Annotated in this window: 95 protein-coding genes, 2 tRNA genes and 1 other RNA gene; 44 read left to right on the top strand and 54 right to left on the bottom strand. The window is 50.7% G+C overall.

From position 1 onward, the window contains the following. Window positions 1–63: 63 nt before the first annotated feature. The 4 genes from ACTS3T_RS17595 to ACTS3T_RS17580 all read right to left on the bottom strand — a co-directional run bounded on the left by ACTS3T_RS17595 (window position 64) and on the right by ACTS3T_RS17580 (window position 4,967). Window positions 64–756 (bottom strand): hypothetical protein, encoded by a 693-nt coding sequence (locus ACTS3T_RS17595; protein ID WP_462935286.1) that lies wholly within the window; start codon window positions 754–756, stop codon window positions 64–66. A 19-nt stretch (window positions 757–775) separates the two neighbouring features. After that, entirely contained in the window at window positions 776–2,695 is a 1,920-nt protein-coding gene (locus ACTS3T_RS17590; protein ID WP_377962080.1) for a GUN4 domain-containing protein, read from the bottom strand. 267 nt (window positions 2,696–2,962) lie between these two features. Further along, window positions 2,963–3,406 carry a YaiI/YqxD family protein gene (locus tag ACTS3T_RS17585; protein ID WP_377962082.1) on the bottom strand — a complete coding sequence of 148 codons (444 nt, stop codon included), beginning with the start codon at window positions 3,404–3,406 and terminating at the stop codon, window positions 2,963–2,965. A 25-nt stretch (window positions 3,407–3,431) separates the two neighbouring features. Next, window positions 3,432–4,967: a phosphomannomutase/phosphoglucomutase gene (locus ACTS3T_RS17580; protein ID WP_377962085.1), complete on the bottom strand. Its 1,536-nt coding sequence runs from the start codon at window positions 4,965–4,967 to the stop codon at window positions 3,432–3,434. A gap of 222 nt (window positions 4,968–5,189) precedes the next feature. Here ACTS3T_RS17580 and ACTS3T_RS17575 point away from each other — a divergent pair, with 222 nt between their 5' ends. Together ACTS3T_RS17575 and ACTS3T_RS17570 are read left to right on the top strand one after the other, a co-directional pair. After that, entirely contained in the window at window positions 5,190–5,480 is a 291-nt protein-coding gene (locus ACTS3T_RS17575; protein ID WP_377962225.1) for a YkvA family protein, read from the top strand. 163 nt (window positions 5,481–5,643) lie between these two features. After that, on the top strand, window positions 5,644–5,841 hold the full coding sequence (locus ACTS3T_RS17570) for a hypothetical protein (RefSeq protein WP_377962088.1): 198 nt from the start codon (window positions 5,644–5,646) through the stop codon (window positions 5,839–5,841). On the opposite strand, the gene ACTS3T_RS17565 is transcribed toward ACTS3T_RS17570, so the two are convergent. The 8 genes from ACTS3T_RS17565 to psbN all read right to left on the bottom strand — a co-directional run bounded on the left by ACTS3T_RS17565 (window position 5,823) and on the right by psbN (window position 13,865). Further along, the gene (locus ACTS3T_RS17565) at window positions 5,823–7,685 is read right to left on the bottom strand and encodes a peptide ABC transporter substrate-binding protein (protein WP_377962091.1); all 1,863 of its coding nucleotides are present in this window, start codon (window positions 7,683–7,685) and stop codon (window positions 5,823–5,825) included. The two genes, ACTS3T_RS17570 and ACTS3T_RS17565, sit on opposite strands and share 19 nt — an antisense overlap. 434 nt (window positions 7,686–8,119) lie before the next feature. Next, complete coding sequence (locus ACTS3T_RS17560) at window positions 8,120–11,182, bottom strand: UPF0182 family protein (RefSeq protein ID WP_377962094.1); 3,063 nt, start codon at window positions 11,180–11,182, stop codon at window positions 8,120–8,122. Window positions 11,183–11,592: 410 nt separating this feature from the next. Continuing rightward, window positions 11,593–11,664, bottom strand: a tRNA-Thr gene (locus ACTS3T_RS17555). A gap of 6 nt (window positions 11,665–11,670) precedes the next feature. Beyond that, window positions 11,671–11,755, bottom strand: a tRNA-Tyr gene (locus tag ACTS3T_RS17550). 94 nt (window positions 11,756–11,849) lie between these two features. Continuing rightward, window positions 11,850–12,803, bottom strand: coding sequence for a PhoH family protein (locus ACTS3T_RS17545; RefSeq protein ID WP_377962097.1), 954 nt, complete (start codon window positions 12,801–12,803; stop codon window positions 11,850–11,852). Window positions 12,804–12,918: 115 nt separating this feature from the next. Continuing rightward, on the bottom strand, window positions 12,919–13,308 hold the full coding sequence (locus ACTS3T_RS17540) for a KH domain-containing protein (RefSeq protein ID WP_377962100.1): 390 nt from the start codon (window positions 13,306–13,308) through the stop codon (window positions 12,919–12,921). Further along, window positions 13,283–13,531 carry a 30S ribosomal protein S16 gene (gene rpsP / locus ACTS3T_RS17535; RefSeq protein WP_377962103.1) on the bottom strand — a complete coding sequence of 83 codons (249 nt, stop codon included), beginning with the start codon at window positions 13,529–13,531 and terminating at the stop codon, window positions 13,283–13,285. The genes ACTS3T_RS17540 and rpsP overlap by 26 nt, the downstream gene beginning before the upstream one ends. 202 nt (window positions 13,532–13,733) lie before the next feature. Continuing rightward, window positions 13,734–13,865, bottom strand: a complete 132-nt coding sequence (gene psbN, locus ACTS3T_RS17530) for a photosystem II reaction center protein PsbN (RefSeq protein WP_377962106.1) — start codon at window positions 13,863–13,865, stop codon at window positions 13,734–13,736. 76 nt (window positions 13,866–13,941) lie between these two features. Between psbN and psbH the strand changes: the two genes are divergently transcribed. The 3 genes from psbH to pth all read left to right on the top strand — a co-directional run bounded on the left by psbH (window position 13,942) and on the right by pth (window position 15,340). Next, on the top strand, window positions 13,942–14,145 hold the full coding sequence (psbH, locus tag ACTS3T_RS17525) for a photosystem II reaction center phosphoprotein PsbH (RefSeq protein WP_377962108.1): 204 nt from the start codon (window positions 13,942–13,944) through the stop codon (window positions 14,143–14,145). Window positions 14,146–14,374: 229 nt separating this feature from the next. Next, complete coding sequence (locus tag ACTS3T_RS17520) at window positions 14,375–14,692, top strand: TatA/E family twin arginine-targeting protein translocase (RefSeq protein ID WP_377962110.1); 318 nt, start codon at window positions 14,375–14,377, stop codon at window positions 14,690–14,692. Between the two features lie 21 nt (window positions 14,693–14,713). Then, complete coding sequence (pth, locus tag ACTS3T_RS17515) at window positions 14,714–15,340, top strand: aminoacyl-tRNA hydrolase (protein WP_377962111.1); 627 nt, start codon at window positions 14,714–14,716, stop codon at window positions 15,338–15,340. A gap of 11 nt (window positions 15,341–15,351) precedes the next feature. Here the strand turns inward: pth and ACTS3T_RS17510 are convergent, their stop codons facing one another. From ACTS3T_RS17510 to ACTS3T_RS17460, 11 genes are all read right to left on the bottom strand, one after another. Continuing rightward, window positions 15,352–18,003: a DEAD/DEAH box helicase gene (locus ACTS3T_RS17510; protein ID WP_462935288.1), complete on the bottom strand. Its 2,652-nt coding sequence runs from the start codon at window positions 18,001–18,003 to the stop codon at window positions 15,352–15,354. Window positions 18,004–18,176: 173 nt separating this feature from the next. Beyond that, entirely contained in the window at window positions 18,177–18,341 is a 165-nt protein-coding gene (locus tag ACTS3T_RS17505) for a hypothetical protein (protein WP_377962114.1), read from the bottom strand. 182 nt (window positions 18,342–18,523) lie between these two features. Continuing rightward, entirely contained in the window at window positions 18,524–19,024 is a 501-nt protein-coding gene (locus ACTS3T_RS17500; RefSeq protein ID WP_377962117.1) for an SH3 domain-containing protein, read from the bottom strand. A 124-nt stretch (window positions 19,025–19,148) separates the two neighbouring features. Beyond that, the gene (locus ACTS3T_RS17495; RefSeq protein ID WP_377962120.1) at window positions 19,149–20,675 is read right to left on the bottom strand and encodes an AAA family ATPase; all 1,527 of its coding nucleotides are present in this window, start codon (window positions 20,673–20,675) and stop codon (window positions 19,149–19,151) included. A 34-nt stretch (window positions 20,676–20,709) separates the two neighbouring features. Further along, window positions 20,710–21,222, bottom strand: a complete 513-nt coding sequence (locus ACTS3T_RS17490; protein WP_377962122.1) for a YceD family protein — start codon at window positions 21,220–21,222, stop codon at window positions 20,710–20,712. Between the two features lie 43 nt (window positions 21,223–21,265). Then, window positions 21,266–21,766 carry a Jag family protein gene (locus ACTS3T_RS17485; protein ID WP_377962125.1) on the bottom strand — a complete coding sequence of 167 codons (501 nt, stop codon included), beginning with the start codon at window positions 21,764–21,766 and terminating at the stop codon, window positions 21,266–21,268. A gap of 12 nt (window positions 21,767–21,778) precedes the next feature. Next, window positions 21,779–22,924, bottom strand: coding sequence for a membrane protein insertase YidC (gene yidC, locus ACTS3T_RS17480; RefSeq protein ID WP_377962128.1), 1,146 nt, complete (start codon window positions 22,922–22,924; stop codon window positions 21,779–21,781). 226 nt (window positions 22,925–23,150) lie between these two features. Beyond that, window positions 23,151–23,543, bottom strand: a complete 393-nt coding sequence (locus ACTS3T_RS17475; protein WP_377962131.1) for a PH domain-containing protein — start codon at window positions 23,541–23,543, stop codon at window positions 23,151–23,153. Next, window positions 23,543–23,905 (bottom strand): ribonuclease P protein component, encoded by a 363-nt coding sequence (gene rnpA, locus ACTS3T_RS17470; protein ID WP_377962133.1) that lies wholly within the window; start codon window positions 23,903–23,905, stop codon window positions 23,543–23,545. Before rnpA ends, ACTS3T_RS17475 begins: the two co-directional genes overlap by 1 nt. Before the next feature lie 206 nt (window positions 23,906–24,111). Continuing rightward, entirely contained in the window at window positions 24,112–24,249 is a 138-nt protein-coding gene (gene rpmH, locus ACTS3T_RS17465) for a 50S ribosomal protein L34 (protein WP_377962136.1), read from the bottom strand. Between the two features lie 43 nt (window positions 24,250–24,292). Continuing rightward, window positions 24,293–24,901: a DUF2808 domain-containing protein gene (locus tag ACTS3T_RS17460; RefSeq protein ID WP_377962139.1), complete on the bottom strand. Its 609-nt coding sequence runs from the start codon at window positions 24,899–24,901 to the stop codon at window positions 24,293–24,295. An 849-nt stretch (window positions 24,902–25,750) separates the two neighbouring features. Between ACTS3T_RS17460 and pntA the strand changes: the two genes are divergently transcribed. Beyond that, on the top strand, window positions 25,751–27,364 hold the full coding sequence (gene pntA / locus ACTS3T_RS17455; protein ID WP_377962142.1) for a Re/Si-specific NAD(P)(+) transhydrogenase subunit alpha: 1,614 nt from the start codon (window positions 25,751–25,753) through the stop codon (window positions 27,362–27,364). Between the two features lie 71 nt (window positions 27,365–27,435). Next, window positions 27,436–28,872, top strand: coding sequence for a Re/Si-specific NAD(P)(+) transhydrogenase subunit beta (gene pntB, locus ACTS3T_RS17450; RefSeq protein WP_377962145.1), 1,437 nt, complete (start codon window positions 27,436–27,438; stop codon window positions 28,870–28,872). Window positions 28,873–28,926: 54 nt separating this feature from the next. On the opposite strand, the gene ACTS3T_RS17445 is transcribed toward pntB, so the two are convergent. Continuing rightward, window positions 28,927–29,688 carry an SDR family NAD(P)-dependent oxidoreductase gene (locus tag ACTS3T_RS17445; protein WP_377962229.1) on the bottom strand — a complete coding sequence of 254 codons (762 nt, stop codon included), beginning with the start codon at window positions 29,686–29,688 and terminating at the stop codon, window positions 28,927–28,929. 85 nt (window positions 29,689–29,773) lie between these two features. Next, complete coding sequence (locus ACTS3T_RS17440; protein WP_462935285.1) at window positions 29,774–32,032, bottom strand: sensor histidine kinase; 2,259 nt, start codon at window positions 32,030–32,032, stop codon at window positions 29,774–29,776. Between the two features lie 443 nt (window positions 32,033–32,475). Between ACTS3T_RS17440 and ACTS3T_RS17435 the strand changes: the two genes are divergently transcribed. Both ACTS3T_RS17435 and ACTS3T_RS17430 read left to right on the top strand, forming a co-directional pair. After that, window positions 32,476–33,051 (top strand): DUF3038 domain-containing protein, encoded by a 576-nt coding sequence (locus tag ACTS3T_RS17435; protein WP_377962151.1) that lies wholly within the window; start codon window positions 32,476–32,478, stop codon window positions 33,049–33,051. A gap of 2 nt (window positions 33,052–33,053) precedes the next feature. Beyond that, on the top strand, window positions 33,054–34,325 hold the full coding sequence (locus tag ACTS3T_RS17430; protein WP_377962154.1) for a DUF4335 domain-containing protein: 1,272 nt from the start codon (window positions 33,054–33,056) through the stop codon (window positions 34,323–34,325). Between the two features lie 81 nt (window positions 34,326–34,406). Here ACTS3T_RS17430 and ACTS3T_RS17425 read toward each other — a convergent pair whose 3' ends face one another. From ACTS3T_RS17425 to ACTS3T_RS17415, 3 genes are read right to left on the bottom strand one after another with little or no spacing between them, the layout of a single operon-like run. Next, on the bottom strand, window positions 34,407–34,847 hold the full coding sequence (locus ACTS3T_RS17425) for a ferredoxin (RefSeq protein ID WP_377962157.1): 441 nt from the start codon (window positions 34,845–34,847) through the stop codon (window positions 34,407–34,409). 32 nt (window positions 34,848–34,879) lie between these two features. After that, the gene (locus ACTS3T_RS17420; RefSeq protein WP_377962159.1) at window positions 34,880–35,272 is read right to left on the bottom strand and encodes a DUF1257 domain-containing protein; all 393 of its coding nucleotides are present in this window, start codon (window positions 35,270–35,272) and stop codon (window positions 34,880–34,882) included. 45 nt (window positions 35,273–35,317) lie between these two features. After that, window positions 35,318–35,533 (bottom strand): DUF2997 domain-containing protein, encoded by a 216-nt coding sequence (locus ACTS3T_RS17415; RefSeq protein ID WP_377962161.1) that lies wholly within the window; start codon window positions 35,531–35,533, stop codon window positions 35,318–35,320. A 463-nt stretch (window positions 35,534–35,996) separates the two neighbouring features. Between ACTS3T_RS17415 and ACTS3T_RS17410 the strand changes: the two genes are divergently transcribed. Next, window positions 35,997–36,467 (top strand): nitrate reductase associated protein, encoded by a 471-nt coding sequence (locus ACTS3T_RS17410; RefSeq protein ID WP_377962163.1) that lies wholly within the window; start codon window positions 35,997–35,999, stop codon window positions 36,465–36,467. Here the strand turns inward: ACTS3T_RS17410 and ACTS3T_RS17405 are convergent. Further along, a complete protein-coding gene (locus ACTS3T_RS17405; protein WP_377962166.1) occupies window positions 36,462–37,739 on the bottom strand; it encodes a cyclic nucleotide-binding domain-containing protein in 1,278 nt (425 codons plus the stop codon). The genes ACTS3T_RS17410 and ACTS3T_RS17405 overlap by 6 nt on opposite strands. A 111-nt stretch (window positions 37,740–37,850) precedes the next feature. Between ACTS3T_RS17405 and ACTS3T_RS17400 the strand changes: the two genes are divergently transcribed. From ACTS3T_RS17400 to ACTS3T_RS17385, 4 genes are all read left to right on the top strand, one after another. Then, entirely contained in the window at window positions 37,851–38,399 is a 549-nt protein-coding gene (locus tag ACTS3T_RS17400; protein ID WP_377962168.1) for a hypothetical protein, read from the top strand. A 90-nt stretch (window positions 38,400–38,489) separates the two neighbouring features. After that, entirely contained in the window at window positions 38,490–39,329 is an 840-nt protein-coding gene (locus tag ACTS3T_RS17395) for an EI24 domain-containing protein (RefSeq protein ID WP_377962171.1), read from the top strand. 83 nt (window positions 39,330–39,412) lie between these two features. Beyond that, complete coding sequence (locus ACTS3T_RS17390) at window positions 39,413–41,005, top strand: Hsp70 family protein (RefSeq protein WP_377962173.1); 1,593 nt, start codon at window positions 39,413–39,415, stop codon at window positions 41,003–41,005. Window positions 41,006–41,070: 65 nt separating this feature from the next. After that, the gene (locus tag ACTS3T_RS17385) at window positions 41,071–41,895 is read left to right on the top strand and encodes a sulfite exporter TauE/SafE family protein (protein ID WP_377962176.1); all 825 of its coding nucleotides are present in this window, start codon (window positions 41,071–41,073) and stop codon (window positions 41,893–41,895) included. 251 nt (window positions 41,896–42,146) lie between these two features. Here ACTS3T_RS17385 and ACTS3T_RS17380 read toward each other — a convergent pair whose 3' ends face one another. Both ACTS3T_RS17380 and ACTS3T_RS17375 read right to left on the bottom strand, forming a co-directional pair. Next, window positions 42,147–42,812 carry a hypothetical protein gene (locus tag ACTS3T_RS17380; RefSeq protein WP_377962179.1) on the bottom strand — a complete coding sequence of 222 codons (666 nt, stop codon included), beginning with the start codon at window positions 42,810–42,812 and terminating at the stop codon, window positions 42,147–42,149. A gap of 153 nt (window positions 42,813–42,965) precedes the next feature. Continuing rightward, window positions 42,966–43,139, bottom strand: a complete 174-nt coding sequence (locus ACTS3T_RS17375; protein ID WP_377962182.1) for a hypothetical protein — start codon at window positions 43,137–43,139, stop codon at window positions 42,966–42,968. Window positions 43,140–43,284: 145 nt separating this feature from the next. Here ACTS3T_RS17375 and ACTS3T_RS17370 point away from each other — a divergent pair, with 145 nt between their 5' ends. Beyond that, on the top strand, window positions 43,285–43,572 hold the full coding sequence (locus ACTS3T_RS17370) for a hypothetical protein (protein WP_377962185.1): 288 nt from the start codon (window positions 43,285–43,287) through the stop codon (window positions 43,570–43,572). 48 nt (window positions 43,573–43,620) lie between these two features. Further along, a complete protein-coding gene (locus tag ACTS3T_RS17365) occupies window positions 43,621–43,887 on the top strand; it encodes a hypothetical protein (protein ID WP_377962188.1) in 267 nt (88 codons plus the stop codon). Window positions 43,888–43,911: 24 nt separating this feature from the next. Here ACTS3T_RS17365 and ACTS3T_RS17360 read toward each other — a convergent pair whose 3' ends face one another. Together ACTS3T_RS17360 and ACTS3T_RS17355 are read right to left on the bottom strand one after the other, a co-directional pair. After that, entirely contained in the window at window positions 43,912–44,463 is a 552-nt protein-coding gene (locus ACTS3T_RS17360) for a pentapeptide repeat-containing protein (RefSeq protein ID WP_377962190.1), read from the bottom strand. 418 nt (window positions 44,464–44,881) lie between these two features. Next, window positions 44,882–45,409 carry a hypothetical protein gene (locus ACTS3T_RS17355; RefSeq protein WP_377962193.1) on the bottom strand — a complete coding sequence of 176 codons (528 nt, stop codon included), beginning with the start codon at window positions 45,407–45,409 and terminating at the stop codon, window positions 44,882–44,884. 264 nt (window positions 45,410–45,673) lie between these two features. Between ACTS3T_RS17355 and ACTS3T_RS17350 the strand changes: the two genes are divergently transcribed. The 3 genes from ACTS3T_RS17350 to ACTS3T_RS17340 all read left to right on the top strand — a co-directional run bounded on the left by ACTS3T_RS17350 (window position 45,674) and on the right by ACTS3T_RS17340 (window position 49,051). Continuing rightward, a complete protein-coding gene (locus ACTS3T_RS17350; protein WP_462935284.1) occupies window positions 45,674–47,485 on the top strand; it encodes a proline--tRNA ligase in 1,812 nt (603 codons plus the stop codon). Between the two features lie 11 nt (window positions 47,486–47,496). Continuing rightward, window positions 47,497–48,291, top strand: coding sequence for an LmeA family phospholipid-binding protein (locus tag ACTS3T_RS17345; RefSeq protein ID WP_377962199.1), 795 nt, complete (start codon window positions 47,497–47,499; stop codon window positions 48,289–48,291). 76 nt (window positions 48,292–48,367) lie between these two features. Further along, window positions 48,368–49,051: a GerMN domain-containing protein gene (locus ACTS3T_RS17340; RefSeq protein ID WP_377962202.1), complete on the top strand. Its 684-nt coding sequence runs from the start codon at window positions 48,368–48,370 to the stop codon at window positions 49,049–49,051. A 312-nt stretch (window positions 49,052–49,363) separates the two neighbouring features. On the opposite strand, the gene ACTS3T_RS17335 is transcribed toward ACTS3T_RS17340, so the two are convergent. The 8 genes from ACTS3T_RS17335 to ACTS3T_RS17300 form a co-directional block, all read right to left on the bottom strand. Then, window positions 49,364–49,738 carry an ArsR/SmtB family transcription factor gene (locus ACTS3T_RS17335; protein ID WP_377962205.1) on the bottom strand — a complete coding sequence of 125 codons (375 nt, stop codon included), beginning with the start codon at window positions 49,736–49,738 and terminating at the stop codon, window positions 49,364–49,366. A gap of 297 nt (window positions 49,739–50,035) precedes the next feature. After that, on the bottom strand, window positions 50,036–51,460 hold the full coding sequence (locus ACTS3T_RS17330) for a cytochrome c biogenesis protein (protein ID WP_377962207.1): 1,425 nt from the start codon (window positions 51,458–51,460) through the stop codon (window positions 50,036–50,038). A 24-nt stretch (window positions 51,461–51,484) separates the two neighbouring features. Continuing rightward, window positions 51,485–52,228 (bottom strand): cytochrome c biogenesis protein CcdA, encoded by a 744-nt coding sequence (locus ACTS3T_RS17325; RefSeq protein ID WP_377962210.1) that lies wholly within the window; start codon window positions 52,226–52,228, stop codon window positions 51,485–51,487. 76 nt (window positions 52,229–52,304) lie between these two features. Further along, window positions 52,305–53,519 carry an FtsW/RodA/SpoVE family cell cycle protein gene (locus tag ACTS3T_RS17320; protein ID WP_377962213.1) on the bottom strand — a complete coding sequence of 405 codons (1,215 nt, stop codon included), beginning with the start codon at window positions 53,517–53,519 and terminating at the stop codon, window positions 52,305–52,307. Between the two features lie 149 nt (window positions 53,520–53,668). Further along, a complete protein-coding gene (locus ACTS3T_RS17315) occupies window positions 53,669–53,872 on the bottom strand; it encodes a phycobilisome linker polypeptide (protein WP_377962216.1) in 204 nt (67 codons plus the stop codon). A gap of 307 nt (window positions 53,873–54,179) precedes the next feature. After that, window positions 54,180–54,665: an allophycocyanin subunit beta gene (apcB, locus tag ACTS3T_RS17310; RefSeq protein WP_377962219.1), complete on the bottom strand. Its 486-nt coding sequence runs from the start codon at window positions 54,663–54,665 to the stop codon at window positions 54,180–54,182. A gap of 61 nt (window positions 54,666–54,726) precedes the next feature. Further along, window positions 54,727–55,212, bottom strand: coding sequence for an allophycocyanin subunit alpha (apcA, locus tag ACTS3T_RS17305; RefSeq protein ID WP_377962222.1), 486 nt, complete (start codon window positions 55,210–55,212; stop codon window positions 54,727–54,729). Window positions 55,213–55,767: 555 nt separating this feature from the next. Beyond that, entirely contained in the window at window positions 55,768–59,037 is a 3,270-nt protein-coding gene (locus ACTS3T_RS17300; RefSeq protein WP_462935283.1) for a phycobilisome rod-core linker polypeptide, read from the bottom strand. Window positions 59,038–59,543: 506 nt separating this feature from the next. On the opposite strand from ACTS3T_RS17300, the gene ACTS3T_RS17295 reads away from it, so the two are divergent. The 13 genes from ACTS3T_RS17295 to rimK all read left to right on the top strand — a co-directional run bounded on the left by ACTS3T_RS17295 (window position 59,544) and on the right by rimK (window position 71,312). Further along, window positions 59,544–60,740: a class I SAM-dependent methyltransferase gene (locus tag ACTS3T_RS17295; RefSeq protein WP_377962237.1), complete on the top strand. Its 1,197-nt coding sequence runs from the start codon at window positions 59,544–59,546 to the stop codon at window positions 60,738–60,740. A 148-nt stretch (window positions 60,741–60,888) separates the two neighbouring features. Then, window positions 60,889–61,326 carry an ATP synthase subunit I gene (locus ACTS3T_RS17290; protein WP_377962240.1) on the top strand — a complete coding sequence of 146 codons (438 nt, stop codon included), beginning with the start codon at window positions 60,889–60,891 and terminating at the stop codon, window positions 61,324–61,326. A gap of 62 nt (window positions 61,327–61,388) precedes the next feature. Then, entirely contained in the window at window positions 61,389–62,144 is a 756-nt protein-coding gene (gene atpB / locus ACTS3T_RS17285) for a F0F1 ATP synthase subunit A (protein WP_377962242.1), read from the top strand. A 157-nt stretch (window positions 62,145–62,301) separates the two neighbouring features. Continuing rightward, window positions 62,302–62,547 (top strand): ATP synthase F0 subunit C, encoded by a 246-nt coding sequence (gene atpE / locus ACTS3T_RS17280; protein WP_377962245.1) that lies wholly within the window; start codon window positions 62,302–62,304, stop codon window positions 62,545–62,547. Window positions 62,548–62,657: 110 nt separating this feature from the next. Then, window positions 62,658–63,140, top strand: a complete 483-nt coding sequence (locus tag ACTS3T_RS17275; RefSeq protein WP_377962248.1) for a F0F1 ATP synthase subunit B' — start codon at window positions 62,658–62,660, stop codon at window positions 63,138–63,140. A 116-nt stretch (window positions 63,141–63,256) separates the two neighbouring features. After that, a complete protein-coding gene (locus ACTS3T_RS17270) occupies window positions 63,257–63,787 on the top strand; it encodes a F0F1 ATP synthase subunit B (RefSeq protein ID WP_377962251.1) in 531 nt (176 codons plus the stop codon). Further along, complete coding sequence (gene atpH, locus ACTS3T_RS17265; protein WP_377962254.1) at window positions 63,787–64,347, top strand: ATP synthase F1 subunit delta; 561 nt, start codon at window positions 63,787–63,789, stop codon at window positions 64,345–64,347. Before ACTS3T_RS17270 ends, atpH begins: the two co-directional genes overlap by 1 nt. Before the next feature lie 60 nt (window positions 64,348–64,407). Next, window positions 64,408–65,925: a F0F1 ATP synthase subunit alpha gene (gene atpA / locus ACTS3T_RS17260; RefSeq protein WP_377962257.1), complete on the top strand. Its 1,518-nt coding sequence runs from the start codon at window positions 64,408–64,410 to the stop codon at window positions 65,923–65,925. A gap of 87 nt (window positions 65,926–66,012) precedes the next feature. Continuing rightward, window positions 66,013–66,960, top strand: a complete 948-nt coding sequence (locus ACTS3T_RS17255; protein ID WP_377962259.1) for a F0F1 ATP synthase subunit gamma — start codon at window positions 66,013–66,015, stop codon at window positions 66,958–66,960. A 228-nt stretch (window positions 66,961–67,188) separates the two neighbouring features. After that, window positions 67,189–68,868, top strand: a complete 1,680-nt coding sequence (locus tag ACTS3T_RS17250) for a serine/threonine protein kinase (RefSeq protein WP_462935282.1) — start codon at window positions 67,189–67,191, stop codon at window positions 68,866–68,868. A gap of 76 nt (window positions 68,869–68,944) precedes the next feature. Next, window positions 68,945–69,332: a transfer-messenger RNA gene (gene ssrA / locus ACTS3T_RS17245) on the top strand. A gap of 586 nt (window positions 69,333–69,918) precedes the next feature. Continuing rightward, a complete protein-coding gene (locus ACTS3T_RS17240; RefSeq protein WP_377966753.1) occupies window positions 69,919–70,410 on the top strand; it encodes an ATP-dependent zinc protease family protein in 492 nt (163 codons plus the stop codon). Further along, window positions 70,407–71,312, top strand: coding sequence for a 30S ribosomal protein S6--L-glutamate ligase (gene rimK, locus ACTS3T_RS17235; protein ID WP_377966755.1), 906 nt, complete (start codon window positions 70,407–70,409; stop codon window positions 71,310–71,312). Before ACTS3T_RS17240 ends, rimK begins: the two co-directional genes overlap by 4 nt. 69 nt (window positions 71,313–71,381) lie before the next feature. Here the strand turns inward: rimK and ACTS3T_RS17230 are convergent, their stop codons facing one another. Next, window positions 71,382–73,826: a CHAT domain-containing protein gene (locus ACTS3T_RS17230; protein ID WP_377966757.1), complete on the bottom strand. Its 2,445-nt coding sequence runs from the start codon at window positions 73,824–73,826 to the stop codon at window positions 71,382–71,384. Between the two features lie 263 nt (window positions 73,827–74,089). Here ACTS3T_RS17230 and ACTS3T_RS17225 point away from each other — a divergent pair, with 263 nt between their 5' ends. Then, window positions 74,090–75,010, top strand: a complete 921-nt coding sequence (locus ACTS3T_RS17225; RefSeq protein ID WP_377966759.1) for a CPBP family intramembrane glutamic endopeptidase — start codon at window positions 74,090–74,092, stop codon at window positions 75,008–75,010. 93 nt (window positions 75,011–75,103) lie between these two features. Here the strand turns inward: ACTS3T_RS17225 and ACTS3T_RS17220 are convergent, their stop codons facing one another. The 4 genes from ACTS3T_RS17220 to ACTS3T_RS17205 form a co-directional block, all read right to left on the bottom strand. After that, window positions 75,104–75,430, bottom strand: coding sequence for an AzlD domain-containing protein (locus ACTS3T_RS17220; protein ID WP_377966761.1), 327 nt, complete (start codon window positions 75,428–75,430; stop codon window positions 75,104–75,106). Window positions 75,431–75,504: 74 nt separating this feature from the next. Continuing rightward, window positions 75,505–76,227 (bottom strand): AzlC family ABC transporter permease, encoded by a 723-nt coding sequence (locus ACTS3T_RS17215; RefSeq protein WP_377966763.1) that lies wholly within the window; start codon window positions 76,225–76,227, stop codon window positions 75,505–75,507. A 6-nt stretch (window positions 76,228–76,233) separates the two neighbouring features. Then, on the bottom strand, window positions 76,234–77,598 hold the full coding sequence (locus tag ACTS3T_RS17210) for a Na+/H+ antiporter NhaC family protein (protein ID WP_462935281.1): 1,365 nt from the start codon (window positions 77,596–77,598) through the stop codon (window positions 76,234–76,236). 191 nt (window positions 77,599–77,789) lie between these two features. Continuing rightward, window positions 77,790–77,984 carry a hypothetical protein gene (locus ACTS3T_RS17205; RefSeq protein ID WP_377966767.1) on the bottom strand — a complete coding sequence of 65 codons (195 nt, stop codon included), beginning with the start codon at window positions 77,982–77,984 and terminating at the stop codon, window positions 77,790–77,792. A 394-nt stretch (window positions 77,985–78,378) separates the two neighbouring features. Here ACTS3T_RS17205 and ACTS3T_RS17200 point away from each other — a divergent pair, with 394 nt between their 5' ends. The 3 genes from ACTS3T_RS17200 (at window position 78,379) to ACTS3T_RS17190 (ending at window position 82,234) form a co-directional block, all read left to right on the top strand. Further along, window positions 78,379–78,684, top strand: a complete 306-nt coding sequence (locus tag ACTS3T_RS17200; protein ID WP_377966769.1) for an STAS domain-containing protein — start codon at window positions 78,379–78,381, stop codon at window positions 78,682–78,684. 236 nt (window positions 78,685–78,920) lie between these two features. Further along, window positions 78,921–81,596: a TIGR03960 family B12-binding radical SAM protein gene (locus tag ACTS3T_RS17195; RefSeq protein WP_377966771.1), complete on the top strand. Its 2,676-nt coding sequence runs from the start codon at window positions 78,921–78,923 to the stop codon at window positions 81,594–81,596. An 11-nt stretch (window positions 81,597–81,607) separates the two neighbouring features. Beyond that, a complete protein-coding gene (locus ACTS3T_RS17190) occupies window positions 81,608–82,234 on the top strand; it encodes a hypothetical protein (RefSeq protein WP_377966773.1) in 627 nt (208 codons plus the stop codon). On the opposite strand, the gene ACTS3T_RS17185 is transcribed toward ACTS3T_RS17190, so the two are convergent. Beyond that, the gene (locus ACTS3T_RS17185) at window positions 82,231–83,418 is read right to left on the bottom strand and encodes an extracellular solute-binding protein (protein ID WP_377966775.1); all 1,188 of its coding nucleotides are present in this window, start codon (window positions 83,416–83,418) and stop codon (window positions 82,231–82,233) included. The two genes, ACTS3T_RS17190 and ACTS3T_RS17185, sit on opposite strands and share 4 nt — an antisense overlap. A 789-nt stretch (window positions 83,419–84,207) precedes the next feature. Between ACTS3T_RS17185 and ACTS3T_RS17180 the strand changes: the two genes are divergently transcribed. After that, window positions 84,208–84,585, top strand: coding sequence for a hypothetical protein (locus ACTS3T_RS17180; RefSeq protein WP_377966777.1), 378 nt, complete (start codon window positions 84,208–84,210; stop codon window positions 84,583–84,585). A 51-nt stretch (window positions 84,586–84,636) separates the two neighbouring features. On the opposite strand, the gene cobT is transcribed toward ACTS3T_RS17180, so the two are convergent. From cobT to ACTS3T_RS17165, 3 genes are all read right to left on the bottom strand, one after another. Beyond that, the gene (gene cobT, locus ACTS3T_RS17175) at window positions 84,637–85,767 is read right to left on the bottom strand and encodes a nicotinate mononucleotide-dependent phosphoribosyltransferase CobT (protein ID WP_462935280.1); all 1,131 of its coding nucleotides are present in this window, start codon (window positions 85,765–85,767) and stop codon (window positions 84,637–84,639) included. Window positions 85,768–85,884: 117 nt separating this feature from the next. Further along, on the bottom strand, window positions 85,885–86,652 hold the full coding sequence (locus ACTS3T_RS17170; RefSeq protein WP_377966781.1) for a DUF2232 domain-containing protein: 768 nt from the start codon (window positions 86,650–86,652) through the stop codon (window positions 85,885–85,887). A gap of 28 nt (window positions 86,653–86,680) precedes the next feature. Continuing rightward, complete coding sequence (locus ACTS3T_RS17165; RefSeq protein ID WP_377966783.1) at window positions 86,681–87,385, bottom strand: Crp/Fnr family transcriptional regulator; 705 nt, start codon at window positions 87,383–87,385, stop codon at window positions 86,681–86,683. Between the two features lie 657 nt (window positions 87,386–88,042). On the opposite strand from ACTS3T_RS17165, the gene ACTS3T_RS17160 reads away from it, so the two are divergent. Further along, on the top strand, window positions 88,043–93,169 hold the full coding sequence (locus ACTS3T_RS17160; RefSeq protein ID WP_462935279.1) for a hypothetical protein: 5,127 nt from the start codon (window positions 88,043–88,045) through the stop codon (window positions 93,167–93,169). Window positions 93,170–93,353: 184 nt separating this feature from the next. Then, the gene (locus ACTS3T_RS17155) at window positions 93,354–94,328 is read left to right on the top strand and encodes a LysR family transcriptional regulator (RefSeq protein WP_377966787.1); all 975 of its coding nucleotides are present in this window, start codon (window positions 93,354–93,356) and stop codon (window positions 94,326–94,328) included. A gap of 2 nt (window positions 94,329–94,330) precedes the next feature. Here ACTS3T_RS17155 and polA read toward each other — a convergent pair whose 3' ends face one another. Both polA and ACTS3T_RS17145 read right to left on the bottom strand, forming a co-directional pair. Continuing rightward, window positions 94,331–97,228, bottom strand: a complete 2,898-nt coding sequence (gene polA / locus ACTS3T_RS17150; RefSeq protein ID WP_377966800.1) for a DNA polymerase I — start codon at window positions 97,226–97,228, stop codon at window positions 94,331–94,333. Between the two features lie 320 nt (window positions 97,229–97,548). Beyond that, window positions 97,549–99,312 (bottom strand): Rqc2 family fibronectin-binding protein, encoded by a 1,764-nt coding sequence (locus tag ACTS3T_RS17145; protein WP_377966788.1) that lies wholly within the window; start codon window positions 99,310–99,312, stop codon window positions 97,549–97,551. Between the two features lie 200 nt (window positions 99,313–99,512). Between ACTS3T_RS17145 and remA the strand changes: the two genes are divergently transcribed. The 4 genes from remA to puuE all read left to right on the top strand — a co-directional run bounded on the left by remA (window position 99,513) and on the right by puuE (window position 102,367). After that, window positions 99,513–99,776, top strand: a complete 264-nt coding sequence (remA, locus tag ACTS3T_RS17140) for an extracellular matrix/biofilm regulator RemA (protein WP_377966790.1) — start codon at window positions 99,513–99,515, stop codon at window positions 99,774–99,776. A gap of 227 nt (window positions 99,777–100,003) precedes the next feature. Beyond that, window positions 100,004–100,897, top strand: a complete 894-nt coding sequence (locus ACTS3T_RS17135) for an oxygenase MpaB family protein (RefSeq protein WP_377966792.1) — start codon at window positions 100,004–100,006, stop codon at window positions 100,895–100,897. Between the two features lie 88 nt (window positions 100,898–100,985). Then, window positions 100,986–101,447: a SufE family protein gene (locus ACTS3T_RS17130; protein WP_377966794.1), complete on the top strand. Its 462-nt coding sequence runs from the start codon at window positions 100,986–100,988 to the stop codon at window positions 101,445–101,447. Further along, complete coding sequence (gene puuE / locus ACTS3T_RS17125) at window positions 101,447–102,367, top strand: allantoinase PuuE (protein WP_377966796.1); 921 nt, start codon at window positions 101,447–101,449, stop codon at window positions 102,365–102,367. Before ACTS3T_RS17130 ends, puuE begins: the two co-directional genes overlap by 1 nt. Here the strand turns inward: puuE and ACTS3T_RS17120 are convergent. Then, entirely contained in the window at window positions 102,351–103,751 is a 1,401-nt protein-coding gene (locus ACTS3T_RS17120) for a glycosyltransferase (RefSeq protein WP_462935287.1), read from the bottom strand. The genes puuE and ACTS3T_RS17120 overlap by 17 nt on opposite strands. Before the next feature lie 176 nt (window positions 103,752–103,927). Then, on the bottom strand, window positions 103,928–104,173 hold the full coding sequence (locus ACTS3T_RS17115; protein ID WP_462935278.1) for a hypothetical protein: 246 nt from the start codon (window positions 104,171–104,173) through the stop codon (window positions 103,928–103,930). 757 nt (window positions 104,174–104,930) lie between these two features. Here ACTS3T_RS17115 and ACTS3T_RS17110 point away from each other — a divergent pair. After that, entirely contained in the window at window positions 104,931–106,250 is a 1,320-nt protein-coding gene (locus tag ACTS3T_RS17110; RefSeq protein ID WP_462935277.1) for a DUF4236 domain-containing protein, read from the top strand. The last annotated feature ends 165 nt before the right edge of the window (window positions 106,251–106,415 follow it).

Here is a 106,415-nt window from a genome sequence, read left to right as displayed (position 1 = left end):
CACCGTACCAGTGCCATCGCCCCCACGCCCTCCCCCACGCCCCTCACTCCCCATCAGCAACAACTACAACTGCAAACCCCTAACAACCGAGTCAAGATAGGGCTGTAAAGCTTGTAGATCAACCAACTGCCCAAAACCTGGGGGTGAGTCGTAGGGAGCCGTCGTCGTGATGACATAGAGCGTTTGACCGTCAAAGGCGATATAGCCAATGGTTTGCTCTTGTACAGTGCCCGCCGGGTCAGTTTGCTGGAAGCCGTAACGCAACCCTGGCAGTGAGCCAACTGCAACCTCTACTGGAGATTCAGCCGTAAAGGCGATCGCCTCAGCCGCCCGGTCTTGCTCAAGGGTTTGATAAAAGTCTGCTACCTGAGCTGTGAGCGCTACCCGCATTTGGCCTAGCTGAGTCAGATCCTCTAGATCGATCTGAGTCTGGTTTAGCCCTGCTGCTGCTAACGCCTGTTCAAACTCTGGCATTTGTTCCAACGTCCACTGCTGCAGTTCTAGGGTTCCGGCCAGTTGGCCTTGCTGGTAAAAACATAAAAATGGCGCTGTGCCCTCACAAGGCGCAATCGTCCAGCCGGGGGGTGAAGTAGCCAAAACAAAACGAGATGCCCAAACATTGTCACGGGTCTGAGCAGTTGCTGAGGTGTTGATCAGCTCAGACCGGGTATCGGCGGCGGGTAGCGTCATGGGGCTACAAGCGACCAAAGCGATCGCCCCGGTGCCCAACAGCGAGACTAGAATTTGCGGTTGCATAATTTTTAGGCTCAATGTTCTAAGGTTGCCAAATACGAAGCGTTTGGCCATAGGTGACTAAAAACTGATTGTTGGGGCTAAAGTCAAAGTTAGACACGTCCGGAATTGTGGCTAAGACCTCACCGCTATCAAGCTGCCAAAGCTTGAGTCCTAAAACAGGGGTTTCTTGTTCACTCGCAGGGGGTAGAAGGGCGCTAGTCGCTAGCGATCGCCCATCAGGACTCACGGCTAAGCGGCCTGCCCTCAAAGCCAGGTGCGGCAGCTGCCCCGCAAAATTAACATCACTAAAAACGCGGGTAAGCTGAGGCGCTGGCAGGTTCCACAGCCGCACAGTGTTGTCTTCGCTCTGGCTGGCTAGCATTTGGCCATCGGGTAAAAAGGCCAGCGATCGCACCGCAGCTTGATGTCCGCGTAGGGTAAGCATTCTGGCTCCGGTGAGGGCATTCCAGAGTTTGACGCTGTGGTCTACATCGCTGGTTGCCAGAATCAGGCTGTTGGGGCTAAAGGCAACAGGAATCGGATGATCCGTAGGTGTGCCTGCGTCGATAAAGGTACGAACGAGTTGACCGCTGCCAGTCTGCCAAAGCTGCACTTTGTTGGCTCCGGTTACACTCACCAAACGGCGGCTATCAGGACTAAAGCTAAGGGTTTGGACAACGGCAGTCGAAGGTTCTAAACTCAACGTTTGCGCTAGCTGCCCGGTTGGCAGGTTCCACAACCGAATCGTTTGATCAGCGCTAGCACTGGCGAGTTGGCGACCATCCGGGCTAATGGCGATCGCATGTACCGCGTACCTGTGCCCTGTCAGCGTCAGCACGGCTGTCCCCGTTTGAGCATCCCAGAGTTTGACGCTGCCATCAGACAGTCCGGCAGCGACAAGGCGGCCATCGGGCGTAAAAGCAACGGCGTTAACCCCATCGCCGATCAGAGTCGTCTGTTCAGTGGATGGCGCTTGAGGCGTACCCGAATCAGCAAAAGCTACCGTTGCTTGGCCTCGAACGAGCTGCGCTGTCATTTCACCAGTAGCCAAATTCCAGAGGGTCAGCGTACGGTTGTCAGACTCGCTGCAAGCTTGCCCATCGCGATAGCTGCTGATCGCCAAGCGTCTGCTATCTGGGCTAATGGCTGCCGCTGGGATATAAATTGGGCAGGTCGTTTCCGGATAAAGGGCTTTAAGGTCAATTTCCTGGCGGAGTTGTGGGGTTTGCCAATTGCTGCTGGCAATCGGCTCGATGACGGTAAGTGCAAGCTTAACGCGATCGTACAGACTGGGCAGATAGCGGTTAAAGCGATCGCCTTGCAAATACATGGCATCAATCGTGCAGCTACCACAGCCTGAAGCAGAGCCACTAGCGATATCAGAAACAATCTGCCAATCTAAACCCGTCCAGGGCAAATGACCCACCGGGGCTTGGCGGCTATAGTTAAGTTCTGGCTCCGTCAGCCATGCGGGTGAAATAAACTGGTAGTCGCTCGATACGTTGCGAGTCCAGCCCACGCGATCGCCAAAGGCTTGCACCGCTGCCTCAGGATTGCCAATATGCTGCGCAGCAATGTCTTGCCAGAGACGCTGCTGCACGCTAAAGCCAAAGCGCCCATTGCTAGCTGTCGTCCAAAGCTGATCGAGGGTGCGAATCACATCAGCCGGAATTGCGCTAGATTGGGGCATTCCGTACCAGTCACCATCGGCATGCACCCACTGCTGCAAAAGGCGGCGGGTTTCTTGATCGGCTCTTTGCCAATCGCCAATGGTCAAGTAGCTTTGCAACTGATCATAAGCCCCGCCAAATTCGCCAATGGGTGCAATCGTAGGGGATGCATTTTGACTTGTGTTGTCAGTGGGCGGAGGGGTTTGAGCGGGTGCCGCCTGGGTGGACAGTGAAGCGGTGAGTAAGCCAATTCCCAAAAAGCTAACTAGAGAAGCCAGATAGGTCTGCATAGTGATGACTCCAGAGGCAAAGCCTCTCAAAAAAGATTCCAATGCAAATGCATTGGAATGGAAAGACAAGGAGATTAGAAACGAACGCTTTAATTCTGCAATTAATCTGATGGCGGCAAAGTTGGGTTACAGAAATCGATACGTTGAGGGAGTGGGAGAAGGGGGGAGGGGGGGATGGGAGGATGGGGGAGTTTTCTGTTGGTGGCTTGTGGACATTGAAGGGTTGCAAGGCTGGGGGCGACAGTTCTCTTTCGATGATCTAGGCTGCTAACGTTTGGCTAGAAAGCGGTCGAGCTGGTTGGCAAAGGCTTCGCGATCGCGCTGACTAAAGGCAGGTGGCCCACCTGTATCGACGCCACCGCTGCGCAGTTCATCCATAAAGTTTCGTAGCGACAAGCGTTCACGGATGTTCCCTTGGTCAAAGAACACACCGCGAGGACTCAGGGCATAGGCTCCTTTGGCGATCGCTGCCGCCGCCAGCGGAATATCAGCTGTAATGACTAAATCACCCGCCTGAAGTTGCTCTACGATATAGCCATCGGCTCGGTTAAAGCCTGAACGAACTAACACAGTGTCAATATAGGGCGAGGCGGGTACCTGCAAAGGCTGGTTAGCGACCAAAATTGTTTTGATTGCTACCCGCTTAGCCGCCCGAAACAGAATTTCTTTAATCACGTTGGGGCAGGCATCGGCATCGACCCAAATTTGCATCGCTTGTGATTCTCCTGGCTTGCAACTAAGACAAAACCTGCTGGAGCGATCGCAGATCAAGCTTGTCGCAGGTTTGAAAGAAAGCCAATAACCGATTGGCAATTTGCGTTACGCCGCCTGCCACATTGGATTCGACGTTTAAGGGCAAAACCGGGTCATGGAGTGAAAGGCGCAGCAGAAACCAACCCGCTTCCGTCGGTGACTGGCAAGAAATGCGAATGCCTTCGTAATTGTGGGGCACAACCTGCCAGTCGGCTTGTTTGGCGGCGAAGGCTTGGAGTTGCTCAATTACCTGCTGCCCGTAAGCTCTAAAGTCTTCAGCAGCAATCTTAAAGCGAAATTCTTCGCTCTCAACGGGTTCCTGCAAATTGGCGATCAGATCGCTCAAAGACCTACCTGCCAGCCGCGCTTTGGCTAACTCCGCTAGTAGCTGGCTAACCAGATAAGCACCATCATCAAGAAAATAGTTTTCTTTCATCGCGCCGTGACCTGAAGTTTCGATCGCTAACCAAGACGCTTGACCCGTCTGGTTTAGCCGTATGGCCTCGTTGATCACGTTTTTATAGCCGCGCTTAAAGCGATGGTGGATGCCCTTAAGATCGGTTTCGATAAACTGGGTCAAGCCTTCAGAGGTAATTGAATCCGTCACAATTGTCGAACCGGGATGGGCTTGTAAAACCACGGCTGCAATTAACGCGATCAGGCGATTGCGGTTGAGTTCTTTGCCAGAGGCGTCTACAGCAGCACCGCGATCGACATCGGTATCGAAGATAATGCCGAAGTCAGCCTGATTTGCCACCACCGCCTGACAAATGGACGCCATCGCGGCTTTGTCTTCGGGGTTGGGAATATGGTTAGGAAAGGTACCGTCAGGGTCGAGAAACTGGCTGCCCGTGGTGTTGGCTCCCAGGGGTTCTAAAACCTGGCTGGCATAGAAACCACCCGCACCGTTACCCGCATCTAATATAATTTTGAGTCCCTTGAGCGGCTGCTCAAAATGCTTGGGATGGTTCACCGTCTGGCGAATGTTGGTAACTAGCTGTGCGGCGTAAACCGAAATAAAATCGTGCGGCTCCACGCTGCCTTGAGCGATCGCAGCCGTAAATTCATTTTTCGCTGCCAGCGTCAAAATGTCGCTAATATCTTGCTTTTCTAAGCCACCTTGCGCCGTAAAAAACTTAAGACCATTGCGGTTAAACGGTAAGTGGCTAGCGGTGAGCATGATGGCACCGTCGCAGTCAAAGCCAGGAGTGACGGTACTCATAAACATAGCTGGCGTTGAGGCCATGCCAAAGTCGTAGACATGGCTACCAGCGATCGCCATCCCCCTCATTACTGCCTGCATCAACACTGGCCCCGATAGGCGGCTATCTCGCCCTACCGAAACGGTTAGATCGGCAGTAGGCTTGTTCAATTTAGCGGCTAGCCAGTGGACAAAAGCTTGGCCTAACTGCTGCGTTATTTCAGGCGTCAGGTTCACCGCTTCATCAGCGATGCCTGCTAGAGCCACACCGCGAATATCTGAGCCATTTTGCAGCTTTTTCCAGTCAAAGCCTTGCATATTGCGTTTGCCTCTTGCTCAATCCCGTCTTTCATCCTGCGATTTATCATAAGCCCCCCTTGCCGTCATCCGGCAGTGATGAAGACTACGAATGAGCGATTGGAGGTTGATTGTGCCAGGTGGGAGCAACCGTCCTATAGCTGAGGGGTTTCTACACTCGTAGCCTAAAGAAATCACTGGCATGATCGAAAGTGAAACAAAAATGAAATGGCAGGTGCCCTCATGCAAAACCTGGTTGAAGCTTTTTATAAGTGGTATCGCAATACGCTGCGTAATACGCGCTATCGCTGGCTTATTGTCTTCGGCACGTTACTCTATTTGCTCAGCCCGTTGGATATTTCTCCAGACTTCATCCCGGTGATTGGCTGGATTGATGATGGCATTCTCGTTACCCTTTTGGTTTCGGAAGTGTCTCAGCTTGCGGCTGAGTATCTCAACAAGCGCCGTCAGCAGGTACCCGACCAGGCTGCTAGCACCTTCAGCGAACCTGCCATTGACGTTCAGGTGGACTAGTCTGCTCGTTTTCTGACTTTTCGATTAGGTAGTGAGGCGATCGCTCTTTAAGGGCGATCGCTTTTTTTATGAGTTGAACCCCTTTGGCCGAAACTTCAGCAAATGTCGTGTAGTCAATTTATGTGCATAAGCCTGTGGTGCTTAGCAGTATAGATCAGCAGAGATGACTGCCACCCGCGTTTTCAACGGTGTAATGATGACAATTGCCCGCACTCCCATTCGCTTAAATCGGCTGTTTCTAGCTATCTTGATCACGTTTTTGGTCGCTGACACCTATCCCCATCCGCATCTTTCGAGTGGCGTGATTGCCTCGACCTGGCATTATCTGCAATCGGCGCTGCATCAAGACTCTGCTTCTTGAGGAGTCTCTGGCGAGGCGGGGCGAGATTCGGTAGGTGCTGGCTCGGCAGTTTCGGCTGCGTCTGCGCGTCGCCAGCGAGCAATGTCCCAAGTGCTGGTGTCCCACGGTGTCGGATTGAGTCCGACGAGGGTTTGGCTAACGCCATTGGCGATCGCCCGTCGCACCACCGGAATGACCGCTACATCCTGCGCTAACAATTCATCCATCTGCTGAAACAGTTCAGCCCGCCTTTGCGGATCAAGTTCTTGGCTAGCTGCTTGCCAAAGAGCATCATATTCGGGGTTGCAGTAGCGGGCATTGTTAGGCTCCTGCCAGTTATTGGCTTGGCTGGCAATTTCGTCACAAACCCACCAGCTCATATAAACTTCCGGATCGGGGCTGTCGTTGCCGATGTTGTAAGCCTGTAAATCAGCATAAAAGTGATTGATACTATCCGTCTGAGCCGGATCCGCTGAAAAGAAATCGTCTACCCGTACCCGCTTAATCTCCACGCCAATCCCAATTGCTTCCAGGTTTGCTTTGATGATGGCCTGCGTTTTCTGGCGCACCGGGTTGACCGAAGTTTGAAAAACCACGTTCATTTCAACCCCATCTTTATCGCGGGTGCCGTTGTCGTTTGTATCGCTCCATCCCGCCTCCTCTAGCAAAGCGGCAGCGCGATTGAGGTCATACTCAGCGCTGATGCGCTCAGAAACATAAGGGCTAGGAGCCACTAAAAGCTGCGCGGTCGGCTGTCCGGTTTTGCCGTAGAGTTCTTCAGCAATCATCTGCCGATCGATTGCGTAGTTGATCGCTTGTCTAACCTGGCGATCGCTCAAAAACGGGTGAGGATTGTCAACACTCGATCGCTCTCCGGTTTCTGTTTCCTGGTTAGGGTCAGTCGGATTGAGCATAATCCGCTCTACAGAGGAACCAAAGGTTGTAACCACTTTTCCGGCTCCTTCTGCTTCAAGTTCGGCCAAGGTTTCCGCTTCTACCTGGAGGTTATGGGCAAAATCGGCCTCGCCTGTTTTCAGTACGGCTCGCGCCGCTGCATAGGGGGCAATGCCGCCAAAAATTTCTACCTGTTCAAAGTAGGGCTGTTCGCCCCAGTAATTGGGATTGCGCTGAAAAATCAGGTGCCCCGATTCAAAAGACTCAACTTGATAAGGCCCAGTCCCAATCGGGTCAAAGTTGGCAGGGGCTTCTCTGGCTTTGAGGCCGTTGTAGTCTGCAAAAACGTGCTGGGGTAAAATAACGCCGTTTTGCCCAGTAAACGGAATAGACCAAGCTGGGTTAGGTCGTTCAAAGCTGATTTTGACGGTGTAGTCGTCGATCGCTTCAACAGACTTGATTCCCTGGTAAAACTGGGCGGTGGCAGCGGCAACTTCAGGATTTTGGACAAACTCGTACGTAAAAACAATATCAGCCGCTGTCAGGGGTTCGCCGTCTGACCAAGCCACATTTTGCCGCAGTTTCCAGGTGACAGAAAGCCCGTCAGCCGCTACGCCGCCGTTATCAAGACTGGGAATTTCAGCCGCTAGCAGCGGCACCAAGTCTCCGGCTGCATTGTAACTAGCCAGGGGTTCATAAACAATTCGAGCCACCTCAAAATCTTGAAACCCCGTTGCCAGATGGGGATTGAGCGAAGCGGGAATGCGAGTATACAGCAGCCTCAAAGTCTTGGCGTCTAGGGCGGGAGCTGACTCAGTCACCGTTGGGGTTGAAGCCGCTGGGGTTGAGTCAACGGCTTGAGGAGTGCTGCAGCTTGCCAGTAGCCAACAGCCTGCGATCGCCCCTAAAAGGCCGCTAACTGTTGGCCCCCTGAAGGATTGAAAATGTCTACGTTTCGCCCAAGAATCCATTGCCTACATCCCTTTCGTAGCGCAGTTACTACGTTAGCCTGTTTAGCAGTCGAGTGTGTTCCCTAGCAAGTTCCGCCGAAAATTTAGAAATTATCCGGATACGGTCGCCCTGCAACGCAATAAAGGAGTGGTAGATGCACCCTGAGATGAATCCCTGGCAATTCAATTTGCCGGGGATTTTTTTTAGGTAGCAGGGTCGATATAGCGGTAGCCCTTGGAGTCGAGACATCTATAGCCGTAGCCACCAGCGTTGAATGACTCCAATAGCTGCAAGCCCCTAACAGAAACGCTTTTCATCTGCCCTCAGCCCTGAGGCTTCTGCCTTTCACGCTCCTTTTCATCAGCCTTGAATTCGATCGCTCCTCAGTGGCTAGCCTGGAAAAATCCTACGCTAAAACCGTTCCAGCGCGGCATCAGTTTTGCTGGCTCAACTACTACTCGCCCGCCGGAATCGAAGGCACTGAATCTGCCTCAGGGCTAGGCGCTGACTCGGCTGCAGAGGGCGTAATTGGGGTTATGCCCTCTGTGGCTGGCGCTTCGCCTAACTCTCGCAAGATGGGGGGAGCGGTGGGTTGGCCTGCATTTGCACCAAACACAGTTCCGAGAGACTCTTCTAAGGTTTGCGCCATCGCAATCCGGTTTTGATAAACCACAATCACTCGCGCCAGGGTGGGGAGCCGATTTTGCTCAGCTTCGAGATAAAGTGGCTCGACGTACAACAGCGATTGCTCAATGGGAATGACGAGCAAATTGCCTTGGTTGGCGCGTGAGCCTTGGGTATTCCACAGCGAGATCCGCTGAGAAATTTCAGGATCTTGGTTGATTCGCGCTTCGATTTGCTCTGGGCCAAAAACCAGCTCTTGTTTGGGAAAGCGGTAGAGCAGCATGCGGCCATAGCGATCGCCATCTGAGCTAGCTGCCAACCAAGCCACCAGATTATTGCGCTGAGCAGGTGTAAACGGGCGCAGCAAAATAAACTCAGCCGACTCTTGAGCGGGCAGCCGCATAATCAGGTAATAAGGCTCGACGGTTTGAGGTTCATTGGCATAAATTTCGTTGGGTGCCCGCCACTGATCTTCACGGTTGTAGAAAACCTGTGGGTCGGTCATGTGGTAGGTCATCAGTTGGTCAGACTGCACCTGATAAAAATCTTGTGGGTAGCGAATGTGTTCTCTCAAGGCTGGCGGCATATCGTCCAGCGATTGAAACATACTGGGGAAAATTTTGCTCCAGGTTTGAATAATGGGATCGCTAGCATCGGCCACGTAAAAATTGACTGATCCGTGATAAGCATCAATGACCACTTTGACGGAGTTGCGAATGTAGTTAAAGTCGTAGTCGCCCGGATCTGAATATGGATAGCGATCGCTGGTGGTATAAGCATCAATAATCCAGTAAAGATAGTTAGGCTCATCGGTTGCCGCTGCGGTTGGGGGGGTGTCTAACCCCGCTGGTTCCACATCAGCCACCACCAAATAAGGATCAGCGTCGTAGCGCAAAAAAGGAGCGATCGTTCTCACCCGTTCGTTGATATTGCGGCGAAAGAGCAGACGGGTATCGGGGGTAAAGTTGGCCGTAAAGATCATCTGCCAATCGCTCAAATGTTTGGCAAAGAGCAAGCGCCGCAGTCGGCTGCCAATCTGGATGCCCGCCCGCCCATCATAGATGTTGTAAACGTTATCGCTGCCGCTGGGGTAGTCTAACTCTTCGACCCGGGTGCGGGTCATGACGTAGGTGTCGGTGAGTTCACCAAAATAAAGACGAGGTTCTCCTACGGGGATGCTCCGCCGAATTACCTCACTGCTGGGCACATGAGCAATATCTTGAATAAAGTAGTCAGGCAGGCCGCTGGCTGCTGCCGTGTTAACCGGACTCATGGTAAAGCCATAGCCGTGGGTATAAATTAAATGCTGATTGACCCAGGTTTTAGCTTCTGCGGGTACCTGATCGTAGTTCAGTTCTCGCGCCGAAATGAGTACCTGACGGCGATCGGTAGTGCCATCGTCTTGAATTAGCGAATAGCGATCGACATCGGCATCTAAAAATTCGTAATACAGACGAATTTGCTGAAGCTGGCGATTGGATTCTAATAGCGGGCGCGTATCCCAAACCCGAATGTTGTTAATCGTGCGGCTATTTTGCTGCAGATCTTGCAGCGTCAGCGAGTCATCAGGGTTAAACGGCTCAACTTGAATATTGTCTAAATCAAAAGCAGACCGGGTAAGCGCGATCGATCGCTCAATATAAGGCCGTTCTCGCACTAGCTCGTTGGGTTGTACCACCAAGCGCTGCACCACCATAGGCGCTAAGATGCCCCCCAGTAAAACCAAGAGGCTGTACAGACCTAAACCCCAATATAAAAGCTTGAGTGTGGGGGGATGTTTTGAAATTGGTGGCAAATACGCATACTGGTGATGCCCTAGCTCGGTGAACCACTCTAACAAACTGCCCACACTCACCGACCAAAAAAGGGTACGCCAGAGCATAACCAAAGCCAGCGCTAAGGCAATCAAACTCAGTCCAGTATTGACAGGCAGGTTGACATGGACGCTCGTATAGCTAGCGCCATAGGTAACCCCCTGGGTTGAATACAGCAACTGATAACGGGTTAGCCAGTGACCAAAGCTGGTTGCTAGCAAAAGGCTGCCCGCCAATCCATAAATGTGGCGCTGCTGCGAAGGCGAAAATCGGTAAAAACGTCCCTGGCTGAGGCTTTCTCCGGAAAGCAGATAAATGAGCGTAACCGCAATTAGGGCAAAAAATAAGAGTCCGGTTAACCAAAACTCTAGCAGTTCGGCCACAGGCAACCGAAAAATGTAGAAGCTAATGTCGCGCTGAAACAGCGGATCGCGCTGTGCAAATAAAGTTGGTCGAAAGGCGGATAGCACTTTAAGCCATTGCCCAGACAACACTAAGCTAAAGCCTAAGCTCATTAAGACGGCGGCGATCGCGCTTAAAATTTGCGGAAAGACGACAAAGCCAATGGCAATGACCACTAGCAAAGCCACTTGCCAAGGCAGTGCTGTCAGTTGATTGAATAAAGCTTGTACGGCACCTGGCTTGATCCAGAGCGGAATTGGCAAGCTGCGATTGTAAACGGTATTGCTAGGTTGCCAGTAGCTAGCAACAATTTGAGCCTGATAAAGTAGCTGAATCGCAATTAAAAGACCCAAGACAAACGAAATAAGTAGCAGCCAGCGCAGGCCAATCCCTCGCCGAGAACGGCGATCGCCTTCAACCTTTAAATAGGCCCATCGCTGAGTCAGCCACAGGTTGCCGCCGAGTACGGCCAGACTAGTCAAAAAGAAAAATAGCCCCAAGCTAATTTGGGTTCTCAACCGTAGCCAAAAAACTGAGAGATAGTTAACATCCTGAAACCAAAGCCCTTCAGCCCCAAAAAACGTAGCAATATCAAAAATCAAAAGCACAGCCAAAATCAGGGCAGCCCATTTAAAGTAAGACACCTGACGCTTGGACTTTGGGCGATCGCGTACCATACAAACCCACGCCGAGTAACGATAGCTTTCTCTCTGCCTGTATTCTATCGGCCTGCTTCCCTCTCAAAGGCGATCGCGCCTTTGAGCGTCTGCTGGGCGAGGCAAGTCGTCGGTCAATTTTTTAGCTAATGGCTACAGCTATATTGCTGGTGTTGTCTCGAAGCGTTAGGTATCAGCCCGTTGTGAGTTCACAACGCTGAGCGATCGTCTGAGGCTATGGGTAGAGATGCGCCCAGTCAGGCAGAATGCCCGCTCAGCCCAGCAAAGACTGCATCGAAATTAGATTATAGCTATAGCCACAAGCGTTGAAACCTTTCAACGGCTGCAAGTCACTGACAGAAAAGCTTGTTTCTGCCTTCCGTCCTCAGTTGCATTTTGCTATAACCGTAAGGCTGACTTGATCAAATCTAAGCCCATGATGAGAGTTGAACTCATGACCTCACCCTTACCAAGGGTGTGCTCTACCACTGAGCTACATGGGCACGCCGTGGTGGGCCGGGCTGGATTCGAACCAGCGTAGGCGTAGCCAGCGGATTTACAGTCCGCCCCCATTAACCACTCGGGCACCGACCCGCCCATCCACGGATATTGATAGTAGCATAAAGCGTGGCGCAGATGTAAATAGCCTAAACAATTTTGTGCACCCCTTTGGACGCCAAATCTCGCCTCAAGCCTCGTATTTTTCATAGGCAGCTACAATCCGCTGCACCAGGGGATGACGTACTACGTCTGCCTTTGTCAACTGGCAAAAGGCAATGCCTTCAACCCCGGCCAAAATTTTTTGCGCGATCGCCAAGCCCGACTGCTGATTTTGCCCCAGGTCAGTTTGGGTGACGTCTCCGGTGACGGCCATGCGCGAACCAAAGCCCAAGCGAGTCAGCACCATCTTCATCTGGGCTGGCGTAGTATTTTGGGCTTCATCTAAAATGACAAAGGCATTGTTTAGGGTGCGTCCCCGCATGTAGGCCAGCGGCGCTACCTCAATAATGCCACGCTCCATCAGAGAGGGAATTTTTTCAGGATCTAGCAATTCGTGCAGCGCGTCGTAGAGCGGACGCAGATATGGGTTAACCTTTTGCTGTAAGTCACCGGGTAAAAAGCCTAGACGCTCCCCGGCTTCAACGGCAGGCCGAGTCAAAATCAAGCGCTCATATTCGTTGTTCATCAGCGCTTGTACGGCAACCATAGCTGCTAAAAACGTCTTTCCGGTGCCTGCCGGCCCTACACAAAAAATTAAGTCGCGCGATCGCAGCGCTTCAATATACTGTCGCTGACGAAAAGTTTTAGCCCGAATCACTTCACCCCGCCGAGTACGGGCGATCGCATCTCGATACAGCGTCGTTAATTCTTCAGTGCGCTGCGTACTTAAGGCTTGTTTGGCGGTCAAAATATCGGTTGAAGTTACCCCCTGGGGCGTACTCCATAACGGCTCTAACGCACTCACCAGTTGGCGGCAAAGATCAACTGCTTTTTCCGTTCCCGAAATGAGTAAATCTTGCCCCCTCAGCACTAGCGTTGCCCCCGTTTGGCGGGCTAAAAGTTTCAAATTTTCTTCGTGTGGCCCTGCTAAGGCGATCGCACTTTCTGCAGTTGGTAGCGTGAGTGTAGCTGTATTTGCCATAGGCAAGCGCTGGCTAGTTTTCCAATGAACGGCAACAGCCCCGACAAAATCGAGGCTGTATCAGGGCTGGCAGACCTATAAATAGCAGCAAGCGCCCAAAAGCGGCTGCTAATGTTTACTTTTTGGGTCGAGAAGGCCGCGATCGCGTAGGCGGGGCAGAAGAGCGCGGTGGCCCATTTCCCTCTCGCTCCGATCGAGAATTGCCCTCTCCGTAAATTTCTAAATGAGCCTGAAGACCCGAAAGCTGAGCCATTGCCTTAATTACTGTGCGAATCGCCTGAATATTGCGTCCACCTCGGCCAAAGACTCGCCCACGATCTTCGCCGTCGAAAGCCACCCGAATCCACACGCGCGATCGATTGGCACGGTACTCACAGTCAACGCTCAAATCGCTGGAGGCTTCCAAAAAGGGAGAAACCAAGAAACGAACTACCTCGGCAAAATCTGGTTCTCCCTTGGCAGTAGCGGCTGAATTCAAATTAGGCGCGGACTTGCTCGAAGACATTGGCTTTTTCTAAGAGATGCTTCACTGTCTTAGTGGGTTGAGCACCTTGCTGCAGGTACTTAACGATAGCAGGCACATCGAGCCGCGTTTCGTCAGTGCGAGGATTGTAAAAGCCGATCTCTGCTAGCGGACGTCCATCCCGACGATCCGTATTTTTCATCGCTACAATCCGGTAGCTAACTTCTCTTTTCTTGCCAAAACGCTTTAGTCGCAGCTTAATCATGGGTTCTTAGTCTCTGCGGTGTACGGCTCCAAATCCTGAAGCCAAGAAATGACACACTGAAAGTAGCCCTAGCTATTTAACAATACGATGTTCAGCCAAGCGCTACTGACAGAGTTTCTAATTGTATCATTCTAGCGCCAGTTTGAGCACCCATCAGCGCTAGATTCGTTCGCTCAAGCGCCGTAGCTGAGAGGCGAAGCGGTTAATCTTCGTGATCTTCAAAGGGATCACTCAATTGCTTGGCGGGTGGCCCAAAAGAGGTATAAATCGCAAATCCTGTGATGCCGATTAAAATCGCACCCACTGAAATGATAAGAACTGTTGCAGGCTGCATAGGTTTTTTCTAATGAAGGATTCCCTAAACCCTATAATATTACAGATTATTAAAGTGGATTTATTGAAGGTTACTCATGGCACAAAGGACTTGGTTGGGAAATCTTTTGCGGCCCCTTAACTCTGAATACGGTAAGGTTTCTCCCGGCTGGGGTACGACGCCGCTCATGGCTGTTTTTATGCTGCTGTTTTTTGTCTTCCTGCTCATTATTCTGCAGCTCTACAACTCTAGCTTGCTGCTAGAGAGCGTAGATGTAGATTGGAGAAGCTTGGGTAGCTAGTTTTGCTTTCCTAGCAAAATTTTCTCAGAAAAATTTAGCTGCTTTGGGGCGTGAAGGCCGTAGAGACTCTCTGCGTAAACTCCATGCCCTTTTTGTTTGGGTAACGACGCAGCATGAATGGCCATTTTCAGGCGCTTGCGGATCGCGCTATAGTGTTGGCGTACCTGATCGGCTACTGGCTCGTCAACTCAGGTGACTCACGAATGAACACTGGGAGGAATAGGACGCCATGAATATCTTTGGCATTGGGCTGCCGGAGATGGCGCTGATCTTTATTGTGGCGCTGTTGGTCTTTGGCCCTAAAAAGCTTCCTGAGATTGGGCGGAGTTTAGGTAAGGCCATTCGTGGCTTTCAAGATGCCTCACGCGAATTTGAGACAGAATTTAAGCGCGAAGCTGAGCGGATTGAAAAGACAGTAACAGAGCCAATGAAGGCTACGTTAGAAACTCCGCCAAAGAAAGCACTTTCGCCGCAAGCCAAGGCCGAGGCGGATGAAGCGGCGATCGCTGAAACGTCTGAACCTGTTAAAGATGAGCAGACCGTATAGAGGCGCTGCCAAATTTGAGTTATGACGGAAGCTGATACCCCCCAGCTCGTTGTGGGTTTGGGAAATCCGGGAGATAAGTACCATCGGACTCGCCACAACGTCGGTTTTGATATTGTGGAGGCGCTGGCTCACCTCTGGCAGGTTTCTTTAGTTGAGAACCGCAAGTTCCAAGGCGCTTGCGGTGAGATGCGTCTATTGGGTGGCCGCAGAGTGATTTTGCTCAAGCCTTCAACGTATATGAATCGCTCTGGGCAATCGGTGCGAGCCGTAATCGATTGGTTTAAATTGCCCCCTGCCAGTGTCTTGGTGATTTATGACGATATGGACTTGCCTGTGGGCAAACTGCGTTTGCGCCCTTCTGGCTCGGCTGGCGGCCACAACGGGATGAAATCTATCATTGCGCATTTGGGGACACAGGATTTTCCCCGGCTGCGTATTGGCATTGGCGCAACCGAAAAAGCGGGCGATCGCGATGGCGCTGTGATCTCCCATGTGTTGGGCAAATTTTCGCCCGCTGAGCAACAGCAAATGAGCGGCGTCTTTGATCTGGCTATCAACGCGGTTGAAATCAGCCTAAAGCGAGGGGTCGAGTCAGCTATGAATCTTTACAATGGCCGCTCTGTGCCAGCGGTGACAGAGTCGGTTTAAGGTTGCGCCTTTTATCCTAGCCCTTCATTAATCGGGAAGCGATCCAGCAGCGCGATCGCTCTACGGGCGCTTCCTGTGAGTTCTTCGCTTAAATGAGGGACATGGGGAATTTGAGATAGCACATCAACAGTGCGCCGCAACACCCGGACGATGTCGCCCTCGTCAAGGCTGGTGTGATCACACAACTCATTCCAGTCAGTTTGGTTGGCCCACTGTTCAACCAAGGCTGTGAGTTCATACTCCAGCCAGACGGGCAAGGCCACTTGATGCCGTCGCTGCTGCTTAAAAATATCCCGGCGCAGCGTCCGCAAAGCGCCCAAAGCGTCTTCCACCTCTGTAGACAACTGATACCGTGTCCAGCTATCCGGGCGGCTATTTTCTGTGACTAAAGCCGCACAGGCCGCCGCTAGTTGAGGGGCTTCTAGATGATCGAATTCTCCTGAAGCCAGAGCCAGCCCCAGCCAGAGTTCGTTGTCACCGCGCATGGCGGCGGCAATTTCCCCCAGGGGTGTGGGCTTTACTCCTTCTAAGCAGTCAAAATAGTGCAAAATTTCCATTAGATTGAGAAATTCTTGCCAGTAGCGATGTGACAGGGTTGAGAGCGTTGCTTGGCGATCGCTGAGTTCGCTTTCTAGTCGCCGCAACTGCTTTTGCCGCTTGAGCAAGGCAGTCGGATTTTGCCAACGCTGAGCCGGGTGCTGCTGTAGCAGTGCTTCAACAGCTTCAACCTGCGATCGCTGAGTCTGAACTTCGGGTGCTAAGGCTTCTAAGTCAGGCAGTTGAGGAATTTTTTCAACCAGTCTGGCTGTGGTTTCATCACCGCTACGGGTTTGCCCCGGCTTTAGCGGCAGATCAGGCGGCGGGTTGAGGGTTTCTGCTTCGCGGAGGCGTTCAAGCTGCTCGTGTAGGTCTATAACATCGGCGACCGTTACGACATACCAGCGGTTATCTTGCCCCAAGCACACCAGGTAGGGAAACTGTCCTGGCCCCGGCAGCTTGCTCACTAAGACAGCCGCTAAGGGTTGGGCAACTTTGACATGTTTGCCCTTGAGGCTGAGGAGGGTGCCTGTTAGAGCAAAGGGCAGCGCCATGACAGCGCCTCCAGACAGCGCTTCTTCGGCTTGCTGCTGCAAAATTTTCAGCAGACGGCGTTCTTCTTTCAAGCGGCCGCGCAGCTTTTCATAGTCTTCCAAAACGGCTGGGTCGAAAGCGGCTAGCTGAGCTTGGTGGTGTTCAATGTGGGCTTCTAAATCAGCGATCGCCTGCTGCTGCGGAATCAGATGTAGCGTTGCTAAATATTGCCCAAAGCTGCGCTCAATCAGCTTTCTAGCCTCTTCTAGCGTGTGGGTTTGGAGCAAATTCAGCACCATACCATAGCTTGGCGTAAACTGGCTAACCAAAGGATCGGAGCCAACCGTAGCTAAATAGGCGGCTTCTTGAGCCCCTTCAAAAGGCGTTTCTACCGTAACTACGTACCCCTTGATATCCATGCCTCGCCGTCCGGCTCGGCCTGCCATTTGCAAAAATTCAGACGCGGTGAGCAAGCGATGCCCGCTATCCGTCCGTTTAGAGAGGCTAGAAATCACCGTTGTCCGCGCTGGCATATTGATCCCTGCTGCCAGAGTTTCGGTGGCAAACACCACCTTAATCAATCCCGCTTGAAAGAGTTCTTCAACAAAACTTTTCCAGGTGGGCAAAATGCCTGCATGATGAGCGGCAATGCCCCGGTAGAGTGGCTCTACTTGGCCGGAGCGAGCGGCTTCTGGGTTCCAAGCTAAGAACTCGTCTATTTTTTGCTTCAGTAGAGCTGCTTCTGCTGCTTGAACCAAAGACAATTGCCCCATGTCGGCAACGGCTTTGTCACAGCCTCGACGGCTAAAAATAAAGTAAATTGCAGGCAGCAGCTCTTTTTGCGCAAGCTGACCCACAATAAAAGCTGGGCTGATGTGATAGCGGCTTTTGCGGTTTTTTTGACCTTTTTGGGCACGGGGTTGGCGACGCTGACGCAGGCGAGGATTGAGTTTGGTTTGAGCCTCGTTGAGCAGCGGAAAAATGCCTTTGGGATGACAGTATTGAAACTCCAAAGGGACGGGGCGGAAATTTGAATAAATTAGTTCTGTAGGGCCGTGGACATCATTAATCCAGTCGGTGAGCTGATCGCTGTTGGCAATGGTGGCCGAGAGAGCCACTAATTGCACATCGGGAGGGCAGTAAATAATCGACTCTTCCCAAACGGTACCCCGCTGCCGATCGTTCATATAGTGGCACTCATCTAGCACCACAGTTTCTACGCCCTGCAAAGAAATGCCGACTTCCCCAATGGGGGTACCGTAGAGCATATTGCGAAAAATCTCGGTGGTCATGACCAAGACAGGAGCCTCGCGATTGATGGAAAGGTCACCTGTCAGCAAGCCGACCCGCTCGTTACCAAACTGCTGGCGAAAATCTCTTAGTTTTTGGTTAGAAAGCGCTTTGAGGGGAGTGGTATAGAAAACTCGCTTACCCTGGGCTAAAGCTCGGTAAATAGCGTATTCTCCAATAAGCGTTTTACCCGACCCGGTAGGGGCACAGACAACCACAGATTTGTTAGCATTCAAAGCGGCGATCGCTTGTTGCTGAAAATCGTCTAACTGAAACGGAAACAGTTGTTCTGTAGCCAGCACCAACTCAATTACCTCAGGCGTTCTTTTTCATTGTGCCGGAAGATAGCGATTCTGCGGTGATTTCACCGTAGCCCGCAACAAAAAAGCCAACCAACAGGCTGGCTTTGTTTAGATGGAGCTAGTGTAAACAGTCGAAAGGATGCAGCGGTGGCAACGCTATCTGCCATGAGAACTTAGGCAAAGCGATCGAAGAGAACAGCGAGTCCTGCCGCAAATAAAGTGATGGCAACGGCAACGAAGAAATTTTGTCCCTGACTAACAGCAAAAGTTGTGACAACCCCTGCGCCTAATCCGGCGATCGCTGCTGAAGTTAACCAGTCTTTTCTAGACTCGTACATGCGCTTTACCGAGAACGTAAATTGACAGACAAATACTGAAGATCAGGCTATCACCCTAGCTTCGGTATGTAGCGCAGACGACGTCTATACTGTAATCAAGGTTTATTTTGAGTTAGCTTTCTTTACAACTCTAGCCCATCCAGCAACGGTAAATGTTGTTCTTTAGATGGCTGGATGAACGCTTAGTTGAGGGCATTTTCGGCTTCTGAGTCCGTTTCAATTTGCCGGGTGTTGCCTGCTTTTACCCAGCCTTCTTGGCCATTGCGGGGAAGCCGCACTTGCAGCCATTGCTGATCGTCACTGGTGCTCAATACAATCACTTCTTCGTTATTTTCTACACCACCAAGTTGGGTGTAGTTTAGACCGGGGCCTTCGCGCAGTACCAGGCCAATGGGTTGAACAACCAACGCCTTATAGCTGTTAGGGGGCAACTCCTCAGCCGGGGGATCTGCCTCAGGTGCTGCAGTTGAGGTAATTGTAGCGGTCGAAGCGGTCGAAGCCGATTCAGCGGTGGCCTCTGGTGAGGTGAGGCCCGCATCATTTTCGTAGAGGGGCTTTTCTGGCAGGTCAGCGAGTCGGCTCATAAAATACCGAGCAGTCGCTACGCCAGCTAGAGACAGTAAAACCAGCGCTAAGGCAATACCGATAATTAGCTTGGTTAGACTGAGTAAAAAGCTCCTCATGGCAGCGTCTCCCCGTATTGGCACGTTTAAGCGATGGGCTGTTGAGACTCAGATTTTTCAACAGGTTTGCAGCCCAGTTATAGCACTTTTCTCGCATCTAGATAGGCAAGAATAGTCCAGTTGCTTACTCTGAGCCACGTAACTGCTGTCTCAGTTGACTATTCATACTGGCTTCGCTGGCGCGTGAGGCCAGTCGTGCCTTGCCTGACTTCGCCCAGGCTAATAGGGCTTCAACCTGCTCTTGGGCAGATCTCGCCAGGGGGACAATCTCGCTGGCTGCTTCTAAAATGTCGTCTGTGGTAAAGTCGCGGTTTTGGCTAAAGCCAATGTGCATGGCTTCGACGATAGCCTGTTCGATTTCAGCGCCTGAAAAGTCTGGGGTTTCGTAGGCGAGACGTTCGAGATCATAGCGATCGCGGCTTTGAGGGCGTAGCCGCGATAAATGGACAGCAAAAATAGCCTGTCGTTCAGCTTGGCTGGGCAGCCCTACAAAGAAGATTTCATCAAAGCGCCCTCGCCTCAAAACTTCAGGGGGCAGAGATTGAATGTTGTTAGCAGTAGCGACTACGAACACTGGCGACGTTTTTTCGGCTAACCAGGTAATGAAGGTACCAAATACGCGACTGGTGGTGCCTGCATCCCCACGGCCATCGACGCCAGCAAAGGCTTTGTCAATTTCATCAATCCACAAAACGCAAGGGGCTAGGGCTTCTGCTAGCTGAATCATCTGTCGTGTGCGCGACTCAGACTCTCCCACTAGCCCAGCAAACAATCGCCCCACATCTAAACGCAGTAGCGGTAAATGCCAGTGATGGGCGATCGCTTTTGCCGTTAGTGATTTACCCGTTCCTTGAATACCCGCTAGTAGCAAACCTCTGGGGTGGGGAAGGCCATACTGACGAGCTTTTTCGGAAAAAGCATGGCCGCGCTTGAGCAGCCAATCTTTGAGGTTATCTAAGCCACCAATGTCAGAAATATCTTCGCGGGCTGGATAAAAATCTAAAATTTGGGTTTGACGAATGGTTTGCTGCTTTTCTTCCAAAATCAGGTCAATGTCGCTTGGCTGAAACTCGCCGTGGGCAGCAATACCGCGTGCCAGTACCCGGCGAATTCGTTCAATCGAAAGCCCCTGGCAAGAACGAACCAGTTCGTCTAAAACTCGATCGGGTAAGGCAGTGCCCATGGCCGCCAGCAGTCGCTCTACCTCACCTCGAATTTCATCGACAGTCGGTAAAGGAAATTCTTGAACCGTGATGACGTCTCCTAAATCTTCAGGAATGGCCAGTTGTGGCGACAAAATAATGACGTTTTTGGGCTGCGACTTGAGCAATCGAGCCAAATTCCGCAGCTTACGGGAGATAGCGACATCGTCTAGAAAGCGATGATAGTCTCGCAGTACACAAATTGCTGCCGCACTAGGCGGCAGTTTTTCTAAAAACTCAAGGGCTTGCAAGGGGTTACGGCGACCAAACCCAGCATCATTGAGATTACCCTGATAGCCCTCGACAAAGTCCCAGGTGTAGACACTGCGGCCTTCTTGTTGGGCACAGCCTGCGATCGCCGCCTCAGCCCTTTCCTCTTCTTTGGTTGGTACGTAGATCAGGGCATAACGGGCCCGCAACAGCAGTCCCAGTTCCTCACGAAAGCTCATAATATTTAGTCGGCTTCACGTTGGAAAGATAAAGTTATTCGGCTCGGAAGTTGGGCAACTGCTGCTTAAGCGCCGCCAGGGCAGACCATCGCTCATCTGCCACAATCACCTCAGCCGCCTCAGTTGTAAGGGGGATGCCTTCACAATCGCGATCGCAAAGTTGCCGCTGAGGCATGGCCAAACAAAGTTGTTGATACAACCACTCGCTGGGATAAAAATAGCCTTGAGGCGAAAGCGTTTCTACTAAATCGTCTAGGGTTACTTCACGCTCTAGCGGAAACGCTTCGTCGTGAATATCTTCTAGCCAGACTAGCTCAGAAGCCTCGACCACAATTCGATGATTGTAATTTTGCAAACAGCGATAGCAGGTCAACGTTTTAATTGCCTCTGCTTGAGCCTGTACCTCTAGAAAGTTGCCATGATGGGTAATCTGTAACTCACCTTTAACAGGCGTTAAAGTTTCTAAATCGTCAAAATGTTCCCGAAACTCAAACGTTAGCGTTTTGTCGGGAGCTTTGGTTAACTGTGGAATATAAATGGCTTCCATCGGTAAATACCTTTGCGGACTACCAGGCCATTTGCTCAGAAGCTCAAGCCTCTTCTGAACCAAGCAGACGCACTACCAAACGGCGATCGGGTTCTTTCCCTCGACTAAAGGTTTCTAATCCTTCATATACTTTGAGAAAGTTATGCATTTGCCGTCGCTCGGCTGAAGAGAGCGACGCAATTTCATACTCTTTGTGGGTTGCCTGTACCGCTTCAACCGCCTTGGCGGCCATCGCTTTTAGCTCATCCTGACGACGGGCACGATAGCCTGCTAGCTCAACCGTGTAGGCCTGCTGCTCAGATTGAGGCACGCCCAAGTTGAGCGTCGTGTTGACCAGATATTGAATCGAATCGAGAACCGTTCCCTGTGAACCAATTAGCTGCTCAATCTGTTCTGCTGACAAAGCAGCTTCGTCCATAATGAGCCAATAGCTAACGCCAGCTTCATCGGTGACTGTTTCAGCTTTAACTGCTATTTCCTGGCCTGAAAGTCTAAGAAGAGTTTGCAGCCATTCAATACCTGCTTTGTTTTTTGACTCAGTCATAGGATCTAACCGTTATGCTTTCTTCTTAGAGCGTTTCGGCTCAAAAGGCAGCGATTGCCGCTCATCACCCACAGTAGCCTTAGCAGATTCGGCGTCTACAATCTTTTGTAAATTTTCGGGTAAGGGTTCTCGCGACAAAATGAAGGTCTGTAGGGTTTGAAACAGGTTAGCAATCACCATATACATCAAGACCCCTGCAGGCAAGGGAAAAAACAAGAACATACCGGAAAAAATCAACGGCGTGAACTTGTTTACTGCATTTTGTTGAGGATTGGCAGCGTCAGACCCCTGACCGGATAGCACCTGGTTCAAGTAAAGGCTGATGCCAAAGAAGAGAACCATACCTAGAATATCCCAGTGGATTTCGCCGTTGTCGCCTGTTACGCCGACTCTACCTAGGGCTTCGATAAACAAGAAGCCTCGGCCTGCAGCTAGACCAGGTACATTTACCTGAACGGTGACATCTCCAGGGCTGAGGGCTTTGATGTTGCCATCTTGGTCAATATCGACTAGCTCTGAGCCTTTGGTGATCTGCCATTTAGGACTGACATCTTGGCTATCGCCATACTCGCCAACTAGAGATTGCAGCGGTTTGCCGTCCGGTGTTTGCAGCCTAATAGCAGTTTTTTCCCCTTCAACTAGCTTGTTGCCCCCTGGGACAACAGCGGCCACCTGAAAGTGGGTGCCGTCGGCGACATAGATATTTTTAGGCGGCGTTGCAAATGCTTGGGGCTGAATTTGCTCGATCTTCTCTTGCGGAAAGATCTGAAAATTGACGTTGTAGCTGATGTCTGCAAACGGCGACCCCCGCAAAGTCGCAAACAGAGCAAACAGAATGGGCATTTGCAAGAGAACTGGAAAACATCCCGCCAGAGGATTGCCAAACTCTTTGTAGACTTGGCTCATTTCCTCCTGCATCTTAGTGGGGTTGTCTTTGTAGCGCTCTTGAATTTCTTTGACCCGCTTTTGCATCAAAGGCTGAGCTACTTTCATCCGCCGCATGTTGCGAATAGAGCCTGCGTTCAGAGGGTAGAGCGCAAAGCGAATAACTAAGGTCAGCGCTACAATTGCTAAACCATAGCTCGGCACAATCCCGTAAAAGAAATCCAGGATTGGCAACATGATGTTGTTAGAGAGAAAGCCAATGCCAAAATCCATGCGCTCTGTGCCTTAAGTGTCTGGGCTGTACGAAAACGATCCTTTCAGATTACCTATGTTAAACCATCCACTCCCCGGCTTTGGGTTGCCAGCAGAACAAGGCTAGCAGACTCCCAAAGATGGCTAACTTAGGGCTTTTCCATCTTATCAGTTCAGCTTGCTTTCCAACGGAGGCCACTCTTTACTCTCAAGATTATTTGGCTTAAGTGGCCTGCTTAGCGTTACGTTAGCCGCCAATGCCGCCGCTAACGGCACGCGCTTTCGGCGAAATTTTATCGCTGATGTAATCGTACAGTTCGCGAAACTTGGGTACGGCTCGCAGCTCTAGCCGACTACCATCTTTGAGTGTGACGACCATATCGCCCCAAGCGCCAAAACCCCGGGGAACAGTCACAACTTTAGCCACCTCGGCGTAAATGATATCGGAGCGCTCCCGTCCCATCCAGCCGCCTGTGACTGAAATGCGGCGATCGGTGATGCGATAGCGTAACCACAAAGCGCGAACTACCGCTCCAACTGTGAGGGGAATACAAATGACTGTGAAGCCCAACAGAATGTTGATGATTAAATCACCGACATGAGGGCCGCCTTCGTAGTAGACCTCTTCTTTGATGCCCATTAACGAATTACCTCAAGCTTTTCTAACATATCTTCCAATTCTCGCAAAAATTGCCCATATTCGCATTCGACGGCATTAGCGCGAACGCTAATCACCAGCCACCACCCTTGCGATAGCCGTGGCAGAAGTTGATAGAGCGCAGCACTGATTTGACGCTTGAGCCGATTGCGGACAACGGCACGCTTGCTGACTTTTTGGCTGATGGAGATACCCAGGCGAGTGGGGCTATTGACTGAGGCATTGATGAAACCTGGCTTCAGCCCGCGCATAGAAAGATGGGTTGAAGCACAGCGATCGCCATAGCGATAAACCGCTGCAAATTCTTTATGGTGCCTCAGTCGATGCTGCTTTGGCAGAGCCACAGGAATAGAAAAGGCAAAAGGTAAACAACGGTAACCTGACAGACGCGAGGCTGCTGGTTTGGGGGAGGCGATCGCTAAAATCGCTCACGCAAAATGGGGTTAGGCAGCCGCCAAACCCCATCGGAAAATTTTGCAGATCGTTTTCCAACCTGAACAACTCGAACAAACTGATTAAATGACGTGGCTGTCAAAATGCAGATATGCGACTACACAGCCAGCTTAGCCCGCCCCCGACGGCGACGAGCCTTAATAACCTGTTGTCCAGTTTTTGTCCGCATTCTAGCGCGAAACCCGGAGGTGCGCTTGCGCTTGCGATTGGTACCACCAAGGGTGCGCTTAGTCATGGCCTATGATCCTAATGAAAAAAATCAGCAGTTTTTTATCATATCATCTCTGCCAAGGACGATCAGCGGCAGACTCAACTTGCCAGGTACCGATATAGCGACGGGTGACGTCTCCTTGATACAGAACCCTGAGGTTGAATTGATGCATACCGTAGCGGCGAGGATTGCGAACATCAAGCAAAGCCACTACAAACTCGGTATCGGCTGGAATTAGCTCTTGAGGGTAGATTTCCAGACGATTGCTTTCTCGATCCCAGGTGACACTTTCTAGAGGAATCGACTCGCCTGCCCGCCCTCCTCGAGAGCTGTTAATGCGAATCTCAATGTTTTCAGGATCTAACGTAGCGCCATTGGGGCTGCGGGTAAACGCTTCTGGGTAGCTAATTTCAATTTCGCTAATACCCCGCTCTACCTTGTTGCTATCTACCTGCAAGTAATAGCGAGCGTCGCTATTACGAGGGGTATTGTTGTCAATGATGTAGCGTAGCCGAAAGTCAGGGTCAACGCCGCCAAAAATAGTAAAACCGGGTAGCGTACTGCTGCTTTGAGCTTGCCCCGCTGCTGAAAAAATTCCAGACCAAGCGCCCGCGATCGCTAGCCCAGAACAGATTAAACCGGCAAAGAGACGAGCCTTAGAACGGTTAAAAGCCATAATTTGCACTCCTCGCATGAGCGTGTCTGAAACTTAAAAGCGTTGATGTTATGCTGAGCGGTTACAAAACTTCAACATTATACATTGACTTTAGCAAGATTCCAGACAGTTTCTTGTAAACACCAACCTACGTGACGCAGCATTGCTGCTAAAAGTGCCAGACTGCTCCTTTCATCATACTCAGCTAAACGGGCTTTACCGCAAAGCTGAAGTTTTAGCAGGCAATAATTCTTAAAAATCACCTGAATTGGTCAAATAATTTTAAGCAAAATGGAGTTGAAAAGCGGGTTAATGCGCAAAGATTTTGCTTTTTATTGATTTTGTTTTCGAGAAGTTGCAACTTTCAAAAACAATCGGAAACGTCTTTGCTTTTCTTAAGACTTTCGACAAAATGCTTGAAATTTGTGACAAGCTTTTGCAAAACCCAGATTGGCTCTCTAGGCTATTTTTAGCCAGGTCGCGGCAATACCTGCGCTAAATTTGGCTATATAGCAGCCTACCTAAAGATATAAAGCAGGGCTAAAGAAGCCCCCTGTTTGCTCAAAGCGTGCCTTAGTATGCAAAGAGCAAGACCAAAAGAAAACAAGTTTGAGGAGTAGTAAATTCTGAATAGATGCTATTTTGCAGCGACAAGGTTGTTGATTTTCGTGAAGTTGTTGAAAGGCTTTCAATTACCTTGGAAGTTTAAGCTCAAAAGCTGCTCAAAAGCTTGTTTGTCGCTCCTCTAAAAAGCCAGCCCCAAACTTGATTGGCGTCATTGGCTAACACCTTTAGTTTCGAGATTTAACGCACGTTGTTAGAGCTGCGCAGGTTGGCTGTGTCTGTTCATTTTGATGATAGAGGATATTCATGACGATTGCTGTAGATAAAGAGATTCAGTCGATTGAACGGTCAGAAACAGCTCCTAAAAAAGTTGGAGTGCCGAAAGAAGTTTTTCCGGGTGAAGCTCGAGTCGCTGTTACGCCTGAAACGGCTAGAAAGCTACAGAAGCTAGGATTTGAAGTGCTTGTGCAATCGGGTGCTGGCGTGGCTGCAAGCTTTAGCGACGAAGCTTACCGTCAGGCAGGTTGCCAGATTGTTTCTGATGTGCGATCGCTTTGGGCTGAAGCCGATATCGTGCTCAAGGTGCGCCCCCCAGAGCGGCAGCCTGAGCTAGATGTTCACGAAGCTGAACTGCTGCCGGAGGGCAGTACCCTCATTAGTTTTCTCTGGCCAGCTCAGAACACAGCCTTAGTTGAGCAACTTGCTGCGCGGAAAGCGACTGCTTTGGCCATGGACTCTGTGCCCAGAATCACGCGGGCGCAGAAGATGGATGCGCTTAGTTCAATGGCTAACATTGCCGGGTACCGGGCTGTGATTGAAGCAGCTAACCACTTCGATCGCTTCTTTACAGGGCAAATCACAGCGGCGGGTAAAGTGCCGCCCTGCAAGGTGCTAGTTATTGGGGCTGGGGTAGCGGGTTTATCGGCCATTGGTACGGCTCGAGGGCTAGGGGCGGTAGTCAGAGCATTTGACACACGCCCAGTGGTCAAAGAACAGGTGCAAAGTATGGGGGCTGAGTTTCTGGAGTTAGCGTTTGAAGAAGACGGCTCTGGAACGGGTGGATATGCCAAAGTCATGAGCAAAGAATTTATCGAAGCGGAAATGACGCTGTTTGCTCAACAGGCGCAAGACGTAGACATTATCATCACAACCGCTTTGATCCCCGGCAAAAAAGCACCGCTGCTGATCACGCAAGCGATGGTTGAAAGCATGAAGCCCGGTTCAGTCGTGGTTGACATGGCGGCTGAGCAAGGGGGCAACTGTGAAGTCACCCGTCCGGGGGAAATTTATCAGCACCACGGCGTCACCATTATTGGTCTGACGGATTTACCCAGCCGCATGGCTAGCCAGTCAAGCCAGCTTTATGGCACTAATCTCTGTCACTTGCTGAGTGATATGGGCGGTTCTGAACATTATCGGGTGGATTTTGAAGACGAAGTTGTTCGCGGGGCATTGGTTACCTATGAAGGTGAAGTCACTTGGCCCGCGCCGCGTCCGGCGGTGCCGACCCCTCAGTCGCCCGCGCCGCCTCCAAAGGCAATAGCGGCGGCTGAAGCGGTTCCTTTACCCGCGCCTCAGCGATCGCTGGCTTGGCTCTGGCCGACTCTAGCCGGACTGGCTCTTTTGGGTATAGGTGTGGCCGCGCCCGCTTCGTTTTTGTCTCACTTTACCGTGTTTGTGCTGGCTTGCTTTGTCGGCTGGCAGGTGATTTGGAATGTTGCTCCAGCGTTGCATACCCCTTTGATGAGTGTGACCAATGCCATCAGCGGCATCATCATCATCGGCGGCATGCTGCAAATTTCTGGAGAACTCAGTTCTCCGACCACCATTTTGGGGGCGATCGCCATTTTGGTTGGCACCATCAACATTGCAGGGGGCTTTTTGGTAACCCAGCGGATGTTGAAGATGTTCCGCAAATAAGCGGCTATCTGCCTTTATTAGGCTTTCTAGCTTTGTTTCCAATCATTTGACAACTCGGACTTACTCTAAAGATGTCTCAGAATTTAGTGACAGTTGCGTACGTAGCAGCAAGTGCCCTGTTTATCTTAAGCTTGGGCGGACTTTCGAATCAGGAAACGGCCCGTCGGGGTAACCTCTACGGCATTGCTGGCATGGCGATCGCCTTTGTTGCAACCGCATTGAGCGCCCAAGTGACGGGTTACGTCACCCTTAGCGCCATGATTGTGCCTGGTGTAATGATTGGGGCGATCGTGGCTTCGCGGGTGGCCATGACCTCAATGCCAGAACTGGTGGCGATCTTACATAGCTTTGTGGGTTTAGCGGCTGTGCTAGTGGGCGTTGCCAACTATCTCCAGCCCGATCCAACCCTGCTTGGGGTTGAAGAAACCATCCACAAAATCGAAATCTATATCGGTGTGTTTATTGGGGCTATTACCTTTACTGGCTCGATCGTGGCCTTTGGCAAGCTGCGAGCCATTCTGAGCAGTAAACCGCTAACGTTGCCAGGGCGACACTTGCTCAATTTGTCCCTGCTAATAGCCGTTGTCGGCCTAGGTATTCCCTTTATGCAGGCTGAAGGGCTAGCCGGACTAACGCCCTTGCTAGTTACAACAGCGATCGCAGCGGTACTGGGGCTTCACCTGGTTTTAGCTATTGGGGGCGCTGATATGCCAGTGGTGATCTCAATGCTCAACAGCTATTCGGGATGGGCTGCCGCTGCCGCTGGCTTTATGCTCTCCAACGATTTGCTCATCATCACAGGGGCACTGGTGGGTAGTAGCGGCGCTATCCTCAGCTACATTATGTGCAAAGCCATGAACCGCTCATTTTTTAGCGTAATTTTGGGAGGCTTTGGGGCAGGCAGCAGCAGCCAGGGGGCAACTGCGCAAACGCCGAGCGGTCAGGCCACCTCAATTGACGTAGAAGACACAGTCGAGCTACTGGATCAGGCCAACAGCGTAATTATCGTTCCGGGATATGGGATGGCAGTCGCCCAAGCCCAGCATGCTGTCTCTGAGATTACCCAGCGCCTCCGCCAGCAGGGTAAGCAAGTCCGCTTTGGCATTCACCCAGTCGCGGGTCGTTTACCTGGCCATATGAATGTGTTGCTGGCAGAAGCAAATGTGCCTTACGACATCGTGCTGGAAATGGATGAAATCAACGAAGACTTTCCCGAAACCGATGTCGTGCTTGTGATTGGCGCTAACGACACGGTCAACCCCAGCGCGGCTGAAGACCCGGCTAGCCCGATTGCGGGTATGCCAGTTCTAGAAGTGTGGAAGGCGCGGCAGGTGATAGTGATGAAACGCAGCCTTTCTAGCGGTTATGCCGGGGTGGATAATCCCTTGTTCTATAAAGACAATACGCGGATGTTGTTTGGGGATGCCAAAGCCAACGTCAATGCTGTCTTAGGTAAGCTGGTTGAAGCAGAAACGCCTAGAGCGACCAAGGTGTTAGCAGCGGCTTGAGGGTTTCTCAGGCTTGGTTTGGCAGGGCGCTTTGCCGCAGCGCCCGCCTGAGCCTTACCAGGGTAGGCGGCTGCCATCCCAGGAGAAAAACTCGCCGCTATCGGCTGGGCTAAGCTGCCTCATAACTTCTATCAGTTGGGTGACGGTGCGATCGACTGTAAACAGCTTTTCAGGCGCAACGTTTTGCTGAAAGGGTTGAGACAGCTTTGTGTCTGTCGTCCCAGGGTGTAGTACGGTCAAAATCGTTTGTGGGCTTTTGCGGCTGTATTCGATCGCTGCTGTTTTCATCAGCATGTTGAGGGCGGCTTTAGAAGCGCGGTAGCCATACCACCCCCCCAAGCGGTTGTCGCCAATGCTGCCAATCTTGGCGGAGATAGCTGCAAACAAGCTGCGATCGCTGTGTTTCAGCAAGGGCAGCAAATGTTTTGCCAGCAAAACGGTAGGCAAGCTATTGACCTGAAAGTAGCGCAGCAATTGTTCGGGATCAACCTGCCGCAAGGCTTTTTCGGGGTGTAGGCTGTCTTCGTGCAAAATTCCGACGCAGTTAATCACCCAATGAAGCTGGCGGGTGTGTTGCTGAATCTGCTGAATGCCAGCAACGATTTGATTTTCTTGGGTAACGTCAATTTGCAAAAGCTTCAGGCGATCGCTACCTGCCGCCAGTGCCATCAAATGAGGAGCTGTCTGAGGTTGACGATAGGTGGCATAGAGGGTAGAAACCTGGGGTTGCGACAAAAGCTGTTTGACAAAACCCAGCCCAATCCCCTGGCTGGCACCTACTACTAGGGCGTTAATTTGCTCTAAACCATCAAACAGGGTCACGCCTTTACTCCAAATAGTCTGTCTAATTTTAAAGAAAATATAGGATGCGCTGGACTCAAAAAGAGGCGCGATCGCCTGCTTAAACCAGGCGGGGCAAGGAACTAGCGGGTGGAGATTTCTGGAGGGGAATTTCGACGAAAAAAGTTGTCCCCTGATTGCGAACCGACTTGAAATAAAGCTGCCCCTGATGGTCTTGCGTCACGATCTGATGGCTAATGGCTAACCCTAGCCCTGTGCCTTCACCCACTCCCTTGGTGGTAAAAAAAGGATCAAAGATCTTGTCATAGAGGTCACTTTCAATCCCTAAGCCATTGTCTGCAATTGAGATCAACACCTGATCTTCAGGTGTTTTTTGGGTTGTAATCGTGATTGTGGGCTGTTTGTCAGCCTGCTTGCGGACTTCTGCTAAAGCATCGATGGCATTAGTCAGCAGGTTCATAAAGACCTGGTTGAGCTGCCCTACATAGCACTCGACTGCCGGAAGTTGGCTGTAGTGTTTTTCTACTCGAATTTCGGCTTGGGGCGGTTTAGCTCTTAAGCGATTTTGTAGCAGATTCAAGGTGCTGTCGATACCCGCATGAATATCAACCGCTTTGACGGCTGACTTGTCTAGATGGGAAAACGTATGTAGCGACTGCATTAATTCGTAAATGCGCTCAGCCCCTACCTCCATCGAATCTAAGAGCTTAGGTATATCTTCAATTAAAAAAGGCAGGTCTATGGCTTGAATTTTGGCCTGGATAGCAGGCTGATCGGAGGGATAAACCTCCTGATAAAGCGCCAGCAGTTCTATTAAATCGCGAATATATTCTCTGGCGTGAGGGACGTTGCTATAGATAAAGCTAACAGGGTTGTTGATTTCGTGCGCTAACCCAGCAACTATCTGACCCAAGCTAGACATCTTTTCGGTTTGTACAAGCTGAGATTGCGCCTGTCGTAGGTTGTTCAGTGCTTGGGAAAGTTCTTTGGTGCGACGGCGCACACGATTTTCGAGATCTACGTTGTTGCCTTCTAGGGCTTGATTAACCTGCTCTAGAGCAACAAAAGAATCTTTTAGCTGCTTTGCCATCTGATTGAAAGAGGCTGCCAGGGCATTGAGTTCGGCAATGGCTGAATTTTCGGTGACTGTTTGGCTAAATTTACCAGCCGCGATCGCTTGAGAAGCCTGATTCAGCCGCAAAACGGGGCGAATAATCCAGCGAGCCGTCAGAATTCCCAGCAGAGTTGCAACGATGAGCGCTGCTAGGCAAAGCATAATCGTCGTTTGGGTATTCTGCCGAATTTGCCCCATAAAGTCGGCTTCGGGTACGGTAACGACCACCAGCCAATCCAAACCCTGCTGATTTTGCCAGGGGGTTACCCGCACAAATTGCTGGCGACCTTCAAGTTCAAAACTAAACTGATGAGCCTTTTGCAGACTGCTGAGGTAGGTGAAACGCTGGTTTAAATGTTGGGCTGTTGCTTGAATGAGCGGATCAGAACTATCGATGGCTGCTAATCGCTGGGGTGTGCCCGCTAAAATTTTGTAGGGCATTTCCTCAGCAGAACTGCCAATGAGTAACCCACTGCGCTCAATGATAAACACGCGTCCGGACGGGCTAACGCGCAAGTCTTGCAGAAAATGGCTAATCTGCGCTAAGTGTTGCTCAGCAGCTAAAACGGCAATGCGATTGTTATTTTCATCATAGATTGGCTGGGCAAAGGCGATCGCCAGGTTGTAAGGCTCTACTAACCAGTTATAGACCGGACTCCAAACCGCCGTTTCTTTGGCAATGACTTCGGCATACCAACCTTCGTTTTGAGCGGCAAAAGGGCCACCGTCATCAATCACTCTGGTTCGATTGCCCTGGGCGTCAGTTTCCCAAAACAACACATGGTTGCTGCCATTCTGCATTTGAGGTGAGACGATATCGAAGGTAATGCGCTGTTCATCCTCGCTAGAGTAGCCAGCCGCCGTATAGTCGCCATTTTCAAAACCGAGCAGAATGTAGTCAATGTTAAAAGTTCTTAGCTGTTTCCACAAAAATTTTTCTAGCTGAGCCTGGTTTTGCAAATCGATGCCGTTAACATTAATAGCGTTGGCACTGGTTTGAGTAACTTTGTGGGGAATGTCTAAGTAGCTGTCGAGATGCTGATCAATGCGATCGCTCACCTCATTGCGTAGCTCAGAAGCTAGCTCATTGACTGCCTGACGGCCATTGCGTAAAGATAAATAGCCCGTCAGACCAACCGCAGCAAAGATTTGTAGAACGAACGGAACCACCAAAATCAGACGCAGAGAAATTCGCTGAGGCTGCTTTGGGTTGGCTTGAGGCGGCTGTGGAGAACTTAAAGTCACAGCGGTTGAGGCAATTTTACCGTTCATCGATCTGGCGAAATCTTACTGCCGTTAGTTTGCCCGGATAGGAATGGGTACTTAATTACCAGCAAGATGACGTTGGGAGTAATTAAAATTGAAGAAACATACTCAGTAGCTCAACGATAGCGACAGCTACCTGAAAAAAAATCGGCCAAATCTTGTATTCAAGCTAACAATCAGAAACCACTCAATTTTGCGGATCAACCTCTGAAGGGTACCTGACAGGGGAATTCTATCCCTTTATGCGCTTGATAGTCGGCTGCAGCGCAAACTTGCAAGCGGCGGCAGGGACAGGGGGCAATTGGCGGACCTTGGTGTGAACGGCTAAGTTGCCCCAAAACTGTCATATAGAGGTTTCAGAAACGGTAACTGCTCGTGGCAAGATAAGGGCGATCGCCTAGTCTAAAGATGTGGTGTGAATTGTGGATGCTTCGGCTGCTGATAATCTCCTGTTTTCTCAAGCCCCTGTCCCTGCTCAGTTAGATGACATTAAAGCTCAGCTAGACTTGATTTTGCTGGCATTAGAAGCACTGGCGGGGCTAGGTTCAGAGGCGGTGCTAGCCGCAGCTCAAACCCTGGGGTTTGCAGCGCTGATGTCAGATCGGGTGAGCCTTTGGCGGCTGCGGCAGTCTAGCCCGCTGCGCAAAGGTCAAGGGCGCAAAAAGCTAGATATTGAGGAAGCTAAAGCCCTGGTGGTGGTGATTTGTCATCTGGCGCAGCAGCAGCGGTCGTCGATTCGGCAGGCGATCGCCAAATTGGAAGAACTGACGGCGAAAAAGCAGCCGCCTTATCAAGCGGCCATTTTAGGAGACTATCTGGATGCTTTTAGTAATACTTACCAAGAGCGTATGGAAGAAAGTCCAGCTTTTTCCCACCAGGGCTTGGAGCAGCTAGCGTTAAGACTATTAATTGATCTGTTGTTTTATAGCGCTCCCAATGGCGATCGCCGTCTCTGGCTGGCCTTGTTGGAGCGATCGCGGCGCAAAGCGCTTACCTAAGCATGGCTCCTTCCTCGCAGTCTATTCATCGGCGTTACGTTTCAGAGTCTTGGGTACTGGAGGTAGTGGGTAATACCTCAGTGCTCTCAGGCTGGAGCGATCGCCCGGTGATTCAAAAACTTCGCTTTCGCTTAACGCGGCAACCGATTACATCCCATTCGCGCCAACTTAAGGGCGGGCAGCCGCAGTTGGCGGCGCTAACAGCAGCGATACAAAGCTACACACAGTCTCAGCTCTTAATGGCTGTAACCTCAGCGCCAACGATGGATACAACCGCTCAGCAGCAGAAACCGCCCACCGCTGCTGATGTTTTTTTGGTGGCTCAAGGGTTAACGCAGCACCGTCTTCATCTAGGGCATTTAGCGCCCCAACCCGCTGAGTGGGATCTAACGACCCTGGAACTGGCTGATTTAGTGACCGTGCTAGAAAATTTTGAAGCAGAGGCGATCGCGCTGCCACCCGCTCCCCAGTCCCGCCCCCGCTGGCGCACTTTTACTTACACAGGCACAGCCGCCGCTAGCTTATTGCTAGCCGTTGGAGTAGCCACTTTGCTCCAGCCCTCGCCGCCATCTCTAGAAACTGCGCAAACGGCTGGCGATCAAACCGCCGAGGTTTTGACAGAGGCTGAGGCGGAACTAGACCCCCCGGCTCCCTCTCCAACCTCGCCTGATGCCAATCAGCCAGAGAATCGTTTGCCAGCCACCACTGCTCCGCCAGCGACCAACTCTAATCAAGCAGCTGGCGGGACGCCTCCCCCAGCTCCCCAGCCAGCCCCCGGTAACGCTGCTCCGTCATCTGCCCCCCCTCCGCAGACGAAGCAGCCAGCCGCCGCGCCTCCTGCCGCTGAGTCGCCTGAAACGTCGGCTCCCGTCGCCTCTAGTGCGCCTGATAGAGGCGACGACACTCCAGAAGAGACAGCCGACTCCTCGGCGATCGCCAGTGCCCCAGCCCCGGCTGAGTTTTCCCGCAGTCGTCCTAGCTTAGAAGCCGCGCCGACGCAACTGCCGCAGCTAGCTGAAATCCAACGATACTTAGCTGAAGCTTGGCAACCTGAAGCCACTTTAGAAACTGATTTGGTTTATGACTGGGTACTGGCGGCGGATGGCTCTGTTGCCGCCGTCAACCCTGTTAACGAATCAGCCGCTGCTTACCGCGATCGCCTGCCAGTGGTTGCCACGGACGATGGCCCGGTCTTTTCTCCCCCGGGGGGTGAGGGGTTGACTGTGCGAGTTACCCTGACTCCAACCGGAGAAATTGAAACGGCCTTGCCCTAAAAACAAAAAAGAGCGCTGTTGAGCGCTCCGCTGGTTTTGAATTGAGTGTTTTCTTAAAAAGGCAACGTGCCTCAATGGCTCCTAAGACTGCTGCAAACCTTTCTGCCGCAAACGCCGTCGCCGCGCTGCCGAAACCGCTTTGTCAGCCGGGAAGCCAACAACAGGCATCACCTGATAGCGTCGTTCGTTTTCGAGCCGCCGTACCTCCGTGTAGTCCATCCAGTGGATGCAGTCTACCGGGCAGGTATCAATTGCTTCTTGAATCACCTCATCGGGGTCACCATCTTGGCGCACAACTCGCGCCCGTCCGTAGTCGGGTTCTATGTAAAATGTGTTGCGAGCCACATGGGCACAGTTTTTGCAACCGATGCAGGTCAGCTCATCAACATAAACACCCCGCTGGCGAACGGCACCTCCTAACTCAGGTTCTAAACCCGAACGCGAAGTGCGATCGCGCAGATACCCCCCTAATTCCGGTTCTAAGCCCGTTTGATTTTCTGAAGACCGATCAAATTGATTCACAAGCCATGCTGCTCTCGACAGCTCAAACGACGCTATGCGCTCCAGCGCTGCAAAACTAAACGAATCGAGCCGTCTGCTTGCTCTTGCTGTTCAGCCACCTGAAAGCCTTGCTGAGAGGTTTCCGTCAAAACGGTATGGTAAGCATAGCGCTGAGTTACCTGGTTGAGAAAACCATCGACTGACCAGGGTTGCTGCCAGTATTGCAAGTCTGCAACTAGCTCATACTCTGCGGTTTCCGGATTGCGGCGAAAGCCGATATCATAACCGTTGGCTTGCTCAATGACGACTTCTGCCGTTTGAGTTTGCCCTTGATAGCCTCGCACAGGCTGAGGGCCAGCTTTCCAATCGGTGCCCAGATCAGAAAGGGCAGATTGCAAAGAGGTGAGGTTACGAATTTTAGTTTTGATTTGGCTAAAGTGAGACATGTTAACTGCGCAGAAACTAAATTGTGAGAGAGAACAAAGCGATATCTACCACTGACTAAAAGAAACCTGAGCTTCTGAAACAGCCTGAACAGTTTGTGGCTGGGTTTGGGCGTAGTACTCAGAGGTTTGCTGCTGGCTAAGCACCTGACCTAGCTGCTCTTCAATAGCCGCTGTTACCTCTGCGCAAGAAGCGCCGACAATTCCAGTGACCATTTCCTTGACTCGACCGTCAGGGTAGATGACGAATTCCAGCGTTTCCATCAAGTCACTAACCTCTGAGTTTTGTAAACAAAATATCGACACTTTCTAGCAGCAACCAGACCCAAAATCTGCGGCTTGTTTACCAAAAACTGGCTAACACCTACCTAAGATGCTACTGGGAAGTTTTCAAATTCCGTTGCGCAAGCAATTGAAAAAATTTACGGATTTTATTGAGACTATGAGCGATCGCTCTAATTGTTTGTTTAGTTTCGCGCAACTTTCAGTCTCAGTCAAGAATAGTAAACTTTGTAAACAGCTTTGCTCTACCGCTAGTTAGATTTGTCTAAACAGCCCAAATATAAGGGCTTGAGAGCCTAAGCCCAGCGACAAGGCCGAGCAGACCCGGCTTGACAACGTTCAAAGCCAAATTTGCAATAGAAATATAACTTAACCTTTTGACGCCCCTGCCCTTGACCGCTCAGCTCAGCAATTTTCTGCCTTCAGTCATCTTTTTTGATTGTCTATGTCGATAGAAGCGCCTGTTTTTTTTGAGTTTGAAGCTGATTTTGTCGAATCCCTGCGTTGCATACCGATGCAGGTACGCCTGAAATTAGATACCTGTGGCGTTAAGCTCAAGCTGGCTCATTGGCATCAGTTTACTCAGGCTGAGCGGCGATCGCTGACGCAGCTTCCTTGCTCAACGCCAGCCGAAGTGACCCACTATCGCCAGTATTTGCAGCAGCTCGTGACTCACTACAGCGGTGCCCCTGCTAAAGAACTGCCCATTGATCCTCAGCCCGCCTGGTTAGCTGCTCAGGTGCCAGCGGCAGTTCAGACCCAAGCTGCCAGCGTCAACGCCGAAATTTCTGCCCAACAGTGGCAACAGCTCACACCAGATCAACGCTTTGCCCTGATTAAGCTCAGTCGCCCCAGCCACGAAAATCAAAACTTTGTCCCCGCTCTGAGAGAATTTGGCTTACTCGCGCCGCTATAGCGAAGGGAATGTTACCCAAATGCCCACTAGAAAGCCTGCAATGGTGGAAAAGGTCACAGAACCGCCGCCTAACTCATAAGCCTCAGGCATCATAGTGCTGGCTAACATGGCCAAAATCGCCCCGCCCGCAATAGACTGAGCCAGGGCAATCACCAAATTAGAGGCTACGCTACTGAGCAAGCTCCCTAAAAGAGCCATCAAACCGCTGAGCAAAACAGCCCCTACCCACAGGGTTAAGATGCGGCTGGCCGAAGTGCCTGCTTGCCGCATTCCAGTTGAGCTAGACAGCGCTTCTGGAATATTGGAAATAAACACGGCCATCAAAAACGAACTACTCATGTCATAGCTGCCAGCCGTTAACCCCAGCACGGCTGACTCCGGAATGTTATCAATCAACGTGCCGACCAAAATGGCTAGAGGGGCTGTGTTTTTGCTCAGTTGCAACAGCATCGCCTGCTGCTCAGGGAGGGGCAGGTCAATTTCGACACTGTCTAGAACTTGCCGTCGCCAAGCGCCATCGGTTTCCAGGCTGCGGAGGGTGGTTTGTGTGGTGTCGCGTAAGCGCCTAGCCAAAATACGGCTGAGGCCGCTAGCAAGCTGGGGCGATCGCTCCAGCATGGCATCAAAGTCTACTTTGTCTAGCTCGTATAGCTCCATCGGCGTACCAGCAACTACGCTAGCCGATCGCTCTTCGCCCGTGAGCAACGCCATCTCGCCAAACATTTCACCGGGGCCAAGCAGCGCCAAAAGTTGCTGCCCTTTAATAATTTGGGCTTCTCCGGTGACGATTAAAAATAGGGCATCGCCAGGGGCACCTTCTTGGCAAAGCAGCGTCCCCGCTTCAACCGAAAGCGGTTTAAGCAAAGGAATAATGGCTTGCATCTCAGCGGGTGAGAGGGTGTGGAGAATTTCAACGTGGGAGATGCGATCGAGGATTTCTGAGGTTTCTTCTTGGCGCTGATGGTACAAAAAACGGCGAGACGACGAAGGATGGCGGATAAAGCCGCCCTGCTGATCGATATAACTAATGATTGACGTAAAGAGAGTGCCGCCAATTAAAAACCCAACCAGAAGTGGCCAAAAGCCACTAACTTGGTAAACTGGCAGCGAAATATCAAAAGCGATCGCCGATAGCAGCGTACCGCTACCAAAAGCCATAATTGCGGCTGAAAAAACCCGGCTGGGTTGCCAGTAGGTACCGAGTAGGCCGCCAATGAGTAAACTGGAAGCGCCTAATAACCCCTGTAGCAGAGCGTTGAATGCAACTGGCATGAAATCTCCCAACTCCCCACTTAGTCTCTCACGGAAGCGCTGCCCTCGGTATACTCAAACCAGGGATTGCCCTGGGCAATTGTCTCCACGCTCATTTAGAAGATACCGCCTATGAAAGGATCTTCCCGTCGTCGCCGCTCTCGTTCACCGCGCTCCGGGCAAGAGAAAACAGTGCCTTGGGGACTGCTGATATTGTGTGGCCTGCTGTATGGTTTTGTAGGCTTATTTTTGGCTTCCTTTCCAGCGCCCCCCTGGATTTGGATTTTGGCTCTACTAGGAACGCTGCTACAGGCGATCGCTTTAGCAGGGCCAATTTCTTTGGGACGGTTTCGCTGGTTGGCGGCTAACTCGCTGGCGGCACTGGCAATTTTGGGCGTGGGTTTGCTGGTGGTGGCGCTAGCGATCGCTATGAACTATGGCGGCACCCTTGATTTAGAGCAGATCACCCCTACCAATGTAGCCCTCAGCGTCCTCAAAATAGGGATAGTCGCGATTGTCGCTGTGGCGCTGAGTTCAATTATGACGGCATTTTTAGGCGATCGCCTGCTGCTTATTTTTAAGCGTGGAGCGGCTATGCTGGTCGTGGCCGGGACTGCGGTGCTGGGGCTAGGCATCGGTGGCCTGATTGGTCTAGTGGTGGTGGCTAGCCATACCCCGTAATCGTAATTAGGGTTGGTTTGCAAAGATTTTAGCCCTGACCTAACCAAGGAGCAAACCATCGGTGGCTGAGTGAGCTTCAGCTTTGGGTGAATGAGTAAACAAGGCAAGGGAGCGCTGAAAGGCCAGGGAGACATCTCCCAGCCGTCTGGCCTTGCGCCCAATGGCGCTGGGTTGGGTGGCTTGTTTGTCGGCGCGGCTTACCCGCTACGGGCGCTACGGCTGCTACAGCGGCATCCTCAGCTACGCCCTTACGTTATCTGGCCCTTGATGATTAATCTGCTGCTGGGTGGGCTGCTCTATACCAGCGTGTTTTGGTTTGGCTTACGGCGGCTAGATGCCTATATCGAAACTTATTTGGCGACTTTGCCTGATTGGTTAGCCTTCGTGCGCTATGGCATTCAGGCGCTTTTGTTGCTGCTGCTACTGGGGGTGATGGGGTTGCTACTGCTGCAGTTTGGCAGTTTGCTGGGGTCACCTTTTTACGGCAAGCTTTCGGAAGAACTAGAGCAAATTAAGACTGGGCAGCCGCCTACGGAACGACCCCTGACGCCATTAGCGGTCTTGGACGACTTGAGCCGAGCGGTTGCCTTTGAAGTAAAAAAAATTCTGCTGGCGATCGCGGTTGGTAGCGTGTTGCTGCTTTGTAACCTGGCACCTGGCTTAGGAACGTTGGTGGCCAGTGTAGGGGGCGTGGCATTAGCGACAACAATCGTCTGCTTAGACTTTTTAGATCCACCCTTAGAACGGCGACGGCTGCGGTTTCGAACCAAGCTACAACTCATTCTCCAGACACTGCCAGCGAGTGCTAGCTTTGGTTTGCTGTGCTTGGGCTTAGTGAGCTTGCCGCTGATCAACTTGCTGGCCATTCCGCTTTGTATTACTGCCGGAACGCTGTTTTTCTGCGATCGCATCTATAGGCAATCGGCTTGATCCCGGATGAGGTTTGATGAATTAATGGAGGGTAGCAGATCTGCTGCTAACGCTCTCGATTTAGCCCTTCATCCTCTGCCGCCATGACCGTTGCTATCGATTTTGGCACCAGCAATACGGTGTTAGCTCGCTGGAATGCCGCCACGCAGCAGCCTGAAACGCTCTCCTTAAATGCCCTATCACAGCAGTTGGGTGACAACCCGCCGCTCATTCCTAGCCTGGTGTATGTCAAGAATGCTCAAATTCCAGACATCATTGTGGGTCAGACGGTTCGCGATCGCGGGCTAGACCTGGCTCAGGATAGGCGCTTTTTCCGCAACTTTAAGCGAGGTATTGGCACCGATATTCAAGGCTTTTTGCCCGATCTAGACGGGCAGATGCTGAGCTTTGAGCAGATTGGTCAATGGTTTATTGAGCAGGTCTGGCAGCAGCTTGCGGCTCACCGCGAACAACCAGAGGCTTTAACGTTTACCGTTCCGGTAGATAGTTTTGAAGCCTACCGCAACTGGTTGGGACAAGTTTGTCAAAGTCTTGACATTCAGCAAGTGCGAATGCTAGATGAGCCGACAGCGGCAGCGCTGGGCTATGGCCTGGAGGGGGGCGAAACCCTTTTGGTGATCGACTTTGGCGGCGGAACGCTTGATTTGTCGCTGGTTCAGCTAGCGGCACCTGCTAGTGGCAAGCCGCTGGGCTTTTTGCTCAAGTGGGGGCAGCAGTCTCTAGCTCAAAAGTCAGGCCAGCAGGTGAAGACGGCTCGTGTTTTAGCTAAAGCAGGTGAGGCGCTAGGCGGCGCAGATATTGACCACTGGCTGGCTGATTATTTTGAGCAGACTCAGGCAATTGCCCCTAGCCCGTTGACGCTGCGACTGGCAGAACGCCTAAAAATCAAGCTTTCTAGCCAGAAGCAGGCAACTGAAGTTTATTTCAACGACGAAACCTTAGAAAGCTACGAACTTAGCCTAGAGCGATCGCAACTCGAAAAGATTTTGCGTGAAAATCAGTTTTTTCAACGCTTAGATAGCAAGTTGGAGCAGGTTTTGCAGCAGGCTCAGCGGCAAGAAATTGATCTAGCGCAAATTGAGGCGGTGCTTTTGGTGGGGGGGACTGCCCAAATGCCTGCTGTCCGTGACTGGATTCATCGCCACTTTGCGCCGGAAAAAGTACGCAGCGATCGCCCGTTTGAAGCGATCGCCCACGGTGCCCTACAGCTACAGCAGGGAGTCGAAGTCAAAGATTTTCTCTATCACAGCTACGGCATTCGCTATTGGGATCGGCGGCAAAATTGCCACAACTGGCACCCCATTATTCAGCAAGGCCAGCCTTACCCAATGGAAAAGCCGGTAGAACTGCTGTTGGGGGCATCTACCGAAAACCAGCCCAGCCTAGAGCTAATTTTGGGCGAGTTAGGAGACGAAGAAACCCGCACAGAGGTCTATTTTGAGGGCGATCGCCTGGTTACTCGTCAAATCCGTAGCGGCTCAACCCAAGTGCAGCCCCTCAACGATCGCGAAGGTGCCCGCACAATTGCAACTCTCGATCCCCCCGGTTTTCCAGGTAGCGATCGGGTGCGGGTTTACTTCCGTATTGATGCCGACCGTTTCTTGCGTATCACGGTAGAAGATATTTTGACGAATCGCTTTTTGCTCAGCGATCAGGCAGTTGTGCAGCTTAGCTAAGCAATTGCAGCCAGACAGGAGGCAAAATGCGATAGGGTGACTCAGTACCCTTTGACAGAGGCAGCATGGGGGAAAGCAGTTTAATTCTTGGCTTGGGCGGTCTGGTTTCTGGCATTTTGGCGGGTTTTTTAGGAATTGGGGGCGGTACAGTCCTGGTACCGCTGATGGTGGCTGTCGGCTTTACGCCATTGCAAGCTGTGGCGACTAGCAGTTTGTCGATTCTGATAACGTCACTAACGGGTAGCTGGCAAAACTGGCGCATGGGTTATTTAAGTCCGCGCCGGGTGCTGCTGTTGGGCTTTCCGGCTGTGGTGACGGCTCAGTTGGGGGCATTGGTGGCGAGTGGCATTCCGGCTCATATTTTGCTGCTGGCCTTTGGCTGTCTGCTGATTCTCAATGTCTATTTAGTAGGGGTGCGCAAGCGAGTCACCGCCCAAAAGAGTTTGCAAGAGGCACAAACCGTTGACAGACCAGAGGCGATCAACACAGATACTAGCGAAGCGGCTTTACCGCTCAATCCATTGCTAGCCCGCCTGATTACCGGGGGAACGGCTGGCTTTTTGGCAGGGCTGTTTGGCATTGGGGGCGGGGTCATTATGGTGCCGCTACAAATTTTGCTGCTGGGCGAAACGATCAAAATGGCTGTGCGGACTAGTCTGGGCGTGATTGTGATTACGGCCATTTCAGCTTGTATCGGCCACGCTTTGCAAGGCAATGTTTTGTTTAGACCAGGCTTATTACTGGGGCTAGGGGGCTTGGTGGGAGTGCAGATCAGCACACGGTTTTTGCCAAGATTGTCGGACAAAGTGGTGAGCTGGCTTTTCCGGACGATGCTGGGAATTTTGGCTTTTTATATCTTTTGGCAGGCATGGCAGACGTATGCCCGCTAACCAACCTGGTCTTGTTGTAGCTGCAAGTCTTTCTAGCTGAGCAACGCAACGCGCATTTATAGCCGTAGCCACCAGCGGAAGACCCTCCATGACTGAAAGCCTCTGACAGAAAGCTTTTCTTCTATCCCCCAAAAATAACTGGGCAAATCCCAAGTTGGACTTGCCCAGACAGGTTTGAGAAGATAAAGCGGAGCGAAATTAGCGTTGTTAGCGAACTTAAGGAACCTTGGTGATACACCCCTGATGGCAGATTACTGCAGAGTACGCTTTTTAAGCGTGCGAACAGTACCGAGCGCAAATAGACCCAACGCTGCTACTGCACCGGGTTCAGGAATCTCTTGGCTAGCTGGCCCTGAATCTTTGGGCGTAAAGATGGCCCGCGCAATGGTGGCATGGGAGAGACCTTGTGCCCGTCCACGATTGTTGGTAGAAACCCCATCTGTTTCAAACGTTCCAACCAGCGCTGCTGTGGCTTGCTGATAGTTGTCGAAGAAGTAGGCACTCCAGGAGTTGCTGGCTTTCAAGCTCAAGACAAACGGGCCATCAATGTCGCCATCGGTGTTGTTAAAGCTCCAAGCACCTGCGGTACCACCATTGTTGGAAATGAGGCCACTACCCGCGTCATCTGACTTAGCCAAGATCTCCCAACCGCTAATGGTGGACTCATCAATGCTGAAGATGTCCCATTCTGAGCTAGTGAAATCAATGCTGTTTAACTCACTCAGAAGCGTACCTTGTGCCCCGGTATCATTACCGCTGAAGGAGCCAATACAGGCTAATGCGTCTTGGCCAGAAGCACCTAAACTAAAGCTGACAGTTCCGGCGTTACACTGGGTGGCTGCGCTAGCGCCAGCCCCTGATAGCCCAATCAGGCTAGCCCCTAATAGCGAAGCACCTAACAGAGAACGAATTTTCATATCGTGACGACCTTCCTAAAGGCTAAATGTCTGTTTCCCAAAAGGGTGAACAAGGGGCATACGTGACGCTGGTAAGTTAGGGGTGCTATTTTTTACCAGACATAAAACCACTGATTTACTCTAGCAAACGCTAATTCTATTGTCCCCAGAGCATTAGCAGCGATCACAGACTCTTAAACAAAGCCGTGTTTCTACGGCTAGACCAAGGGCTAACAAGGCGATCGCCTTTAGCCTAATCCGTTCGTAGAGGGTCTTAAAAAATAAGCTAGTGAAATTACTGAGTTGCTCAAGTTCTTCAAAAGAACCCGCCGTTGTAATCTGAGTCACAGGCTAAGCTCAGTTTGGTCACGAGCGATCGCTGCTTTCATCACGGGGTATCTGCGTAAAGATCACGCTGGGACTTGGGTGAAGTCACGGAGAAATTGACGGGAAAACGGGATAGTTAGGCTAGTCAGTTTCAACCTTTGCTTTTATGTGGTCTTCAATCCATCTGCCCTTAGGTTCAACGGTCGCCGCTCAATCTCAAGTTTTTCAATTGGGGTGCATTACTTTTCGAGACGGCTATAACCTGATTTCGGCCATTTTGAACGAAGCTTTAACGGCTCAAGAACAGGTAGTGGTTGAACGTCTGCTGCAGATTGAACCGAGAGAAGGCTTTAAAGCGACCAATAGCGCCTGTGCTTGTCAGGAATTGCAAGGACGCCTGGGACGTTTGAAGCTGGCTCAAACGTCCGAACCGCCTCAGCCGATTTGCGGTTAGCCGACAGTCTCGTACTTTTCCCACTTGTTCCCCGAAGGAAGCCCCAAAATGTTAGTACAATCTACCCGACCTCTCCTCACTAACGAAGATCGCCTAGAAAAGAATGCCTATATCAAGCAGATTGGCATTGCCTATTGGATGAAGCTGATTCGAGAAGGCGTACCCAAGACGGATGCGCGGGCAATTGCCGCTGCGATCGCTAAATATGATGTCGCCAAAAGACTGCCATCGTTAGAGCAAAGAGCGTTAATTGTTCGCTATAGCCCGCTGATTTGTCGGGCGCAGTTGTGGCGTACCAGCTTACTTTTGACCTGAAGAGTGCCAGTCTGGCGGGGTCAGTTAAGGTGTGGCAGCGAGTTCTGCATCTGCCTCAACAATGAAGGCCGTTTCCAGGCTGACACGCGCCAAGGTTGCTTGCTCTAACTGCGTCGGTTGAATCATTGCCCGCTGCAAACAGGCACCCGTTAAGTCCGCACCCGTTAGATCGGTCTTTCGTAGGTCAGTCCCCGTGAGGTCGGCATAACAAAGATTAGCCCCTTGCAGGTTAGCTCCTTTGAGCTGAGCCTTGACTAAATTAGCTAGCCGCAGGTCTGCTTGGGCTAAACACGCTTGGGTTAAATCTGCCGACTCTAAGCAACTACGAATCAGTACGGCTTGACAAAGATTGGCCTGGTGCAAATTGGCATGTTTGAGGTTAGCTCGCCAAAGGTTAGCGTGCGAAAGGTCGGCTAGCGCCAAATTGGCCCACTGAAAACTGGCACAAGACAAATCAGCCCGCCGCAAAATAATTCCTGATAACTCTGCCTTTGGCACCCAAGTTTCTCGCAAGTTCGAAGCGCTAAAGTCGCGCTTACCCACGGCGTAATGTTGCAGTAGCTGAATTGCCTCCATGGTGCCTCGGTTTGCTCCGTCTCAATGTTTGTCTGGGTAAGCGGCTATTTGGGGTGCTGGGTGTGTCTTGAACCAGGGATAGGCAGAGAACACTTAAAGCCAGGGTAAGCCTACAGCGATCGCTGGTGAAGGGATGAGCCTTTAAGCCGCCCAACGTGTTGTCTTTTGCCAAAGCATCCCACTATAAAAGTGGCTTACATTAATTTTTGTTAACTGTAAACTAATGTAACAAGCGCAAAGGCAAAGTGCAACTGTCTGCGGCGAGTTGATAGCCGCGTTTGGCCAGCTTTTTGTCGAAACCCAAAATCCCTCACAACATCGTTTACAAGGTCTATGGCTGTGAGCGGCTAGAGCAGAAGCGGCGATCGCTTCAGATAGAAGCAGTTCGTGCAGGGTGGGTGGGGTTAGGGCTTGAAGGTCAGTCGGTTTCGACGTTGGCGGGGCATACCGTAGACCAGCTTTCTAGATTGACGCGAGACTCTAGTAGCCCTGTCAGTTCGCCTCGGTAGGCGACTAAACGGCCTCTTTCAATTGAATCTGGCGGAACCAAGGCAACCAGCGAATCGATGGTTGCAGCCGCGCAAACCCAATCTTGAGCATCGACAGCTTCTTCGAGGGTGGCTTGCAGGGTTTCTACCCGGCGATTGCGCTCCTCGATCGCTCGTATTTGCTGAATATAAGACTGAACATTAGCGATGGCGGCAGTTGCATAGCGATCGCCCGGTCGAGCGGCTAAGGCTCGCCGGAAGTTAATTAATGCGGTTTGATAGTCGCCCTGTTCAGTGGCGGCGTAGCCAATCTCCATTGCCCGCCTGTAGTCTCTCGCTGCCTGAGCGGGCGATGCCTGACTTATCACCAGCGGCTGTGCCTGAGCCGGAAGCAGGGTGACGCCCAACCCCAAACCCAGCCCACCCAGAACCCACACTAGTGGAAATGTTGCTTTCATTACCTGCTGCCGAACCATGTGTCTGTGAAAACCTATACAACCGTGCGATCGCCCTTAAGTTACCGAATATTAGTAGCCCTTAGGGACTTTGCAAAATTAATATAAGTTCCCCAGCTTTTTTCAGCTCATTTTTGAATAAAAAAGCTGGCTTTGAGCCGGTTTGCACCTAAATAGCGATCGCTTTGGCTACAGGGGCTACGGTCTTTGCCTGAATGCTCTATCCTTAACTGAGACAAGGGAAGGAATTAGGAGAAGAAAGCGGCTATGCGACTGTCTCAGATGCTCTTTGTAACCCTGCGGGAAGATCCGGCTGAGGCAGAAATTCCCAGCCACAAGCTGCTACTGCGAGCGGGCTATCTTCGCCGAATTGCCAGTGGAGTCTATGCTTATTTGCCGCTGTTGTGGCGAGTATTGGGGAAAGTTTCCCAAATTGTGCGGCAGGAAATGGATGCCACGGGTGCTCAAGAGTGTTTGCTGCCGCAGCTACAGCCCGCCGATTTATGGCAAGAGTCGGGTCGCTGGGAGACTTATACCAAAGCCGAAGGTATTATGTTTTCGCTAGTCGATCGCCGGGAACAGTCGCTCGGCCTTGGCCCCACCCATGAAGAGGTGATCACCGCGATCGCCCGCGATATGATTCGCTCTTATCGGCAGCTTCCCCTCCATCTCTATCAAATTCAAACTAAGTTTCGTGACGAAATTCGACCGCGCTTTGGTTTGATGCGAGGCCGCGAATTCATCATGAAAGACGGCTACTCGTTCCATCCAGATAGCGACAGCCTTAAAGAAACCTATCAAGACATGTATACGGCCTACAGCAATATTTTGCGTCGCTGTGGGCTGACGTTTCGAGCCGTAGAAGCCGACTCTGGAGCGATCGGCGGATCGGGTTCACACGAGTTTATGGTGCTAGCAGAAGCGGGGGAAGACGAAGTCCTCTACACCGAAGACGGTCAATACGCCGCTAACGTCGAAAAGGCGGTTTCGCTACCCGACGAAGCGATCGCCTCACCCTTTGACGCCTTTGAAAAACTCGATACCCCCCATACCCCCACGATTGAATCACTGGCCAAGTTTCTTCAATGTTCGCCGACCCAAATTGTCAAAAACGTGTTGTATCAGGCGGGTTATGACAATGGTTTAACGGTACTGGTGCTGGTCAGTATTCGGGGCGATCAAGAAGTCAACGAAGTCAAACTGCAAAATGCCCTGACCCAACAAGCGGCTGAATACGGCGCGGCCACGCTACTGACGCTGGCGGTTCCTGATGAAACAGCGCAAAAGCAGTGGGCGGCTAAAGCCTTACCGCTGGGCTATCTCTCGCCAGGACTGTCGGATAGCTATATTCAAACGCCAGCTAAAACCTATGCGCCTAAGTTTTTGCGTTTGGTGGATCAAACGGCTGTCGAGCTAAAAAACTTTGTCACGGGGTCTGATGAATCTGGCTATCACGTTGTCGGGGCGAATTGGGGCGAAGCGTTTGAGCAGCCAAAGCAGGTAGTAGACGTGCGTAAGGCGCAAGCAGGCGATCGCGCCATACACGATCCGACGCAGACCTTGCAAACGGCGCGAGGCATCGAAATCGGCCATATTTTCCAACTGGGTACCAAATATTCGCAAGCCTTAGGCGCAACCTACACCAACGAAGCTGGGGAAGAAATTCCCTTAGTGATGGGGTGCTACGGGGTGGGCGTTTCACGACTGGCACAAGCAGCCGTTGAGCAGTCTTATGACAAAGATGGCATTATCTGGCCCGTGGCGATCGCCCCTTACCAGGTCATCGTTGTCATTCCTAATCTGACAGATGCGCAGCAGGTCGAAGCAGCCGAAAAGCTTTATGAAGATCTCAAGTCGGCTGGAATTGAGGCTCTTTTAGACGATCGCAACGAGCGGGCGGGCGTCAAGTTCAAAGATGCTGATCTCATTGGCATTCCGTTTCGGGTGGTGACGGGGCGATCGCTCAAAGAGGGCAAAGTCGAGGTGGTTAAGCGGGCTAGCCGCGAGTCGGTAGATATGCCGATTACAGAGGTGGTCACTACCCTCCAACAGTGGATTGATCAGGCTCTAAACTCGTAAGTATGGAACTGATGACTATTCTGCTTTCTGGCCTGCTGACGATTATTTCGCCAGTTGGGTTTGTGGTGGATCAAGTGGCTGAAAATGCGATTCGATCGCAGCTCATTTCAGCCGATGAGTTGGTGGTGCGAGTTGATAATGCGCCGTCGTTTCAGCTTTTGCAAGGCAAAGTTGACCATGTGCGGATGGCGGGGCGAGGCATTGTGCCGCTGGAGAACTTACGCATTGCTGTCTTTGAATTAGAAACCGACACCGTTGATTTTGATCTCGATCGACTGCGGCGAGGCGACATTCAGCTAGATGCGCCTTTTCAAGCGGCCATTCGCTTGCAGCTAGAAGAACAAGATATTAATCGGTTTTTGGCGTCCCCAGAGGTGGCGGAGCGTTTGAGTAATCTCAGTTTTGATTTTTTCTCTTCGCGCCGCGATCGCCAAGTCCAACGTTATCGGTTGCAAAATCCTCAAGTCAATTTTGTTGGCAACAGTCGGCTGCAAATACAAGTTGATATTACAGATGTTGTCTCCCAAGAAGCTTTAGACGTTGTTATTGAAACAGGCGTTGCGATCGCGGGGGGTTCTCACTTTCAGCTAGTCGATCCGCTGATTACCGTAGATGGCTCTCCGGCTCCCGATCAGCTCGTACAGCAGCTAATAACGGGCATCAACAACAACCTCAACTTACAAAGCTTAGAATACTCAGGGGTTACAGCTCGAATTTTAGCGTTAGAAATTGGTGAGACGACAACGACTTTAGCGCTATTTGCTAGAGTCGAGCCATCGGTGCTAGCCGCAGAGACTGAACCTTAGGTGCCTAGAGTCGGCTGGTAATACAAGCATCTCGCTTTAGTTTAGATCTGGGCTTCGGCCCTAAAGGGAGGGAAAAATGGAAGATAAAAAAGGGCTTCGGCAAATTCCGCTAGGGGTAGCTGCTGGGCTAGCGGCTGTGGTGCTGGTAGCGGGAGGGGCAACGGCTTTTTTCACCTGGCGATCGCTTTCACCTCGAACAGCCACCCCCGAATTTCCTAGTATTGAAGACCCTGCTAGCGAAGCTCCTGGTTTTGAAACGCCCTTAGAGTCAGGCACAGAAGCGCCTGCCGAATCGCGATCGCCTCAGACCAACGCTGCTCAACCAGAGGCAACCCAAACAAGCCAGGTGTACTGGCTACAGGATGACGGTACCCGCTTTGCTCTGGTACCTCAAAATCTCAACCTAGAAGCAGACCAGCCTGAAGCCCAAATTCAGGCTGCTTTTGAACAGCTCATGGCTGGCCCAACCCAGTCGGTAGAAGGTGCCTCCGCCGTACCTGAAGCTACTCAGCTCTTAGGCGTAGACGTTGCCGCAGATGGCGTGCACGTTGACCTCTCCCAAGACTTCACCTTTGGAGGCGGTAGTGCTTCCATGATGGGGCGTTTGGGTCAGGTAATCTATACAGCTAGCAGCCTCGAACCAGAAACCCCTGTATGGATTTCGGTAGAAGGTGAACCGCTGACGCTGCTAGGGGGCGAAGGGCTAGAAGTCTTGCAACCAATGACCCGCGCAGACTTTGATGCCAACTATTCACTCTAGCGTAATGGGCTAATAGGGCTGAGATGGTTTGCCTCAGTCTTAAACTCTGCTTCTAGCTAGCTAAAACGTCTCTAGAAGCAGAGCTTAGCAAAAGAATAGTGCCTGTTTCCGTCATAACGTTGAGGTGAAATCCTTTGGCAGAAGGATTTGAGTTTTGGGGCACTACCCGCAAAAGTTAGGAATACGCTCGCTAAAGGTGTAGCCATAGCCCCTAAAGTTGAGACATGGCAATTGATGACAGCCGCTGACAAAAACCCTTTTCTTCTGTCTTTTGCCCTCGGTCTTTTGCCTTTAGCTACAGAGCCATGTCGCTTATTGCAATGCTTCAGAAGGCGGTTTAGCGCCGTTGCTGGCTGCCAAGCTAAAAGCGCGGAAATGCTGGGCTTGTTCTTCAATGCGGCTGGCTATGCGATCGCAAACGAGCTGGCAAAGCTCAAAGGTTAACTCGTCAGAAACGCTGTAGTAAGCTGAGGTGCCTTCAGTACGTCGGGTGAGAAAACCGGCCTGTAGCATGACCTTCAAATGCTTAGAAACGTTGGCTTGACTGGTTTCTGTCGCCTCAACTAGCTCTTGAACACACCTTTCTTGATGGCGTAGCAGATTCAACAGTCGCAAACGCATCGGTTCGCTAAGAATGCTGAAATATTCAGCCACCTGCTGGACCACTTCTGTGGATACAGGCTCCATGAACATTCACTCCGAACGTACTGTGAAGGAACGATCCCCGCTATTCTAGCAGTCTACTCGATATCATGAACACTCTGCTCTGACTGGCGATAGGTTTAGCGGCTAGCGTGATTCTACCTAGACTGCCCAATTTTAGCGATGCTGTCACAAGACACTAACTTAAATATTCAGCAATTCGAGGCCACCGACACGGAAACTTTAAAGACGCCCTCAAGGTTGAACTACAAAGTGGGATGTCTGCCCAATTGCTTTTACCAAACCTTAACACTTCGCTGCTCAAATACAGACGAACTAGATTTAGGGATTGCTCCCCGAAGCCGACGCTGACAATTTTCTGTCTTCATGAGAAGTCGCTAATTCGGGCTGAGCCAGCTGATCCAATATCCCAATCAGTTCTCGCTCAAACGTTACCTGTGCCCGATTGGTCCGACCTCCGACAAAAAGCTGTCCCACCTCTGTTTCTAGCGCCCAAATTTGGGCGTGAGATACATAGCTCATCAACACGCCAAGCATGAGCAAGCCAAAGCCTGTATAAACCAGGGGAATTCCGGGATCGGCTTTGATCTGCAAGCCTGTACTGCCAATTAAGTCTACAACCGCCAGCGTGACCCCGTTGACCTCAACCGACATGCCTTTACGGACGGTAGAAACTAACTGCCCGTCGTTGTTATAAACCAGTAGTGTTCCCTGTAAGTCTTTAGCAATTAGTGAAATCCCGTCGCTTAGATCAGGTCGGGTAGGTACCCAGGTACCCCAGAGTCGGCCTGCACCGCCCGTATCAAGCTGCCCCATGGGAAACTCTAGGACAGGGCTGTTGTTGAGCTGAACTTTGACGGCGGCGATGCTCCAATCAGCCTGATAGAGGGTTACATTTTGGTAACGTAGCGGCTGATTAACAAAAATGGTCTTATTTTTGACCTCTTCTCCCGCTTGATCCAGGACAGAGAGATCAGAATAAAACTGGTTAATGCCGCCTTCGGGGGTGTAATCGATCCAAAATCGATTTACTCTAACCGACCAATCTTTGGGAATTTGCGCTGCTGCCCAAGGGCCTGCATCGAAGATATTGCGAATTTGAAAAGTTTCACCGCTAGGAACCATCTCTTGGGCAAAAAATCCGGTCATTGCCCCCAAAATAGCGCCCAGCAAAATCAGCAACATGCTGGCATGTACCACAATTGGGCCAATGCGACCCACTAAACCTTTGTGGGCGTAGAGGGCATTATCTCGCTGAAAGATGCGATAGCGTCGTTTTTCTAATAAGGGTATGAGGGCTGAAAGCGAGCCACCCGGTAGTTCACTGCTGAGGGCTAGTTTGGTAAACTGACGCGGTTTGGTATAGAAGTTCCAGGTGCGAGAGAACCATCGCAGAGCCGTAATTTGCCGAGTGAAGGTACAGGCGGTGAGGCTAGCGCCAAACAAAATCAACAGCGATAAAAACCACCAGGTACGATATACATGGTCAAGCCCTATGCCCAAGAGTACCTTCCAGGTTAAAAAGCCAAATAAGGCAGGATCTTCGGGATAGTTGGCCTGGTAAAAAGCCAAGGTTTGCCCTTGTTCAATCACTGTTCCAGCGATACTCAATAGGGCGATCGCTAGCAATAGGGCGATCGCTAGGCGCAAATCGGCTAAAAGCGGCAGCAGTTCCCGGCGAAAATAATGCTTAATTCCTCCCCCTAGCCGAGCCATAAGTGCAGGAGAGGTCTTTTCTACAGGCATGTTTAGACGCTCATCAAAATAGATCTACAAAATGCCCGTTGGCAACACCCGATTGAGTAAGGAAAAGACACCAAACCCAATCAACAAGACACCACTAGCAGGTGTAATCCAACCAGACCACTGACGTAACTCTAAAAGTTTTTTGATGGTGGCGGTAAAGGTACCCGCCAGCACCAAAGGAGCCACATAACCTACCGTATAGGCCAGCAGCAAAACCGCCCCCAAAACCGGATCGCCTGTTCCCGAAATCCAAGCCAGCAGTGTTGCCAAAACGGGTGTGCTGCAAGGAGAAGCTACCAACCCAAAGGTCAAACCTAGTAGATACGACTTCAGACTTTGAGGCAAATTTTTTTGCACCAACTCAGTAGCCCCTAATGAGGGTAGCCGTAAAGGTAAGGCTTCTAGCAGGTTAAGTCCCATTAAAATGGCTACAAGACTGACAATAATCGGCAGGCCAATCCCCACCTGCCCGTAGACCTTGCCAAAGACTGCAGCGACAATCCCCAGGCCAGCCAGCATCGTGGCCAACCCTAGCGCAAACCAAATAGACTGTACGGCTGCTTGCCAGCGATTTTCTGTTTGGTAGGATCCCATGTACCCCACAGTGATGGGTAGCATGGAGAGCATACAGGGGGTCAGACTTGTCAGCAGCCCAGCGGTAAAAATAATGCCGATACTCAGCAGCGATAAATGCCCTAACTGCTCACTGACCAGATGGTCAGCCATTTGGCTTAGCTGGTATAAATAAGCCTGAAGCGCCTCAGTCATGCGTAGATTCTGATCAGCTGATGTAACAACGCTATCTTTTATTCTATCGAGCGAACCCGGTTGTTTCAGCGATAGGCTACGACGAAAGATTTCGCTTCGCTGAACGTTCAAGGGGAGTCCGCGATCGCTTTGCCTGCCAAGTCGTCAAATCAACGACTTTTTGGGCTTCGCCTGCTTCTCTGGCGACCCGAATCAACAACGCCGCTGTTAATAAGCTAGAGATCATTGAACTGCCACCGTAGCTCAAGAAGGGAAAGGGTAAACCCGTTGTCGGCAAGGCTCCTGCGGCAACACCAATATTAAGTAGCGACTGACCTACCAGCAATACCATCGCGCCAACCGCAATCAGCCGATAAATAGGATGACTACACCGCAAAATGACAGCCAAAGCCAGCCCTGCATATACCGCCAGCAACCCCAGCAGAGCAATACAGCCGACAAAACCAAACTCTTCGGCATAAACCGAAAAAATAAAATCTGTGTATTGAATGGGTAGATAAAAGAGCTTTTGCTGCGACAAGCCAAATCCGCTTCCCCAAAGCTGCCCTGAGCCGATTGCTAGCAAGCTTTGTACGAGCTGGTAGCCACTCTGGGTCGGATCAGCCCAGGGATTGAGAAATGAAATAATTCGCTGCCGCTGATAGGCTTTGATGCTAATGCTGACAACTGCCAGCCCTACACCGCTACAGGCCACCAAAATCAGAGGTAAGTAGGGCAACCCCGCTGCCAGTGCAATTAGCCAAAGGACAATACCGCAGATAGCGGCTGTACTCAAGTTAGGCTGTAGCAAAATCGAGCCAACCACAACTGCAAAAATGCCCAGCCAAAGGCAGCGATTGACCCACGAGACTCGATGCCATTGGCCAAACAAACGAGCCGCCTGCAGCACCAAAAACGGCTTGAGTAACTCAGAAGGCTGGATTAAAAAAGGGCCTAAAGATAGCCAACGGGTTGCGCCATTGACCGTAACCCCCAACTGAGGCATCAGGGTGACTAAAATTAGGCTGAGCAACAGTAGCAAAATCAGACCTGAGATCTTGACTAGCCGTTGCAGGGAAGTCTGTACAACCACTTGGAAGCCAACTAAACCAATGGCTATCCAAAGTAATTGAATCTTGAAGTAACGTAGCCCATCCCCATAGTCGGCGTCGGCTACGGTATAAGAAGCTGAGTACAAAACTGCTAGACCCACTACCAGCCAAAGGAACGTTAGCCAGCGCAAAAGTCTGGCCTCTCTGGCCCAAGTCTGAACAGAGCTATTAAAAAAGGCAGTAAGTTGACTCAACTTCAATCGAGTACGGGTTTAGGCCACTAAAAGTTAAGAAACAGTATATCGAAGCCATTGCCAGAAAATTGTCCGGCCTGAAGAAATAACGTTGCTTTAAAAGCCAAAGAGGCCCCGGTGCCCCGTAGCCTCGATCGCAACTGTGTTTTAATCCCTTAAAGTAAGCCTGTGTTCATGCCGGGGCGACCAGTTGCTAGTTCGACCTTAACGATGGTGCCACCCATTTTCTGAATCCGCTGCTGCTCACGAAACCAGTTGGCATAGGGAACTAGCTTAGTGAAATAAGTATTTTGCAGCTCCCGCTGAGTGCGAATTCGAGTTTGACTCGGAACGCAGGCAGTCACTTTGAACATTCGCATAGTGAGGATCTCTCCTAGTCAACAGTTGTAGATAAATGAAAGATTTTAAGCGGGCCGATCTTAGAGCCTCAATGCTTGATATCAATGATTCAACCTTAAAGCGCTAACAGCGAAGACTCAATCGATTGGATCGCTATTAGCCGTTTGAGAAAGCTTGCTTCAAAAGAGCCGGAAGTCGAGAGCCAACGCTAAGCAATCAGAACTTATCTGCAACAAGGTCAAACAAGCTTTTGACAACTCAACACTCACCCCAGACTTCCGTCGCTCTTAGTCAGTCTGTGGATAGCACAGAATAGACTCAGAAGTCTTAGCTTAGACCTGAGCAGATGTAGTCGAAGTAAACACCCATTTCTTTACCTGCATCAGCGCCAACGAGAGAAGCAGTCACTTCTTTCATTGCCTGGATGGCTTGAACGGTTGCACCGATGGGTACGCCTAGGGAGTTGTAGGTTTCCTTCAGACCGTTTAGAACCCGCTCATCAAGGATGGAGGGGTCGCCAGCCAGCATAGCGTAGGTCGCATAACGGAGGTAATAGTCTAAGTCGCGAATGCAAGCAGCATAGCGACGGGTGGTGTACATGTTACCGCCGGGACGAGTGATGTCGGAGTACAGCAAGGACTTAGCAACTGCATCACGAACGATATCAGCTGCATTAGCACTAATGGTGGTTGCTGCACGAACACGCAACTCTCCAGTTTGGAAATAAGCCTTGAGCTTATCCATGGCGGAATTGTCCAGATACTTGCCCTGAACGTCAGAAGAGTTGATTACAGAAGTAATTGCGTCTTGCATGTTTTTGCTTCCTTAATAGCCGATTCTCAAAATAACAATCTGTCTCTGCGAACGGAGAGACTTACTGCATTGCGCCAACAACAAAGTCGAAGTAGGCAGATGCTTCAGCAGCGTCTTCGCTAGACAACATAGAGGAGGCAACGCTCTTCATGCAGCGAATAGACTCAGCTACCGCCGGAACGGGGGTGCCAAGAGAGTTGTACATTTCGCGAACGCCTACGAGGCCGATTTCCTCAATAGGTGTGGTGTCACCAGCAACAACGCCGTAGGTGACTAGACGCAGATAGTAATCCATATCCCGCAGGCAGGTAGCGGTCATTTCTTCGCCGTAAGCGTTACCACCAGGAGAAACCACGTCAGGGCGCTTCTGGAAGAGCTGATCACCCGCTTGCTTAACGATGCGCTCACGAGACTCAGTTAGTACCTGAGCGATGCGCAGACGACGCTCACCGGACGTCACAAAGGACTTGATCCGATCTAGTTCACCAGGGCTGAGATAACGAGCCTCAGCATCTGCATTCACGATTGACTTCGTGACAATACTCATTGATGGATTCCTCCAGAAGAATGTAACCAGGCCAGATTGCACTGGTGTTCAACAGATGTAAAGGGCTGATCCTTGTCCGCTACGCTTGCAAAGCTCAGTATGGATAGAACTTTTTGAAAGTCTGTCTGACTGGGCTTCAAAATACGCACCGTATAGTGCCAGATCCTCCGTGGAGGCCACAGAGATACCGGAGCAATCTAGCTCACGAGGCTCAGCAACCTTCCGCAAATATTTTCCGGTATTGAGCCATGCTTCTTAGAGTTGGCGCAACATTTTGTAATACTACTCCTCAGCTTTGCTGAACTTCTGCCCTCGCTAGTTGTGGCTTGTTTTTGTAACAACTTGTTGAGACGAGTGCCACGGCAAAAGCGATCGCGTGTTGAATCCATCTCAACGCGCGATCGCTGCACAAGTCTTTGTAGCGCTATAGCCCCAGCGTTGAGTCACTTCAATAGCTGAAGGTCGCTGTGAGTTAGCGTCAGCATCATTTTGCCAAGGCAAACAAAGCAAGGGCTATCCCGGATAACCCTTGCCTGTTGAAAAGTTGGCCCAAAGCTAGCTAGAAGCTAGATTAACGCGTTTGTAGGGCACTCCCTGCTCACCAAAGTAGCGATTGTACTCAGTTCCCTGAACCAGGCTAGCAGCGGCAGCAGCCAAGCCTTGCTCAGCAATAAGCTGCTGAAGTTTGGCGACTTCGTCTGCCTGGGCGGGCGATCGCCCTAGCAGATGCCGATAGAGAAACTCGACCTGCTTAGCCACCGGATAGGGCTGACAGAACCGCTGGTTGTAAGCATCGGAGCTAACCAACTGCTGCACAAACTGACGAACGCTGATTTGGCGCGATCGCAGTTGGGCTTCTAGCTCAGGCTGTTTTAGCGCAGCCGGAATTTCACCCGCAGCGACTTCCATAACTTGTCGGTAAACCGCTTCGAGCACGGCTTCTAGGTTGTGCCCTGAGTCAGAGAGCCGATAAACTCGCGTACTAGCAGGGGCAGAAACCGACTCGACAGCCACCGCTGCCACCGAACGGCCAACACCCGCTACCATTGCTTCTTGCTGTTTGGCTTGAGCTGCACCATCGGCAAGCGCTTTAGCCATGATGGGCATATTAGCCGCATCCATATCTGGCTTGACCGGGCTAAAGCTAGGGACAACTAGGTCTTTGCTTTGCTTGGTCAAACGGTTATAAAGCCGCTCGGTATTAGGGAAGTTAGCTGCTGGCAGCGTTGGGAAGCGGCGATAAGGAACTGTGTCTTCACCAAAGTATTCGGCATACTCAGGGGTACTCAGCATGGCAAAAATGAAGCCTTTAATCCCTTCACTTGCCAAAATCTGATTGTACTTACGGATTTCAGCCTGATCTTGAGGCGCACGCCCTAGGAAGTGCTTGGTACCCAGTTCAATCACCTGCGTATTGGGGTAAGGCGTGTAGAACTCTTTGAGGTAAAGTTCAGAACAACCTAGACCTTCAATAAACTCTTTAAGGTTGATTTCTCCGTTGCCTAACTTGCTCTCCAGTTCGGTGAACTGCTTTTTCACCACATAGGGTGCAATATCGCGTTCAAAGATTTGGCGATAGGCAGCTTGAACCACCTGCTGCAGAGCGGGTTTATCAGCAAGGGTAGTCAGCTTAAAGATCTTAGTTTGCTGACGCTGACGGTTAACGCCCTGCTTAATCCGCGTACGCACATCGGGCATACTTCTGCTTTCAGTCACCGTACCTAGCTCAATAAAGCGCGGTGTGGTTTCTGGCTCAACTCTGCTGCCGCGTTCTTGAATAGCGCCAAGTCGCAGCGATCGCATGGCTAGACCTGCTGGCGTTAGATAGCGCTCATAGGGAACTGTATCTTCGCCAAAGGCTTCTTCGTACTCTTTGCTGTCGATAATGGCGTCAATCAGCGCATAAAAGCCCTTCTTCGCACAGGTATCAAAATAGCTGTTGATTTCCTTGCGGCCATAAGTCGGTCGTCCCAATAAGCGGCGATGGATGTACTCGACCGCCTTTGTGACATACATAGAAGACCAGTAGAGGTTACGGAAAGTGTCGGATTTCGCTAGCATCCGCACAAATTCGCGTACCGTAATCTCGCCATTTTCCAGTTTGATTTCGGCTACGCGAACCCCTTGACCGGAGTAAACATCGCGACCAAAAACCTGGCGATAAGCCGCTTTGATCACTTTCTGAGTCGAGCTTTCAGAAAACTTAACGCCTTGAGCATTATTACCCTTGGAGTTAATGCCGGAGAAGGGACGCTGATCTAAACGGAAGACCTTCGGGCCTAAGCTACCTGGGAACTCGCCTCGAGCTTTGGGATTGCTGAGCTGATTGTTGATGCCAGGACCCTGATGAATCAAGATACGGCGAGTATCTTTGTTAAACGGTGCTGGGCTGGTACTGGGATTGCGGGTTTCTTTCGGGAAGATAGCGCCAAACTGAATTTCTAGCGGGTCATTACCTGAACCGTAGGGGTGTTGATCCGGTAGCGGCTGTTCGTAACTAGCAAACAGCGTAATGAACTGAGGAATTTTGCGAAAAGGGGCGCTGTAGTTGAATAAGTCTTGCTGAACACCCCAGTTGCGGCATTCTTGAGCTTCTTGGCCTAAACCGCGAATGTAAGGAACTGTTTCTTCGCCGAAGTAGTCAGCATACTCTTTAGAATCCACCAGCGCATCGACAAAAGCCGCCCAGCCCCCAGCTGAAATGACAGAAAAATATTTCTGCACTTCCTCGCGAGAACTAGGGCCACGCCCTAAAATATGCCGGAAGCCTAGCTCAATAGCTCGGCTATTGATGTAAGGCTCGTAGAAATTTTTGCGGTAAAGCGGCGACTTAGCTAAGCGACGAATAAACTCCTTCATGGAGATTTCGCCGTTTTTAACCTTAGATTCTAAGTCTGAAACTGAAAGAGAATAAGCGCGGGTAATGTCTCGCTCAAAAACCTGACGGTAAGCCGCTTTAACAATAGTGTTCTTCTCGCTGGCGGAAAGCCCCGGCTTCATGGCATAGACGGGACGCCGCTCGGCAGCGTTGTAATAAATTTGAGGCAGTTGTAAACCCTGTAGGTCAGGTGAAGGACGTTGGCGCAGCTTGTTAGAAGGGGTGGGAGCCTTAAACTCAGAAATAACGACGCCAAAATAGCGGGCTACGATTTCTTGCGCTTCTGGATCTTGCTTAAAGTAGCTTAAAGCTGCTTGCTGCATAGTTTGCAAAGCTACGGTGGTAGCAGCGCTAGAGCAAGCATTTTCAATGATTTCCCTCAACCCGCGTACATTCACCGAAAGAATGTTGGGGTCACCCGCTACGATCGCATACGTCGTATAGCGCAAAAACCAGCTCAAATCTCGCAGCGACTTTTGCATGTTGCTAGGGCCGTAGCGCGAGACATTGATAGGCCGGAAACCGGGCGGAATAGGGCCTGAACTGCTAGCGCTAAAGAGCGATCGCAGCCCTTCAAAAAAGCCACCGCCACTGTCAACATAGGTTGCAGTTCCCAACCTGGCGGCTTCTCTATCATCTAAAACGGCACCCCCACGCGTCATTTCAGGTGCGCTTGCTTCCTCTGGCTTTTCCAGATAAGCCAACGGAGATCCGCCCGTAAAAATACGATTGGCCGCCTGAGACACAATTAGCTCTGACTTGCGAGTTAGCGTTTGGGCAATGTCCAAACGCTTAGCGCCTGACTCAAAAAAGTTGGATAACTCCGTCAGCTCACCCCGGGTGATATAGCGATCTTGCTGCTCAGCTTGGGAGATCGTGGCGACCGGAAGAGTCTGATAGAGTTGTGGCCGCGCAACAGAGCTTCCACCGCTTGCTGTAACACTCATTAGATCTCAAAGGCTCCCTTCTCAACTAGTGTCTGCATTTCAGACCTGCCTTGCGATTCCATGCCACCTCCCAAAAGGCCATAAGAGCAATACGCCCGTACCGTCTTTGAGTTTGTAAAGCGTGGAATTGGTTAGTCAGGATCAACCTAAAATTATTTATCTAGGTTTCAGATTAAAACGTTTCGGGATGTCACAACGGTTTATTAAAAAGTGTGTAACATCTCAGTTCTTAACTTCTTCAGGCGATCATAGGAGATAGTGGAAACCATCTGAGAAAAAAGATAAGTTTTGTTACGTCGTTGTAATAGAAAGCAGCGTTTTTAACGTTTTATTACAAGCAAAGCCCATTTGCACAAGCAGAGGGTTGGAACTGGCTTTGATGAATGAACCAGAATGCTTGGCCAGTTCCTCCTCAAAAGTATGTTGATAATTTTCAGGCAGCCTCAGGAGGTGCCTGATTTAAAGAGCGTCTGTAACTTTCTAGTCAATAAGCCTTCGAAGTCAGCATGGAAGCATTGAAAGCCCATCAAATTAGCGATCGCGTTGCTCAGCTTTACAACACCTATCCCTTTCCGCCAGAACCGATTTTAGACGAGCCGCCTCCAGGCTATAACTGGCGCTGGAACTGGCTGGCTGCCTATGCCTTTTGTACCGGACAGAAGCCGCCTACGTCCCGTATTCGGATCCTGGATGTGGGCTGCGGTACGGGGGTCGGGACTGAATATTTAGTCCATCTCAATCCTGAAGCCGAGGTGGTTGGGGTTGATCTCAGCGCTGCTGCGATTGAAATTGCTCGCGAACGCTGCCGTCGTTCTGGAGCCGATCGCGTTGAATTTCATAACCTCAGCCTCTATGACATTGCCCAAATTCCAGGTCAGTTTGATCTGATTAACTGCGTTGGCGTGCTGCATCATCTACCGGATCCGATTCGGGGAATTCAAGCGATCGCCCCTAAATTATCTCCAGGCGGATTAATGCATATCTTTGTTTATGCCGCTTTAGGACGCTGGGAAATTAGCCTTATGCAGCAGGCAATTGCCCTTTTACAAGGCGATCGCCGAGGCGATTACCGGGATGGCGTCAACGTTGGTCGCCAGGTCTTTGCGGCCTTACCCGAAAACAACCGACTCGTACAACGAGAACGACAGCGCTGGTCAATGGAAAATCAGCGGGACGAATGCTTCGCCGATATGTATGTACATCCGCAGGAGATTGACTACACAATTGATACGCTTTTTCAGCTAATTGACGCTTCCGGTTTAGACTTTGTTGGCTTTTCCAATCCGCAATACTGGCAAGTTGAACGCTTACTGGAAAAGGCTCCAGAGCTGATGCAGCGTCTACAAACGCTCAGCGATCGCCAACGATACCGCCTAATTGAACTGCTCGATCCTGATATTAGCCACTACGAATTTTTCCTCAGTCGTCCGCCCCTGCCGCGTCTAGATTGGCAAGCAGAGGCTCAGCTTCTCAACGCCATCCCCGAACGCCATCCTTGTATGGAAGGCTGGCCGAGCCATTCTGTTTTTAACTACGACTATCAAATTACTAAGCTATCTCAGCCGGAGTTTGAGTTCTTGCAAGCTTGCGATCAAAACCAAGAGCAAGCAACCGTCGCCCAACTCCACCAGCGTCTCTCAACACCTCTCGAAACCATCCGTCAGCTCCAAGCCAAGCAACTGATCATCCTTAAGCCGCAATAAGCGATCGCGCCATGGGTCAACGCAAAATAACTGGCAAAATCCTCCATTGAATTTCCGTTGAATTTCCATTAAGTATTATTGCCGTGATATGATCTGCTCTGGCTTGAAGGTTGGCTAAAGCTTTTGCGCCAGCAAGGAATAGGAATTTGTGAGTTCGTCCAAAGAGTCTCTTGAAGTGGATTCCATTCAAGCATCAGACGCAGAAACTCAGCTGACCTCAACCCAGCCGAGCGAATCCATGCAAGAGTACTACCAGCTACAACAGGGTTTGCTATGGTACACCCTGCTGTTGTCAGGAATTATCTTTGGATTTGTCTGGTTCTTTTATTCTTTGCACATTGCTCTGAATTATCTAATCGGAGCGTGCACAGGTGTGGTTTACTTGAGGATGTTGGCTAAAAGCGTGGCACAGCTAGGTCGCCAGAAGCAGCGACTCGGTAGTGGACGACTGGCGCTCTTTATCGGGCTAATGGTCATTGCTACTCAGCTTAATCAGCTAGAAATCGTGCCTATTTTCTTAGGCTTCTTAACTTACAAGGGGTCTTTGCTGGGCTACACGGTTTGGGCCGCGCTGACATCGGAATAGTTGAATTTCCGGTAGTCTAGCATCCTTTTTATCTGCAGATTCCTACGGAAATCTTAAAGTTTATGGAGATATTGACTCCCTTATTGCGTGTATCTCCCTTGCCTTTGGCTGAACTAGAGGTAGGGCAGCATCTTTATTGGCACATTGGCAATCTGAAGGTGCATGGTCAGGTATTTCTGACTTCCTGGTTTGTGATTGCAGTTTTAGTGATTGCATCCCTACTAGCAACTCGGAAAGTTGAAAGAATTCCTTCGGGTCTGCAGAACTTCATGGAGTATGCGCTGGAGTTCATTCGCGACCTCGCAAAGAACCAGATTGGCGAAAAAGAATACCGCCCCTGGATTCCTTTTGTCGGCACCCTCTTTCTGTTTATTTTTGTCTCCAATTGGTCAGGAGCGTTGGTTCCTTGGCGACTCATTCACTTGCCAGCAGGTGAACTTGCTGCCCCTACCAATGACATCAATACAACGGTAGCTTTGGCTTTGTTGACTTCGGTGGCGTACTTCTACGCTGGCTTTAGCAAGCGGGGTTTGGGCTACTTTGCCAAGTACATTGAGCCAACTCCAATTCTGCTGCCGATCAATATTCTTGAAGATTTCACCAAGCCCCTCTCTCTGAGCTTCCGTTTGTTTGGCAACATTCTTGCAGACGAGCTTGTCGTGGCCGTTTTGGTATTGCTGGTACCCCTATTTGTACCCTTACCTGTCATGGCTTTGGGCCTTTTCACCAGTGCGATCCAGGCGTTAATCTTCGCCACGCTAGCGGCGGCCTACATTGGTGAGGCAATAGAAGGGCATGGTGCAGAAGAGCATGAGTGATGGTAAATCACTCAGTTGACAGTTAGCTGATGGCGGATGTTATGTCCTGAGCAAATCATCAGCTATGGCGAAAAGCCTAATATAGCGAGGTTAACTGGCCTCATTTCTCTCCAAATTTGTTTTAAGTCTGTCAATTTTCATTTGAGGTAAGGAACACATGGATCCTATTGTTGCTGGTGCTTCTGTTGTTGCGGCTGCTTTAGCAGTTGGTTTAGCAGCTATTGGCCCTGGAATTGGTCAGGGTAATGCAGCTGGTCAAGCTGTAGAAGGGATTGCTCGTCAGCCTGAAGCTGAAGGCAAGATCCGCGGCACCCTGCTGCTCAGCTTGGCTTTTATGGAAGCGTTGACCATCTATGGTCTGGTGGTAGCGCTGGTTCTACTCTTCGCTAACCCCTTTAGCTAAGACGTCATCCTAATCGAGAGGGAGTTGCTAGCCAACTTCCTCTAGCTCTGTTAGTCAACAGTCAACGTTTTGATTCTCAGGCCCCTCTATTGCAGCGAGGGCATTCACTTATGACATATTGGATAACGCTACTGGCAGTTGAAGCTGCTGCTGAGGGAGGCGGTCTATTTGATTTTGATGCCACGCTTCCTCTTGTTGCTGTACAGTTTGTAGTTTTGGCAGTCATTCTTAATGCTGTTTTCTACAAGCCTTTAGGGAATGCGATTGATGAGCGTGACAACTATATTCGCACGAGTCAATCAGAGGCCGAAGAGCGTTTGCAAAAAGCTGAGCGTTTAGCCCAGCAGTATGAGCAGGAGCTAGCAGACACTCGTCGCCAGTCTCAAGCCATCATTGCCAGCGCTCGCGAAGAAGCCCAAAAGCAGTCAGCTGCTAAACTTGCTTCTGCCCAGCAGGAAGCTCAGGCGAAGCGAGAGCAAGCTCAGCAAGAAATTGACGAGCAAAAAGCGGCAGCTATGACAGCCCTTGAGAACCAAGTTGACGAACTGAGTCAGCAGATTTTGAATAAGCTTTTGTCTGGGGTTTCCGCCTAGCTAAAAGTTGAATGTGAGTAGTTTGCAGAGATATACGAGCCTTGAGTTAAGCTGCAAGCTGCCAATTTTGATCTATTTGAAAAGACTTCGATTGTGGTAGGCAGCGTGGGTCAGTGATGGACAGTATAATTTTTTTCAAGTTGCTGGCTGTCGAAGAAGGTGGGATAGGGTTGAACTTCGATCTGCTAGAGACGAATTTAATCAACCTCGCAATTATTATTGGTGTTCTGTTTTACTTTGGCAGTAAGTTTCTCGGGAATACGCTAGCAACTCGTCGGCAAGAAATTGAAGCTGCTATTAAAGCCGCTGAAAAGCGTAAGCAAGAAGCTTCCTCAGCTTTAGCAGAGCAACAGCAAAAGTTAGCTCAAGCTCAAGTTGAAGCAGAGCAAATCAAAGCGCGGGCTGAAGAAAACGCCACGCGAGCCAGAGCAGAGATATTGCAGCAGGCAGACAAAGATGTGGAGCGCTTAAAAGTCGCAGCGGAACAAGATTTGTCTGCTCAGCAAGAAAAGGTCATGCGCGAATTGCGGCAGCGAGTCGCTAGGCTAGCGATGGAGCGAGTGGAAGATCGGCTCTCTGAAAGGCTCAACGACGACGTTCAGCGACAGCTAGTGGATAAGAGTATTGCACTGTTGGGAGGTCGTTAATGAGTGGTAGCCTAGTTAACTTAGAAATTATTGATCCCTACGCGCAAGGGCTAATGTCTTTGGCTAAGGATCAGGGTTTAACCGATCGCTTTGGTGAAGACGCCACGAACTTCCTCTCGCTTCTAGACGAGTCCGAAGAACTGAAGCAGTTTTTGGCTAGCCCCTTAGTGGGGGCAGACGCTAAGAAGGCGGTGTTGCGTCAGGTGGTTTCGGATAGCTTTCATCCTTACATGCTGAACTTTCTGATGCTGCTAGTCGATCGCGGTCGTATTTCGTTATTGACAGGCGTTTTGCAGCAATACCAGTCACTGCTACGCGATTTGAACCAAACTGTTTTGGCTGAGGTGACAGCCGCAATCGAACTCACTGAAGAACAAAAAGAGTCCGTTCGTCAGAAAGTTTTGTCGATGACCAATGCCCGAGGCGTTGACTTAGAAACCAAAATTGATCCCGATCTGCTAGGGGGCGTCATTATCAAGGTTGGCTCACAAGTAGTGGATGCCAGTCTTCGTAGTCAACTTCGTCGGATTGGATTGCAGCTCAGCAGCTCAGCAGCCTAGTGCTGTCGGCTCAGGCTTTGATAACCTACTCACTGTTTATTTAGAGATTCAGCAACTTCCATGGTAAGCATTAGACCTGACGAAATTAGCAGCATCATTCGACAGCAGATTGAGCAGTACGACCAGGAGATTAAAGTTTCCAACGTCGGAACCGTCCTTCAAGTAGGGGATGGTATTGCTCGTATCTATGGCTTAGACAAGGCTATGGCGGGTGAACTGCTGGAATTTGAAGATGGTACTGTGGGTATTGCCCTCAACTTAGAAGAGGACAATGTCGGTGCGGTATTGATGGGCAGTGGCCGCGATATTCAAGAAGGTAGCTCTGTAAAATCTACTGGGCGTATCGCTGAAGTTCCAGTAGGTGAAGCGCTTTTGGGGCGTGTAGTGGATTCTTTGGCTCGTCCTCTAGATGGCAAAGGCGATATTCAAACTTCGGAAACGCGCCTGATTGAATCTGGAGCGCCTGGTATCATTCAACGTAAATCGGTTTACGAGCCGCTACAAACTGGAATTACGGCGATTGACGCCATGATTCCCATTGGTCGAGGTCAGCGAGAGCTAATCATTGGCGATCGCCAAACTGGCAAAACCGCGATCGCGATTGATACTATCCTCAACCAGCACGACCAAAACGTAGTTTGCGTATACGTTGCTATTGGTCAAAAAGCTTCTTCAGTTGCTCAAATCGTCAGTGTTCTAGAAGAGCGCGGCGCGATGGAATACACCATCGTAGTTGCAGCTAATGCCAACGACCCTGCGCCACTTCAGTACCTGGCTCCTTACACAGGTGCTGCGCTGGCTGAATACTTTATGTATAAAGGGCGTCATACGCTGGTTATCTACGACGACTTGACCAAGCAAGCGCAAGCTTATCGTCAAATGTCTTTGCTGCTGCGTCGTCCGCCCGGACGGGAAGCCTATCCCGGTGATGTGTTTTACTTACACTCTCGCTTGCTAGAGCGGGCTGCTAAGCTCAGCCCAGCGTTGGGTGAAGGAAGTATGACAGCCTTACCAATCATTGAAACGCAAGCAGGCGACGTTTCCGCTTACATTCCTACTAACGTGATTTCGATTACAGACGGTCAGATTTTCCTATCTTCTGACTTGTTTAACTCCGGTTTGCGACCTGCCATTAACGCGGGTATTTCGGTTTCACGGGTAGGTTCTGCAGCGCAAATCAAGGCAATGAAAAAGGTTGCGGGTAAAGTCAAGCTGGAGCTGGCTCAGTATGACGAACTACAAGCCTTTGCTCAGTTTGCCTCTGACTTAGACCAGGCAACTCAGAAGCAGCTAGCCCGAGGCCAGCGCCTGCGGGAGTTGCTGAAGCAGCCTCAGTATTCGCCGCTACCGGTTGAAGAGCAAATTGCCATCATCTATGCCGGAATTAACGGTTTTATGGATGAAATTCCGGCAGATAAAGTTTCTCGCTTTGCGGCAGAAATGCGTGAATACATCCGCAATAACAAGCCTAAGTATGCTGAGCTGATCAAAAGCGAGAAAAAGCTATCTGATGAAAGCACTAGCTTGCTAGAAGAAGGAATCAACGAAGCGAAGCAAGCCTTTATGGCGACTGCCTAGGTACAGCGTCTGCTCAGTAGCCGTTAGCAAGTTTGGCTAGCCGCTACTGAGCGCTGCCTTTGATGATCACTGGTACAAGGAAGGCCGATGCCAAATCTTAAATCTATTCGCGATCGCATTAAGTCAGTTAAAAACACGCGCAAAATCACTGAAGCCATGCGCTTGGTGGCAGCGGCGAAGGTGCGTCGAGCCCAAGAGCAGGTGACGGCAACTCGTCCCTTTGCGGATCGTTTGGCTCAAGTCCTTTACGGCTTACAAACTCGCCTCAGGTTTGAAGACGCTGACTTGCCACTGCTCAAGCAACGTGAAGTTGAGACTGTTGGATTGCTCATTATTTCGGGCGATCGCGGTCTTTGCGGCGGCTACAATATTAACGTCATCAAACGGGCTGAGTTGCGAGCCAGAGAGCTGGAAAAAGAAGGCATCAACTACAAGTACGTCATTGTTGGCCGCAAAGCTAATCAGCACTTTAAGCGGCGCAACGCGCCCATTTCTGCCTCCTTTACCGAATTAGAGCAAATTCCTACGGCAGAAGAAGCCTCTAGCATTGCAGACGAACTCCTTTCACTCTTTTTGTCTAACTCAGTCGATCGCGTTGAGTTGGTTTACACCAAGTTTGTTTCTTTGATTAGCTCTCGCCCAGTTGTGCAAACTCTGTTGCCTTTAGACCCCCAAGGTTTAGAAGCCGCTGACGATGAAATCTTCCGGCTAACCAGTCGGGGCGGTCAGTTTCAAGTGGAGCGTGAACGCGTAGAATCACCGCTGCAAAACCTGCCGCAAGATATGATTTTTGAGCAAGATCCGGTACAAATTTTAGATGCTTTGCTGCCGCTCTATCTCAACAACCAAATTTTGCGGGCTTTGCAAGAAGCTGCCGCCAGCGAACTCGCAGCCCGAATGACGGCTATGAATAACGCTAGTGACAACGCTTCTGAGTTAGTTAAAACCCTGACCCTGTCTTACAACAAGGCTCGTCAGGCTGCCATCACCCAAGAAATTTTGGAAGTTGTTGGTGGTGCAGAGGCGCTAGGTTAAGACTAATCTTTGCAGATGATTTAATGGGCAAGCAGGGCAAGCGATCGCTTGCCCTGTTTGCCTTTCTAGCTAAAGTTGGCTCTAGCGAATTCGCCCCAACGCCTAGCGCTTGACCGCTATATGCCATGCTGAGAGAGCGGGTTTTGCCACGCGGCTCAACAATTCTATTAAGATATTTTTGATGCAGCTACGTTGGAAAAGCCTGAAATTTAAGTCTAATAAAGCTTCATGAATGCATTCGGCGTCCCTTACCTGCAGGTTGGGCAAACTTTGCAGGATGGTAAATACACGCTAAAGCAGCGTTTAGGGGAAGGTGGATTTGGTGTGACCTTTCAGGCACTTCACCACCTGCTGGGACAGCCAGTGGTGATCAAAACGCTGAATCACAATAGCCTCAGCTCACCTGACTTTGAAACTTTAAAGCAGCAATTTCAGCATGAAGCTCAGCGGTTAGCCCAGTGTGTTCATCCCAATATTGTGCGAATCAGCGATTACTTCGTCGAGGCAGGTCTGCCCTTTATGGTGATGGACTATATCCCTGGACGCTCTTTAGGCGATCTTGTTTTTCCTCAATCGCCCCTGCCTGAAGCCACGGCCATTAGCTATATTCACCAAATTGGGGCAGCTTTAAAGGCTGTTCATCAAGCGGGGTTGTTGCACCGAGACATCAAGCCGCACAATATCATTCTGCGTACGGGAACGCAGTCTGTGGTTTTAATCGACTTTGGCATTGCGCGTGAGTTTGAGCTAGGCCAAGTTCAAACCCATACCAGTTTGCTTTCGGTAGGCTATGCGCCTATTGAGCAGTATATGACTCAGGCTCAGAGAACACCTGCTACCGATGTTTATGGTCTGGCAGCGACGCTCTATACTCTACTGACAGCCCAAGTACCGATTGCCTCAGTTTTACGCGATCGCCAACCGCTGCCGTCTCCTCGCGATCTCAACCCTAGCATTACGCATGCCACCAACTATGCTGTTTTGCAAGGAATGAAGCTGGAACCGGAAGATCGCCCCAGCAGCGTTGATCAGTGGCTACAGTTACTACCTACGGTTGAATCCATATTGGCGGCGATCGCCGTTGAGGCTAACTCACCACCAAGCCCCACCTCAGCCGCTACGATGGCCGTAGCTCCTCGTGTTGCCAGTACTTATCAGCCTGCCCCTCATACAGCAACGGCTACCCGTGGGCCAGTTAGCCCATTACCGTCTTCCCCGCCCCATCCTCCCTGGCTGCTGTGGAGTGCAATTGCTAGCTCAGTCATTGTGGTGGGTGGGTTAGCCATCGTCGCAACCCGTTCTCCAGATTCACCTACCGTAGCAGAGCCAACCCCCACGACCGAAGAATCTGCTCAGCCGCCTGATCCTGAACTGCCACCCAGCAACAACACCGAGACGGATGACAACGCTGACTCTTTAACCTTCGACAACGACACCGCCCCCACTGAAACTCCTTCAGCCCCGGCCCCCCCCCTTGCGGCTGAGCCTACGCCCTCCGGCACTCCTATTCCAGGGTTTACCGTAGGTGCAACCGAAAGTCAGGTTGAACAGCAACTTGGTAATCCCAACGCTTCGCGGCGAGGCTACTGGCCGAATACGGAAGCCGTTTTGTACGAAATTGTGCCAGAGCAGATTACCCTCGGCTATCTTTACGACACCGACTCGCGACGAATCCGTCAAACAGAAGTGGCTTTTGCCCAAACCATCCCCCTAACGGTGATGCAAACTACTTTAGATGACATGCTAGAAGTCCCGGCTACCGTCGTTGTGCAAAGCAATCTGGCTAAGATCCAGGCTCGTCAGCTCGATCGTTACACCTTCGAACAAGGTTCTCTCAAGGGTGTAATTGAGCGCAACGATCGCGATCGCATTTATATTGGCGTTTGGGAGCAAGGCTTACATCCGTAGCGCCGGAAAGCGATACTCGGCAATCATTGACTCCTAAGCTATACTGGTAGCAGATATCCACAAGAGATATCCACAAGGGGCTGTAACGGTTTCGACGTTTTGACGAAAGTCACTTTGTGATACAGGCCGAGAGTGAGTCACCTCTCGTAAATCCAGGCTCAAACAAAAGTAAGTGCGAATAACATCGTTCCTTTCGCTCGCAAGCAAGCAGCTGTTGCTGTAGCTTAAAAAATCTTTAGCGAGCGTTCACAGTCTGACTCCGTTAAGGGCTGTGGACTTAACCCCAACGGATGCGCTAATGCGTTCTCTCTGGTGAATTCATTAGCAAAGACCTTTACCAGAGCATCCTATTCTCAGGGATAAATGAGAATTCCCGCCTCAAGGATTAGAGAGGCTAAGCCTGTGAATGAGTGAAGTGTTAATACTCAGGGCGGACACGGGTTCGACTCCCGTCAGCTCCATTTTTAACTTTTTTTCTGAATATTAAACATTTTTCTACCCTACTGCTGAGTACAGGGATAGCAGCTTTGGGCATGCTTATACTGAGAGTAAACCCTAGTATTAATTCTTTAATGCTTTAGGGCTAATTTGTGATGAACACGCTTCTCTCAATTTGCTTTTTGTAATGATTTCAAGACATCAGAAAATGGAATTTCCTATTTGGCAATACCTGAAGCAGCCGATCTTCAGCGCTAACTACAAAACTATCCTGAACCCCCGTCGTTTCTGGCGTTCCTACCAGATCAACCATCTGGAAAAATGCTGGAGTAAGACCTACCGTTCGGAAGAACACTTCCATTGAAAATTTTTGTAAAGTTCAACGTCAGGTTAGATTAATTAAAGTTTGAATCAAGCTAAGAAAGGCGCTTCTAAGCATAAGTATTAAGTATCTATAAACGAGATGGATTCTTTAAGGGAAGAACTATTTTGACGTATAGATACACAACAACTGCTATTGGCAGTTAAGGATTAACCGCAGCAGCAAGCAATTGCCTCAGAAGAACCAAAAAAATGTAGTCTGAGGACAGTGTCTATAGCAACGCTAAGCTTGTGGCGATTTCTCAGCAAACTGAACTCCCAGTGCTAGGCTGGCGAGAATGGCTCGAACTTCCTGATTTAGGAATTGTTAAGGTTAAAGCTAAAATCGACACCGGTGCTCGTTCTTCAGCGCTCCATGCTTTAGCAATCGAGTGCTTTAACCGAGCCGGACGCAACATGGTTCGGTTTAAGGTGTTTGGCAACTATCAGATGTTGGATCAGCCTCTGAGCATCGAAGCTGAACTGCTTGATCAGCGGCATGTTCGCAGCTCTAGCGGTCAGGCAGAACTGCGTCCTATCATTCAGACTCACGTAGCCATTCCAGGGCAGTGTTGGCCAATTGAGTTAACCTTGACCGATCGAACCCAGATGGGCTTTCCCATGCTTTTGGGACGGCAAGCCATGCGAGGTCGATTTACGGTAGATCCAGGCCAGTCATTTTTGCAAAGCGCAACCCGTCCCCATCGGTTTAGATCAGGTTTAACTCAGGAAGACAGCGAATGAAAATTGCAATTCTTTCTCAGAAAGCGTCTCTCTATTCCACACAGCGCTTGAAAGCGGCTGGCGAAAAGCGGGGCCACGAAATGCAGGTGATTGATTATCTGCGTTGTTATATGAATATCACGGCGCATAACCCCAAGGTGATCTATTCAGGAGAGCCGCTAGAAGGCTTTGACGCGATCATTCCTCGCATTGGGGCTTCTAAAACCTTTTATGGGACAGCCGTTGTGCGGCAGTTTGAAATTATGGGTGTTTTTTCGGCCAATGCTTCCCAAGCGATTTCGCGATCGCGGGACAAATTGCGTTGCTTGCAAATTCTAGCTAGAAGAGGAATCGGTCTACCTGTGACCGGGTTTGCCCACTCTACTAAAGATATTGAGGGGCTGCTAGATATTGTGGGTGGGGCACCGCTGGTCATTAAGCTGCTAGAGGGGACTCAAGGCATTGGTGTGGTTCTGGCTGAAACCAAGCAAGCGGCCACTTCAGTGATTGAAGCTTTTCGCGGTTTAGATGCCAACATCTTGGTTCAAGAATTTATTAAAGAAGCGGGCGGCATGGATATTCGCTGCTTTGTCGTTGGCGACAAAGTGATTGCCGCCATGAAGCGGCAGGGGGCACCGGGCGAGTTTCGCTCTAATATTCATCGTGGCGGTAGCGCCTCTAAAATTAAGCTGACGCCTGAAGAACGAAGTACCGCCGTACGGGCAGCTAAGGCGATGGGGCTGCGGGTAGCGGGGGTTGATATTTTGCGCTCAAACCACGGCCCGGTGGTCATGGAGGTTAATTCGTCGCCAGGGTTAGAGGGGATTGAATCGGCAACAGGTGTGGATGTGGCAGGCAAAATTATTGAATTTTTAGAAAAAAACTCATCGACAGGCAGCAATCGCGATCGCATTCAGTATTAGTAGATGAAGGGGTTGATGTCTTGAAAAACTACATCAACGCCGACTGGTGCAGAGAGTCGCTGTCTGACCTTATTCGAATATGCGCTCTTGTAGCCTTTGCCAATCTGCGATCGCAGCCTCCTGCCACAACCAGTTATGTTCAAACTCGAAAGCGCTAGGGCTGTTAAAGGCTTCTGGATCGGCCTGAATAACCATTAAGTAATATTTTTGAGCCGTACTCAGCATTCGTTCGCGCTGTACAAAGTTGGCTTGCTGGTCGGCAAGCTGCACCAGCGCCAGCGCCAGCCCTGCATAGGCATTCAGCACAATCGGCTCTGCCACCAATGCTTCACTGTCTTTACCAGACGCTATCAGCGGTTGCAAGTTTTGAACCTGTTGATCAATGCCGATGGCTTGTTCCCAGGTGTCAAAAGCCTGCTCGAACTCACCTTGATCATAGTAAGCAAAGCCTAAAGCAACCTGATACCTCGCTTCATTAGGTCGCTTTGCTACTGCCGCTGCCCAAGAACGAGCCGCATCAGCAGCACTGTAATCAGCAGATTGCGTGGCTAATCGCTGCCACTGCAAACGACCTAAAAGGTAAAGAAATTCTGGTTCCTGGCGTTGTCTATCAGAAGCGGCTTTTAGGGCTGCTTCCGCTTCTGGTAGGCGGTTGCGCTCTAGCAGTTCTGTCACAATGTCTAGCGCTGGCGTCAGCAGGTTGCGGTTAAAAGCTACCGTGGCGATCGCTACGGGATCGGCTGTTTCGTCTAGCTGCTCTAAACTCTGAAGCAGGCTAGGATCTGCTAAAACCTGCTCCGCTGTCAGATTTGAATCTCGCTGACGATTGGTTAACACACCGACAAGACCAATGCCTGCAACCAACGCAACAGCGCCCACAATTGGCAACCATCGCTGGGCTGGCTGAGGCCAAAGTGGTGTTAAGCCTTTAAAGAACGGACTGGCTGAGGCCGATGCCATAGGCTGACTCAGTTGAGCGGCTGAGGGGGTATCAGCGGTGGTCTGTTCTGCGACGGCGGCGGCTGTCGGCTGGCTTTTGTCTATTAAAGCGGCTTCGTCTGGGGTCGCAGCCACCGTCGCTTCTGGGTGAGCGGCAGGACTGACGGTGGCAGACGAAGCGACTGCTGCTGTCGGGGCGAGTTGCTGTAGCAACCCTGAGACAATGGCAAAATCTTCGTCGTAATCTTCGTCGGCTTCTAAAGCCGCGACGAGGGTATCTGCATCGGCGGCAGAGACATCAGCGCGATCGCCCTTCATTTCTGGAAACAGCAGATTGTCTAAAGCTAGCCCAGCGCTAACGGGCTGACTGGTCAACGCCCCATCAAAACGGGGATGCATATACAGCACAGGCAGCGCCCAATAAAACTGATGTGAACCATAGGCAGAAATGAGTCCTTGACGCGTTCGGTTGAGGCTGAGATCAACCGGGTAGCCCTGCCTCAAGTTGCGATAGAGCAAGCGCGTAAACGTAATGGCAACTTCATCGGGTATTCGCTCTGACATGGCGATTACCCCCGGCACACCGCGATTGATCAACGCTTGAGCTAGGTTTTGCTCTTGTCCGCCTAGCTCAGCTTCTGCTTCGGTATAAGCCCCACGGCAAGAATTAAATACGGCTAAACGCACCCCATTGTTGACCAATAACCCAGCTAAATCTTCGCCGCTAAGCTGTTCTGACAAGCCTGTTTGCTTACTCACCAGATACAGATCGCCCCCTGTTTTGCCCAAATTGCTGTGACCAGCGTAATGCAGAACCTGAAAGTGGCCTTGCTCTAAGGCTTGTACTAATTCGGCTCGTCCGGGTTGCTCTAGCAAAGTGACTTCAATTGGCAGCGGTTTAAAGTCGGCAGTCTGCTCAGGGGTTTCTGGGGAGGCAGGCTGTAGCTCGGCTTGTAATTGCCGGACTTCGCGTTTGAGCGCTAGCTGCTCTTGATCGTCAGGCGCTGAAACAATCATTAGCACTCGTAATGGCGGATCAACGGCGATCGCTGCTGACGTATTGAGGATGGCTTGACCGGAAGCTAAGGCCGAGTGATAGCGGCAAAAAGTAAGATCTGTACCTGTGGCTAGGGGGCGATCGCCATCGTGAAGAACCTCCCACGGTAGTTTTTGCAGCCTAGCTTCTTTGATTCCCAACCGTAGCCGCAGCACCTGCTGGCTATGTTGAGCAATCCCTTGAGCTGTGAGCCAGCTATCGCGAATTAAGCCTTGAAAAAGAGCGCTATAGAGTTGCTGACCCAGCATAACCAGACCGGGTGCATTGGCTGAAACTGAAGCAGCGGCAGCTGAATCGTCAGCGTCTTGTGGACGGGTGGCGACCCGAAAGGGAGGCTGACCTTCCAACAGAGACATCAAAGGTTCATGCATAAGCTGCTGAGTTTGCTCTAACCAATCCGCAATTGGCCAAACCACCTGTTCTTCAGCCAGGGGAGTGCCCGGAGCAACCTGTTCTGTGCGCACCAGATACCGCTCTTCACCGACGGCTGTAATTGAGATGTGAAATTCCTGGGTCACTGCCTTCACCCTGTGCAATTGATCGGCCTAACACAACTGTAACCGCTAGCTTTTTACAGCTTTGCCAGCGATGCTGTATGCCAAAGGACTTGGTCGCGTATTTAAGAGCCACAAACCAACAATGGCCAATGACTTGATGCCAAACCCGATGCCAGCAGCTTGTTAGGAACACTTATTGCCCATTGTAGGCGTCCCAAAACGCTTATATTGAATCAAAGACGGCTTGTCATTAACTCGTCAGTAAGGATGGCCATCAGGCAGACATGGGACAATCATATCTAGATCAAGCTAAACAAGGTAAAAATCGCTGGTGGCGCTATGTTCTGGGCGTTGCCTTGATTGTATTTGCTTGGCTTGTTGTAGGTGGAATTGTCGCGGCGATCGCGGCGATCGCTTGGTTAAACTGGCAAAGCACTGCTTCCGGTGTGCCGCTGACCAATCTTGATCAAGCGCTAATGGGTTTGCTGCAATCGCCCACGCTGACGGCTTACGTGCTGAACAATCTGCCTTTTATTTGTTTTTATGGCGGATTGTGGGTGGTGATTCGAAGATTGCATCAGCGACCTTTTCTGTCTTTGTTGAGTACGGATAGAACATTTGCTGGCGATCGCTTTTGGCTAGGCTTTGGCTTGTGGTTTTTGCTTTTAGGAATTCCTTCGCTAATTGACTACGGATTTCACAACGAGTCTTACCAGCGTATTGCTGCCATCACTCATTGGCTACGGTTTTTACCGTTTGCCTTTGTGCTCACGCCGCTTCAGGTGGCGGCGGAGGAACTGCTTTTTAGAGGATATTTGCTACAGGCTTTAGGACTGATCTCACGCAATAGTTTTTTTTTAATTGGCATCAATGGGGCACTGTTTGCCCTTCCCCATTTGGCGAATCCAGAACTACAGCGCGGCGCTATTTGGCTCATCCTAATTTATTTTGCGATCGGAGCCTTTTTAGCCTTGGTAACGTTGAAAGAAAACCGCTTAGAGATGGCGCTAGGCATTCACACGGCTAATAATATTTTGGTCGTTGTGTTTATCAACAGCATTGATTCTGCCGTCCCGGCACCGACCCTGTTAACGGTGCAGGAAACAGGTGATCCGCGCTTGACGCTGATTTTGTTGCTAGGGCAGATGTTGATTTTTTATTACTTATGTTTTCGGCGATCGCTTCGACGGCCCCAGCTTGATTAACTTGAAACCGCTATAGCTGTCGCCATGCGTATTGAAACACTTCAACGGCTAAAGGCCGCTGCCAGACAAGCGCCCTCAGTCTTCTGCCTTTCGCTATAACAACGGCAAAACCAGCCACTGCCAGCCAAAGAAAACGCTCATGCCCACCAGAATCGTTAACAGTAGCTGCTTGCGCCATAACCCAACGCCCAACGCGGCAAGCGCTCCGATTAAGCGGGCGTTGGCTAAACCAAAAGCGACGCTCTGATCAGGGCTTAAAACAGCCGGAACTACAATGGCGGTAAGCACCGTCGGCGGTACATAGCGCAGAGCGCGGCTAAAAGCGTCAGATAGGGTGACCTGCCCGCTGATGGCAATTAGGCTATAGCGGATGAGAAAGGTAATGATCCCCATCCCTGCAATCAGATATAGCTCATGCATTTTTTATCTCAATTAAACGCTACGGTAGAACCCCTTACAGCCGACAATATTGCTGTTGCTTCATTGCCATCGTGTTAAGAGACAGTCGGTTTAGGCCAAAAAACTTCGCAGCAGTAACCCAAAATAATTCCCCCTAGCGTAGCGAACAGTAAACCTAAATTGTGCGGCAGTTCACGCCCCATTAAAGCGATCGCCCCAGCGCCCACAACGGCCACCACCATTGGCCGCGTGACTAAATAGGGCACAATCATGCCGATAAACGTTGCAATCATGGCAAAATCCAAGCCCCAGCTAGCAATATTGGGAAAAAGCTGCCCCACTGTCAGCCCCACCCAAGTACAAAGCTGCCAGGTGAAATACATCAGCAAAGCCGCTCCGAAATAGTAAGCATGGGACTTTTCCTGGCGATCGCTGCGGAGATACTGGCCGATAGCAATGGCAAAGACTTCATCAGTCAGCAAAAAGGCAAAAGGAATTTTCCCCCAAGGTGAGAGCGACTTCACGTAGGGCACCATGCTGGCAGCGTAAAGCAGGTGACGCAGATTAACCACAAAAGTGGTGAGCAAAATTAAAACAACGGCGGTGTGACTTGAAAGCAAGCCTAAGGCAATGAACTGGGCAGATCCGGCAAAGACGAAAGCCGACATGGCGATCGCGCCACCATTTGATAGCCCACTTGTTTGCGCCAGCGTCCCAAAGATAATGCCAAAGGGAATAGCTCCAATAACCAACGGCACAATATCTCTTGCACCCGCCAGTACCATTGGCCAAAAAGAGGCTGATTTGTCTTGAGGCATAAAACCCTAACGATTAGTAGGAGGGGGCTTTGATTGGCCAAGTGGTCTGACTGCTGGCAAAGAAAACCAGCTTCTTGGTCTTAACCATAGTCCAGCCAGCGGCAGCAAGTACAGATAAATAGCGTAGGGAATAAAGCTGGCTTGACTGTCTAAGATCGCAGCCGGAACTAACCCGGCAATGTTCCAGGGAATCAGTGGCGAGACAACGACGGCTGTATCTTCAATATCGACAGCTAGCTGATGTGGATTGAGTTTGGCCTGGGTGTAGGGCTGATGCATAAGCTGATAGGTCAGCACAATGGCAATGGTTTGGGTGCAGCCGATGGCCGCACTGATAACGCCAGCCAGCAGCGTTCCTGCAAACAAGTGGCCATTCTGCGCTAGTTTCAATAGCGGTCGCTGGAGCGATTGGAGGGCTTGAGTACCCGCCAGCAGCCCAGCCAGCGCTGTAGAGGCGAGAACCATGAGACACACTTGCCCCATTGACAGCAACCCACCACCTTGTAGCACATCGTGCAACGCTGCAGGTTCAGGAAGCTGATACCCGCTGACCATAAACTGCACGAGTTCGCCTAGAGCATACCCTTGGTACTGCCACGCGATCGCCAGAGCCGCTAGCCAGCTTAGGAGCAGCGTTAACCTAACAGGCACTCGCCAGCTAGCCAAGCCCAAAACAATTACTGCTGGCAGGAAAGGCAACCAGCCGAGCTGGAACTGAGCCAAAATTGCAGCAGTCAGCGGATGGTTTGTTGTTAGTTCAATAGCCTTGTGAGGCCAGAAAGCGTAAATCAACCCTGAAACTAACAGCGGCGCGAGAGAAGTCAACACCATGTTGTACAAGTTGCTGTAAAGCTGAGTTTGGGTCAAACCAGCTACTAGGTGGGCGCTAGACGATAGGGGAGAGCAGCGATCGCCCACATAAGCGCCTGCAATAATCGCTCCAGTCGCTAAAGGCACACTCACATCGCTACTACGCGCCACGATCATCAAAGCAATGCCAATCGTGCCAACCGCCCCAAAAGACGTGCCAATGACAACAGAAACGGCTGCCGTCAGTAAAAACGCTGAAAGGACAAAATAATCTGCCTGAATTAGCGAGACGCCGTAATAAACCAGGGCTGGTACCGTTCCGGCGGCTATCCAGGTGGCAACCACCAGGCCAATTAAAAGCAAAATGACGACGACTGCAACGCTTTGCCTCGCCCCAGCTACTAGCATTCGCAGAAGCTGCCCCAGCGCAAACCCGCGTCGCCAGTAAAGTCCAACAAAGACCCCATTGGCAACGCTCAACGGAACTAAGAGGCTGCCTCCCTGCATAACGGTTACGATCAAAACACCTAGCAGCAACAAAAGCCCTAAAACAAAATCCATAGAGCAAGTTGCCTAAAGCTAGCGGGGACTACGAAGCTTCGCCCTAGACGGCTGTTCCCTTGGCTAGCACTGGCTAAGAGAGACGTACCGTTGCTGGCAAGAATGAGTCTTCTATTATAGAAATTTCAGACCAGTCAGTGACCTTAGGTTACTTTTTTGACGAGTATCCTTGCAGATATCTGTGATGGGGGCTAGACGCTAGGTACAAGCTGAATACGACCTGCATCCATTTCGGCCATGAGTAATTCTAAAGCTTCATAATCAACATCAGAAACGTAACCCAGCCGAGTTAGCACATAATTGATTTCGTTTTCGATGTCAGGGGTGAGCTTGCGACTATAGAGAGCCCGCTCTACAAGGCGACGAATTGAGAAGTCAGAATTCATATCAGGTCACTCATGACAGTGAATCTGGGAAGCAAGTCCATAGTTAAAATTGTCGATGGCGGCTGGCTCCTCACCAGTGATCTAACAGTCATTAGTGGGTGATCTTGATCTGAACGAGAATGTGATCAAAGTCACATCTTTGAAAGCGTAGCTTTTGTAATCTTAAGCACCTTAAGTAAAAACGCTTACTGGAAACTTTAAAGAAGCGGGGGTGGAAGTTAAGATTCGACAAACCCTGGAGGCGGAGATGGGCATCTCAAGTTCAAAAGTCTTAAGTTCGGGGCATCTACGGTAGCTTTCCTGCAGAGTTTCAGAATTTTTGTTTGACTTTTCCAAAATTGTCGCCAAGTTGGGTGGAGAAATGACTAAAAATATCAAGAGTCCTGATTTGTCTATGGTAGTTGTTCAGCCCAGCGGCGTGCTTAATGCGGCGAATGCGGCTGCCTTTCAAGATCAGCTGGTTAAAGCCTTATCGACTAGTGCAACAGGTCTAATCGTTGATATGAGTTCTGTTGACTTTTTAGACAGCGCTGGGCTAGCCGCTTTAGTGGTCGCTTTACGCACTGCTCGACGTAACGGTAAGCAGCTCAGCCTCTGTGCTGTTCCACCTTCGATCAAGATTGTGTTTGAACTCACTCAGCTCGACCGCGCCTTCGAGGTTTTAGAAACTCGGCCAGCGCAAATGGCGATCGCCGCTTAGTGACTTAATTCCTTAGATTGTTTTTGGCTCTAGACGCTATCCTCGTCACTTTCAACGACTCATAAAGCTAGCTCAAGCAATTTCTGAGTTTGAGCTTATGTTTTTTGAAAAGCGCCTTTGCTCTCAGGCTGAGGCGTTTTTAGTGTGTTCGAAAGACGGCAGCGTTACTGGCAGCTCAAGGCCATCCGCTATAGTGAAGGGGTAGTTTTTCAGCAAACAACTCGCTGGCAGATATTGTGGCGATCGCAGTTGATACCCTTTTAACGTCAGAGATTTCGCGTCCGGCTCGCTATTTAGGCAATGAGTTAGGAGCCGTCCACAAACCTTGGCAGGCAGCTAGCATTCGCTGGGTGCTGACCTATCCAGAAGTGTATGAAGTGGGCGCGTCTAATCTAGGCCACATTATTTTGTATAGCGTCTTAAATGCTCAGCCCCGGCAGTTGTGTGATCGGGCTTATTTGCCTGCCAGCGATTTAGCGGCCAAGCTGCGCCAAACGCAAACGCCGCTGTTTGCGGTAGAGTCTCGGCGATCGCTGCAGGAATTTGATATTTTAGGCTTTAGCCTCAGCTACGAACTGGGGGCTACCAATATTTTAGAAATGCTGTCGCTAGCTGGTATTCCCCTCACCTGGCAAGAGCGCTCAGCCGCCGAAACTTGGCAAGTAGAATCGGGCAGTTGGCCTCTGATTTTTGCGGGTGGCCAAACGGCAACTTCTAACCCAGAGCCTTATGCTGACTTTTTTGACTTTATTGCCCTAGGCGACGGTGAAGAACTTCTGCCTGAAATTGGGTTGGTGCTAGAAGAAGGCAAAGCGGCGGGGCTATCGCGTACTGAACTGCTGCTGGATTTGGCTCAGGTACCGGGGGTTTATGTGCCGCAATTTTACCAAATGGCGGCAGATGGATCGGTACAGCCCATTCGCAACGACGTTCCCTCCCGCATCTTGCGGCGAGTAGCCACCCCTATTCCCGACTATGCTATTGGCCTGGTTCCCTACGTAGAAACGGTTCACGATCGCCTAACGGTTGAAATTCGCCGTGGCTGCACCCGTGGCTGCCGTTTTTGCCAGCCCGGTATGCTGACGCGTCCGGCGCGAGATGTGGCTCCGGATGCAGTTATGGATGCGATCGAGCAAGGAATGCGCTCAACCGGGTACAACGAGTTTTCACTCTTGTCTTTGAGCTGTTCTGACTATTTAGCGTTACCAGCCGTTGGCGTTGAAATTAAAAATCGGCTGAAGAACGAAAATATTTCTCTGTCGTTACCCAGTCAGCGGGTCGATCGCTTTGACGAAAACATCGCCCATATTATTGGCGGAACGCGGCAGACAGGGTTGACTTTCGCCCCTGAAGCTGGCACCCAGCGAATGCGTGACATCATCAACAAGGGTTTAACCAACGAAGAACTGCTGCGCGGTGTGAAAACGGCTTATGAACAAGGCTGGGACAAGGTCAAGCTTTATTTCATGATTGGCCTACCGGGTGAAACCGACATAGACGTTTTAGGTATTGCTGAAACGGTGCGTTGGCTGCGGCAGTCGTGCTATCTCAAAAAGCGCAAGCCATTAAACTTCAACATTACAATTTCAAACTTTACGCCCAAGCCTCATACCCCCTTTCAGTGGCATTCGGTATCTACGGCTGAGTTTAAGCGCAAGCAAGCTTTGCTGAAAGAAGAATTTCGTCTGCTGCGAGGCGTCAAGGTTAATTTTACCGACGTCCGCATTTCGGCCATGGAAGACTTTGTGGGGCGTGGCGATCGCCGCTTAGCTGCTGTCGTACGCAAAGCCTGGGAACGAGGGGCAGGCATGGATTCCTGGTGGGAAAGCCTTGATCGCGCTTTTGCTGCCTGGAACCAAGCGATCGCTGAAGCCGGACTGACCTGGAAATATCGCCAGGTAGACAACGGCGAATGGAACGTTATGGAGACAGGTGATACCGCCGCCACCGATTTAACCGCGCCCCTGCCATGGGATCATATTGATACGGGAATCGATAAGGCTTGGTTGCAGGCAGATCTGCAACGAGCTTTAGCCGCTGCTACGGTCGCCGATTGTTCCTTTGCTGGCTGCTCCCATTGCGGTGTTTGTGGTTCCGATTTTGGTCACAATGTCGTTGTGCCTCCCCCGGCGATTCCTGAGTTTGGGGGGCATTTTCAACCGCCTCAACAGCGAAGCCAGCGGTTACGGGTACGGCTAGGTAAGTTAGGGACAATGGCTTTAATTGGCCATCTGGATCTGGCTCGTTTACTCGATCGCGCTGTGCGCCGAGCGGCTTTGCCTCTAGCCTTTACGGGCGGATTTCACCCCGGCCCTCGCATTTCGGCGGCGATGGCGCTGCCTTTGGGGGCAACCAGTACAGGTGAAATTGTTGACTTTGAACTAACCGAAGCGATGGCACCGACAGAATTTCAGCAGCGGCTTCAGGCTCAGTTGCCCGCTGAAATGCCTATTTATCAAGTAGAAACCGTTTCGCTACAGTCTCCTTCAGCTACTAAGGTTCTAGATCGAGCCGAATACTGGCTTTTAGTTCAAGCGCCTGACCCAGTGCCCTCGCTGTCGCAGTGGCAAGTCTGGTTGCAAACTGTCAAAGATAGCGCCGAAATTTGGGCCGAGCATCGCACCAAATCAGGTAAGCCCAAGCAGGTAAATTTACGCGATCGCCTGTTTGAACTATCGCTTTTGGAACCTGATCGGGCTATGCAAGCGTCTGCTAAATTGCAGCCAATTGCAGCCGATCAGACGATTATCAGATTTGTTGGCAGCTGTCGCAACGACGGCACGCTGCTACGACCTGAACAAATGATCACGATGTTAGAACAGGTGACGCAGCAGACATTTCAGCTATTGCACGTTCATCGCCAGCAGTTGTTCTTAACGGCGGTGGACTCAGAAAAGGCCGCTGACGCCTAAGGAGTCATGGTATGCGGTACCCAGCCATTTTAGGAAGACAGGGTCAATGCTTGGGGCTAGGGATGATGGTGGCTGGCCTAGTTTTGGCGGCAGCGGCGGCGGAGGCGTTGCCAATAGATGAAGCTAACCCCAACCTGACTACGGCCTATGAAGCCCTCTTACAATTGCCCCTCACCCTTGATCCTGACGAGGCTTTGCTAGAGAGCGGCGAAGCGATTACCGAAAATACCATTTCTATGACTTCGCTGACGCCGCCTAGCCTGTGGTGGCAACAAGAGCAAACCAGTACCAGCCTGGGTGCGCCTCAGTTACTCAATACCTGGGTTGCTTTTCGCGGTAGCCCCCAGCAACCTCGGCGGATTGATTTGGTGGTGAATGCCCAAATTTGGGAAGCGCTGAGTTATTTAGAGCATTACGTTTTGGTTAACCAATTTGGCACTTCAGCCAAATCTTTTGGTTATAATCTGCGCGTTTTTGCAGGCAGAAATTTAGTGGGTGCCAATGTCTGCGACTTTAGCGCCTACAGCGATCTAGAAACCTTAAATCACAATCAGTGGCCAGACACAGATCTGATTGCCACTGTGCCTTGCACAATTGTTTTGGATTATTTGGGACGTAGCAACGTGCGAGGCCGCTAGCTAGATTGGCGAATTTCGGCCCAAAGCTGGGCATAAGCCTGTTCGCTATCGGTTGGTAGCGGCTGTAAAAATTCGCTTTTGGCAAAAATGTCTGCCCCTGGTAGCAACAAGGGATGATTGCGTAGGGCTGGGGGGAGTGAGGCATCGGAGCGGGTGGCAAATCGAGGGGAGGCTCCATACGTGGATAGCGAGAGCTGGGTGGCGACATCGGCTCGCCAACAAAATGCCAACCACTGCTGCCCTAAGTCAGATAGGGGGGAGACATCAGAGCCAGTCTCTGCGATCGCCCCGGCTGGCTGCACCCAGACATCGGCTGTTAACAGGGTGCCTGATGGGGGAATAGCGGCGCGGAGCTGGCGATACTGCTGCATCACAGGCAAAACATCGGTTGTCCACCCCACTGCTAGCCAGGTGTCGTTACTGACTAGAGCCTGCAAAGCGTGATTAGAGCTATAAAACTTGACCTGACGATGAAGCGACTGTAGCGACGCTGTTAGCTGGGGCAAAAAAGCAGCGAAGTTGCTTGAATTAGCTGATTGAGCTAGCTGCTTCAGCACCAAACCAATAACAATTCGGGGATGGTTGGGCAGCGAAATTTTACCCCTGAGTTCGGGTCGCCACAAATCTTGCCAGGTTTGCGGTTGCCAACCTAAAGATTCAAAAGGGCGATCGCGATAGACCAACGCCAAACTGCCCCAACGATAGGGAACTCCCCACACTTCTCCGGCGGGGGCAAGATAACCTTGGCGATCGCGTTTGACCAGTTCAGACCAGCGCGGTGATAGTTCCGGCCAGCTTTGGACTTGTGCTGCCGAGAAAGGTCGAATAAGGGCTTGCTGAATAGCACTGGTGAGCCAGTAATCCCCTAGCGTTACGAGATCGGCAGGGGTTGGCGTTGTTGAACGCCGGATCGGACTCCTTATTGGCCAGCGTGATGACGGTTCAGCAGAGACTTTTACCCATCTTTGCAACTGGGCATAAAGTTCGCTCATCTGCTCTTGACTGTCAAACTCACAGCTTTGGGTCGTCAGCAGCTCTTGACGAAAAACCCGCAGCAACTGAGGCGGAAACGAATTCGCCAGCAGCTCAATTTTGAGGGCATCTGTATCCGTCTGACTACAAGCAGACAGTAAAGCATTGGTGGCTAAGGCAGCCGTCGCAACTAGCAGCGATCGTCTTTTCATACCCTCCATTTTAGAGCGCAACTTGCTTCTACCCCAAGCTACCGTTTATCTGTTTCAGCCTGAGGCTAAAACCCCGTTGTTAAAGACCTATAGCCAATTTGCAAATTAGCTGTTGACCCCCCCAATATGGGTAAACCTATGAGGGTACGTGGGGATCAACTGAGACCATTCTCAAAACAGTTTTTGGGTAACTGATTGGTAGCAAAGTTTGACGCTAAATCTACAACCAGTTACCTAAAACTAATAAGGTTGTCTAGATTTCATGGTTTAGGTTTGAAACACCACTAAAACCCCGATGTAACCGTAGATAGGCAATTTTGAGTGAAGGCTAACGCCAGACATTTCTCAGAAAGATACCTATAAACACCGCAACCAAGATAAATGCAGGCTTTTGCTAGATTTTGTTGTCATCTCCCAAATTGGCAGATTGAGCTGATCTGGCTTGGCAAAAAGATTTAGCAGATAGTTCTTTTGTGGTTAAATGCACTTAAAGGACAATGCTTGAAATAGCCTTAATGCTTGCTAGACAGGCTTTTCAGCTTATAGCTCCTGTTGACTAAAACTTTTTTCACTCAAACGCTAATCTTAAGGATTACTCAAGCAAAAAGGTGACGAATAGGTCTTTAAACCTAGCCAAATCATTCACAGATTGCGCGATGGGCTAACTTGTAAACTTTCATTCAATCAATATCAACAAACATTAAATAATCTCGTGGTAATCTCACTCATTCAGGCAAAGTCCCTAGGATGGAATTGGAATTGAATTAGTACGTTCGGGATGAAGTGTTTATGGATTTGCTACAAGAACAGGTAGTCCTCTTAACGGGCAAAGTCGATGCGCTGCATCAGATGATCGACCAAATAAATTTGCGTATCGCTGAAGTCTTATCGGGACAACAAGCTTGCTCGTCTCAATTCGAGAGCAATATGCAGTTTGGCATCAATCCAGCCGTCTCAGCTTACTCAGGCGGTATTGTTGGTTCAAGTGATGTAAAGCACAAAGACATCCTGACTGACAATGCCTATATGAACCCCGAAAAATCAGGCGCTGGTAAAGAAATTACGCCAGAAGTGCAAATACAACGCCTGACAGCTCAACTCACCGCTGCCTATAACCGAATTGCTGCGCTTGAGGAACAATTGCTAGCCACCCGCACCCACCACTAAGTTGGCTAGGGTTTAGCGGCAAGTAGCTGCTTCATAATGGCTCTGAGGTTTCTAGTCGCTGTTCAGGTTTAGCAAACCTGACTGCTGATCTAGAAGCTGCTCAATTGACTGAAGCAGTTGAGACATTTGCCAACCCCGATAGAGATAGGCTGCCATTGCACAGCCTCCAGCCCCCACCCCCTCTTTGACATAGCCCTGTTCATAGGCCCGCAGTTGCCTGTACCGGGAGTTGGAAAAGTCAATTTGGGCGGCCAGTAGCGGTACCTCTCCAACGATATTGGCTAAGCCAATGGCGTCTCCTGACGCGTCTTCAACTACCCAACGCGTCGTGCCTACGACTATATTTTGAGGCTGCCAAGCCAACTGCTGGTCGTGCGCAATGGCACGGCTAAGGGCATAAACGGCTAGCATCTGAGTTCCGCCTGCTAGCAAAACACCGCTTGCTCGACTCAACGCAATACACATGCCAGCAGCGACAACCTGCATGGGATCTCCCAAGGCGGCCACCACTGCTAGCGGGTCGATTGAGAGGCGATCGCCCTTAATCCTAGACTGCTGCCATCGACGAAGTCCTAACGCCACTAGATCTTGCTTTTGGCTGTGATTGCAAACAGCATGGCTGCTGTTAACTTTACCGGCGACAGCAAAGCCCAACCCTAGCAAGATTGCCAAAGCGGTTGTTGTGCCACCGACAACACACTCCGACAGCACAACATAGCGATCTCGATAGTCGATCGCAAGCTGTGTTCCCCAGCGTAAGCCTTGTTGAAATAGCGATCGCACTTGGGCAAAAGACATTGCTTGCCCCGTACTCAAGCAAGCAGCAGGTTGGCCTTTGAGGTCAATATGTGGAACCGCTGGGCTAAGCGGCAACCCAGCATTGAAGATTTGCACCGGGACGGCTTGAGCGGCTACCAAAGTTCTCGAAATAAAAACGGGGGAAGCGCCTGCTATCAGCGGCGGCAGAGGATAAACACTAGGGTGGCGCGGCCCATAATAAAGAAATTCAGCATCTGCGATCGCTGTATAGCGTCGATCGGCAGGTGTTGCGCCAGCGGCTGAAATACCTGGGATCAAAGCTGTCTCAGTAAAGCCCAAAATGCAGACAAGCAAAGGGGGTTTGCCCTGATGGCGAGTCAACCAGTCGGTAGCCTGTTGCCGTTCAGTGCAAACACGGATCATAGGGTCAAAAGCAAAAGGCTAAGGCAGAGGTCAGAATGAAAGCTTTTCTGGCAGCGGCTTTCAGTCATTTGAGTGTTTTAACCCTGATGGCTACAGCTACAGTAGCGATTGAGCAGCTCAGTCATCTAGCAAGACCTGTACCCAATCAGGTGGCTCTGGCATAGCAATGCCCAAGCGTTCAAACAAAAACCAAGCCGCCAAATGTACTGTAAACAAATAGAGAATGCTGCTGATCAGCACCATCAAAGTTGCCAATAACTGAATCATGCCTAAATCAGGCTGGCCTACCGTCCCTAAGCCAATCAGGCCAAAATCGACCAGACGATTGAGCCCCCAATCTAATAGCTGAGTAATTTGAGTGGTCAAATAAACCCACAAATCTTCTCCCAGCATGATCGACAACAGCCATACGCGAAAGAAAAAACCCAGCGTGCCAATCAGCGCCCCAATGAAGATTGTGCTGTACCAAGCCGCATTGCGCACCCACATGAAGCCAAGCTGTACCCCCAAAGCTGCATAGGGCATTACAAATAGCACGCTCCGCGGCGGCCCCATCAAAACAGCCAAGAGCAAACCCGAAACCAGCGCCGACATCCAAGCCGCCCGGTGTCCCCAGCGCAAATAGACCAAAGCCGTAGGTAGCGGGAAAAAAATTCGCAGCAATGGCCCAGGCGGAAAATAATAATTAACTAACCAGATCAAACTGGCGGTACTGGCGAGAAAGGCGGTTTCCACCATCGCGACCGGGCCATTGGTGGGTAAGGGGCGCGATCGCTTGGCAGACTTGTTGGCGATCGCCTCAGGTAGATCTAGACCTAAATCATCTTCCCAGTCTGAAGCATTCGATTTTGATGAAGACTGCCTAGCGTTGGGCAAATTCGACATAGCTTTCTAATAAAACAAAGCCCAGTGGCTACACTAGCAAACGCTCTAACGCATCTAGATCAGGAATACAAACAGTATCTCGATTGCGCGTAATCAGCTCTTTCTTTTCTAGCTTACTGAGTACACGCGTAACGGTTTCCCGTGCTAAACCACTGAGGCTACTGAGTTCCCGGTGGGGCAGGTTAGGAATTTCAACGCCCCCCTCTCCCATCGTACCCTGACCATCTGCCAGAAATAGAATAATATCGGCCACCCGCGACATACTATCCGATTCGCGCAATCGGAGTCTGCGGTTGACTTGGCGTAACCGTCGAGCCATCAACTGAGCTAAGCGAATACCCGCCATCGGTTCGCTTTGAATAAGGGTAACAAAGTCGTTGGCAGGCATGTTGCCAATGACCGTCGGTACCAGCGTAATCACATCGGTTGAGCGTGGAACTTCATCTAAAGGAGCCATCTCACCAAAGAGTTCTCCCTTGCCCAAAATATTGAGCGTTACCTCTTTGCCATCTAGGTTGTAGGTACGGATTTTGACCCAGCCTTCCAAAATAAAGTAAACCGAGCTGCCCCAATCATTCTCTAGCAAAATGACCTGATTGGCTGGGTGACGACGCGTCACGACTTGAGCCGTTGCCTTCTCGACGGCTTCTTGAGGTAACTCCGCAAAAAAAGGAGCCGCCTGAATTAAGGCGCTATCGATGTGATGATCTCGAGAGGTATAGCGAACGTCCATGAAGCTCAAAAAAACAGCTTTTGCATCACATAGCCCAAAACTTTGGCGGTTCACTGGCAGGTGAAGGCCGCATCGCCTCAACTAGCTAGCTGTAGCTCTACAAACGGGGCATGCTACCAACCTAACAGCCCAGACAGGCGATCGCTAGCCACAGCTATGCCTCACTTCCCTGATTTTATCGGAGTTATTAACTATAGCACCCCTTTTTGCTGAAACAAGCGTTTATCCTTGCCCTCAGGCCGGGGCTAAAACCGAGCACTCAATCGAGTCAAACGGCAGCGTCAGGCAAGGGTAATAGGCAGTAAAGTTGTCGAACACAGAATACAGAATACAGATCTGTATAGATGCGATCGCGAGGTCTGGCACAGCTTAATCAATCGCCGGAGCCGTTGCGAAAAAATGTTAAAACTTATTAAAAAATAAGTTTCTGACAGCGGCAAAATCGATTTGAGCAGGTTGCTAGAACCGCTCAAATCGAGAAATCTGTTGAGAAGTGTCATTTTAGCGGTAGCCTGCTCTACACTTTGAGCAACAGATTTTCTTGGGTCAGCAAGCTAACCTTTAGCAAGTGGGCATGTTTATAGGCATATACTGGCTGCTTGAGGCGATCGCTTAATTTGCGCCTTTTCTAACGACATTGTGTTCAGGGTTTTCGGTGTGACTTCTCAGCAGAACCAAATTCAACAACTGATTGCTGAAATTGACGCTGTTCTTGGCAAGGCAAGCCCACGTCTGCCCTGGGTGATGTCGAGTGAAGCGAGCCAACAGCGACAGGTTTTAGAGAAAATTCGAGACTATTTAGCCTCGCGAACAGGGCTGGCGAATGTTCCTTCTGAGTCTGGCTGGGGGGAGGCGGCTGAACTAGCTGAGCTAAGTGTACCTGCGACCCTGGAAAATTCTGCCCAGCAGGTTTTGCAAGCATTGCTGCAAGAAATGGACTATCTGCGTACGCAGATGTTGCAGCCGATGCGGGTAGAAGTAGATGCGCTCCAGCAGCAGCGAGACAGCTTGCTAAAAGAAGTGCGGCTTTTGGAGGTGGAGCGTTTACGCAGCCCAGACAGGGATGAACTCAAACCGCCTCTGGCAGAGTTTCTGCAAGCGCTGATTGAACAAATGCAGGAAACGCTGACTCAGCGCCTGACTCAAACGGTGCAACAGTCTGACCGCTTGCTTCAAGGCGATCGCCCGGACGCTGATGTAACTGCCTTACTCAATGCTTCTTCGAGTCAGCAGCTCGCCCAACTACAGCGGTTACAAGATCAAAGCGATCAGCTTTTGCTAAAGCTTGACTCTACCTTGACGACGGTTTTTGAAGCGTTGCAAAACAGCGTTGCTAGCTATCAAGCGTCGCTTGCCCAAGGGCTAGAAAATATGCACAGCCTGGGGCAGCAAGGGGAAATTGTGGTTTCAGCGCTGATTAACCATCTAGCTGAGCAGCTTAGCCAGGAAGCTTCTGCTTATTTAGCGGCAGCGCGATCGCCTGAACCCGAGCAACGACTGCTGATGTCTCAAAGTGAGCAGACAGAACTGGCCGAATCTGAAGTAGCTGACGAAATTCCACCCGCAAGCGATTGGAACGATCCGGCGGCGATCGCTGAAGCCGCCCTCGATCTAGACTCGCTCGATCTAGACTTTGATTTTGACGATGATGACGATATTACCCTGCTCCAGCTAGACGAGGAGATTACGCAACTACAGTTTGATCAGCCTGAAGCAGACACCTTTGCCGCCGATGAAGACGCTACCGTCATCCAAAGCCCTCTCGATTCGCCGGCAGCAGCTACCGCAGCAGATCCATTAGACAAGCTAGCGGCCTTTGAGCCTGAGCCGTCAGCCCCTACTGGCGAATATCGAGAAGAGATTGATACGCTCTACGAAAGTCTGTTTGGCCCAGAAGATATAGCCGCAGCAGTTGAGCTAAGCCAGCCAACGACCCCGCCTGAAGCAGCTCAGCCACCAACCGACGAAGCAACAGCAGCCGTAGACGCACTAGACTTTTTGACGGTTGAGCTAGCGGGGCTGGAAAATTTAGAGACTGACATGGCCACTGCCGACACATCGGCTGAAGTCGATTCGGTAGAGACGGTTGATGAGGCGACGACCTCCGATCACTTAGATAATTTAGACCAGTTAGATGATTTAGATATCGATTCGGTAGAGGCGGTTGACGAGGCGGCGACCCTCGATCAGTTAGATAATCTAGATCAGTTAGATGATTTAGATAATGAGGCTGTCACCCCCGATCAACTAGAGAATTTGGATACCTTGCTTTTGGGTGAAACGATCGATTCTGTCGAAACGTCTCCTGAACCCGTTACCTTAGATTCTTTTTTTGCAGGTAGCGAAAGCGAAAGCAATGGCCACCAAACCAGTGAAGTCCCTGAGACAATTGCTTCACTTGCTGAGCTACTGCCCGACCACCCGACTGCTAGTTTTTCAACCTCAGACACCTTACTGGCAGGCTTCGATGAAACGCTGAGTTTATCGCCAGAGGCGCTGACGGAGGATGCCTACATTCCCGCCCCGCCCAACGAAGACTTACTAGTCGATGACGCTGAGGCTAACGATGTTGTCGAGTTGAGCCTGGATTTAGACTCATCGGTGTTAGAGCAACTGAGCGCCGATCTTTCTAGCCTAGAAGGCTTGGAACCAGAAGCGCTGACTGAGTCGGATTTAAACCTGAGCCGCGATCGCAGTGATGAACTTTTCCCGGAAGATACGCCTCTATTAGATGAGTTAGCCTTTGATTTTCCAGATGAGTTAGCCAGCGTTGCTGACAATGAGGCGATCGCGCCTGATGTTGACCCGCCTGCCGTCTCAAGTTCATCGTCTACCTTGAGTGACTGGCGTGCTTTTGCTGACGAATTACAGGCCGACAACCGGGACGACGAAGTAGAAGAGACGGGGGCCACTCTAGAAGATTTAATTGCCGCTACTGAGGTAGAAGCAGACACGTCTGAAACGGCAGAAACCCTTTCTTTGGAAGCGCTATCTGCCCTCGAACTAGAAGACATTGACTTTTCACCCCCCCCGGCAGATACCCCCCCACCGCAAGAAGCTCCTGAAGAAATGCCGATGGCTGAGCCAGATGAGGCGATCGCTGATCCGGCGTGGCAGGTTTCGCTAAGTGAGCTAGACAACTTAGACAACCTAGACGAACTCGATAACTTGGCAACCCCAGATGATGCGCCGAGCGATCGCCCTAATTTGTCTTTAGAAACGCTGGAAAATCTTTCCTTTGAAGACCTTTCACCTGAAGCTGATCAGCCAGCTTCCCCTGATGAAAATCGGGCAGAGGCGTTCAGTGACACCTTTGATGATTTTTCGTTAGGGGACGTTGCAGAACCCATAGGAGCGCCTGATCCGGTTGAAGACCGTTCTGCGGCTGAGCTAGAGCCTGACTTTTCTTTGGATCTACCAGACGACCTGGATCTGGCTTGGGGTGAGGAAGCCGCGCTTGGCTCCGCTGAGGCTGCTGACCAACCACAGGTGCCCGATCTCGAACCCCCGGCCACTGACGACCCAGCCGCCGACGGGGCAACCTGGGACACTTTAGCCGCCAATTTGTCCGCCTTGGATGCCTCACTAGCGGCAACGTCAGAAACCGATTTAGATGAGCCGCAACCCCCTGAATCGGCAGTCAGACCGGATATTCCAGATTTTGAATCGGACTTAGAACGCGACCTCCCGTCAGCAACGGCTGCCCTAGACGAGTCTAATGATATGTTGACTCGTCTGCCTACCGCCGATTCTGCCCCTGAGCTGTTGACCGATGAGCCGAATGCGCTCCCTGAACTGGCCGAAACCGCCCGCCGGGAGCCTGCAGCCGCGACGCTTGCAGGCGATTCAGTGCAGCCATCGATAGCCGAGGTTGACCAAGCCGACCAGTCTAACACTCTGCCGCCTGTTGAGGCTGATGAGGCAACCCACCCACAGCACTGGTTTTTGGGGATTGACTTGGGAACGACCGGACTTTCGGCGGTTCTGATGGATCGCACCAACGATCAGGTGTATCCTCTTTACTGGCTGGCCTCTGATGCCGCAACGGCTGAAGAAACCGGACGCAACTTTCGCTTGCCCGCGATCGCCCAGCTTGAGCAAACTACCGCTACCCATCCCCCCCAATGGCAAATTGCCTCAGTGGGGCTAGCTGCCGTGCCGCAACCTGCCCATTCAACCGTATCGGCATCCCATCAGCTTTGGCTACGGCACTTCAAGCCGCTACTCAAAATCACAGTTCCCCAGGCCGATTTAGAACCCTGGTTGCAATGGTCTGAAGATCAGCAGCTACCCCTATTAACCGTGCAAGCCACCTTGCAACAGCTATTAGCAGCGCTACAAGACCAGCACTGCGCTGCCTTGGGCTTAACCCAGCCGCTAACTACTGTTTTGTCAAAGCTACAAGGGGTTATTGTTGGCTACCCGGCCAATTGGCCAGATACCTACAGTTTCAATATTCGTGAAGCTATTTTAGCGGCACAGCTTGTCAATCAGCCGGAGCAAATCTTTTTTGTGGAAGATGCGATCGCGGTTGTGCTTTCTGGCCTGCCGCAACCCGTCGCCAACTCAACGCCAGCCGCCAATCCTCAAGTCACCCGTCAGCAAACACTCTACCAAGCCCGCTGGCAGGGGGGCACCGTCGTCATTAACGGCGGGGCTACCTTGACTGAACTGGCAATTGTTTCAATTCCTGCTGAGCTAAGCGATCTCAAGCACGAAAACTTTACCTTGCGTAGCTTTGCCTATGGGGGGGATGCGATCGATCAAGACATTCTTTGTCGGCTACTTTATCCCGCCGAAATGCGCCAAACCCGCGATCGCGAGGTAAGACTGCCAGCAGCTCATGAAAAAAACAATGGCTGGAACTGGCAATCAGCTTCTCTAATTACCGCAGCCGATTGGCAAAATCTGCAGCTAGAAAACTTGATTCTTCCTCGTGCGGGCGAACCTGATTTAGCCAATCGCCATCGTCTGCAACAACGCTTAAACAGCTCTTTGCTTGGCCAAAGCCTGCTGGAAGCTGCCCGTTACCTAAAACTGATTTTGCAACATCAAAGCCAGTTTCAGCTTAATCTGGGCAATCAAGCTTGGACTGTTAAACGGCGAGATCTAGAAAGCCGTATTTTCTTACCCTATATTCAGCGGGTGAATCAACAGCTCAATATCTTACTCAGTCAAAGCGGTCTGTCTGCCCCAGCCGTCAATCAGGTCATCTGCACCGGGGGGTCAGCGTCGCTAGCCGCCTTTGCCCGCTGGCTGAGACAGAAATTTCCCAACGCCACTATTATTCAAGATACTTATCCCGGCGATCGCCCCCCTAGCTGTAGCCGAGTCGCTTATGGACTGGTCAATCTTTGCCGCTATCCTGAAGTTTTAGAAATTACCCGCCAGCAATACAACGACTACTTCTTGCTAGCAGAATTGTTGCGGGTCTTCCCTGACCATCCTTTACCCGTCAGCGGTATTATGCATCGTTTAGAAGAACGGGGCATCAACACCCAAGCTTGTCAGATGCATGTTTTGGCGTTATTAGAAGGGCACTTACCCCCCGGCTTAGTCCCGACCGAAGCCGATTTTGGCCTAATTGCGGCTGACTCGGTTGAACGGGCAGGGTATGCGACGCTGACAACGGCTCCCCTCTTTACCAAGCAGGGTAATCAAATTTATGTGCCCAATGAGGCTCAAAGTGAACGGCTAAAACAGCACCTAAACCAGCTATTAGCCCACAAGCAACAGACGCTAGATGAGCCGTTAATTGCTGATCTGGCGGCTGAAGTTGCTTAAAAAGCTGACCTAACTCGCGCGAACAAGGCTGTTTTGCCCTCGGTATTAGCTGAAAGCCAGATTTCATCGCGCTTTTGCATTTTCTGGCTTTATTCACAACTGAGAAAACATAGATTTTTTACACTATCAATCTGTTTTTTGATAGAATTTAATCTATGAAAGGTTGAAGCCCGGAGGAGCACCGTTGATTCACGCAACGCTACATCAGCTCAAAGTTTTCGAAGCAACGGCTCGACACGGTAGCTTTACGCGTGCAGCTGAAGAGCTTTATCTAACGCAACCCACTGTTTCAATTCAGGTGAAGCAGTTGACAAAAGCGGTTGGTTTGCCGCTATTTGAACAAATTGGCAAGCGCCTCTTTTTAACCCAAGCAGGTCAAAAACTGTTAGAAACCTGTCAAGAAATTTTTGAAGGTTTGTCCCAGTTTGAAATGGCGGTAGCTGACCTTAAAGGGATGAAGCAGGGGCAACTTCGTTTGGCCGTTATCACTACGGCTAAATACTTCGTGCCCCGGCTGTTGGGGCCATTTTGCCACCGCTATCCGGGAATTGACATTTCTCTGAAGGTGACGAACCATCAGCACATTCAAGAGCGCATGGCCAACAATGAAGACGATTTATACATTATTAGCCAGCCACCGGAACAGCCTGACCTCAAGATTTATCCCTTCCTAGAAAATCCGCTGGTGGTATTAGCGCCCAAAAGCCACCCACTGGTAGGGCAGTCTAAAATTCCCATTACCGCCCTGAACGACGAGCCGTTTATCATGCGAGAACCCGGTTCAGGCACGCGGCAGGCGGTGCAAAAGCTCTTAGAAACGCACAAAATCGATGTCAAAGTGCGTTTAGAACTGGGCAGCAATGAGGCAATCAAACAGGCGATCGCAGGCGGTTTGGGTATTTCTGTGCTGTCTCAACACACCATTATTTCTGAAGGCACAACGGGCGAATTTGCCATTCTTGATGTCGAAAATTTTCCCATCGAGCGGCACTGGTATGTGGCGCACCTTGCAGGTAAACAGCTTTCGGTGGTAGCAGAGAGCTTTTTGGAATATTTGATGGAAGAGAGTCACGAGCTAGCAGAAAAGTTTTTGCCCAACTTAGGTCGCGACTCACTCAAGCAACAGCTTGCCAAAACAGCCGTCTCTGGGGCGGCTTAAGCTCACTTTGCCGCCATCCAATTGCTACCGGCATGAACTTCGACTTTCAGCGGTACTTTTAGGCCAACGGCGGTTTCCATCGTATCGGCAATCCGGGTTTGCAGATCGGCCCATTCTTCCGGCGGAATTTCAAATACCAGTTCGTCATGAACCTGAAGCAGTAGACGAGCCTGGTACGGTTTGAGCAGTTCGTGCAGGCGAATCATGGCAACTTTAATAATGTCGGCGCTAGAGCCTTGAATCGGCGCATTGGCGGCAGCGCGTAGGTAAGCCGCATCATAGCTACGCACTTTGAGCTGATCGAGATCAACTTCATTGGGATCACTACCCTTAAGCCCCTTTAACGTGCGGCTATCAAAATTAAAGTAGCGGCGACGACCCATGATGGTTTGCACATAACCATAAGCGATCGCTTCTCGCTGCATCTGCTGCAAGTAGGCAAAAACGTTGGGATAGCGTTGGTTAAAGCGATCGATAAAAACCTTAGCATCGCTACGGCTAAACCCAGACTCGCGGGCAAAACGGGCTGCTCCCATACCGTAAATAACGCCAAAGTTAATAACCTTGCCCAAACGCCTTTCTTCAGCCGTAATCTCGTCTTTTTCAAACAGCAGTCGCGCCGTTAGCGTGTGTACATCGGCTTGATTGCGGTAAGCCTCCACCAAAACGGGTTCGCCGCTAAGGTGAGCCAGAATGCGTAGCTCAATTTGAGAATAGTCAGCCGCCACCAGTAACCAATTTTCGGCTGGAATAAAGGCTGCTCGTATTTGACGGCTAAAGGCTGTACGAATTGGAATATTTTGTAAATTAGGATTTGAAGAAGACAGCCTCCCGGTTGCTGTAATTGCCTGATTAAAGTCTGTATGCACACGTTGGGTATCGGGGCGGACTAAGGCGGGCAAAGCATCAACGTAAGTCGATTTCAGTTTGGCTAATGTGCGGTGTTCTACAATCAAATCCACGACAGCGTGATCGCCTTGCAGCTTATCTAAAGTAGCGGCGTCGGTTGAATAGCCGCCCGACTTGAGCTTGCGAGACTTACGCTTGTCTAAGCCGAGTTTGTCAAATAGCAGTTCGCTAAGCTGCTTGGGAGAACCGAGGTTGAACGTTTCTCCGGCGGCGGCGTAGGCTTTCTTTTCAATCGCTTGCAGATCAGTTTCTAGCTGGTGGGAGAAGTTGTTGAGATAGTCTCGATCAATCCGAATACCCTGGTATTCCATCTCTGCCAGGACAGGCTCTAGCAGCACTTCCACGTGACTAAAGAGAGTGGCTAGCTCTGGCACTGTCGCCAACGCCTGCTGAAGCGGAGCTACCAGATGAAAAGTGGTATAGACATCGGTGCCGCAATAACGGGCGACCCTGGCAATGTCTAAATCGGCGATCGACTGCCCCTTGGGAACCAAGTCGCTGTAGCTTTCACTCACAACGTTGAGGTATTTTAGCCCCAGCTCGCTGAGATTGTGGCTAGATTCGGGGTTGATCACATAGCTAGCTAACATGGTGTCAAAGACCACCCCTTTGAGTTCGATGCCCTGGCACCGCAACACCAGGCGATCGAACTTGGCATTTTGTAAGGCTTTAGGATGGCGATCGCTTTCTAAAATGGGTCGCAAAGCGGTGAGAACCGTTGCTACAGAAAGCTGCTCACCTTGCTTGTGCCCGGTGGGAATGTAAGCCATATCGGCAAGGCTAGGCCCCCAGCAGCAGCCAATTCCTACCAGTTCGGCATCTCTGGGTTCGATCGCCGTGGTTTCGGTATCCCAGGCTACGGGGCTGCTGGTAGCCGTTAGGGTTTGCAGACGTGCCACCAACTCGGCTAGCTGATCCTGGGTTTGAATAACCTGGGGTTTAATTTTAGGGGCGGCAATTGGCTGCAACTGAGCCTGGTCGGTTTCCTCAGCGCTAAAAAAGGCTAGATCGGGATCTTCAAACGCATCTTCGGCGGCGACGGGGGCAGCAACAGATGCAGAGGCGAACTGATCGACGTCGAGCGCTTCGCCACCAAAGGCGACTTGCAGCTTGGGAAGGCGACTCAAAAAGTGAGTAAACTCTAGTTTTTTTAAGATGGGGGCAACTTGGTTAAGCTCAAAACCTTCTAGCTTACAGTCGGCTAGGTTAGCGTTGAGGGGCACATCTAGGACGATACGCGCCATCTGTTGCGAGTGATAGGCTTTTTCTCGATCGGCTTCAAGCCGTTTTTGTGCCGCGCCCTTGATATTAACCAAGTTGGCGTAAATTTCATCTAGCGATGAGTATTCACTTAAAAGCTTAACAGCCGTTTTGGCTCCAATGCCTTTGACCCCTGGAATATTGTCTGAAGCATCGCCACACAGCGCTTTGTAATCTACCACCTGGTGGGGGGCAATGCCCAACTTTTCGATGACTTCGGCGGCCTTAAACTCTTTGGCTAGCGACTGTCGGCCTCCTTTGGCAAAAACACTGCCCAAATGCAACACAGAAACTTGCCCTGCTGGATCAATGAGCTGAAACAGATCTTGATCGCCGCTGAGAATTTTGACGCGATAGCCAGCGAGCTGAGCCTGAGTAGCCAGGGTGCCAATGACATCGTCAGCTTCGTAGCCGGGAGCTGTCAGCACTGGCAAGTTAAAGGCTTGCAGCAGTTCTTTGAGGTTATGAACATCTTCTAGAAATTCTTCTGGCGTTTCGGGTCTGCCGTCTTTGTAAGAATCATCTAGCTGATGTCGAAAGGTGGGCTGCTCTAAATCAAACGCAACAGCCGCGTAGTCGGGTTTTTCTGCTTCCATCATGTCTAACATGGACTTGAGAAAGCCATAACAGACGCTAGTTGGAATGCCAGTAGACGTCCGCAATCCGCCTTCAGAGCCTCTTAAAAAAGCAAAGTAGGCGCGAAAAGCCAGCGAATGCCCGTCAATCAGCATTAGGGTGGGCGGGGAAGTTTTGCTCTGAGCAGTCACAAACTTATGGGGCAAAGGACTCTATCAATTGTAGTGGCAAAAAAAATCGGCCCCGATTTCAGGGCCGAATAATTAAAATGCTTAGCATTACGTTGTTCTCTCAAGTGGAGGAAACCTGCTGAACGCTCCCACACGCCAGCAAATTACAGACTTATACATCTGCTCTCCAATTACTTATTGTATCAATGAGTACCAAATTTTTTTATAAAACTTTACAACTTTTCTGCCTAAAGACATAACCTTTTCTGATGATTAAACGATAAGCGCGATCGCGTTTGCTGCTTCTACAAAGCAGAGACCGGTTCTGCCGGGGTGAGATGAGGCTGCTGAGCGATCGCCTGCGGTTGTCCCCATAAGACCTGTTCGCGTTTGTAAATCACCATGCCCGGTTTGGCACCTTTGGGTTTGTAAACGTTTTTCGGTTCGGTATAAATGACGGGTACCTGGTCGGCTTGGCGAGCGCGGCTAAAGTAGGCGGCTAAGTTGGCGGTATATTGTAAGTCGGCTTCATCGGGTACGGTACCCGGTTCTAGCCGCAGCAGCACATGACTGCCAGGAATTTCTTGGGTGTGAAACCACAAATCGTAGTCAGTGGCGACGCCAAAGGTCAGCTTGTCGTTTTGCCGATTGTTGCGACCGATAATGACTTCAAAGCCGTTAGGCGTCTGGTAGCGATAAAAGCGGGTTGGTTCGGGCGATCGCGAACTGCCTTCACGCTGGTTAGGATCGCTGAGGTAACCCTGGGCAATTAGCTCTTCGTAAATTTCTTGCAAGGCGGTTAAATCGCTGGCATCTTCGTAGTGGTCTAAAGGCAATAGCGCCGCTTCAACCTGCTCTAGATAGTTCATTTCTGCTCTCACCTCAGCCAGCAACGGGGCGACAGCTTGACGAGCGCGTTTGAGCTTTTGGTGCTGCTTGTAAAGCGCTTGCGCGTTTTGAATAGCGTTTTTTTCGGGGTTGAGAGGAATCTGCACCGGATCGCCCGTGACAAAATCGGCCAGGGTCATGCTTTTCATGCCGGGTTGCCACTGATAGGCATAGGCCATGAGTAAATCGGCCTGTTGCCGTTGCTGATCGGCTTGATCAGACTGTTGCAGACGGCTCAAAAAAGTAGATTCTTTTTGCCGCAGTTTTTTCAGGAGATATTGCAGTTTTTGCGTAATGCGGTGGTGCAACTGCTGAAAAAGCTGAAGATTGAGTTCGTGCGTATAGTACTGCTGCAACAACGCTTGCACGGTTGCTATTGGTTGCGTCATCCCTAAGCCAATCACGGTATAGCCTGTTTCGCACCAACCCGGTTGAAAGTCGCCCTGCTGAAGCTGCTGTAGCCAGCGCTGCCATTGCTGAAAGAGCCGTTGCCAGTCTGCCTCTGTCAAACTTGCGGTAGATTGGCTGGGATCTAAGTTAGCGGCTTCAATTAGCGATCGCACTAAAGCTGAACTCAGCCCGCCATACACCTGCATCATCATTTTCTTTAGCCCACCTGGAATCAGGCTAATGCGTTCTTGCCAGCTAGCCTGAGTTTCTTGCAAGCTCGGCAGCGGGTCGGTGATGGCCGGGGGGGGTTGATAGAAATCTCCGGTTTGAATGGGGCGCACCCTCGATTGCGCTTCACTGACCTGATGGGCAGCGGTCACAATTTGCTGCTGGGCGGTGGTCAGAATGGCATTGCTATATTTGCCCATAATCTCAACATAGAGATGCCACTGGGCGGGGTCATCAGGCCGTTGGCCAAATTGCAAATCGAGCACTCGCTCCCAAGGGGCGATCGCCTCAATTTTGATCAGCGCTAATCCATTGAGCTGATGCTTAAGCTGCTGGCTAAAGGTAAACGTGTCGGGCAGGCGGGGCGGCGCTTCTGCGATATGCAGGCGGGCGGCTTGCGGGTGCCAAGAAATAGTCAACCAACCGCGCTGTTGGAGGGTGCGCAGGGCAATGCAAAGGGTGTAGCGATCGCGCTGATATACCTGTTCACAACGGGAAGGAAGCCATTCTGAACGCAGTTCGTGACCAGCCGCAATCAGGGTTGTAAAGTCAACAGGTTGCATCTCAAAACCACACAAATAATGAAAGACAAGGCTCTTACTTTGGCGGATCCATCGCGCTTTTAGCGGCTGCTTTTAGTCGATGTAGCTCGCTCGCTTTAGTCTTGGCCTTAGCGCGATCGCCTTAATTTTTTTTTAGCTACCATTAAGTCTAAAGGATCTCTTTCTTAACGTCCGGCTCGGTTCTTCCACGCAAATTATTTATGGACATTAAGCTCATAAACATTGGATTTGGCAACATTATTTCTGCGAACCGAGTGATTGCTATTGTCAGTCCGGAGTCGGCACCGATTAAGCGAGTCATTACGGATGCTCGCGATCGCGGCGAGTTAGTGGATGCCACCTATGGTCGCCGTACGCGCGCTGTTATTGTTATGGACTCTGGCCACATTATTCTCTCAGCTATTCAACCCGAAACGGTAGCGCACCGCTTTATTCCTAGCAAAGAAGGGGCAACCGATACCTAACTGCTGCCTGTGCTTTCTGAGCCAATTTAAGGCGATCAAAATCCGTATATTTGACGATGAAAAATCAGCAATTCGTTTGGCTTTGACAATTGCTCTGTATTTATTCTGGTTTGCGCCAATCTGTCGTTAAATTTGCCTGCAATTTCCGGACGTGTATCTAAATTTCCTGAAGAAACAAGCAGTTCCTGACCTTCTTTTCGTCCTTTCTGGGAGTGGTACTGCTACCCATGCAGCGATATCAGTATCTTCATCAAATTCAGTCCCTTGATCCGGTCACTCAGCATCGCCAGATTTGTCAGCTATCAACTGGCTATGAGTTTCCCTGGGCGACCAATCGAGCTTTAGAAATTGCCCTGCTGCGTACGTTTTGTGTGCCCAGCATTGCCGCCATTTTGCAGCAAACGGGAAAGTTTATCCATCATTCTCAAAACCGCTACGACGATACCGGGTTGCTCATCGCTAACATCTTGCACTGGGGCTACGATAGCCCGCAAGGATCAGCGGCGATCGCCCGCATGAATCAAATTCACGGTCGTTATCGAATTCATAACACCGACTATCTCTACGTTTTGTCTACGTTTATTTTTGAACCAATTCGCTGGAATCAGCGTTTTGGCTGGCGGCCTTTGTGTGAGCAAGAGCGCTTAGCCCTCTTTTATTTTTGGCGAGCGGTCGGAGAGCGGATGCACATTCAGCATATTCCTACGACCTATGAGGCTTTTGAGCAGTTTAATCAAGATTTTGAGCGCCAGCATCTCAAATACTCAGAAGCTAACCGCCTGGTTGCTGACGCGGTGTTAAAAATGCTGTTGAGCTGGTTTCCGGCCTTGGGGCAACCGCTGGTTCGATCTAGCGTTTATGCCCTGCTAGATGACACCATGCTGGCCGCTCTAAACTGGCCGCAACCAACGCCGCGATCGCGTCAGTTTGTGACGAGCGCGCTTAAACTTCGTCAGCAAGCCTTGCGCTGGCTACCGCCGCGAAAGTCTTCTGGGTTTAAGCCTGCCCCGATGATGGAAGGCCATTTAGCCCCAGCCGAGACGTTAGATCAAGCGACATCTGCTCCTTTTCCACCGCGATCGCGCTGCCCGTTTCATCAAATTTTGCAGCTCTCTCGCTAGGCCAACCTCTAGAGAGCCGGGGCGAGAGATGGATCTACAATGGGTTTAGCCTAAAACCAGGCTGTGCAGTTTAGCGGCTCTTTCGGTAATGTCTGCCTCATCGCCTCGTCCAGCGTCAGTAGAAAAAGTTGTCAAGCGCTTTCAACGGGTTTCTGACCCGAAACGGCGCTATGAGCAACTGCTGTGGTTTGCCAAAAAGCTAGAAGCGTTTCCTGAAGCTGAAAAAACGCCGGAAAATAAAGTGCCCGGTTGTGTTTCGCAGGTTTATGTAATTGCCAGCTTGGCTGAAGATGGCACGGTGGCTTTTCAAGCCGACTCAGATGCTCAAATTACAAAAGGGTTGGTGGCTTTGCTGATCCAGGCGCTCAACGGGCTAAAACCGATTGAGATTGTGACGCTTTCGCCTGATTTTATTCAAGAAACGCAGCTAGATGTCAGCCTGACGCCTTCGCGAGCCAATGGCTTTTTCAATATCTTCAAGATGATGCAAAAGAAGGTATTGCCTTTTGTTGAAGAACTGCCAACTGAAGTTGCGATCGCCACAGACTGATGAGCCAAGACTATCCCTACCCCAGAGATCTGATTGGCTACGGACAAACTCCCCCAGATCCACAATGGCCGCAAAACGCCCGCCTAGCGCTACAGTTTGTGATCAATTACGAAGAAGGGGGCGAAAATTGTATTTTGCATGGGGACGCCGCCTCTGAAGCGTTTTTGTCTGAAAGCGTGGGGGCGCAACCGCTGCTGGGTGTCCGCAATTTAAATATGGAGTCGATGTATGAATACGGCAGTCGGGCTGGATTTTGGCGGTTGTATCGACTCTTTAGGCAGCGACAGTTACCCGTGACGGTGTTTGCGGTGGCGATGGCGATGGCGCGCAATCCAGAGGCGATCGCGGCGATGACCGCAGCCGATTGGGAAATTGCCAGTCATGGCTACCGCTGGATCGACTACCAATACATCAGCGCTGAAACGGAGCGATCGCATATTCGCCAAGCCATCGAGATTCATACCCAAGTGGCCGGTCAGCGGCCTTTAGGGTTTTACCAGGGGCGGGTCAGCCCGCATACGCGCTATCTGGTGTGTGAAGCTGGCGGCTTTCTTTACGATTCTGATAGCTATGCCGACGACCTGCCCTACTGGGTGCATGACTACGGCCAGCCGCATTTAGTGGTGCCCTACACCCTCGACAACAACGATATGCGCTTTGCTACCTACGCTGGCTTCAACGCTGGCGATCAGTTTTTTGCTTACCTGCGCGATGCCTTTGACACGCTTTACCAAGAAGGGGCAACAGCCGCCAAAATGATGAGTGTGGGGCTGCACTGCCGCCTCGCCGGACGCCCCGGACGCACCGCAGCCTTGGCCCGCTTTTTAGACTATGTGCAAAGTCACGACCAGGTTTGGATTTGTCGTCGGGTAGACATTGCCCGCCACTGGCACCAGCATCACCCTAGCGGACAAACTTGAGCTTGCGGCAGGCATAGGCGCACATGCGCAACAGCACGAACCCTTCTTTGACATGGGCAATGTTAGATTCGCCATAGCTGCGGGGCTGATAGCGAATCGGTACTTCGACAATGTGCAGATTCAGCTTGGCTGCGCCAAATAGCAAATCAAAGTCGCCAAAGGGGTCAAACTCGCCAAAGTAAGCCCGTCCGGCGGCAATCCGTTCGTAGTCGCTACGCCAGAGTACCTTAGTGCCGCAGAGGGTATCTTTCAACCGCTGTTCTAGCAAAAAGGAAAACAGCAGAGCAAAAAACTTGTTTGCCAGGGTGTTTAACCAGGGCATGGCTTGGCGCGATCGCGGATAAACCAACCGTGAACCGTTGATAAATTCACCCTGTCCAGAGGCGATCGCCTCAAAAAAGTGGGGCAAATCTTCGGGCGGTACGGTTAAGTCGGCGTCCAAAATCATCAGCACGTCTCCAGACGCCTGCGCAAACCCCAACCGCACCGCATCGGCTTTGCCTTTACCCGTTTGCTGCAAAGCCTTGAGCGAAAAAGCCCCCCGATAAGTTTGCAGCAAATTTTGAATAGCCTGCCAGGTGGCATCGCTAGAATGGCCTTCAACAAAAATGACTTCGGTATGGCTGCCAAGCTGGGGCAAACGGGCGATCGCGTCTGCAATGTTCCCGGCTTCGTTGCGGGCTGGAATAATCACGGAACAACTCGGATTTGGCGATCGTTGCCCTAGACCCGGTTGGGGACGGGCGACGACATAGTTAGTCAAGGCCAAATGCTTAATTAGCGGTAGCGGCGCGAGATAGCGATTTGCCAGGTCAGATAAGCCCGGAATCCGCTTTGGCAGCAGCAGGCGTCGGCCTCGCTTTAGCGGCACATAGCCCGTAATCGATACCAGATTCACCACATCATCCATCGATAGCCAGCTATGCACAGGCTGAGGTCGGCGTTGCCCAGTGGCATCGGCAAGTTGCAGCAGCGGTTCCCAAAGGTAGTTGTGAAAGGTCAAAATTAAGCGGGTGTGGGCATGGCAGAGGGGTTGTAGCCGTTGCAACACGCTTTGAATGTCGCTGAGGTAGCCCAACACCCCCGACAGCACAATGTAGTCGAAAGGGGCGGACTGATCGCCTAAGTCGCTTGGTTCTAACGTTTCGGCGTCTACACAGTAAAAGTGCAGATGGGGATGTTTTTGCTGGGCAAGGCGAACCACCGCAGGCGAAAAGTCAATGCCGACACCCAGGCTAGGAGCCAGCGATCGCAGCAAATTTCCGGTGCCACACCCCACTTCTAGCACCCGGCTAGCGGGCGGCACCAAAAACTGATGCAGGCGTTCTAAATCGCGGTAGTAGTAACGATTGCGATCGCTCCAGCGATCTAGCTCTGGAGCCATGCGATCAAAATAGGCTTTAATCTCGGCTTTGAGCAGGTCTTTAGAGCGGTTGATTGGCTGGGGCGCTGGCGCTTGAATCACGATCTCTCACGGTGGCACACTGGGCTATTTTCCCACAGGCCAGCCAGCAGCGATCGCGGTAGGTTTTGACCAGGCGATCGCTGCTGACTACGGGGTTAATTGAGCCGACAGCGTTTGGTCAGAATCACCATCACTTCGTTAGGCCGTCCGGTAGAGAGCGGGCGGCTCCAGTCATTAGGTTCGGCGTAGTCTTTCAGGTGCAGATGGTGGATCTCTTGCCGCACGCAGGGCAAAGAACCAAACATCATTAGCCGCACCGTTTCACCATTACCAGAAGGGGTGCTGTCGGGAAGGGCGATCGCAGGAATTGAGCGATCGCCGCTGCTTGTCTCTTGAAACATGGGTTATTTACTCCGTTTTGGGTTTGAGTCTGGGCGGGAAGCCAAAAACCAAAGTGCTGAGCCGAAAGCGCTTTGAACCCCTTCTGCCCTTTGCTTTCTGGTTTCTGCCTTCCCGTATCCCAGAACCCAAAAACTTAGCCACCCCGCAACATTGCAGCGCAAAGCGAGGTGGCTAAGGGTAAAATCACCCCTAGACCATCCCGAACTGCCTTAGAGTTTGGGGGGTTTAGGCTCCTGTTGGTGCTGGTAACACCTTCAGGAGTCGCTAGGTTTTTGAGTCTGTGTAAAAAGCTGTAACGTTTGAACCGTCTACAGCTTAATGGGTGAGTTTAGGGCATGCAGGCGATCGGCGTCAATAGTGATGTGATTGTGGGTATTGAGTTGGGTTGAATGGGGCAGCTTGACCACGGAAATAGCAAACAAACCTTAAATATTTCAGGTAGCTACCAAGAAGGCTGATTATACTGACTTATTCCACCTATTTACCCATATCGGGATCTTAGGCGGACATAATTCCACCTATTTACCTGTATGGGGATCTTAGGTGGCAACTTTCCCTCTAATCAATAGTTGGGCTGCTTCGGCTTGACGGTAAGGGCAGTGGTTTAGAGATTGTCTGTAAGAATCTAGGTCAAGTTATTGTGAAAATTATTGCAGCGCCCTGAAATTAGAACTATTGATCGGATTAGTGCTTCAAGAAGCTTCTTCAGTATGTCTTGGGCCAAACTAAGATTGAGTTGTTCTAAATGGTGGCTATATGGGATTCAGATTTAGAAAATCGGTAAAAATAGCGCCAGGTGTCAAGATCAATCTCAGTAAAAGCGGAGGTAGCCTATCTCTTGGAGGTCGGGGAGCGACAGTTAATATAAGTAGTCGAGGAGTTCGCTCCACATATAGTATCCCCGGCACAGGAATCAGTTATGTCAAACAAACCTCTTCGGGCAGCAACACAAGGTCTAGCGCTTCTCATTCAAGCAACAGGTCGGCTTATAAAGAATTACTGAGGCAACAGAAGGAGGAGGAGAAGCAGAGACTATTACAAGAAGCAGAAGAAGGCTATAAACTTTTTCAAGCAAAAATTGATTCATTAGCAAATATATTAAAAAATAGAGAGAAGCAGCCTTTCGACTGGGGGAGCTTAACTGCCCCAAGAGGGGAATACCAACCTGAAATTTATGAGCCTCCGGGTTTTACAGAGCCAGAAAAAACCTTCTCGAAGGAAACGCTGAGGCAGGAAATAAAAGGCAAAAACTCCAGATTTTATATTACATATTTCTTGATAGGAATAGGTTTTATCCTCCTGTTCCAAAGCTTTTGGGCTTCGCTTTTGGTGTTAGTTTTAGCAGCAGCAAGTTACGTTTTTGAACGAAACCGATTAGATAAGTTATGTGAGCAACGCTTGCAAACTAGGCTGAAGGAAGAAAATGATAAGTTTAATCGTAGCAAGCAGCGAACTTATAAAGATTACTTAGCTAAAATTGAGCTAGAAAAGACAGAGCATCAAAATACTCAGGAGGAAAGAAAGCAAATTTGGAATAGCGAAGAACAATATCGAGGACGATTAAGAAACGCTGTAAATTCACAAGATCCGGAGCCGCTTGCAGAGCTGCTCGAAGTCGAGCTTTCTAATGAAGATTTACCAATTCCTCTTGTCTTTGATATTGAGTTCGTAAACGTTAGCTCTGTTTGTATTTTCATGGAGCTTCCAGAGTTAGATGTAGTTCCTGAAGAAAAAATGAGTTTAACTAAAACTGGTAAGTTGTCTTCCAGAAAAATGGCTCAGAAAGACAGGTTCAAATTATACTCTGACATTTGTACTGGTTTAACTTTACGCCTAATCCATGAGACATTCAGGGTGATTCACTCTGTAGATATAGTAGAACTTCATGGTTTAACTGAACAAGTAAATCCAGCTAACGGACACCCTGAAAATATTACTTCCCTCTACATTAAGATTTCAAAGCAAGATTTTGAACATTTGAATTTAGATTTCTTAGATCCAACATCAGCATTTGCAAGTTTAAATGGTAAATTCGCCTGTAGTAAAAAGGGTGAATTATTATCTCTTAAGGCTTGATGGATCAAGTGCGATCTGATCTCCCGTAGGTTGGGTTGAGAAACGAAACCCAACAGCACAAACTTTCCTACTCCCAACCCACCTTGTCCGCAAATATCACCTCCTTATCAGCTCCCCAATCATCTGAATAGCAACCCTGCTCAACATAACGATGGAAACTCGAAT

Origin of the sequence: Almyronema sp., from assembly GCF_052168255.1 — a bacterium.
GTDB lineage: Bacteria > Cyanobacteriota > Cyanobacteriia > Phormidesmidales > Phormidesmidaceae > Sphaerothrix > Sphaerothrix epifaneia.
Note: the sequence above shows the minus strand (reverse complement) of the source record. Positions and strands in the feature narration are given on the sequence as shown.

Bases quoted from the DNA above. Each gene is read 5' to 3' on its own strand.
- ACTS3T_RS17420 (WP_377962159.1), bottom strand. From the start codon at position 35,272: ATGTCTCACTTTAGCCAAATCAAAACTAAAATTCGTAACCTCACCTCT.
- ACTS3T_RS17460 (WP_377962139.1), bottom strand. From the start codon at position 24,901: ATGGCTTTTAACCGTTCTAAGGCTCGTCTCTTTGCCGGTTTAATCTGT.
- ACTS3T_RS17275 (WP_377962248.1), top strand. From the start codon at position 62,658: ATGACATATTGGATAACGCTACTGGCAGTTGAAGCTGCTGCTGAGGGA.
- ACTS3T_RS17330 (WP_377962207.1), bottom strand. From the start codon at position 51,460: ATGCCTGTAGAAAAGACCTCTCCTGCACTTATGGCTCGGCTAGGGGGA.
- ACTS3T_RS17340 (WP_377962202.1), top strand. From the start codon at position 48,368: ATGGAAGATAAAAAAGGGCTTCGGCAAATTCCGCTAGGGGTAGCTGCT.
- yidC (WP_377962128.1), bottom strand. From the start codon at position 22,924: ATGGATTTTGGCATTGGCTTTCTCTCTAACAACATCATGTTGCCAATC.
- ACTS3T_RS17120 (WP_462935287.1), bottom strand. From the start codon at position 103,751: ATGGCTCCAGAGCTAGATCGCTGGAGCGATCGCAATCGTTACTACTAC.
- ACTS3T_RS17545 (WP_377962097.1), bottom strand. From the start codon at position 12,803: ATGGCAAATACAGCTACACTCACGCTACCAACTGCAGAAAGTGCGATC.
- ACTS3T_RS17385 (WP_377962176.1), top strand. From the start codon at position 41,071: ATGGGGGAAAGCAGTTTAATTCTTGGCTTGGGCGGTCTGGTTTCTGGC.
- rpmH (WP_377962136.1), bottom strand. From the start codon at position 24,249: ATGACTAAGCGCACCCTTGGTGGTACCAATCGCAAGCGCAAGCGCACC.
- ACTS3T_RS17200 (WP_377966769.1), top strand. From the start codon at position 78,379: ATGGTAGTTGTTCAGCCCAGCGGCGTGCTTAATGCGGCGAATGCGGCT.
- ACTS3T_RS17380 (WP_377962179.1), bottom strand. From the start codon at position 42,812: ATGAAAATTCGTTCTCTGTTAGGTGCTTCGCTATTAGGGGCTAGCCTG.
- pntA (WP_377962142.1), top strand. From the start codon at position 25,751: ATGACGATTGCTGTAGATAAAGAGATTCAGTCGATTGAACGGTCAGAA.
- ACTS3T_RS17505 (WP_377962114.1), bottom strand. From the start codon at position 18,341: ATGTACGAGTCTAGAAAAGACTGGTTAACTTCAGCAGCGATCGCCGGA.
- ACTS3T_RS17355 (WP_377962193.1), bottom strand. From the start codon at position 45,409: ATGAAAGCAACATTTCCACTAGTGTGGGTTCTGGGTGGGCTGGGTTTG.
- ACTS3T_RS17220 (WP_377966761.1), bottom strand. From the start codon at position 75,430: ATGCATGAGCTATATCTGATTGCAGGGATGGGGATCATTACCTTTCTC.
- ACTS3T_RS17390 (WP_377962173.1), top strand. From the start codon at position 39,413: ATGACCGTTGCTATCGATTTTGGCACCAGCAATACGGTGTTAGCTCGC.
- remA (WP_377966790.1), top strand. From the start codon at position 99,513: ATGGACATTAAGCTCATAAACATTGGATTTGGCAACATTATTTCTGCG.
- ACTS3T_RS17250 (WP_462935282.1), top strand. From the start codon at position 67,189: ATGAATGCATTCGGCGTCCCTTACCTGCAGGTTGGGCAAACTTTGCAG.
- ACTS3T_RS17145 (WP_377966788.1), bottom strand. From the start codon at position 99,312: ATGCAACCTGTTGACTTTACAACCCTGATTGCGGCTGGTCACGAACTG.
- ACTS3T_RS17170 (WP_377966781.1), bottom strand. From the start codon at position 86,652: ATGTCGAATTTGCCCAACGCTAGGCAGTCTTCATCAAAATCGAATGCT.
- ACTS3T_RS17410 (WP_377962163.1), top strand. From the start codon at position 35,997: ATGTCGATAGAAGCGCCTGTTTTTTTTGAGTTTGAAGCTGATTTTGTC.
- ACTS3T_RS17500 (WP_377962117.1), bottom strand. From the start codon at position 19,024: ATGAGGAGCTTTTTACTCAGTCTAACCAAGCTAATTATCGGTATTGCC.
- ACTS3T_RS17295 (WP_377962237.1), top strand. From the start codon at position 59,544: ATGGAAGCATTGAAAGCCCATCAAATTAGCGATCGCGTTGCTCAGCTT.
- pntB (WP_377962145.1), top strand. From the start codon at position 27,436: ATGTCTCAGAATTTAGTGACAGTTGCGTACGTAGCAGCAAGTGCCCTG.
- atpB (WP_377962242.1), top strand. From the start codon at position 61,389: ATGGAGATATTGACTCCCTTATTGCGTGTATCTCCCTTGCCTTTGGCT.
- ACTS3T_RS17135 (WP_377966792.1), top strand. From the start codon at position 100,004: ATGCAGCGATATCAGTATCTTCATCAAATTCAGTCCCTTGATCCGGTC.
- ACTS3T_RS17130 (WP_377966794.1), top strand. From the start codon at position 100,986: ATGTCTGCCTCATCGCCTCGTCCAGCGTCAGTAGAAAAAGTTGTCAAG.
- pth (WP_377962111.1), top strand. From the start codon at position 14,714: ATGACGGAAGCTGATACCCCCCAGCTCGTTGTGGGTTTGGGAAATCCG.
- ACTS3T_RS17485 (WP_377962125.1), bottom strand. From the start codon at position 21,766: ATGACTGAGTCAAAAAACAAAGCAGGTATTGAATGGCTGCAAACTCTT.
- ACTS3T_RS17360 (WP_377962190.1), bottom strand. From the start codon at position 44,463: ATGGAGGCAATTCAGCTACTGCAACATTACGCCGTGGGTAAGCGCGAC.
- ACTS3T_RS17110 (WP_462935277.1), top strand. From the start codon at position 104,931: ATGGGATTCAGATTTAGAAAATCGGTAAAAATAGCGCCAGGTGTCAAG.
- ACTS3T_RS17570 (WP_377962088.1), top strand. From the start codon at position 5,644: ATGACTGCCACCCGCGTTTTCAACGGTGTAATGATGACAATTGCCCGC.
- atpE (WP_377962245.1), top strand. From the start codon at position 62,302: ATGGATCCTATTGTTGCTGGTGCTTCTGTTGTTGCGGCTGCTTTAGCA.
- ACTS3T_RS17115 (WP_462935278.1), bottom strand. From the start codon at position 104,173: ATGTTTCAAGAGACAAGCAGCGGCGATCGCTCAATTCCTGCGATCGCC.
- ACTS3T_RS17365 (WP_377962188.1), top strand. From the start codon at position 43,621: ATGTTAGTACAATCTACCCGACCTCTCCTCACTAACGAAGATCGCCTA.
- ACTS3T_RS17585 (WP_377962082.1), bottom strand. From the start codon at position 3,406: ATGCAAATTTGGGTCGATGCCGATGCCTGCCCCAACGTGATTAAAGAA.
- ACTS3T_RS17315 (WP_377962216.1), bottom strand. From the start codon at position 53,872: ATGCGAATGTTCAAAGTGACTGCCTGCGTTCCGAGTCAAACTCGAATT.
- ACTS3T_RS17495 (WP_377962120.1), bottom strand. From the start codon at position 20,675: ATGAGCTTTCGTGAGGAACTGGGACTGCTGTTGCGGGCCCGTTATGCC.
- ACTS3T_RS17580 (WP_377962085.1), bottom strand. From the start codon at position 4,967: ATGCAAGGCTTTGACTGGAAAAAGCTGCAAAATGGCTCAGATATTCGC.
- polA (WP_377966800.1), bottom strand. From the start codon at position 97,228: ATGCTGATTGACGGGCATTCGCTGGCTTTTCGCGCCTACTTTGCTTTT.
- ACTS3T_RS17225 (WP_377966759.1), top strand. From the start codon at position 74,090: ATGGGACAATCATATCTAGATCAAGCTAAACAAGGTAAAAATCGCTGG.
- ACTS3T_RS17540 (WP_377962100.1), bottom strand. From the start codon at position 13,308: ATGTCTTCGAGCAAGTCCGCGCCTAATTTGAATTCAGCCGCTACTGCC.
- ACTS3T_RS17335 (WP_377962205.1), bottom strand. From the start codon at position 49,738: ATGGAGCCTGTATCCACAGAAGTGGTCCAGCAGGTGGCTGAATATTTC.
- ACTS3T_RS17325 (WP_377962210.1), bottom strand. From the start codon at position 52,228: ATGACTGAGGCGCTTCAGGCTTATTTATACCAGCTAAGCCAAATGGCT.
- atpA (WP_377962257.1), top strand. From the start codon at position 64,408: ATGGTAAGCATTAGACCTGACGAAATTAGCAGCATCATTCGACAGCAG.
- puuE (WP_377966796.1), top strand. From the start codon at position 101,447: ATGAGCCAAGACTATCCCTACCCCAGAGATCTGATTGGCTACGGACAA.
- psbH (WP_377962108.1), top strand. From the start codon at position 13,942: ATGGCACAAAGGACTTGGTTGGGAAATCTTTTGCGGCCCCTTAACTCT.
- ACTS3T_RS17205 (WP_377966767.1), bottom strand. From the start codon at position 77,984: ATGAATTCTGACTTCTCAATTCGTCGCCTTGTAGAGCGGGCTCTCTAT.
- ACTS3T_RS17345 (WP_377962199.1), top strand. From the start codon at position 47,497: ATGACTATTCTGCTTTCTGGCCTGCTGACGATTATTTCGCCAGTTGGG.
- ACTS3T_RS17575 (WP_377962225.1), top strand. From the start codon at position 5,190: ATGCAAAACCTGGTTGAAGCTTTTTATAAGTGGTATCGCAATACGCTG.
- atpH (WP_377962254.1), top strand. From the start codon at position 63,787: ATGAGTGGTAGCCTAGTTAACTTAGAAATTATTGATCCCTACGCGCAA.
- ACTS3T_RS17165 (WP_377966783.1), bottom strand. From the start codon at position 87,385: ATGGACGTTCGCTATACCTCTCGAGATCATCACATCGATAGCGCCTTA.
- ACTS3T_RS17255 (WP_377962259.1), top strand. From the start codon at position 66,013: ATGCCAAATCTTAAATCTATTCGCGATCGCATTAAGTCAGTTAAAAAC.
- ACTS3T_RS17590 (WP_377962080.1), bottom strand. From the start codon at position 2,695: ATGCAGACCTATCTGGCTTCTCTAGTTAGCTTTTTGGGAATTGGCTTA.
- ACTS3T_RS17520 (WP_377962110.1), top strand. From the start codon at position 14,375: ATGAATATCTTTGGCATTGGGCTGCCGGAGATGGCGCTGATCTTTATT.
- ACTS3T_RS17565 (WP_377962091.1), bottom strand. From the start codon at position 7,685: ATGGATTCTTGGGCGAAACGTAGACATTTTCAATCCTTCAGGGGGCCA.
- ACTS3T_RS17215 (WP_377966763.1), bottom strand. From the start codon at position 76,227: ATGCCTCAAGACAAATCAGCCTCTTTTTGGCCAATGGTACTGGCGGGT.
- ACTS3T_RS17180 (WP_377966777.1), top strand. From the start codon at position 84,208: ATGGATTTGCTACAAGAACAGGTAGTCCTCTTAACGGGCAAAGTCGAT.
- rimK (WP_377966755.1), top strand. From the start codon at position 70,407: ATGAAAATTGCAATTCTTTCTCAGAAAGCGTCTCTCTATTCCACACAG.
- psbN (WP_377962106.1), bottom strand. From the start codon at position 13,865: ATGCAGCCTGCAACAGTTCTTATCATTTCAGTGGGTGCGATTTTAATC.
- ACTS3T_RS17350 (WP_462935284.1), top strand. From the start codon at position 45,674: ATGCGACTGTCTCAGATGCTCTTTGTAACCCTGCGGGAAGATCCGGCT.
- ACTS3T_RS17400 (WP_377962168.1), top strand. From the start codon at position 37,851: ATGAAAGGATCTTCCCGTCGTCGCCGCTCTCGTTCACCGCGCTCCGGG.
- ACTS3T_RS17185 (WP_377966775.1), bottom strand. From the start codon at position 83,418: ATGAAAAGACGATCGCTGCTAGTTGCGACGGCTGCCTTAGCCACCAAT.
- apcA (WP_377962222.1), bottom strand. From the start codon at position 55,212: ATGAGTATTGTCACGAAGTCAATCGTGAATGCAGATGCTGAGGCTCGT.
- ACTS3T_RS17370 (WP_377962185.1), top strand. From the start codon at position 43,285: ATGTGGTCTTCAATCCATCTGCCCTTAGGTTCAACGGTCGCCGCTCAA.
- ACTS3T_RS17475 (WP_377962131.1), bottom strand. From the start codon at position 23,543: ATGGGCATCAAAGAAGAGGTCTACTACGAAGGCGGCCCTCATGTCGGT.
- ACTS3T_RS17560 (WP_377962094.1), bottom strand. From the start codon at position 11,182: ATGGTACGCGATCGCCCAAAGTCCAAGCGTCAGGTGTCTTACTTTAAA.
- ACTS3T_RS17395 (WP_377962171.1), top strand. From the start codon at position 38,490: ATGAGTAAACAAGGCAAGGGAGCGCTGAAAGGCCAGGGAGACATCTCC.
- cobT (WP_462935280.1), bottom strand. From the start codon at position 85,767: ATGATCCGTGTTTGCACTGAACGGCAACAGGCTACCGACTGGTTGACT.
- ACTS3T_RS17415 (WP_377962161.1), bottom strand. From the start codon at position 35,533: ATGGAAACGCTGGAATTCGTCATCTACCCTGACGGTCGAGTCAAGGAA.
- ACTS3T_RS17190 (WP_377966773.1), top strand. From the start codon at position 81,608: ATGCGGTACCCAGCCATTTTAGGAAGACAGGGTCAATGCTTGGGGCTA.
- ACTS3T_RS17595 (WP_462935286.1), bottom strand. From the start codon at position 756: ATGCAACCGCAAATTCTAGTCTCGCTGTTGGGCACCGGGGCGATCGCT.
- rpsP (WP_377962103.1), bottom strand. From the start codon at position 13,531: ATGATTAAGCTGCGACTAAAGCGTTTTGGCAAGAAAAGAGAAGTTAGC.
- ACTS3T_RS17430 (WP_377962154.1), top strand. From the start codon at position 33,054: ATGGCTCCTTCCTCGCAGTCTATTCATCGGCGTTACGTTTCAGAGTCT.
- ACTS3T_RS17300 (WP_462935283.1), bottom strand. From the start codon at position 59,037: ATGAGTGTTACAGCAAGCGGTGGAAGCTCTGTTGCGCGGCCACAACTC.
- ACTS3T_RS17210 (WP_462935281.1), bottom strand. From the start codon at position 77,598: ATGGATTTTGTTTTAGGGCTTTTGTTGCTGCTAGGTGTTTTGATCGTA.
- ACTS3T_RS17270 (WP_377962251.1), top strand. From the start codon at position 63,257: ATGGACAGTATAATTTTTTTCAAGTTGCTGGCTGTCGAAGAAGGTGGG.
- ACTS3T_RS17405 (WP_377962166.1), bottom strand. From the start codon at position 37,739: ATGCCAGTTGCATTCAACGCTCTGCTACAGGGGTTATTAGGCGCTTCC.
- ACTS3T_RS17490 (WP_377962122.1), bottom strand. From the start codon at position 21,222: ATGGAAGCCATTTATATTCCACAGTTAACCAAAGCTCCCGACAAAACG.
- apcB (WP_377962219.1), bottom strand. From the start codon at position 54,665: ATGCAAGACGCAATTACTTCTGTAATCAACTCTTCTGACGTTCAGGGC.